General features: G+C 60.5%; 98 protein-coding genes and 1 riboswitch (2 of these 99 cut by a window edge). Of the genes, 42 read left to right on the forward strand and 56 right to left on the reverse strand.

Annotated features, from left to right (window positions below):
* The 7 genes from purU to B723_RS02465 all read right to left on the reverse strand — a co-directional run.
* A protein-coding gene (gene purU / locus B723_RS02435; RefSeq protein WP_017341179.1) for a formyltetrahydrofolate deformylase crosses the window boundary here: on the reverse strand, positions 1 to 62 show its beginning. Its footprint begins 796 nt before the window's first position; the window shows 62 of its 858 coding nt (coding positions 1–62); its start codon is at positions 60 to 62; the stop codon falls past the left edge of the window.
* A gap of 200 nt (positions 63 to 262) precedes the next feature.
* The gene (locus tag B723_RS02440; protein ID WP_017341180.1) at positions 263 to 895 is read right to left on the reverse strand and encodes a sarcosine oxidase subunit gamma; all 633 of its coding nucleotides are present in this window, start codon (positions 893 to 895) and stop codon (positions 263 to 265) included.
* Between the two features lie 149 nt (positions 896 to 1,044).
* On the reverse strand, positions 1,045 to 4,062 hold the full coding sequence (locus B723_RS02445) for a sarcosine oxidase subunit alpha (RefSeq protein WP_017341181.1): 3,018 nt from the start codon (positions 4,060 to 4,062) through the stop codon (positions 1,045 to 1,047).
* Complete coding sequence (locus B723_RS02450; protein WP_017341182.1) at positions 4,059 to 4,388, reverse strand: sarcosine oxidase subunit delta; 330 nt, start codon at positions 4,386 to 4,388, stop codon at positions 4,059 to 4,061. The genes B723_RS02445 and B723_RS02450 overlap by 4 nt, the downstream gene beginning before the upstream one ends.
* Before the next feature lie 14 nt (positions 4,389 to 4,402).
* On the reverse strand, positions 4,403 to 5,653 hold the full coding sequence (locus B723_RS02455; protein ID WP_007947735.1) for a sarcosine oxidase subunit beta: 1,251 nt from the start codon (positions 5,651 to 5,653) through the stop codon (positions 4,403 to 4,405).
* Positions 5,654 to 5,676: 23 nt separating this feature from the next.
* A complete protein-coding gene (glyA, locus tag B723_RS02460) occupies positions 5,677 to 6,930 on the reverse strand; it encodes a serine hydroxymethyltransferase (RefSeq protein ID WP_017341183.1) in 1,254 nt (417 codons plus the stop codon).
* Positions 6,931 to 7,243: 313 nt separating this feature from the next.
* A complete protein-coding gene (locus B723_RS02465; protein WP_017341184.1) occupies positions 7,244 to 7,960 on the reverse strand; it encodes a TraX family protein in 717 nt (238 codons plus the stop codon).
* A gap of 131 nt (positions 7,961 to 8,091) precedes the next feature.
* On the opposite strand from B723_RS02465, the gene B723_RS02470 reads away from it, so the two are divergent.
* Positions 8,092 to 9,132 (forward strand): low specificity L-threonine aldolase, encoded by a 1,041-nt coding sequence (locus B723_RS02470; protein ID WP_017341185.1) that lies wholly within the window; start codon positions 8,092 to 8,094, stop codon positions 9,130 to 9,132.
* Between the two features lie 245 nt (positions 9,133 to 9,377).
* The gene (locus tag B723_RS02475; RefSeq protein WP_017341186.1) at positions 9,378 to 10,202 is read left to right on the forward strand and encodes an SDR family oxidoreductase; all 825 of its coding nucleotides are present in this window, start codon (positions 9,378 to 9,380) and stop codon (positions 10,200 to 10,202) included.
* A 105-nt stretch (positions 10,203 to 10,307) separates the two neighbouring features.
* Here B723_RS02475 and gbcB read toward each other — a convergent pair whose 3' ends face one another.
* Positions 10,308 to 11,408, reverse strand: coding sequence for a glycine-betaine demethylase subunit GbcB (gbcB, locus tag B723_RS02480; RefSeq protein ID WP_017341187.1), 1,101 nt, complete (start codon positions 11,406 to 11,408; stop codon positions 10,308 to 10,310).
* 283 nt (positions 11,409 to 11,691) lie between these two features.
* Between gbcB and gbcA the strand changes: the two genes are divergently transcribed.
* Entirely contained in the window at positions 11,692 to 12,987 is a 1,296-nt protein-coding gene (gbcA, locus tag B723_RS02485) for a glycine-betaine demethylase subunit GbcA (protein ID WP_031319164.1), read from the forward strand.
* Between the two features lie 736 nt (positions 12,988 to 13,723).
* On the opposite strand, the gene B723_RS02490 is transcribed toward gbcA, so the two are convergent.
* The 7 genes from B723_RS02490 to B723_RS02520 form a co-directional block, all read right to left on the reverse strand.
* Positions 13,724 to 14,290 carry a GNAT family N-acetyltransferase gene (locus tag B723_RS02490; RefSeq protein ID WP_017341189.1) on the reverse strand — a complete coding sequence of 189 codons (567 nt, stop codon included), beginning with the start codon at positions 14,288 to 14,290 and terminating at the stop codon, positions 13,724 to 13,726.
* Between the two features lie 60 nt (positions 14,291 to 14,350).
* Entirely contained in the window at positions 14,351 to 15,121 is a 771-nt protein-coding gene (locus B723_RS02495) for an electron transfer flavoprotein subunit beta (RefSeq protein ID WP_017341190.1), read from the reverse strand.
* Positions 15,122 to 15,136: 15 nt separating this feature from the next.
* Positions 15,137 to 16,357 carry an electron transfer flavoprotein subunit alpha/FixB family protein gene (locus tag B723_RS02500; protein WP_017341191.1) on the reverse strand — a complete coding sequence of 407 codons (1,221 nt, stop codon included), beginning with the start codon at positions 16,355 to 16,357 and terminating at the stop codon, positions 15,137 to 15,139.
* Complete coding sequence (dgcB, locus tag B723_RS02505; protein WP_017341192.1) at positions 16,357 to 18,306, reverse strand: dimethylglycine demethylation protein DgcB; 1,950 nt, start codon at positions 18,304 to 18,306, stop codon at positions 16,357 to 16,359. The genes B723_RS02500 and dgcB overlap by 1 nt, the downstream gene beginning before the upstream one ends.
* Before the next feature lie 208 nt (positions 18,307 to 18,514).
* Positions 18,515 to 20,575, reverse strand: a complete 2,061-nt coding sequence (gene dgcA, locus B723_RS02510) for a dimethylglycine demethylation protein DgcA (RefSeq protein ID WP_017341193.1) — start codon at positions 20,573 to 20,575, stop codon at positions 18,515 to 18,517.
* Positions 20,576 to 20,590: 15 nt separating this feature from the next.
* Positions 20,591 to 21,121 (reverse strand): DUF5943 domain-containing protein, encoded by a 531-nt coding sequence (locus tag B723_RS02515; RefSeq protein ID WP_007947752.1) that lies wholly within the window; start codon positions 21,119 to 21,121, stop codon positions 20,591 to 20,593.
* A 78-nt stretch (positions 21,122 to 21,199) separates the two neighbouring features.
* Positions 21,200 to 22,177, reverse strand: coding sequence for a dipeptidase (locus tag B723_RS02520; protein ID WP_008033250.1), 978 nt, complete (start codon positions 22,175 to 22,177; stop codon positions 21,200 to 21,202).
* Between the two features lie 231 nt (positions 22,178 to 22,408).
* Between B723_RS02520 and B723_RS02525 the strand changes: the two genes are divergently transcribed.
* Together B723_RS02525 and B723_RS02530 are read left to right on the forward strand one after the other, a co-directional pair.
* Complete coding sequence (locus tag B723_RS02525; protein WP_017341195.1) at positions 22,409 to 22,810, forward strand: lysozyme inhibitor LprI family protein; 402 nt, start codon at positions 22,409 to 22,411, stop codon at positions 22,808 to 22,810.
* Between the two features lie 60 nt (positions 22,811 to 22,870).
* Complete coding sequence (locus tag B723_RS02530; RefSeq protein ID WP_017341196.1) at positions 22,871 to 23,287, forward strand: DUF3010 family protein; 417 nt, start codon at positions 22,871 to 22,873, stop codon at positions 23,285 to 23,287.
* A 136-nt stretch (positions 23,288 to 23,423) separates the two neighbouring features.
* On the opposite strand, the gene B723_RS02535 is transcribed toward B723_RS02530, so the two are convergent.
* Positions 23,424 to 24,368 carry a GlxA family transcriptional regulator gene (locus tag B723_RS02535; RefSeq protein ID WP_017341197.1) on the reverse strand — a complete coding sequence of 315 codons (945 nt, stop codon included), beginning with the start codon at positions 24,366 to 24,368 and terminating at the stop codon, positions 23,424 to 23,426.
* A 194-nt stretch (positions 24,369 to 24,562) separates the two neighbouring features.
* Between B723_RS02535 and B723_RS02540 the strand changes: the two genes are divergently transcribed.
* The 6 genes from B723_RS02540 to B723_RS02565 all read left to right on the forward strand — a co-directional run bounded on the left by B723_RS02540 (position 24,563) and on the right by B723_RS02565 (position 29,957).
* Entirely contained in the window at positions 24,563 to 25,507 is a 945-nt protein-coding gene (locus tag B723_RS02540; RefSeq protein ID WP_017341198.1) for a choline ABC transporter substrate-binding protein, read from the forward strand.
* A 75-nt stretch (positions 25,508 to 25,582) separates the two neighbouring features.
* Positions 25,583 to 26,470 (forward strand): 3-keto-5-aminohexanoate cleavage protein, encoded by an 888-nt coding sequence (locus tag B723_RS02545; protein ID WP_017341199.1) that lies wholly within the window; start codon positions 25,583 to 25,585, stop codon positions 26,468 to 26,470.
* Positions 26,471 to 26,611: 141 nt separating this feature from the next.
* Positions 26,612 to 27,577, forward strand: a complete 966-nt coding sequence (locus tag B723_RS02550; RefSeq protein WP_017341200.1) for an L-carnitine dehydrogenase — start codon at positions 26,612 to 26,614, stop codon at positions 27,575 to 27,577.
* A 67-nt stretch (positions 27,578 to 27,644) separates the two neighbouring features.
* A complete protein-coding gene (locus B723_RS02555; RefSeq protein ID WP_017341201.1) occupies positions 27,645 to 28,121 on the forward strand; it encodes a thioesterase family protein in 477 nt (158 codons plus the stop codon).
* Between the two features lie 13 nt (positions 28,122 to 28,134).
* Positions 28,135 to 29,298: a gamma-butyrobetaine dioxygenase gene (locus tag B723_RS02560; RefSeq protein WP_017341202.1), complete on the forward strand. Its 1,164-nt coding sequence runs from the start codon at positions 28,135 to 28,137 to the stop codon at positions 29,296 to 29,298.
* Between the two features lie 395 nt (positions 29,299 to 29,693).
* Positions 29,694 to 29,957, forward strand: coding sequence for a hypothetical protein (locus B723_RS02565; RefSeq protein ID WP_017341203.1), 264 nt, complete (start codon positions 29,694 to 29,696; stop codon positions 29,955 to 29,957).
* A gap of 94 nt (positions 29,958 to 30,051) precedes the next feature.
* Here B723_RS02565 and B723_RS02570 read toward each other — a convergent pair whose 3' ends face one another.
* On the reverse strand, positions 30,052 to 31,155 hold the full coding sequence (locus tag B723_RS02570) for a GlxA family transcriptional regulator (protein ID WP_017341204.1): 1,104 nt from the start codon (positions 31,153 to 31,155) through the stop codon (positions 30,052 to 30,054).
* A 595-nt stretch (positions 31,156 to 31,750) separates the two neighbouring features.
* Positions 31,751 to 33,127, reverse strand: coding sequence for an L-serine ammonia-lyase (locus tag B723_RS02575; RefSeq protein WP_017341205.1), 1,377 nt, complete (start codon positions 33,125 to 33,127; stop codon positions 31,751 to 31,753).
* Positions 33,128 to 33,562: 435 nt separating this feature from the next.
* On the opposite strand from B723_RS02575, the gene B723_RS02580 reads away from it, so the two are divergent.
* The 3 genes from B723_RS02580 to choV all read left to right on the forward strand — a co-directional run bounded on the left by B723_RS02580 (position 33,563) and on the right by choV (position 36,597).
* The gene (locus B723_RS02580) at positions 33,563 to 34,510 is read left to right on the forward strand and encodes a choline ABC transporter substrate-binding protein (protein ID WP_017341206.1); all 948 of its coding nucleotides are present in this window, start codon (positions 33,563 to 33,565) and stop codon (positions 34,508 to 34,510) included.
* A 66-nt stretch (positions 34,511 to 34,576) separates the two neighbouring features.
* A complete protein-coding gene (gene choW / locus B723_RS02585) occupies positions 34,577 to 35,422 on the forward strand; it encodes a choline ABC transporter permease subunit (RefSeq protein WP_017341207.1) in 846 nt (281 codons plus the stop codon).
* Positions 35,419 to 36,597 (forward strand): choline ABC transporter ATP-binding protein, encoded by a 1,179-nt coding sequence (gene choV / locus B723_RS02590; RefSeq protein WP_017341208.1) that lies wholly within the window; start codon positions 35,419 to 35,421, stop codon positions 36,595 to 36,597. Before choW ends, choV begins: the two co-directional genes overlap by 4 nt.
* A 254-nt stretch (positions 36,598 to 36,851) precedes the next feature.
* Here the strand turns inward: choV and B723_RS02595 are convergent, their stop codons facing one another.
* On the reverse strand, positions 36,852 to 38,801 hold the full coding sequence (locus tag B723_RS02595; RefSeq protein WP_238588329.1) for a BCCT family transporter: 1,950 nt from the start codon (positions 38,799 to 38,801) through the stop codon (positions 36,852 to 36,854).
* Between the two features lie 378 nt (positions 38,802 to 39,179).
* Here B723_RS02595 and betI point away from each other — a divergent pair, with 378 nt between their 5' ends.
* From betI to yccS, 9 genes are all read left to right on the forward strand, one after another.
* On the forward strand, positions 39,180 to 39,773 hold the full coding sequence (gene betI, locus B723_RS02600) for a transcriptional regulator BetI (protein ID WP_017341210.1): 594 nt from the start codon (positions 39,180 to 39,182) through the stop codon (positions 39,771 to 39,773).
* A gap of 108 nt (positions 39,774 to 39,881) precedes the next feature.
* Positions 39,882 to 41,354: a betaine-aldehyde dehydrogenase gene (gene betB / locus B723_RS02605; protein ID WP_017341211.1), complete on the forward strand. Its 1,473-nt coding sequence runs from the start codon at positions 39,882 to 39,884 to the stop codon at positions 41,352 to 41,354.
* A 165-nt stretch (positions 41,355 to 41,519) separates the two neighbouring features.
* Entirely contained in the window at positions 41,520 to 43,223 is a 1,704-nt protein-coding gene (gene betA / locus B723_RS02610; RefSeq protein ID WP_017341212.1) for a choline dehydrogenase, read from the forward strand.
* A 280-nt stretch (positions 43,224 to 43,503) separates the two neighbouring features.
* A complete protein-coding gene (locus B723_RS02615) occupies positions 43,504 to 44,946 on the forward strand; it encodes a TldD/PmbA family protein (protein WP_017341213.1) in 1,443 nt (480 codons plus the stop codon).
* The gene (locus B723_RS02620) at positions 44,946 to 46,283 is read left to right on the forward strand and encodes a TldD/PmbA family protein (RefSeq protein WP_017341214.1); all 1,338 of its coding nucleotides are present in this window, start codon (positions 44,946 to 44,948) and stop codon (positions 46,281 to 46,283) included. The genes B723_RS02615 and B723_RS02620 overlap by 1 nt, the downstream gene beginning before the upstream one ends.
* 191 nt (positions 46,284 to 46,474) lie before the next feature.
* Positions 46,475 to 47,902, forward strand: a complete 1,428-nt coding sequence (gene mdtD / locus B723_RS02625) for a multidrug transporter subunit MdtD (protein ID WP_017341215.1) — start codon at positions 46,475 to 46,477, stop codon at positions 47,900 to 47,902.
* 105 nt (positions 47,903 to 48,007) lie between these two features.
* The gene (gene dbpA, locus B723_RS02630) at positions 48,008 to 49,345 is read left to right on the forward strand and encodes an ATP-dependent RNA helicase DbpA (protein WP_238588330.1); all 1,338 of its coding nucleotides are present in this window, start codon (positions 48,008 to 48,010) and stop codon (positions 49,343 to 49,345) included.
* A gap of 86 nt (positions 49,346 to 49,431) precedes the next feature.
* The gene (locus B723_RS02635; protein ID WP_017341217.1) at positions 49,432 to 50,610 is read left to right on the forward strand and encodes an NAD(P)/FAD-dependent oxidoreductase; all 1,179 of its coding nucleotides are present in this window, start codon (positions 49,432 to 49,434) and stop codon (positions 50,608 to 50,610) included.
* Positions 50,611 to 50,879: 269 nt separating this feature from the next.
* The gene (gene yccS, locus B723_RS02640; protein ID WP_017341218.1) at positions 50,880 to 53,063 is read left to right on the forward strand and encodes a YccS family putative transporter; all 2,184 of its coding nucleotides are present in this window, start codon (positions 50,880 to 50,882) and stop codon (positions 53,061 to 53,063) included.
* Positions 53,064 to 53,219: 156 nt separating this feature from the next.
* On the opposite strand, the gene B723_RS02645 is transcribed toward yccS, so the two are convergent.
* Positions 53,220 to 53,957 carry a substrate-binding periplasmic protein gene (locus B723_RS02645; protein ID WP_017341219.1) on the reverse strand — a complete coding sequence of 246 codons (738 nt, stop codon included), beginning with the start codon at positions 53,955 to 53,957 and terminating at the stop codon, positions 53,220 to 53,222.
* A gap of 254 nt (positions 53,958 to 54,211) precedes the next feature.
* Between B723_RS02645 and B723_RS02650 the strand changes: the two genes are divergently transcribed.
* Positions 54,212 to 54,664: a GNAT family N-acetyltransferase gene (locus B723_RS02650; protein WP_017341220.1), complete on the forward strand. Its 453-nt coding sequence runs from the start codon at positions 54,212 to 54,214 to the stop codon at positions 54,662 to 54,664.
* Positions 54,665 to 54,716: 52 nt separating this feature from the next.
* Here B723_RS02650 and B723_RS02655 read toward each other — a convergent pair whose 3' ends face one another.
* The 3 genes from B723_RS02655 to B723_RS02665 are packed head-to-tail and all read right to left on the reverse strand — an operon-like array spanning position 54,717 to position 57,689.
* Positions 54,717 to 55,013 (reverse strand): winged helix-turn-helix domain-containing protein, encoded by a 297-nt coding sequence (locus tag B723_RS02655; protein WP_007894945.1) that lies wholly within the window; start codon positions 55,011 to 55,013, stop codon positions 54,717 to 54,719.
* Between the two features lie 15 nt (positions 55,014 to 55,028).
* Positions 55,029 to 55,520, reverse strand: coding sequence for a M48 family metallopeptidase (locus B723_RS02660; protein ID WP_017341221.1), 492 nt, complete (start codon positions 55,518 to 55,520; stop codon positions 55,029 to 55,031).
* A gap of 45 nt (positions 55,521 to 55,565) precedes the next feature.
* Entirely contained in the window at positions 55,566 to 57,689 is a 2,124-nt protein-coding gene (locus B723_RS02665; RefSeq protein ID WP_017341222.1) for a putative bifunctional diguanylate cyclase/phosphodiesterase, read from the reverse strand.
* Positions 57,690 to 58,009: 320 nt separating this feature from the next.
* Here B723_RS02665 and B723_RS02670 point away from each other — a divergent pair, with 320 nt between their 5' ends.
* On the forward strand, positions 58,010 to 58,678 hold the full coding sequence (locus B723_RS02670) for a polysaccharide lyase family 7 protein (protein WP_017341223.1): 669 nt from the start codon (positions 58,010 to 58,012) through the stop codon (positions 58,676 to 58,678).
* Between the two features lie 351 nt (positions 58,679 to 59,029).
* Here the strand turns inward: B723_RS02670 and fba are convergent, their stop codons facing one another.
* The 6 genes from fba to tkt all read right to left on the reverse strand — a co-directional run bounded on the left by fba (position 59,030) and on the right by tkt (position 65,386).
* The gene (gene fba / locus B723_RS02675; RefSeq protein ID WP_008081027.1) at positions 59,030 to 60,094 is read right to left on the reverse strand and encodes a class II fructose-bisphosphate aldolase; all 1,065 of its coding nucleotides are present in this window, start codon (positions 60,092 to 60,094) and stop codon (positions 59,030 to 59,032) included.
* Between the two features lie 270 nt (positions 60,095 to 60,364).
* Positions 60,365 to 60,697: an MliC family protein gene (locus B723_RS02680; RefSeq protein WP_017341224.1), complete on the reverse strand. Its 333-nt coding sequence runs from the start codon at positions 60,695 to 60,697 to the stop codon at positions 60,365 to 60,367.
* A gap of 56 nt (positions 60,698 to 60,753) precedes the next feature.
* Complete coding sequence (locus B723_RS02685) at positions 60,754 to 60,975, reverse strand: hypothetical protein (RefSeq protein WP_017341225.1); 222 nt, start codon at positions 60,973 to 60,975, stop codon at positions 60,754 to 60,756.
* Positions 60,976 to 61,009: 34 nt separating this feature from the next.
* Positions 61,010 to 62,173 (reverse strand): phosphoglycerate kinase, encoded by a 1,164-nt coding sequence (locus tag B723_RS02690; RefSeq protein ID WP_017341226.1) that lies wholly within the window; start codon positions 62,171 to 62,173, stop codon positions 61,010 to 61,012.
* Positions 62,174 to 62,185: 12 nt separating this feature from the next.
* Positions 62,186 to 63,238 (reverse strand): erythrose-4-phosphate dehydrogenase, encoded by a 1,053-nt coding sequence (epd, locus tag B723_RS02695; RefSeq protein WP_017341227.1) that lies wholly within the window; start codon positions 63,236 to 63,238, stop codon positions 62,186 to 62,188.
* Between the two features lie 150 nt (positions 63,239 to 63,388).
* Positions 63,389 to 65,386, reverse strand: a complete 1,998-nt coding sequence (gene tkt / locus B723_RS02700; RefSeq protein ID WP_017341228.1) for a transketolase — start codon at positions 65,384 to 65,386, stop codon at positions 63,389 to 63,391.
* 273 nt (positions 65,387 to 65,659) lie between these two features.
* Between tkt and B723_RS02705 the strand changes: the two genes are divergently transcribed.
* The 4 genes from B723_RS02705 to B723_RS02720 all read left to right on the forward strand — a co-directional run bounded on the left by B723_RS02705 (position 65,660) and on the right by B723_RS02720 (position 70,287).
* Positions 65,660 to 66,655: an ArsR/SmtB family transcription factor gene (locus B723_RS02705; RefSeq protein ID WP_017341229.1), complete on the forward strand. Its 996-nt coding sequence runs from the start codon at positions 65,660 to 65,662 to the stop codon at positions 66,653 to 66,655.
* Between the two features lie 18 nt (positions 66,656 to 66,673).
* Positions 66,674 to 67,864: a methionine adenosyltransferase gene (gene metK, locus B723_RS02710; RefSeq protein ID WP_008033298.1), complete on the forward strand. Its 1,191-nt coding sequence runs from the start codon at positions 66,674 to 66,676 to the stop codon at positions 67,862 to 67,864.
* A gap of 253 nt (positions 67,865 to 68,117) precedes the next feature.
* Positions 68,118 to 69,791: an NAD-dependent DNA ligase LigB gene (gene ligB, locus B723_RS02715; RefSeq protein ID WP_017341230.1), complete on the forward strand. Its 1,674-nt coding sequence runs from the start codon at positions 68,118 to 68,120 to the stop codon at positions 69,789 to 69,791.
* 100 nt (positions 69,792 to 69,891) lie between these two features.
* Complete coding sequence (locus B723_RS02720; protein ID WP_017341231.1) at positions 69,892 to 70,287, forward strand: DUF1090 domain-containing protein; 396 nt, start codon at positions 69,892 to 69,894, stop codon at positions 70,285 to 70,287.
* A 194-nt stretch (positions 70,288 to 70,481) separates the two neighbouring features.
* On the opposite strand, the gene B723_RS02725 is transcribed toward B723_RS02720, so the two are convergent.
* A complete protein-coding gene (locus tag B723_RS02725) occupies positions 70,482 to 70,931 on the reverse strand; it encodes a c-type cytochrome (RefSeq protein ID WP_017341232.1) in 450 nt (149 codons plus the stop codon).
* A 128-nt stretch (positions 70,932 to 71,059) separates the two neighbouring features.
* On the opposite strand from B723_RS02725, the gene mltA reads away from it, so the two are divergent.
* A complete protein-coding gene (mltA, locus tag B723_RS02730; protein ID WP_017341233.1) occupies positions 71,060 to 72,232 on the forward strand; it encodes a murein transglycosylase A in 1,173 nt (390 codons plus the stop codon).
* Positions 72,233 to 72,340: 108 nt separating this feature from the next.
* Here the strand turns inward: mltA and B723_RS02735 are convergent, their stop codons facing one another.
* Positions 72,341 to 72,724, reverse strand: coding sequence for an MAPEG family protein (locus B723_RS02735; protein WP_017341234.1), 384 nt, complete (start codon positions 72,722 to 72,724; stop codon positions 72,341 to 72,343).
* Positions 72,725 to 72,779: 55 nt separating this feature from the next.
* Positions 72,780 to 73,613, reverse strand: coding sequence for a DMT family transporter (locus B723_RS02740; RefSeq protein WP_017341235.1), 834 nt, complete (start codon positions 73,611 to 73,613; stop codon positions 72,780 to 72,782).
* Positions 73,614 to 74,231: 618 nt separating this feature from the next.
* On the opposite strand from B723_RS02740, the gene B723_RS02745 reads away from it, so the two are divergent.
* Positions 74,232 to 76,265, forward strand: a complete 2,034-nt coding sequence (locus B723_RS02745; RefSeq protein WP_080995094.1) for a patatin-like phospholipase family protein — start codon at positions 74,232 to 74,234, stop codon at positions 76,263 to 76,265.
* 45 nt (positions 76,266 to 76,310) lie between these two features.
* Here the strand turns inward: B723_RS02745 and B723_RS02750 are convergent, their stop codons facing one another.
* Together B723_RS02750 and B723_RS02755 are read right to left on the reverse strand one after the other, a co-directional pair.
* Positions 76,311 to 77,198, reverse strand: a complete 888-nt coding sequence (locus tag B723_RS02750) for a formate/nitrite transporter family protein (protein WP_017341237.1) — start codon at positions 77,196 to 77,198, stop codon at positions 76,311 to 76,313.
* Between the two features lie 209 nt (positions 77,199 to 77,407).
* Positions 77,408 to 77,809, reverse strand: a complete 402-nt coding sequence (locus B723_RS02755; RefSeq protein WP_017341238.1) for an acyl-CoA thioesterase — start codon at positions 77,807 to 77,809, stop codon at positions 77,408 to 77,410.
* 198 nt (positions 77,810 to 78,007) lie between these two features.
* Positions 78,008 to 78,106: riboswitch (S-adenosyl-L-homocysteine riboswitch) on the forward strand.
* 23 nt (positions 78,107 to 78,129) lie between these two features.
* Between B723_RS02755 and ahcY the strand changes: the two genes are divergently transcribed.
* The 4 genes from ahcY (at position 78,130) to B723_RS02775 (ending at position 83,635) form a co-directional block, all read left to right on the forward strand.
* Entirely contained in the window at positions 78,130 to 79,539 is a 1,410-nt protein-coding gene (gene ahcY, locus B723_RS02760) for an adenosylhomocysteinase (RefSeq protein WP_017341239.1), read from the forward strand.
* A gap of 128 nt (positions 79,540 to 79,667) precedes the next feature.
* Positions 79,668 to 80,513: a methylenetetrahydrofolate reductase [NAD(P)H] gene (metF, locus tag B723_RS02765; protein WP_017341240.1), complete on the forward strand. Its 846-nt coding sequence runs from the start codon at positions 79,668 to 79,670 to the stop codon at positions 80,511 to 80,513.
* 208 nt (positions 80,514 to 80,721) lie between these two features.
* Positions 80,722 to 81,537, forward strand: coding sequence for a substrate-binding periplasmic protein (locus tag B723_RS02770; protein ID WP_017341242.1), 816 nt, complete (start codon positions 80,722 to 80,724; stop codon positions 81,535 to 81,537).
* Between the two features lie 223 nt (positions 81,538 to 81,760).
* Entirely contained in the window at positions 81,761 to 83,635 is a 1,875-nt protein-coding gene (locus B723_RS02775) for a DEAD/DEAH box helicase (RefSeq protein WP_017341243.1), read from the forward strand.
* Positions 83,636 to 83,782: 147 nt separating this feature from the next.
* Here B723_RS02775 and B723_RS02780 read toward each other — a convergent pair whose 3' ends face one another.
* The 3 genes from B723_RS02780 to B723_RS02790 form a co-directional block, all read right to left on the reverse strand.
* On the reverse strand, positions 83,783 to 84,367 hold the full coding sequence (locus tag B723_RS02780; RefSeq protein ID WP_010466914.1) for a YceI family protein: 585 nt from the start codon (positions 84,365 to 84,367) through the stop codon (positions 83,783 to 83,785).
* Positions 84,368 to 84,399: 32 nt separating this feature from the next.
* Complete coding sequence (locus B723_RS02785) at positions 84,400 to 84,951, reverse strand: cytochrome b (RefSeq protein WP_017341244.1); 552 nt, start codon at positions 84,949 to 84,951, stop codon at positions 84,400 to 84,402.
* Between the two features lie 251 nt (positions 84,952 to 85,202).
* Positions 85,203 to 86,975, reverse strand: coding sequence for a flavin monoamine oxidase family protein (locus B723_RS02790; RefSeq protein ID WP_017341245.1), 1,773 nt, complete (start codon positions 86,973 to 86,975; stop codon positions 85,203 to 85,205).
* Positions 86,976 to 87,198: 223 nt separating this feature from the next.
* On the opposite strand from B723_RS02790, the gene B723_RS02795 reads away from it, so the two are divergent.
* The gene (locus B723_RS02795; protein WP_017341246.1) at positions 87,199 to 88,605 is read left to right on the forward strand and encodes an adenosylmethionine--8-amino-7-oxononanoate transaminase; all 1,407 of its coding nucleotides are present in this window, start codon (positions 87,199 to 87,201) and stop codon (positions 88,603 to 88,605) included.
* A gap of 178 nt (positions 88,606 to 88,783) precedes the next feature.
* On the forward strand, positions 88,784 to 89,503 hold the full coding sequence (locus tag B723_RS02800; protein WP_017341247.1) for a 16S rRNA (uracil(1498)-N(3))-methyltransferase: 720 nt from the start codon (positions 88,784 to 88,786) through the stop codon (positions 89,501 to 89,503).
* 45 nt (positions 89,504 to 89,548) lie between these two features.
* Here B723_RS02800 and B723_RS02805 read toward each other — a convergent pair whose 3' ends face one another.
* From B723_RS02805 to B723_RS02815, 3 genes are read right to left on the reverse strand one after another with little or no spacing between them, the layout of a single operon-like run.
* The gene (locus B723_RS02805; protein ID WP_017341248.1) at positions 89,549 to 90,451 is read right to left on the reverse strand and encodes a transporter substrate-binding domain-containing protein; all 903 of its coding nucleotides are present in this window, start codon (positions 90,449 to 90,451) and stop codon (positions 89,549 to 89,551) included.
* 27 nt (positions 90,452 to 90,478) lie between these two features.
* Complete coding sequence (locus tag B723_RS02810) at positions 90,479 to 90,829, reverse strand: RidA family protein (protein WP_010466895.1); 351 nt, start codon at positions 90,827 to 90,829, stop codon at positions 90,479 to 90,481.
* A gap of 18 nt (positions 90,830 to 90,847) precedes the next feature.
* The gene (locus B723_RS02815; protein WP_017341249.1) at positions 90,848 to 92,089 is read right to left on the reverse strand and encodes a D-amino acid dehydrogenase; all 1,242 of its coding nucleotides are present in this window, start codon (positions 92,087 to 92,089) and stop codon (positions 90,848 to 90,850) included.
* A gap of 107 nt (positions 92,090 to 92,196) precedes the next feature.
* Between B723_RS02815 and B723_RS02820 the strand changes: the two genes are divergently transcribed.
* On the forward strand, positions 92,197 to 93,105 hold the full coding sequence (locus B723_RS02820) for a LysR family transcriptional regulator (protein WP_017341250.1): 909 nt from the start codon (positions 92,197 to 92,199) through the stop codon (positions 93,103 to 93,105).
* A gap of 113 nt (positions 93,106 to 93,218) precedes the next feature.
* Here B723_RS02820 and trhA read toward each other — a convergent pair whose 3' ends face one another.
* Complete coding sequence (trhA, locus tag B723_RS02825) at positions 93,219 to 93,836, reverse strand: PAQR family membrane homeostasis protein TrhA (protein ID WP_017341251.1); 618 nt, start codon at positions 93,834 to 93,836, stop codon at positions 93,219 to 93,221.
* Between the two features lie 138 nt (positions 93,837 to 93,974).
* Between trhA and B723_RS02830 the strand changes: the two genes are divergently transcribed.
* A complete protein-coding gene (locus B723_RS02830) occupies positions 93,975 to 94,889 on the forward strand; it encodes a LysR family transcriptional regulator (protein ID WP_017341252.1) in 915 nt (304 codons plus the stop codon).
* An 85-nt stretch (positions 94,890 to 94,974) separates the two neighbouring features.
* Here B723_RS02830 and madM read toward each other — a convergent pair whose 3' ends face one another.
* The 15 genes from madM to pilG form a co-directional block, all read right to left on the reverse strand.
* Positions 94,975 to 95,739: a malonate transporter subunit MadM gene (madM, locus tag B723_RS02835; RefSeq protein ID WP_031319166.1), complete on the reverse strand. Its 765-nt coding sequence runs from the start codon at positions 95,737 to 95,739 to the stop codon at positions 94,975 to 94,977.
* 5 nt (positions 95,740 to 95,744) lie between these two features.
* Complete coding sequence (gene madL / locus B723_RS02840; protein ID WP_010466888.1) at positions 95,745 to 96,137, reverse strand: malonate transporter subunit MadL; 393 nt, start codon at positions 96,135 to 96,137, stop codon at positions 95,745 to 95,747.
* A gap of 65 nt (positions 96,138 to 96,202) precedes the next feature.
* Positions 96,203 to 97,114 carry a malonate decarboxylase subunit epsilon gene (gene mdcH, locus B723_RS02845; RefSeq protein ID WP_017341254.1) on the reverse strand — a complete coding sequence of 304 codons (912 nt, stop codon included), beginning with the start codon at positions 97,112 to 97,114 and terminating at the stop codon, positions 96,203 to 96,205.
* Positions 97,111 to 97,722, reverse strand: coding sequence for a malonate decarboxylase holo-ACP synthase (locus B723_RS02850; RefSeq protein ID WP_017341255.1), 612 nt, complete (start codon positions 97,720 to 97,722; stop codon positions 97,111 to 97,113). Before B723_RS02850 ends, mdcH begins: the two co-directional genes overlap by 4 nt.
* Positions 97,716 to 98,519 (reverse strand): biotin-independent malonate decarboxylase subunit gamma, encoded by an 804-nt coding sequence (gene mdcE / locus B723_RS02855; RefSeq protein WP_017341256.1) that lies wholly within the window; start codon positions 98,517 to 98,519, stop codon positions 97,716 to 97,718. The genes B723_RS02850 and mdcE overlap by 7 nt, the downstream gene beginning before the upstream one ends.
* Positions 98,516 to 99,367: a biotin-independent malonate decarboxylase subunit beta gene (locus B723_RS02860; protein WP_017341257.1), complete on the reverse strand. Its 852-nt coding sequence runs from the start codon at positions 99,365 to 99,367 to the stop codon at positions 98,516 to 98,518. The genes mdcE and B723_RS02860 overlap by 4 nt, the downstream gene beginning before the upstream one ends.
* Positions 99,360 to 99,659 carry a malonate decarboxylase subunit delta gene (locus B723_RS02865; RefSeq protein ID WP_017341258.1) on the reverse strand — a complete coding sequence of 100 codons (300 nt, stop codon included), beginning with the start codon at positions 99,657 to 99,659 and terminating at the stop codon, positions 99,360 to 99,362. Before B723_RS02865 ends, B723_RS02860 begins: the two co-directional genes overlap by 8 nt.
* Positions 99,659 to 100,516: a triphosphoribosyl-dephospho-CoA synthase gene (locus tag B723_RS02870; RefSeq protein ID WP_017341259.1), complete on the reverse strand. Its 858-nt coding sequence runs from the start codon at positions 100,514 to 100,516 to the stop codon at positions 99,659 to 99,661. The genes B723_RS02865 and B723_RS02870 overlap by 1 nt, the downstream gene beginning before the upstream one ends.
* Entirely contained in the window at positions 100,516 to 102,186 is a 1,671-nt protein-coding gene (mdcA, locus tag B723_RS02875; protein ID WP_017341260.1) for a malonate decarboxylase subunit alpha, read from the reverse strand. The genes B723_RS02870 and mdcA overlap by 1 nt, the downstream gene beginning before the upstream one ends.
* A gap of 250 nt (positions 102,187 to 102,436) precedes the next feature.
* A complete protein-coding gene (locus B723_RS02880; RefSeq protein ID WP_017341261.1) occupies positions 102,437 to 102,892 on the reverse strand; it encodes a chemotaxis protein CheW in 456 nt (151 codons plus the stop codon).
* Positions 102,885 to 108,893 (reverse strand): Hpt domain-containing protein, encoded by a 6,009-nt coding sequence (locus tag B723_RS02885; RefSeq protein ID WP_017341262.1) that lies wholly within the window; start codon positions 108,891 to 108,893, stop codon positions 102,885 to 102,887. The genes B723_RS02880 and B723_RS02885 overlap by 8 nt, the downstream gene beginning before the upstream one ends.
* A 37-nt stretch (positions 108,894 to 108,930) precedes the next feature.
* Positions 108,931 to 110,988 (reverse strand): methyl-accepting chemotaxis protein, encoded by a 2,058-nt coding sequence (locus B723_RS02890; RefSeq protein ID WP_017341263.1) that lies wholly within the window; start codon positions 110,986 to 110,988, stop codon positions 108,931 to 108,933.
* A 102-nt stretch (positions 110,989 to 111,090) separates the two neighbouring features.
* Positions 111,091 to 111,639 carry a chemotaxis protein CheW gene (locus B723_RS02895; RefSeq protein ID WP_017341264.1) on the reverse strand — a complete coding sequence of 183 codons (549 nt, stop codon included), beginning with the start codon at positions 111,637 to 111,639 and terminating at the stop codon, positions 111,091 to 111,093.
* Between the two features lie 10 nt (positions 111,640 to 111,649).
* Entirely contained in the window at positions 111,650 to 112,015 is a 366-nt protein-coding gene (gene pilH, locus B723_RS02900; RefSeq protein ID WP_008068134.1) for a twitching motility response regulator PilH, read from the reverse strand.
* 60 nt (positions 112,016 to 112,075) lie between these two features.
* Positions 112,076 to 112,480, reverse strand: coding sequence for a twitching motility response regulator PilG (pilG, locus tag B723_RS02905; protein ID WP_017341265.1), 405 nt, complete (start codon positions 112,478 to 112,480; stop codon positions 112,076 to 112,078).
* 235 nt (positions 112,481 to 112,715) lie between these two features.
* Here pilG and gshB point away from each other — a divergent pair, with 235 nt between their 5' ends.
* The 3 genes from gshB to B723_RS02920 form a co-directional block, all read left to right on the forward strand.
* On the forward strand, positions 112,716 to 113,669 hold the full coding sequence (gene gshB, locus B723_RS02910; RefSeq protein WP_017341266.1) for a glutathione synthase: 954 nt from the start codon (positions 112,716 to 112,718) through the stop codon (positions 113,667 to 113,669).
* 77 nt (positions 113,670 to 113,746) lie between these two features.
* Complete coding sequence (locus tag B723_RS02915) at positions 113,747 to 114,643, forward strand: energy transducer TonB (RefSeq protein WP_017341267.1); 897 nt, start codon at positions 113,747 to 113,749, stop codon at positions 114,641 to 114,643.
* 242 nt (positions 114,644 to 114,885) lie between these two features.
* On the forward strand, positions 114,886 to 115,343 hold the 5' portion of the coding sequence (locus B723_RS02920) for a YqgE/AlgH family protein (protein WP_017341268.1). 115 nt of this gene lie beyond the right edge of the window; only the first 458 of its 573 coding nucleotides appear in the window; its start codon is at positions 114,886 to 114,888; its stop codon lies beyond the right edge, outside the window.

Raw genomic sequence — 115,343 nt, forward strand, 5'->3', positions numbered from 1 at the left:
ACGGTGCCGAGGACGCTGGGGCAGTCGGCGGTCAGAATCCATGTGTCTGGGGCGCGGCTCATAGTGCGGTGACTCCTGCTACAAATTAGGTGGTCGCAGAGACCCCTGTGGCGAGGGGATTTATCCCCGTTCGGCTGCGAAGCAGTCGTAAAACCAGTCAACTCAATTTGGCTGGGATACCGAGTTGTGAGGTTTCAGGGCTGCTGCGCAGCCCAACGGGGATAAATCCCCTCGCCACAAAGCCCATCACCACAAACGATCATTAAGCCTGAACGCTCAGGCCGTACTCGGCCGCTGCATCCTGCAGCCACAACCACCAGTAATCCGAGAAGCTGCGGCGGATCAGCAGTTCCCAGGTGTCTTCGGCGGTGTGGCGGATCACCAGTTGCGACTTGGCGAACACGGTGCCCACTGCCTTGCCGACCGGGAAGCTGTTCGGGTGTACGTCGTAGCTGGTGGATTTCATCAGCACCTGGCGCACGTTAGGGCCGCTCAGTTCGAGGATCTGCTGGCCACCGCTGACGTTGACGATCTGGATGTGCAGATCGCCCAGCGCTTCACGCAGTTTCTGCTCGGCGGCGAACTCTTCACCGGTCGGCACGATCAACAGCCACTCATCCGGCCCCATCCATTGCAGGCTGGTTTCACCCTTGACGATGACCGTCAGCGCGCCTGGCAATTCGATGCCAAGGGCCTTGTGCACGCCAGCACTGAACGCCGCATCGTGGCCGTCGCCACGAATGGTCAGGTGGCCGAGGAGTTTTTTCTCACGCACGATCACGCCGGCGTTTTTGCGACCCTTGCCGACCAGGCTGGCGAGGTCGGCATGATGCAGCGACGACTCGGCCTTGGCCCCGGTGGTTGGGCGTTGTTGGTAAACATTGGCTACGGTCATAAAGCACCTTTCCTGAATTCTGTTGGTTCCTGTGGTGGCTGCACTGCCGTCATCGCCAGCAGGCCAGCTCCCACATTCAACCGCGTTCCCCGGTGGGAGCTAGCCTGCTAGCGATTGCGGTAGCAGACTCTCCACAGGACCCGAGGCCACTAGATGTTCTGGCGATCACCTTTCGGATCGAAGAACACCGAAGAAACGATTTCCGCCTCGATCACGCTGCCATCCGCCAGCGGTGCGAACACCCGTTCGCCGATACGCTTCAAACCGCCTTTCACTACGCCCATGGCAAACGAATAGCCCAGGGAGTTGTGCAGGTAGCTGGAAGTGACGTGACCGACCATCGTCATCGGGATCGTCTGCTTGGTGTTGAACACCAGTTGCGCACCTTCCGGCAGCCATTTGGTCGGATCGATCGGCTTCAGGCCCACCAGCTGTTTACGTTGATCACGTACGCAGTCTTCGCGGTTCATGCCACGCCAGCCGATCCACGAGAACGGTTTGGTGCGACCGACACACCAGCCCATGTTCAGGTCGTCCGGGGTCATCGAGCCGTCGGTGTCCTGACCGACGATGATGAAGCCCTTCTCGGCCCGCAGGATGTGCATGGTTTCGGTGCCGTACGGGGTCAGGTTGTACTGTTTGCCGGCCTCGACGATTTTCTCGAGCACGCCCATGGCGTAGTCGGCCTGCACGTTGACTTCGTACGACAGCTCACCGGTAAACGAAATCCGGAACACCCGCGCCGGCACACCGCCGACCAGGCCTTCTTTCCAGGTCATGAACGGGAAGGCTTCGTTGCTCAGGTCGATGTCGGTGACTTCGCTGAGCAGCTTGCGGCTGTTCGGCCCGGACAGGGTCATGGTTGCCCAGTGATCCGTCACGGAAGTGAAGTACACCTTCAGGTCTGGCCATTCGGTCTGTTGGTAGATTTCCAGCCATTGCAGCACGCGTGCAGCGCCGCCGGTGGTGGTGGTCATCACGAAGTGGTTGTCGGCGAGGCAAGCGGTGACGCCGTCGTCGAAGACCATGCCGTCTTCTTTGCACATCAGGCCGTAACGGGCCTTGCCCACGTCGAGCTTGGTCCAGGCGTTGGTGTAGATGCGGTTGAGGAACTCGCGCGCATCCGGGCCTTGAATGTCGATCTTGCCGAGGGTCGAGGCGTCCAGCAGGCCGACGCTGTCGCGCACGGCTTTGCATTCGCGTTTCACTGCAGCGTGAATGTCTTCACCGTTTTTCGGGAAGTACCACGGACGTTTCCACTGACCGACGTCCTCGAACTCGGCGCCATTCTTCACGTGCCAGTGATGCAGCGCGGTGAAGCGGACAGGTTCGAAGATGTGCCCGCAGTGACGGCCGGCCACGGCGCCGAAGGTCACCGGCGTGTAGTTCGGACGGAACATGGTGGTGCCCATCTGCGGGATGGTCACGTTCAACGAACGGGCGGCGATGGCCAGGCCGTTGACGTTGCCGAGCTTGCCCTGGTCAGTACCGAAGCCCAGTGCGGTATAGCGTTTGACGTGCTCGACCGACTCGAAGCCTTCGCGGGTCGCCAGTTCGATGGCGGCAGCGGTGACGTCGTTTTGCAGGTCGACGAATTGCTTCGGCGCCCGTGCGGTGTTCTTTTCGTGCGGCACCTGGAACAGCGCCAGGGTGGGCTCTTCCAGACGGCTCAGGGCTTTCGGCAAAGTACCTTCGACCACGCTGAAACCGGCTTCACTGGCTGCGCGAGCGCCGCCTTCAAAACCATCGGCCAGGGAATCGCCGAGGCCGTAGACGCCGTTGATGCCACCGACGCACACGCGTTTCTGCGGTGCTTCGCCCGGTACGAAACCGAGGATGTCTTCACGCCAGATCGGCTTGCCACCCAAGTGCGACGCCAGGTGAACCACCGGGCTGTAACCGCCGGAACTGGCGATCAAATCGCAATCGAGCCATTCGCCAGGACTGGTCACGGCGTGTGCCTTGACATCGATCGCGGCGACGCGAGCGGCGGTCACGTGCTTGCTGCCACGGGCCTCGATCACGGCGCTGCCGGTCAGGATGCGAATGCCTTTGGCGCGCGCTTCTTCAACCAATGCACCGCGCGGATTGCTGCGGGCGTCGGCGATGGCCACCACTTGCAGGCTGGCATCGAGCCAATCCAGGGCAACGCGGTAGGCGTGATCGTTGTTGGTCGACAGCACCAGTTTCTTGCCCGGTGCCACGCCGTAACGGCGCACGTAAGTCGAGACAGCGCCGGCGAGCATGTTGCCCGGCACGTCGTTGTTGCCATACACCAGTGGACGTTCGTGAGCACCGGTCGCCAGGACCACGCGCTTGGCGCGAACCCGGTGGATGCGCTGACGCACCTGGCCGATCGGGGCGCGGTCGCCGAGGTGATCGGTCAGGCGCTCGTGAATGGTCAGGAAGTTATGGTCGTGGTAACCGTTGACCGTGGCGCGCGGCAACAGCAGCACGTCCGGGGTGTCCTTCAGCTCGGCGATGACGCTGGCGACCCACTCGGTGGCTGGCTTGCCGTCGAGGCTTTCGCGGGAATCGAGCAGGCTGCCGCCGAACTCTTCCTGCTCATCGGCGAGGATCACGCGAGCACCGCTGCGCGCAGCCGCCAATGCAGCGGCCAGGCCGGCAGGGCCACCGCCGACGATCAGCACGTCGCAGTGCTGGTTCATGTAGTCGTAGGTGTCCGGATCGTTCTCGGTCGGCGAGCGGCCAAGGCCGGCGGCCTTACGGATGTACTTCTCGTACGTCATCCAGAACGATTGCGGGTACATGAAGGTTTTGTAGTAGAAGCCCGGAGGCATCAGCTTGCCGCCGACCTTGCCGAGAATCCCCATCATGTCGTTGTTCACGCTTGGCCAGCCGTTGGTGCTGGTGGCGACCAGGCCTTGATACAGCGCCTGTTGCGTGGCACGTACGTTCGGGATCTGCGTGGCTTCGGTCGCGCCGATCTGCAACACGGCGTTCGGCTCTTCAGCGCCGGCAGCGAAGATGCCGCGCGGACGGGAGTACTTGAAGCTGCGACCGATGATGTCGACACCGTTGGCCAGCAGGGCTGCGGCCAGGGAATCGCCTTCAAAGCCTTTGTAGACCTGGCCGTTGAAGGTGAAGCTCAGCACTTTGTTGCGGTCGATCCGTCCGCCGTTGGACAGGCGATTGATCTGGCTCATACCTTCTCTCCCAGAGCCGTGGTGGCCGCTTTCGGGCTATCGGTCTTGTCGGTGAATTGTGGCTTGGTGCCGATCTTGTAGGTCTCGAGAATCTCGTAGGTCACGGTGTCGCGGGTGGCGTTGAAGTACTGACGGCAACCGGCGGCGTGAATCCACAGTTCATGGTGCAGACCGCGAGGGTTGTCGCGGAAGAACATGTAGTCGCCCCACTCCTCGTCGGTGCAGGTGTTCGGGTCCAGTGGACGCGGGATGTGCGCCTGGCCGGATGCGTGGAATTCCTCTTCGGAGCGCAGTTCGCCGCAGTGAGGACAGAAGATATGCAACATGGGGATTTCTCCTGTTAGTGGGCAACCGCAGCAGCGCCGTGTTCGTCGATCAACGCACCGTTGTGGAAACGGTCGATGGAGAAAGGTGCGGCCAATGGGTGCATTTCACCCTTGGCCAGGCTTGCGGCAAACACGTTGCCCGAGCCAGGTGTGGCCTTGAAGCCACCGGTGCCCCAACCGCAGTTGAAAAACATGTTCGGGACCGGGGTTTTCGAAATGATCGGGCAGGCATCCGGCGTGGTGTCGACGATGCCGCCCCACTGACGGTTCATGCGTACGCGGGACAGCACCGGGAACATCTCGACGATGGCCTGGATGGTGTGCTCGATCACCGGGTACGAACCACGCTGGCCGTAGCCGTTGTAGCCGTCGATGCCGGCGCCGATCACCAGGTCGCCCTTGTCGGACTGGCTGATGTAGCCGTGCACGGCGTTGGACATGATCACGCTGTCGATAATCGGTTTGATCGGCTCGGACACCAACGCTTGCAGCGGGTGGGATTCGATCGGCAGACGGAAACCGGCCAGCTTGGCCATGTGCCCGGAGTTACCGGCCGTGACCACACCGACGCGCTTGGCGCCAATGAAGCCCTTGTTGGTTTCGACACCGATGCACACGCCGTTTTCCTTGCGGAAGCCGATCACCTCGGTCTGCTGGATCAGGTCCACGCCCAGTGCGTCGGCGGCACGGGCAAAGCCCCACGCCACGGCATCGTGACGGGCCACGCCGCCGCGACGCTGAACGGTTGCGCCCATCACCGGGTAGCGAGTGTTCTTCGAGCAGTCGAGGTACGGGATCTCGTCGGCCACTTGCTTGGCATCGAGCAGTTCACCGTCCACGCCGTTGAGGCGGTTGGCGCTGACCCGACGCTCGGAATCACGGATGTCCTGCAGGGTGTGGCACAGGTTGTAGACGCCACGCTGGGAGAACATCACGTTGTAGTTCAGGTCCTGGGAAAGGCCTTCCCACAATTTCATTGCGTGTTCGTACAGGTGAGCCGACTCGTCCCACAGGTAGTTGGAGCGAACGATGGTGGTGTTGCGCGCGGTGTTACCGCCGCCCAGCCAGCCTTTTTCGACCACGGCCACGTTGGTGATGCCGTGCTCCTTGGCCAGGTAGTAAGCCGTGGCGAGACCATGCCCGCCACCGCCGACGATGACCACGTCATAGACCTTTTTAGGGGTCGGCGTGCGCCACATCTTCTGCCAGTTTTCGTGATGGCTGAGGGAGTGTTTGAAGAGGCCGAAGCCCGAATAGCGTTGCATAGTCATTTACTCCAAAACCGCGCTCAGCGATAAACCGGGAAATCTGCGCACAGGGCCGACACTTGCTGCGCGACATTGGCCTCGACATCGGCGTCGCCGAGGTTGTCGAGGATGTCGCAGATCCAGCCGGCCAGCGTGACGCACTGGGTCACCTTGAAGCCGCGCGTGGTCACCGCCGGGGTGCCGATGCGCAGGCCGGACGTGACGAACGGCGACTGTGGATCATTCGGGACAGCGTTCTTGTTCACGGTGATGTGGGCGCGACCGAGTGCTGCATCCGCCTCTTTGCCGGTGAGGCCCTGACGGATCAGGCTGACCAGGAACAGGTGGTTATCGGTGCCGCCGGACACTACATCGTAGCCGCGTTTGATAAACACGCCGGCCATGGCCTGGGCGTTGTCGATCACTTGTTGCTGGTAAGCCTTGAAACCGGGCTCCAGCGCTTCCTTGAAGCACACGGCCTTACCGGCGATCACGTGCATCAGCGGGCCGCCCTGGGCACCCGGGAAGACTGCCGCGTTGAGCTTCTTCTCGATTTCTTCGTTGGCCTTGCACAGGATCAGGCCGCCACGCGGACCGCGCAGGGTCTTGTGGGTAGTGGTGGTGACCACGTCGGCGTAAGGCAGCGGATTCGGGTACAGGCCGGCAGCGACCAGGCCGGCGACGTGGGCCATGTCGACGAACAGCAGCGCACCAACCTTGTCGGCGATCTGGCGGAAGCGTGGGAAGTCGAGGGTCTTGGAGTAGGCCGAGAAGCCGGCGACGATCATCTTCGGCTTGCATTCGACGGCCAGGCGCTCGACTTCGTCGTAGTCGATCAGACCGGTTTTGGTGTCGATCCCGTACTGCACGGCGTTGTACAGCTTGCCCGAGGACGACACCTTGGCACCGTGGGTCAGGTGACCGCCATGGGCCAGGCTCATGCCCAGAATGGTGTCGCCGGCTTGCAGCAGGGCCAGGTACACGGCGCTGTTGGCCGAGGAACCGGAGTGCGGCTGCACGTTGGCGTAATCGGCGCCGAACAACTGCTTGGCGCGTTCGATGGCCAGGGCTTCAACCTTGTCCACGTGCTCGCAGCCACCGTAGTAGCGCTTGCCCGGATAGCCTTCGGCGTATTTGTTGGTCAGGCCACTGCCTTGCGCTTCCATGACGCGTTTGCTGGTGTAGTTCTCTGACGCGATCAGCTCGATGTGATCTTCCTGGCGTTGCTCTTCGGCATTCATCGCCGCCAGCAGTGCATCGTCGTAACCCTGGATCTGGTCTTGCTTGCTGAACATCGCGTCTCTCCCAGCGGCGGCGGTGCGCCATTCGTCTCGGTGAGGCACGTACCTGTCGGCAGTGCCCTTTGATGCGATGGTATGACCGGCGCAGACAGGTCAAATGCCTACGGACGCCACGCAAAGGTGCGTTTACGACATGGGCTGCAAAGGATGGCCGGCAAAGGCTCTTGTGGCGAGGGAGCTTGCTTCCGCTCGGCTGCAAAGCAGTCGTAAAACCGACAAACTCGATCTAACTGCAGAATCGCATTTGCTGGGTGTCGGGCTGCCGCGCAGCCCAGCGGGAGCAAGCTCCCTCGCCACAGGGCTGGAATCAGGACAGGAGTTGGCGCAAGGCCAGAAGAACGAGAAAATGTACGGGATAGAGCGCATACGCCCAACGCCGCATCGGCGGCGGTTTGAAATGCCTGGCCTGTCGCAACAAGAGCAGCCCTGGCAATGGCGCGATCAGGCAAGTGGCGATGCCGAGGATGGCTGCACCATTTCCAAACCTGGCGGAGTGATACAGCACCTCCCATTGGTTGGCGGCCAGGCAGACCAGTCCGGGTAACAGGCTGAAGTACCAGGGCCGCTTGATCACCAGCAACATGGCCAGCGGCAGCAGAACGCCGAAGAAACCGAACATCAGTCGCTCCGAGAATAGTGCTGCCACGGTCAGAGCACCCACCGCGAGCAGTCGCGAGTGCAGCGTTTCGTGCCGCCAGCCGCGCGCGACCAGCAGCCCAAGCGCCAGCGTAGGCAACACGTTCAAGGTGTCCGGATCAGGAATGTACAGCCGGTAGGGAATTTCACTGATGGCGCTGAACAGCAGCAACCAACCCAGATAACGCCACTGGCCGTCGGTCGTCGCTGCACCGGCGCGCGACAGATTGGCCGCTATCGCTAAACAAAACCAAGGAAACGCTAGCCTCCCCGGTACATACAGAATATCGACGGAATAACCGACATATCGCAGGTGATCGAGCACCATGCTCAATAGCGCCAGCCACTTGAGCAGATCGAGTGCCCCGTCGCGTTGAGTCATGTGCATAATTGCCCGGTGTCCTTGTAATGTTCTGACAGTGACATCCCGTGTGCTCCCCGGACGATCTTCGGTAAAGTGCGCACCATCATTGACCACGAAGCTCTTCACCATAGGAGCCTCGACCACGGAAGCCGGCCATGACCGACAAGAGCCAACAATTCGCCAGCGACAACTATTCCGGTATCTGCCCTGAAGCCTGGGCCGCCATGGAACAGGCCAACCACGGCCACCAACGCGCCTATGGCGACGATGAGTGGACCGCTCGCGCGTCCGATCAATTCCGCAAACTGTTCGAAACCGACTGCGAAGTGTTCTTCGCCTTCAACGGCACCGCCGCCAACTCCCTGGCCCTGTCGTCGCTGTGCCAGAGTTACCACAGCGTGATCTGCTCGGAAACCGCCCACGTCGAAACCGACGAATGCGGCGCGCCGGAATTCTTTTCCAACGGCTCCAAGCTGCTGGTCGCCCGCACCGAAAACGGCAAGCTGACCCCGGAATCGATCCGCGAAGTGGCCCTCAAGCGCCAGGACATCCACTACCCGAAACCGCGCGTCGTGACCCTGACCCAGGCCACCGAAGTCGGCAGCATCTACACCCCGGAAGAAATCCGCGCCATCAGCGCCACCTGCAAAGAGCTGGGCCTGAACCTGCACATGGACGGCGCGCGCTTCTCCAATGCTTGCGCATTCCTTGGCTGCTCGCCAGCGGACCTGACCTGGAAGGCCGGGGTCGATGTCTTGTGCTTCGGCGGCACGAAAAACGGCATGGCCGTGGGTGAAGCGATTCTGTTCTTCAACCACAAACTGGCCGAAGACTTCGACTACCGCTGCAAACAGGCCGGTCAGCTGGCATCCAAGATGCGTTTCCTCTCGGCGCCGTGGGTCGGGATTCTGGAAAACGACGCCTGGCTCAAATACGCCCGCCACGCCAACCACTGCGCGCAGTTGCTGGCCGAACTGGTCAGCGACATTCAGGGCGTTGAGTTGATGTTCCCGGTGCAGGCCAACGGCGTGTTCCTGCAACTCTCGGAACCGGCCATTGCCGCGCTGACCGCCAAGGGCTGGCGCTTCTACACCTTCATCGGCAACGGCGGCGCACGCTTCATGTGCTCGTGGGACACCGAAGAAGAACGCGTTCGTGAACTGGCGGCGGACATCCGGGAAGTCATGTCCCGCTAACCAGCACCCCGATCCCCCCCTGTGGCGAGGGAGCTTGCTCCCGCCCGGCGGCGAAGCCGTCGCAAAAACCGCCATCGCGGTCTGCCTGACAGACCGCATCCTCCGTATTTGGGGCTGCTGCGCAGCCCAGCGGGAGCAAGCGCCCTCGTCACAAAAGCTCACTCGCCACTCACCACAGCCTCTTGGTCTACATTGTCCTGCGAGCCACTCGATTCGCTCAGACAATAACAATCAGGAGCGCACGCATGTCCTTACAAGGCAAAACCCTGTTCATTACCGGCGCCAGTCGCGGGATTGGTCGTGAGATCGCACTGCGGGCGGCGCGGGACGGGGCCAACATTGTGATTGCGGCCAAAAGTGCCGAGCCTCATCCCAAACTGCCGGGTACGATTTTCAGTGTGGCGAAGGAAGTCGAGGACGCAGGCGGCAAGGCGCTGGCCTTGCAGGTGGATGTGCGTGATGAAGTCGCGGTGCGTCAAGCACTGGCCCAGGCCAACGAACATTTCGGCGGCATTGATGCGCTGATCAACAACGCCGGCGCAATCAAGCTGACGGGCGTTCAGCACATCGAACTCAAGCGCTTTGACCTGATGCACCAGATCAACACCCGCGCGGTGTTGCTGTGCAGTCAGGCTGCCCTGCCCTATCTGAAAAAAAGCAGCGGGCATATCCTCAACCTGTCACCACCGCTCAACCTGGCCACCAAATGGTTCGCCCAATACAGCCCGTACACCGTGACCAAATACGGCATGAGCATGCTCACGGTGGGCATGAGCGAGGAATTCAGGAACTACGGCATCAGCGTCAATTCGCTGTGGCCGCAGACCATGATCGCCACCGCCGCCATCGAGTTTCAGCTGGGGTCACGGGAGTCGTTCAAGCATGCGCGTACGCCGGCGATCATGGCCGATGCGGCCCATGTGATCCTGGACAGCAGCGGTCGCAGCATTACTGGGCGGTTGCTGATTGATGAGGAGATTCTGCGAGAGAATGGCGCGACCGAATTTGATCACTACCGCTTTGAGCCCGGCACCAACGACAAGCTGATGACCGACTTGTTTGTGGACTGAAGCACCAATCCTTGTGGGAGCGAGCCTGCTCGCGATGAGGCCGTCATATCCAACAGAGATGTTGACTGACAGACCGCTATCGCGAGCAGGCTCGCTCCCACAGGTTTAAAACTCGATGCGCACGTCGCCCTTCGGCACGCTGCAGCACGACAAAATATACCCTTCGGCTTCGTCTTCCTCGGTGATCCCGCCGTTGTGGTCCATCTCGACTTCGCCTCCCAGCTTCATCACCTTGCACGTGCCGCAGATCCCCATCCCGCAGGCCTTCGGAATCAATAGCCCCAGCTTGGCAGCAGCGGCGTGGACCGTTTCTCCCGGCGCAACGCGAATGCTCTTGCCGGACGCGGTGAATTCCACTTGATGCAGATCCGCCACATCGATGTCCGGTGCTTCGGCTGCAATTTCGGCTTGCTCCACCGCATCGGCGCGGGCTTCCGGTGGCGTGGCACCGAAGGACTCCTCGTGATACCGCTTCATGTCGAAACCAGCGGCCTCGAGCATGCGTTTCACAGCGTTCATGTACGGCGTCGGCCCGCAGCAGAACACTTCGCGCTCAAGGAAGTCCGGTGCCATCAGTTCCAGCATCTTGTGATTCAGGTAACCGCGATAACCGGCCCACGGTTCACCCAGACCATGCTTCTCGCAGATCAGGTGCAGGCTGAAGTTGTCGATCCGCGACGCCATGTGTTCCAGCTCGCGGTGGTAAATGATGTCCTTGGGCGAACGGGCGCTGTGGATAAACACCATGTCGACGTTGCCGTTGGTGTCGTAGAACCAGCGCGCCATCGACATCACCGGCGTGATGCCGACACCGCCGCTGAGATAGAGCACTTTCGGCGCGGTGAAATCCATGGCGTTGAACAGCCCGACCGGCCCGTGTACCGCCAGTTCCTGACCTTCGTGCAAGGTGTCGTGCAACCAGTTCGATACCTTGCCGCCCGGTACGCGCTTGATGGTCACCGAAAAGCTGTACGGCACCGATGGCGAGCTGGAAATGGTGTAGGAGCGCATGATCGGCACGCCTTCGATTTCCAGCTCCAGGGTGACAAACTGGCCCGGCTTGAAGAAGAACAGGATCGGTTGGTCGGCCATAAAGCAGAAGGTGCGCACATCCCAGGTTTCCTGGATGACTTTGACGCAACGGACAATGTGTCGGCCATTGGCCCAGGTCTGGGTAGTTACCGGATTCAGGAAGCTGTTGGACATGCTGTTCTCCACCGCCGATGGTCGGCCTTATGTTGGCGATTCTGCGTATAGCGTGAACCACCCATTTACCTATCTGCGACATTCACATACTTATCGCGACCAGCCCCCAACTACCGAGGGTTGCGCGTCGGGAACAGATTGGGCCATGTCGCCCATGGATAAGGTTCTGGGTAGCGCCGGCCCCACACTCGCCCCATACCAAGACACACTCTTTACACCCTTGCGTAGCAAACCTGATTAGCCACTTTCGCCGGCCACACAGAATGGCCTTGAGGATTAAATGATGGACGTCACCACTACCCTGAGCCTGGGCGATCCACTGGAACCCGCACGCAAGGCCACTGCGCAGATGCTGCAAGAGCGCGAGCGTACTTTCTCGCTGCCGCAGCCGTTTTACTCTGACGAGCGGCTGTTTGATATCGACATGCAGGAAATCTTCCAGAAAGAGTGGTTGATTGCCGGCATGACCTGCGAAATCCCGACCAAGGGCAACTACCTGACCCTGCAGGTCGGCAAGAACCCGATCATCGTGATTCGCGGCGCCGAAGGCGTGGTGCATGCGTTCCACAACGTCTGCCGTCACCGCGGTTCGCGGCTGTGCACCAGTGAAAAGGGCAAGGTCGCCAAGCTGGTCTGCCACTACCACCAGTGGACGTACGAGCTGGATGGCCGCCTGCTGTTCGCCGGCACCGAAATGGGCGCCGATTTCGACATGAAGCAGTACGGCCTCAAACCGGTGAACGTGAAGACCGCCGGCGGCTACATCTTCATCAGCCTGTCGGAGAATCCGCCGGCCATCGATGACTTCCTGTCGACGCTGAACCATTACATGGAACCGTACGACATGGAGAACACCAAGGTGGCGGTGCAAACCACCTTGATGGAAAAGGCCAACTGGAAACTGGTCCTGGAAAACAACCGCGAGTGCTACCACTGCAACGCGTCGCACCCGGAACTGCTGAAAACCCTGCTGGAATGGGACGACGTCACCGACCCGCGCGCCGACCAGGCGTTCAAGGACCACGTCGCTGCCTCCGCCGCTGCCTGGGAAGCCGAGAAGATTCCTTACGCCCACGCCAGCTTCGGCCTGCGTAATCGCATCGTGCGTATGCCGCTGCTCAAGGGCACCGTGTCGATGACCATGGATGGCAAACAGGGCTGTGCCAAACTCATGGGCCGCATCAAGAACCCGGACCTGGGCTCGATGCGCATCCTGCACCTGCCGCACTCGTGGAACCACTGCATGGGCGACCACATCATTGTCTTCACGGTGTGGCCGATCAGCGCGCAGGAAACCATGGTCACCACCAAGTGGATCGTCCACAAGGATGCCGTTGAAGGCGTGGACTACGACGTGGAGCGCATGCGCCAGGTCTGGGATGCGACCAACGACCAGGACCGTCGCCTGGCTGAAGAGAACCAGCGCGGGATCAACTCCACCGCGTACCAGCCTGGGCCTTACTCGAAGACTTATGAGTTTGGCGTGGTGAACTTTGTGGACTGGTACAGCGAGCGGTTGCTGAACAACCTGGGCGCGGAACCTGCGCCTTACCTCAAAGGGGTTCCGGTTCAGGGCTGACCGATCCCCGGGACAAAAAAACCGCGAACATGTTTCGCGGTTTTTTATTGTTCAAATTTCGACCAATTGCTTTAGAGCCGCTGCGGATAGGGGGCTGTAGCGGTTAGCGAACAAGTTATCCACACCTCCACCCACAGCAAATGGGGACAACTCGGTTTATCGCCCCCATATTCGTCACGGAAACTGAAGAAAATCCGTGACTTATCCAGAAGCAGGGTTTTCAGCAACGATTGGTTGTTTTTTGATCTGATTCTTGCAGGCCACGGTTTTAAAGGCTCACAGAGGATGGCGAACACCTTATCCACAGAAGCGCCAACAGACTTTGGGGGCAACTTTGGCGAGTCTGTGGAAAACCTTCGAAAGCCGCGATAAATCGGGGTTTGCGAAAGGTTTATCCGCGTAAATCGGCTATTTGGTTGTTTTTTGATCAGACGCCTGACAGGCCCGGTTTATATGGCCTGTAGCGGACAGCGAACATCTTATCCACAGAAGCGCCAACAGAGATTGGGGGCAAGTATTGCCGCCCGCATCAACTTATCCTCGGGAAAAAGCCCGAAAAAACCGTAAGTTAGGCTGGTTGTTTTTTGTACGAAGGCTTGCAGGGCTTTGTTTTCATGGCGTGCAGCGATGGGCGAACATGTTATCCACAGAAGCGCTAACAGGGATTGTGGGTAACGTCATCGCAACCTGTTGAAACAGGACAGGATCGCCAGCGTCGCTTGGCGGTCCAGTCCCACTAGGGCCACTGCATGAGGTAGGCCTCACCGGTCACCCGAATCATCGGGTGAGGGGTGATCTGGCAGGTATCGACGATTCGAAAGCCATGGCGCTCGTAGAACCGACGGGCGCCGGTGTTGACGGCGTAGTCGATCAGGCTCAACCCCTTGAGGCCCAACTGGCGGGCGCGCTCGTGAGCATGGGCAAGAAACTGCTTGCCCAGCCCCTGATTGCGCCAGCCTTCGTGCAGCGCCAGGCTGGAGATGTAGAGCGTATCGGGGATTTCCATGTCGGCATACGGCGCCAGCACCGGGTCGGTGGTGGGTTCGGCCAGGGGATCGTGGCGCATCGTGTAGCTGTGCATCATGCCGATGACCTGCCCGTCCGCTACGGCAATGAGGCAGTTCTGATAAGAAAAATCGACATCGTCGCGGGCATAACGACTAGCGCCCACGTCCAATAGATCCTGGTCGGGCTCTGCCAGCTGGCTCCAGATGTAATCCGCAGCACCCTCTGACGAAATCTGGAACAGACGAGCAATCTCTCGCGCATCAGTGCGCTGAGCCGAGCGGAATTCAACGGTCATTGTTGTTCCTTGTGGGAGCGGGCTTGCTCGCTCCCACATTTGATGTGTGGTGGTTGTGAGTCAGCGAACCACGCCTTCTTCGATCAATAATTTGAGAATCGCCTCGGCACCCGCTTGCGCAGTCACGCCTTTAAGCACTTGTCCGCCGCCGCCACTGGCCTTGGCCGTCGCGGCTTTCATCCGGTCTGCGCCGCTTTTGGCTTTGATCACTTTCAAGCGTTTAGGCCGCGGTTTGGCAGGTTGCAACGTGGCGACCGCCAGCAGGTCATCGTCGATCACTTCGACTTCATCCGCCTGCAACACCCCGCGCCGAGCCGGGCCGTAGGCGCTCTGCCGAGGCTTCGGCGCGGCGTTATCCACTGTCGCGAGAAACGGCAGACGGACCTTCAAACGACGACGCTGACCACGGGGCAAGGCTTGCAGCACCAGCGCCGTACTGCCATCGATGGATTCCACCTGAGCCAGCCCGACCACCAGCGGCCAGCCAAGGCTCTCCGCCAGCAGGAACGGCAGCATGCCCGAGCCTTCACCGGTTTCTGCCTGGCTGCCGGTCAGCACGACTTGCGCACCGGCATCGCGCAGATAGGCGGTCAACGCCGGCAATGCATCGGCGCCCTGAGGTTGTTCCAGTACATGCAATTGTTCCAGACCCATGCCCAGATAAGCGCGCAACGCCGGTTCCGCGACGTCGCCGGCATGCAGCACTTGCAGGTTATCCCCAGCCAGTTGCAGGCCCAGTTCCACGGCCCGCGCATCCTGCTCCGCGCGACGTGGCCGGCCGGAAGTCGGGTGGGCGCCGATGGACACCAGGCTGATGATTTTCGTGCTCATAACCCTTTCCTTCCCTTAAGCCGCATCGCGCTTGGCTTCGTTGCGGTAAGCCTCTACCGCCGCGATCAAGGCTTGAAGAATCTCGGCGCTTTCGCCGATCACCGACAGGTCGGCCCGTTTGATCATGTCACAGCCAGGGTCGAGGTTGATCGCCACCACCTTGTCGCAGGCACCGATGCCTTGCAGGTGCTGGATCGCCCCGGAGATCCCTACCGCCACGTACACCCGAGCCGTGACCCAGGTGCCCGACGCCCCGACCTGCCGGTCACGGGCCATGAAACCGTCGTCCACTGCCACCCGGGACGCGCCTTCGGTGGCGCCGAGCGCTTCGGCGGTCCTGTGGAAAAGTCCCCAGTCCTTGACGCCGTTGCCGCCGGAGAAGATGAACTCGGCTTCGGCCATCGGTATCGCCGCCGGGTCCACTGCCACTGCGCCCAGATCCTCGATCCGCGACAGACTGCGCGCCACGGTTGTGGATAACTCCACCGGCAAGGCTTCGTGTCGGGTTTCGCTCACGGGGTCGGCACATTCGACGGCAGCCAGAATCAAGCGTGCAATCGGACGTGCAAGGTCTTGCAGACCCGCACCGGCGCGGCCGATGCATTCCTGATCCTTGACCTGCCAGACCCGTGTGGCCGGGCGTTCGCCCAATGCAGCGGCAAAGCGTCGACCCAGTTCGCCGCCACCGCTGCGGCTGTCCGGCAGCAGCCAGTGACGCGGGCTGAACTGGTTATCCACAGCCCGCAGGCCCTGGATTCGTTGTTCCGGTGCATAACCGCTGAATTCGTCGCCTTCGAGTACCAGCAGGCGATCGACGCCGGCAGTGGCGAAAGCGCTTTCCTTGTGTTCGCCGAAGACCACGGCCAATACCGCGCCGTCCTTGCCGGCCAATTGATGGGCCAGACCGAGCAAGTCGCGGTCGTGGCTGCTCAAGCGGCCGCCGACCATGTCCGGCACCACGCTGATGTAGAACGCCGGGGCAGGGACCTGATGCAGCGGCAATTGCACTTCAACGGCGGCCGAGCGTTTGGTCGCCCCGCCCTGCTGAGCGCCGCTGCGGTCGATCCGTTTAATGCCGTTCGGGCCGATGAAACCCATGCCATGGGGATTTTTGCGGATGACGCCATTCGGCCCCATCCAGCTGTGTTGCGCCGGTTGCATGGCCGCGTGCAGCGGGTGCAGGCGGTTACGGGCAATCCATTCGGCGCGGGGGTCACGGCGGATAATGTCGCTCATCAGTGGGCCTCCGCAGGTTCACGTTGGGCCGGTGTGGACGGTTTGCTTGGGGCTGCGTCTTCGAGCAGCGCGTCCGCCACCAGTTCGGCGATGTCCTTGATCAACGGACGCGGTTCGACCACGCCTTCGAGCATCGCGGTGCACTGTGGGCAACCCACGGCCACCAGTTCGGCGCCGGTTTCGCGGATGTCTTCCATGCGCATGTCGGGGATCCGTTGCTTGCCCGGAATGTCGGTGATCGGCGCGCCGCCACCACCGCCACAGCAGCGCGAGCGGAAACCGGAGCGTTGCATCTCTTTGACTTCGATCCCGAGGGCGCGCAGCACTTCACGCGGCGCCTCGTATTCGCCGTTGTAGCGACCGAGGTAGCACGGGTCGTGATAGGTCACGCTGCTGCCTTTGTGCTGGCCAAGACTCAGGGCGCCAGCGCCGATGATCTCGGCCATGTAGGTGCTGTGATGCTGAACGAGGTAGTTGCCGTCGAAAGCGCCGTATTCGTTTTTCAGCACATGGAAGCTGTGCGGGTCGCAGGTGACGATGCGGTTGAAGCTGTACTTGGCCAGGGTCTGGATGTTGCGCTTGGCCAACAACTGGAAGGTTGCTTCGTCGCCCAGTCGGCGGGCCACGTCACCGCTGTCGCGCTCTTCAAGACCGAGCACGGCGAAGTCGACTTTGGCCGCTTTCAGCACTTTGACGAAAGCGCGCAGAGTGCGCTGGTTGCGCATGTCGAAAGCGCCGTCGCCGACCCAGAACAGCACGTCGACGGATTTCTTCTCGCTCATCAGAGTGAGGTTCAGGTCCGCTGCCCAGTTCATCCGCCCGCCCGGTGCGAAACCGCCGGGGTTGTCGGTGGCGATCAGGTTTTCCAGGACCTCGGCGCCCTTGTTCGGGGTCGCGCCTTTTTCCAGTGTCAGATGGCGGCGCATGTCGACGATGGCATCGACGTGCTCGATCATCATCGGGCATTCCTCGACGCAGGCACGGCAGGTGGTGCAGGACCACAGGGTTTCGGCGTCCACCAGACCGTTGACGATCGGTTGATGCGGATTGCCGGCGTGCTCACCAATCGCCTTGCCCGGATAAGGGCTGCCGGCGAACTTGGCATCGGTGCCACCGGCGAGGCCGACCACCATATCTTGAATCAGCTTTTTCGGGTTCAACGGCTGGCCGGCGGCGAACGCCGGGCAGGCGGCTTCGCACTTGCCGCATTGCACGCAGGCGTCGAAACCGAGCAGTTGGTTCCAGGTGAAATCCTTGGGTTTTTCCACGCCCAGCGGTGCGCTTGGATCGCTGAGGTCCAGCGGCTTCAGACCGGTGGAACGACCACCGCCAAAACGTTCGGCGCGACGATGCCAGGCCAGGTGCAAAGCACCGGCGAAGGCGTGCTTCATCGGCCCGCCCCAGGTCATGCCGAAGAACAATTCCGAGACACCCCAGAGCACGCCGATCCCGAGGATCACGGCCAGGATCCAGCCACCAAAGTTTTCCGGCAGGATGCCTGCCACCGGCAGGGTCACCAGAAAGAACGACGCCGAAAACGCCAGCAAGCTTTTCGGCAAACGCATCCACGGGCCTTTTGACAGGCGGGCCGGTGGGTTGCGCCGACGCAGGTACACAAAGATCGCGCCGACGAACATCACCGCCGTCATCAGCAACAGCGCATAACCGAGGAAGCGGTTATGCAGGCCGAAACCGTGCACCAGAATCGCGAGCACAGCGGACGCCACCGCACCGCCGGCCGTAGCGACGTGGGTGTTGGCGATGTATTTGTCCCGCGCGACGACGTGGTGCAAGTCGACCATGTAGCGCTTGGGCATGGCGAACAGGCCGCCGATCAGGTCGACTTTCGAAGCCCGGCCCCGGCGCCACATAGCCACCCGCCGCAACGCGCCCAGAACCGCAAGGCCCAGGGCAGCGAACAACAGGATTGGAAGAAGGGTGTTCAACATGGTGGAGCTCCCAAAGACCGCAGGGTCGTGTGCGTGCCGGTAAGAGCGACGCACTACTTGTGGCGAGGGAGCTTGCTCCCGCTTGAGCGCGAAGCGCTCCCAAAACAGCCGCAGGTATCCATCTGATACACCTCGACTGCCGGTTTTGGGGCCGCTTCGCAGCCCAGCGGGAGCAAGCTCCCTCGCCACAGGTGATGGTGGTTATCCGTTAGAAATCCTTGCACAACCGCAGCGCGTCGTAGATCGCCGCGTGGGTGTTGCGCTGCGCCACGCAGTCACCGATGCGGAACAGCAAGTAGCCGTCGCCCGCCTGGCTCAGCGAAGGTTGCGGCTTGATCGCGAACAGGGCTTCGATGTCCATCTGGCCTTTGTTGCGCGAGCCTTCCTTCATGGCGTAGTAGATTTCTTCGTCCGGACGCACGCCGTTTTCGACGACCACCTGATCCACCACCCGCTCCTCTTTGGCGCCGGTGTATTCGTTTTCCAGCACCGCCACCAGCTTGTCGCCTTCGCGGTAGACCTTCTCCAGCATCATGTCCCCGGTCATGATCACTTCTTTCGGGTACATGCTGCGGTAGTACGTCGGGAACGAGGTACCGCCAATCGCTACGCCCGGCTTGATGTCGTCGGTGACGATCTCGACCTGGCAGCCCTTGTCGGCGAGGAAGTCGGCGGTCGACATCCCGGTGAACTCGCAAATGGTGTCGTAGACCAGCACGTTCTTGCCCGGCGCCACTTTGCCGTCAAGGATGTCCCAACTGCTGACCACCAGGCCTTCGGCCGCGCCCCAGTGTTCGTTCTGCTCCAGGAATGGATGACCGCCAACGGCGAGCACCACTACATCCGGGCGCAGGTCGAGAATGGTTGCCGCATCGGCGGCCACGCCCAGGCGCAGGTCGACTTTCAGACGCGCCAGCTCCAGTTGGAACCAGCGCGTGATACCGGCGATCTGGTCCCGTTGCGGGGCTTTCGAGGCGGTGGTGATCTGCCCGCCAATAAATTCTTTCTTCTCGAACAGGGTCACGTCGTGGCCACGTTCGGCAGATACGCGAGCCGCTTCCATCCCGGCAGGGCCGGCACCGACCACCACGACTTTGCGCTTCACACCGGTCGATTTCTCGATGATGTGTGGCACGCCCATGTATTCACGGGAGGTCGCGGCGTTCTGGATGCACAACACGTCCAGGCCCTGGTACTGACGGTCGATGCAGTAGTTGGCGCCGACGCATTGCTTGATCTGGTCAACCTGGCCCATCTTGATCTTGGCGATCAGGTGCGGGTCGGCGATGTGGGCGCGGGTCATGCCGACCATGTCCACGTAGCCGCCTTCCAGAATACGGGTCGCCTGGTTCGGGTCCTTGATGTTCTGCGCATGCAGAACCGGGGCCTTCACCACTTCCTTGATACCGGCGGCCAGGTGCAGGAATGGCTCCGGTGGATAACTCATGTTCGGAATAACGTTGGCCAGGGTGTTGTGGGTGTCACAACCCGAACCCACCACGCCGATGAAGTCGATCATGCCGGTGTCGTCGTAGTACTTGGCGATCTGCTTCATGTCCTCGTGGGACAAGCCGTCCGGGTGGAATTCATCACCGCACAGACGGATGCCGACGCAGAAATCCGGGCCGACTTCAGCCCGCACAGCCTTGATCACTTCCAGGCCGAAACGCATGCGGTTCTCGAAGCTGCCGCCCCATTCGTCGGTGCGTTTGTTGACCCGCGGGCTCCAGAACTGGTCGATCATGTGCTGGTGCACGGCGGACAGCTCGACGCCATCCAGGCCACCGGCCTTGGCCCGCGCGGCGGCGCTGGCATAGTTGCCGATCACCCGCCAGATTTCTTCCGGCTCGATGGTTTTGCAGGTCGCGCGGTGCACCGGTTCACGGATACCCGACGGCGACAGCAGGGTTGGCCAGTGCTCGCCGTCCCAGCGCGAGCGACGGCCCATGTGGGTAATCTGGATCATGATCTTGGCGCCATGCTTGTGCATGGCATCGGCCAGGTTCTGGAAGTGCGGGATGATCCGGTCGTCGGCCAGGTTGACCGACTTCCACCAGCCTTGCGGGCTGTCGATGGCCACGCTGGAGGAACCGCCGCAAATCGCCAGGCCGATCCCGCCCTTGGCTTTCTCTTCGTAATACTTGACGTACCGGTCGGTGGTCATGCCGCCGTCGGTCGCGTAGACCTCGGCGTGCGCAGTGCTGAGCACGCGGTTGCGGATGGTCAGTTTGCCGATCTGGATCGGCTGGAACATTGCTTCGAAAGCCATGGCGGGGTCCTCGACTTACAACGGCTTGACGGTGAACAAACCGTCGTCGTGGCCTTCTTCGGAGCCACCGTAGACTTGCTCGGCAACCGTACGAATCTTGCTGCCGCGGGCCTGCAGAATCTGGTCCATGGCACCGGCAAACCAGCCGGTGAACATGTAGTCGACCTTGCGCCCGACCTTGCCGTACACGTAGACGAATGCCGAGTGTTCAAGCTTGACGCTGGCGGTGCCTTTGTCGAGGTCGATGTCCTGGATCTTGAACAGGCCCCAGCCGCGTTGCGACAGACGCTTCATGTAGTGCTCGAACACCGCGACGCCTTCCAGGCCGTGGCATTCAGCTTCTTTTTCACACCAGTGCCAGGCGGATTTGTAGCCGGCCTTGTACAGGATCTCGGCATAGGCTTCGGCGCCCAGCACTTCCTCGATGCCCATGTGGTTATTCACGAAGAAGTGACGCGGTACGTACAGCATTGGCAGGGCGTCGGAAGTCCAGACACCGGTTTCGCTGTCGACTTCGATTGGCAATTGCGGGGCGATCTTGGCCATGGAAACTTAACTCCAGAAAAATTTGGGTGTTGCCCCCGGCACGGGCGGCCGGGGGAAAGGATTCAGAGGTGCTGTGGCTTACTCGCCCCAGACGTCCTTGAGGACGTTGACCCAGTTCTCGCCCATGATCTTGCGGACCACGCGCTCGGAGTGGCCGCGCTTGAGCAGGGTTTCGGTCAGGTTCGGGAACTCGCCCACGGTGCGGATGCCCAGCGGGTTGATGATCTTGCCGAAGCTGGTCAGACGGCGGGCGTAGCCCTTGTCATGGGTCAGGTATTCGAAGAAGTCCTGGCCATGGCCCTGGGTAAAGTCGGTGCCGATACCGATGGCGTCTTCGCCAACGATGTTCATGGTGTATTCGATGGCTTCGGCATAATCGTCGATGGTCGAATCGATGCCCTTGGCCAGGAACGGCGCGAACATGGTCACACCGACGAAACCGCCGTGATCGGCGATGAACTTCAGCTCTTCATCGGATTTGTTGCGCGGGTGAATTTTCAGGCCCGACGGCAGGCAATGGGAGTAGCAGACCGGCTTCTTGGATTCGAGGATCACTTCTTCGGAAGTCTTCGAACCGACGTGGGACAGGTCGCACATGACGCCAACGCGGTTCATCTCGGCAACGATTTCACGACCGAAGCCCGACAGGCCGCCATCGCGCTCGTAGCAACCGGTGCCGACCAGGTTCTGGGTGTTGTAGCACATCTGCACGATACCGACGCCCAGCTGCTTGAACACCTCGACGTAGCCGATCTGGTCTTCAAACGCGTGAGCATTCTGGAAACCGAACAGGATGCCGGTCTTGCCCTGCTCCTTGGCCTTGCGGATGTCGGCGGTGGTGCGCACCGGAATCACCAGGTCGCTGTTCTCGCGGATCAGCTTCTGACTGGCGGCGATGTTGTTGACGGTGGCCTGAAAGCCCTCCCACACCGACACGGTGCAGTTGGCCGCGGTCAGACCGCCCTTGCGCATGTCTTCAAACAACTCGCGATTCCACTTGGCAATAATCAGCCCGTCGATAACGATGCTGTCGGCGTGCAATTCGGCTGGGCTCATCAGGCTGTCCCCTATTAGCGATTCGTGCGCCGAATCGTGTGCCGGCGCTTTGGGGCCAGCATATGCCTGAGGACCGGTGCAGCCGGGTGCAAAAACGACAGGGGGTTTGCCGAAAGCGTCAATCTGCGACAAAGGGTCGATATCGGCGCTTATCACCTGGCTGTTCAATGCCGTCCGCTTGGGCCAGAATTCGGCGTATTACTGGATGCTTACTGGATTTAGGGCGACGCAATGAAATCGATCTTCCTGGCTTTGGCACTGATAGCGACCGGCGTACAGGCGGCTGAAGAGTCCGACACCAACCCCTGCGATGCAGTCGAAAACGACGTCCAGACCCTGGAATGCTCGGTCTACAGCCGAACCACCGCCGAAGACCTGCTCAAGGACAACTACCAAAGCCTGACCGAGCGCATGCAAACGCTCTATGGCAAGAGCCCGACGCAACTGGCCGACATCACCGCCAAAATCAAGGCCGCCCAGCAGCAATGGCTGAAGACCCGGGACGCGGATTGCGCGGTTGAAGCGTTTCCGGCGACCAGTGGCAGCAAGGCGTTTACGATTGCGCAGAATGACTGCGTAGCGCGGATGAGTGATGAGCGGTCGGAGTTTTTGGAGTCGATTGGGCAGGAGTGATGCAAACTCCGGCCAACCAGAGCGGTAAAGCTGCTTACTTCAGCCAGTAAAGGGATCGAAATGAACATCTGCGGCATCGAAATCAAAGGCAGCGAAGCAATCATCGCCGTGGCCTCTCTCGACGATCAGGTGCTAAGCCACGTCGCGCTCAACACCAAGAAAATCGCCCTCGACGATGACGACGAGGCCGCCAACGTCAAGGTCTTTGCCGCTCAGGTGGCGTCGTTTGTTCGCGAGAACGCCATTGACCGGATCGCGATCAAGAAGCGCAGCAAGAAAGGTGAATTCGCCGGTGGGCCGACCACGTTCAAGATCGAGGGCATTTTTCAGTTGCTGGAGAACTGCGACGTGACGCTCTTGTCACCGCAGACGATCAATGCGCAGAACAAGAAGTTTGATTTTGAGCTGCCGGGGACGTTGAACAAGTATCAGCATGAGGCTTACAAGGCGGCGTGTTCGGCGCTGCTGAAGAAGTAAGCGTTCTTTCTGGCGACACAAATCACCTGTGGGAGCCAGCCTGCTGGCGATGAGGGAGTAGCAGTCAACAACATTGTTGCCTGACACACCGCCATCGTTAGCAGGCTGGCTCCCACATTGGTTCTGTGTACCTGCATCAGGCGTTGGCAGTACGCCGGTCTTCCCGGGGGCAACGGGCAAACCGCGCCCGATAACTGCGGGTGAAATACGACGGTGATTCAAACCCGCACGCGATACTCACCTCCAGCACACTCATATTGGTCTGACGTAATAACTGCCGCGCCTTCTCCAGCCTTAATCGCAGGTAGAAATTGCTCGGCGTGTCGTTCAGGTGCAACCGAAACAAACGCTCCAGCTGCCGCCGCGTCACTTTGATCGATTCCGCAAGCTCCAGCGTGGTCAGCGGCGGCTCACTGTGCTGTTCCATCTCGCCGATGACGTGAACGAGCTTCTTGTTGCTGATGCCATACCGCGTGGCGACTTCCATGCGTTGGTGGTCTTTGCGCGGGCGGATACGGCCGAGTACGAATTGTTCGCTGACCTGGATCGCCAGTTCCGGGCCGTGGGCCTGGGCGATGAGGTCGAGCATCAGGTCGATGGACGCGGTGCCACCGGCGGAGGTGATGCGCCGACGGTCAATCTCGAACAGCTCCTGGGTGACGCTGAGCTGTGGATAAGACTCCTTGAAGGCGTCGATGGCTTCCCAGTGCAGGGTCAGGCGATGACCGTCGAGCAGGCCGGCTTCGGCAAGGACGAAACTGCCGGTGTCGATCGCGCCGAGGGTCACGCCTTCGTTGTCCAGTCGGCGCAGCCAGTGCTCCAGTGCCGGGGTGGCGAATTTCAGCGGTTCGAAGCCGGCGACCACCAACAGCGTCGCACCTTTCTTCAGCGGCTCCAGTGCCGCATCGGCGTTGACCGACATGCCGTTACTGGCCAGCACCGCCCCGCCGTCTGCGCTCAGCACATGCCAGCGATACAGCTCGCCGCGAAAGCGATTGGCGACCCGCAGCGGCTCGATTGCCGAGATAAAGCCGATGGCCGAGAAACCCGGCATCAACAAGAAGTAGAAATCCTGGGACATGGAGCGCACTCGGTTGGCGGCTGGCGTGTGATGTTGATACGCCACTTGCGCGCGGCATTCAAGAGCACAGGTCGCCGCAGTGCAAGAGCTGGTCGCCGCAGTGCGCTTTGACGGGCCTCAAGCTGCGTAACTTGGCATCACCGGCGCACAAAGACGACCGGACCCACAATAACGAACTGCCGAGGAAACCTGAGATGAAACGACTGATCAGCAGCTGTGTTCTTGCACTCAGCGGTACCGCTTTCCTGAGCGCCAGCGTCATGGCCGCCGAACCCGCTTCTTGCCAGAACGTCCGCATGGGCGTGGTGAACTGGACCGACGTGATCGCCACCAGCGCCATGACCCAGGTCTTGCTCGATGGCCTCGGCTACAACACCAAACAAACCAGCGCGTCCCAGCAAATCATTTTCGCCGGGATCCGCGACCAGCGCCTGGATTTGTTCCTGGGCTACTGGAACCCGCTGATGACGCAAACCATCACGCCTTTCGTCGACGCCAATCAGGTCAAGGTCCTTGAAGCGCCAAGCCTGAAAGACGCCCGCGCCACTCTCGCCGTACCGACTTATCTCGCCGACAAGGGCCTGAAGACTTTTGCCGACATCGCCAAGTTCGAAAAAGAACTGGGCGGCAAAATCTACGGCATCGAGCCCGGTTCGGGCGCCAACACCCAGATCAAGGCGATGATCGCCAAGAACCAGTTTGGCCTCGGCAAGTTCCAGTTGGTCGAGTCCAGCGAGGCCGGCATGCTCGCCGCGGTGGACCGCGCCGTGCGCCGCAAAGAAGCCGTGGTGTTCTTCGGCTGGGCGCCGCACCCGATGAACGTCAACGTGCAGATGACTTACCTCACCGGCAGCGACGACGCGCTGGGCCCGAACGAGGGCATGGCCACGGTCTGGACCGTCACCTCGCCGAACTACGCGCAGCAGTGCCCGAACATCGGCAAGTTGCTCAGCAACCTGACCTACACCGCCGAAGACGAGAGCCGGATGATGCAGCCGCTGCTGGATCACAAGGACGCCTTCGAATCAGCGAAGCAATGGCTGAAAGATCACCCGCAAGACAAACAACGCTGGCTGGAAGGTGTGACCACCTTCGATGGCAAACCGGCGGCTGACAATTTGAAACTGACCAGCAAATAAACCCCGATTGAACCACCGACTCGCAGCCCTACGGGGCTGCGAACGGAATCATCACGCCTGCAAGGAACCCGCCTCATGAACCACGACGTCATCATCACCTGCGCACTTACCGGTGCTGGCGACACGACCAGCAAAAGCCCACACGTGCCGGTCACCCCGAAACAAATCGCCGCTGCTGCCGTGGAAGCCGCCAAGGCCGGCGCCACCGTGGTCCACTGCCACGTGCGCAACCCCGAAACCGGCAAATTCAGCCGTGACGTGGCGCTGTACCGCGAAGTGATGGAGCGCATCCGCGAGGCCGACGTCGACATCATCGTCAACCTCACCGCCGGCATGGGCGGTGACCTGGAAATCGGCGCCGGCGAGAACCCGATGGAGTTCGGTCCGAACACCGATCTGGTCGGTCCACTGACCCGCCTGGCCCACGTCGAAGAACTGCTGCCGGAAATCTGCACCCTCGATTGCGGCACCCTGAACTTCGGCGACGGCGACACCATTTACGTGTCCACTCCGGCGCAGTTGCGTGCTGGCGCCAAACGCATTCAAGAGCTGGGCGTGAAGGCCGAGCTGGAAATCTTCGACACCGGTCACCTGTGGTTCGCCAAACAGTTGATCAAGGAAGGCCTGCTCGACGACCCGCTGTTCCAGCTCTGCCTGGGCATCCCGTGGGGCGCGCCGGCGGATACCACCACCATGAAAGCCATGGTCGACAACCTGCCGGCAAATGCCGTGTGGGCCGGTTTCGGCATCGGTCGCATGCAGATGCCGATGGCGGCGCAAGCGGTGCTGCTGGGGGGCAACGTGCGGGTCGGTCTGGAAGACAACATCTGGCTGGACAAGGGTGTGCTGGCAACCAACGGCCAACTGGTCGAACGCGCCTCGGAAATCCTCAGTCGCCTCGGCGCCCGGGTTCTGACGCCGGCGGAAGGCCGGGCAAAAATGGGCCTGACCAAGCGCGGTTGATCCCGACACCTTTCCCCCTGTGTGAGCGAACCTGCTCGCGATGACGTCGGTAAAACCGAAACATCATCTGCGACAGGAATACCGCCATCGCGAGCAGGCTCGCTCACACAGTTTTTTCCGAGCCAAATTCAGGTAATCGCCATGACTTTTATCACCGAAATCAAAACCTTCGCCGCCCTGGGCAGCGGTGTCATCGGCAGCGGCTGGGTCTCCCGTGCTCTCGCCCACGGCCTCGACGTGGTGGCCTGGGACCCGGCGCCCGGTGCCGAAGCCGCCCTGCGCAAACGCGTCGCCAATGCCTGGGGCGCGCTGGAGAAACAAGGCCTGGCGCCCGGTGCTTCGCAAGATCGCCTGCGCTTTGTCGCGACCATCGAAGAGTGTGTTCGCGATGCCGATTTCATTCAGGAAAGCGCCCCGGAACGCCTCGATCTGAAACTGGAACTGCACAGCAAAATCAGCGCGGCGGCCAAGCCCGATGCCTTGATCGGCTCCAGCACTTCGGGCCTGTTGCCGAGCGAGTTCTACGAGAGCTCGACCCACCCGGAACGCTGCGTGGTCGGCCACCCGTTCAACCCGGTTTATCTGTTGCCCCTGGTGGAAGTGGTCGGCGGCAGGAACACTGCCCCGGAAGCCGTTCAAGCCGCCATGAAAGTCTACGAATCCTTGGGCATGCGTCCGCTCCATGTGCGCAAGGAAGTGCCAGGATTCATCGCCGACCGTTTGCTCGAAGCACTGTGGCGCGAGGCGCTGCACCTGGTCAACGACGGTGTGGCGACCACCGGTGAAATCGACGACGCGATCCGTTTTGGCGCGGGTCTGCGCTGGTCGTTCATGGGCACCTTTTTGACTTACACCCTGGCCGGCGGCGATGCCGGCATGCGGCACTTCATGGCGCAGTTCGGGCCGGCGTTGCAATTGCCGTGGACGTACCTGCCAGCACCGGAACTGACCGACAAGTTGATCGACGATGTGGTGGACGGCACCAGTGATCAGTTGGGCAAGCACAGCATTTCCGCGCTGGAGCGCTATCGTGATGATTGCTTGCTGGCGGTGCTGGAAGCAGTGAAAACCACCAAAGAGAAGCATGGGATGGCCTTCGCCGACTAACCACCGCTCTCTGTAGGAGCCGGCTTGCTGGCTCCTACAGGTTCTTATTACTTCAGGACCTGATCCCATGCCCGCGCTTACGACTTACAGCACCACAATCATCCCCGACTGGGTCGACTACAACGGCCACCTGCGCGACGCCTTCTACCTGCTGATTTTCAGCTACGCCACCGACGCACTGATGGACCGTCTGGGCATGGACAGCGACAACCGCGAAGCCAGCGGCAGCTCGCTGTTTACCCTCGAACTGCACCTCAACTACCTGCACGAAGTGAAGCTCGGCGCCAACGTTGAAGTGCACACCCAGATCATTGCTCACGACAGCAAACGCCTGCACCTCTATCACAGCCTGCATCTGGTCGGCGATGACAAGGAACTGGCGGGCAACGAACAAATGCTGCTGCACGTCGACCTCGCAGGACCGCGTTCCGCGCCGTTCAGCGAAGCAACGCTGGAAAAGCTGCAAGCCATCGTTGCCGAACAAACCGACCTGCCTGCCCCTGCCTGCATTGGCCGAGTGATCGCTCTACCTACAAAAAAATAACAAGGAGATCACCATGAACACCGCCGCTGCGTTTGCCGACTTTCGTACTTATCCGTTGATCAGCGCGCTGAGTGGCGTGCAGGCCTTGGCGGATCGCATTCTTGTGACATGGGCGGATACCCGTGTCAGCCCCTTTCATCATCAATGGCTGCGGGACAACTGCCCGTGTCCGCAATGCGTCTACACCGTGACCCGCGAGCAGGTACTGGAAATCGTCGATGTGGCTGAGGACCTGACGGCGGCAAATGCGCGTGTCGATGCTGAAGGTTGCCTGCGTGTCGATTGGCAGGACGGCCACCAGAGTCGCTTTGATCCAGGCTGGTTGCGGGCCCACGCCTATGACGACGAATCCCGCGCCGAACGCCGGGCCGGCAAGCCAAAATCCCGGCTGTGGAAAAGCAACTTGTCGCTGCCGGTGTTCGACTATCAAGCGCTGATGAATGACAACGATGCCTTGTTGCAATGGCTGCTGGCGGTGCGCGATATCGGCCTGACTCAAGTGCGCGGCGTGCCCACCGAACCCGGTTCGCTGAAGCTGATCGCACAGCGTATTTCCTTCATCCGCGAGAGCAATTTCGGTGTGTTGTTCAACGTGCAGTCCAAGGCCGATGCCGACAGCAACGCCTACACCGCTTTCAACCTGCCATTGCACAGCGACCTGCCCACCCGGGAGTTGCAACCGGGACTGCAATTTCTGCATTGCCTGGTCAATGACGCGGACGGTGGCGAGAGTATTTTTGTCGACGGTTTTGCAATTGCCCACGCGTTGCGCGAGGAAGATCCCGAGTCGTTCAAGGCCTTGTGTGAAATCCCTGTGGAGTTTCGCAACAAGGACCGTCACAGCGACTACCGCTGCCTCGCGCCGATCATCGCGCTGGATGCGTTGGGGCAGGTGTCGGAAATCCGTATGGCGAACTTTTTGCGTGGGCCGTTTGATGCATCGGTGGATGAGATGCCCAGGTTGTATCGCGCTTACCGGCGCTTCATCGCGATGACTCGCGAGGCGCGATTCCGGGTGATGACACGGCTTAATCCGGGGGAGATGTGGTGCTTTGATAACCGCCGCACCCTTCACGCACGCAACGCCTTCGACCCCGCCAGCGGCGCCCGGCATTTTCAGGGGTGCTATGTCGATCGGGATGAGTTGCTCTCGCGAATCCTCGTGTTACAGCGTTAAACCGCGTCATCGTTCATCGCGGGCACGCCACGCTCCCAGAGGTTGCGCGGCGTTCGCCAAACCGGTGGTGCCCCCCCGATTCTGTGGGAGCGTGGCTTGCCCGCGATGGCGTCCGCCCATACAACACAAAAACCCCGTATTCACAGACAAAAAAAACCCCGATCAAGCCGTGACAGGATCGGGGTAGAAGGTACTGTTGAGGAGCCGTTGCGCGAGGGTGACCAAACCGTCGAGGAGCCAGCTGAATCCAGTGTGCCCACTCTCCCCTCTCGCAAGTTAGCCGAAAACGACCTGTTCATAGGTATTGCGGCCATTGCGACAAATCGTCCTTGCCGCCACCCCGTACCCCTACGAGAATCGAACCACGACACCGTTCCCTGAAGAAGGATTGCGTCATGATGCACGCCGATTTGATTGACCAGGAAGACCTGTTGGGCCAACTGAAATCGTTGGGTTTTCAAGTACCGAACGGCTCCACGGCCGAGCAGGCTTGCGAGTGTGCGGTGCGGGGCTTGAATGATGAGCGGGCGATGACACTGCGGACTATGGTCAAGCAGATGTATACCAGCAGCGCGACCATCCTGCCGGCGGTGCGCCAGGCCATCGACAAGCAATTGTTGCCGGCATTGGCGGAGTACCAGCAAAGCCGTAGCGCCTGATAAAAGATCAAACGATCGCAGCCTTCGGCAGCTCCTACACCGATCTTTGCAGGAGCTGCCGAAGGCTGCGATCTTTTTCCAAAGGCGCCTCGGTTTAGAGCCTTACGCTGGCAAACGTCGACTCATTGCGCGCCTGACTCAGCGCCGACAACGGCCCGGACAAAGGCGACAGCACCAATGCTTGCGGCAGCGGCATCATCGCCACTTGTTGCGTGGTGTTGGAGCCTACGCGTTCGTCACGCGGCGGAATGCCGAAGTATTCGCGGTAGCACTTGGAGAAGTGCGGCGTGGACACGAAGCCGCATACTGACGCCACTTCGATGATCGACATCGGCGTTTGCTTGAGCAATTGCCGGGCGCGGATCAAACGCAGTTTCAGGTAGTAACGCGACGGCGAGCAATGCAGGTATTTCTGGAACAACCGCTCGAGTTGTCGACGGGACACGGCGACGTACACCGCCAGTTCGTCGAGGTCGATCGGCTCTTCAAGGTTGGCTTCCATCAGCGCAACGATTTCCTGCAACTTCGGCTGGTTGGTACCGAGCATGTGCTTGAGTGGCACGCGCTGGTGATCCTGTTCGTTACGGATGCGCTCGTAGACGAACATTTCCGAGATCGCAGCCGACAGTTCACGACCGTGATCGCGACTGATCAGGTGCAGCATCATGTCCAGCGGCGCGGTGCCGCCGGAGCTGGTGAAACGGTTACGGTCGAGGGTGAACAAACGGGTGCTCATGGCCACGCGCGGGAAGGCTTCCTGCATAGCGGCCAGGCATTCCCAGTGCACGCTGCAATCAAAACCGTCCAGCAGGCCGGCACAGGCCAGGGCCCAGCTGCCGGTACAAACCGCACCGAGGCGCTTGGACTGACGCGCCTGGCTTTGCAGCCACGACACGTGCTCGCGGGTTACGGTGCGCTGGATGCCGATACCGCCGCAGACAATGATGGTGTCCATGGAGGGTGCTTTGTGCATCGAGGCGTCGGGGGTGATCTGCAGACCGTCACTGGCCCAGACCTGGCCGCCGTCGACGGTGAGCGTGGTCCAGCGATACAGCTCGCGACCGGACAATTGGTTGGCCATACGCAGGGGCTCTACGGCGGAGGCCAGAGAAATCAGCGTGAAATTGTCCAGCAGCAGAAAGCCGATGGATTGAGGCGCACGGTTCTGGGGTTGAGCCCCGGAGTTGAACGTCGTCATCGCGGTATCTCCTCACACAAAGCGGGTGATGGCCTCAGGCGGAGGCTCTTGTTATTGCCATCGTTCTCGCATGGGAGACGGGCTTTGTAATGACAGAGCAATTGCCATGCCTAAAATTGAATGCGCGTTCAATAACTCCTGAAAACGACGTCGCGGCGTGTCTATATAAGCCGCGTCGCGAGTAGGGGTTATACGTATCAGGAAGGGCAGCAAGCGCTCTGCTCCGTTGCGTGTGAGCAGATCGGTAGCACTTGTGGGAACAGGGCTGCGGCGCCCCTGAAAAGAGTGTCACCGCAAGCACGAGAGACGAACGGTCAGGGCCGGTTTGGATCCCTGGCTTGATACACGTGGCTTATCTGTAAGCGACGCGCCAAAACGTGGCGCGTTTCAATTCCTGTGTTCACTTAGCGCGCAGTTTTGACTGGTCTGGTGTGGCAGAAACCGTCCTGTGGCGAGGGAGCTTGCTCCCGATGGGCTGCGTCAGCAGCCCCAAACCCTGCGACCGCATTCTTTCAGGTACACCGCAGTCGCCGGTCTTGCGACTGCTGCGCAGCCGAGCGGGAGCAAGCTCCCTCGCCACAGGGTCGACGCGGTTTCAGCACTCGACCGCACTCACCGCCAACCCACCCCGCGATGTCTCTTTATATTTGTCATGCATATCCGCCCCGGTATCACGCATGGTGCGGATCACCCGGTCCAGCGAAATAAAGTGCTGACCATCGCCGCGCAACGCCATCTGTGCCGCGTTGATCGCTTTCACCGCGGCAATCGCATTGCGCTCGATGCACGGCACCTGCACCAGTCCGCCGACCGGATCGCAGGTCAGGCCGAGGTTATGCTCCAGGCCGATTTCCGCCGCATTGCACAACTGCTCCGGCGTGGCGCCAAGGATCTCCGCCAGCCCCGCAGCCGCCATGGCGCAAGCCGAACCGACTTCGCCCTGGCAACCGACTTCCGCACCGGAAATCGAAGCGTTCTTCTTGCACAGAATCCCTACCGCGGCGGCACTGAGGAAATAGTCGACCACGTTGGCGTCGGTCACCGCCTCGCTGAACTTCATAAAGTAGTGCAACACCGCCGGAATGATCCCCGCCGCGCCGTTGGTCGGCGCCGTGACCATGCGCCCGCCGGCGGCGTTTTCTTCGTTGACCGCCAGGGCGAACAGGTTGACCCACTCCATAGCGCTCAAGGTCGAGCCGATCACGTTGGGCTTGTTCAACTCCTGCAGGCTACGGTGCAATTTGGCTGCACGGCGGCGCACGTTCAGGCCACCGGGCAGGATGCCTTCGTGCTTGAGGCCCTGCTCGACGCAATCCTGCATCGCCCGCCAGAGTTTCATCAGCCCGGCGCGGATTTCTTCTTCGCTGCGCCAGACCTTCTCGTTGGCCATCATCAATTCGGCAACACGCAAGTTGTGCTGCTTGCAGAGGCTGAGCAGCTCGACGGCGCTGGAGAAATCGTACGGCAACTCGGTGCGATCCAGATCCACCACACCGCTGGATGCCTGGGCTTCATCAACGACAAATCCGCCGCCGATGGAATAGTAGGTGTCGCGGTGCAGCTCGCCGTCATCGCCTTCGACGATCAGGGTCATGGCGTTGGGGTGGAACGGCAGGTTTTCGTCGATCAGGCGCATGTCCCGGCCCCAGATGAACGGCACCGACAAACGGCCATCGAGTAGCAGCGTGTGGGTTTCGCGCAGGGTTTCAATGCGAATGCCGATTTGCGACGGATCGATCGCGTCCGGCCACTCGCCCATCAGGCCCATGATCACCGCGTTGTCGCTGCCGTGACCGATACCGGTGGCGGACAACGAGCCATAAAGCTGAACTTCGACGCGCCGCACTTGTTCCAAAAGACCCTGTTCACGCAAACCTTGCACGAACAGCGCCGCGGCGCGCATCGGCCCCACGGTGTGCGAACTGGAAGGACCGATGCCGATTTTGAACAGGTCGAAAACGCTGATAGCCATTACTGCCGAACTCCTGGATGTGCCTACTCCAGACGCAGAAGCGCCCGGTGACGGAGCTGCTACGCTCAAGCTGCAATCCGCCGAGATGGCCGCATCATCAGGCTTTTGCGGTGTCGTTCGACGTCTCACACCGACGCACTCATGCCCACCAACGCCGTGTGCGTTTTACGCCATGTTTTCGCCATTTTTTGGCGATGCAGAGGGGGAAAAGGGGCTGAAAAAATCTGTAAACGACGTCACCGACACTGGATGCGACCATCCCTGTACTGGTTACGACGCACCCTGTAGGCGTCAGATTTTCACTGGTACATGATCGTATCGACTCGATTGCAAGGCGCCCTGGTAGAGCTGTCTCCAAAACGCCATCCAACCGCAACCTATAAGTGCGGTGGTCCAGTCGGAACACTGCCAAAAAAAACACCAAGGAGTCCATCCATGAAAGGTTCCCCGTCGTTGTTGTTGGCCGCCATGCTGAGTCTGCCGTTACTGGCTCAAGCCGCAGAACCCGCTCAGTGCAGTACCGTAAACTTCTCCGATGTCGGCTGGACAGACATTACCGCGACAACCGCCACCACCAGCGTCGTGCTCGATGCCCTGGGCTACAAGACCAAAACCACCATGATTTCCGTTCCGGTGACCTACAAGTCCCTGGCCGATGGCAAGAACATGGACATTTTCCTCGGTAACTGGATGCCGACCATGGAAAACGACATCAAGGCCTACCGCGATGCCGGCACCGTGGATGTCGTGCGCACCAACCTCACCGGCGCCAAGTACACCCTCGCCGTGCCGCAGGCGCTGTACGACAAAGGGCTGCATGACTTCGCCGACATCGCCAAATTCAAGAAAGAACTCGACGGCAAGATCTACGGCATCGAACCGGGTAACGACGGCAACCGTCTGATCCAGAGTATGATCGACAAGAACGCCTTCGGCTTGAAGGACGCCGGATTCAAGATGGTCGAATCCAGCGAAGCGGGCATGTTGTCGCAAGTCGACCGCGCGCAGAAACGCGACACCGCCGTCGTATTCCTCGGCTGGGCGCCGCATCCGATGAACAAGCGTTTCAAGATTCAGTACCTGACCGGTGGTGACGACTTCTTCGGCCCTGACTTCGGTGCAGCCACCGTGGCAACCAATACCCGCAAGGGGTACGTCCAGGAGTGCAGCAACGTGGGCCAGTTGCTGAAAAACCTGGAATTCACCGTCGACATGGAAAGCTCACTGATGGGCAACATCCTGGACGACAAAATGAAGCCTGAAGCGGCCGCCAAGGCCTGGCTGAAAAAGAACCCACAGGTCCTCGATACCTGGCTCGCTGGCGTGACCACCATTGACGGTAAACCAGGCCTGGAGGCCGTGAAAGCCAAGCTCGCGCAGTAATCGCTTACGCCGGGCGGGTTCGCTCGCCCGGGCTGTTTATTTCCTTGCATGCGGACGTTCACTACCATGCTGATTGATCAGAAAATACCTCTAGGCCAGTACATTGCGGGCTTCGTTGAATGGTTGACGCAACACGGCGCCAACACCTTCGACGCAATCGCCGTGTCACTGGAAACGATGATCCACGGCGTGACTTTTGCGCTGACCTGGTTCAACCCGCTGGCATTGATCGGCCTCATCGCGCTACTGGCACATTTCATTCAACGAAAGTGGGGGCTGACCGTTTTCGTCATTGCCTCCTTTCTGCTGATCCTCAATCTGGGGTACTGGCAGGAAACCATGGAAACCCTCGCCCAGGTGTTGTTCGCCACCCTGGTCTGCGTGGTCATCGGCGTGCCGCTGGGCATCGTCGCCGCGCACAAGCCGATGTTCTACACCGTGATGCGTCCGGTACTCGATCTGATGCAGACCGTACCGACCTTCGTTTACCTCATTCCTACCCTGACCCTCTTCGGTCTGGGTGTGGTCCCGGGTCTGATTTCAACGGTAGTGTTCGCGATTGCCGCGCCTATCCGCCTGACTTACCTGGGCATTCGCGATGTCCCTCAGGAACTGATGGACGCTGGCAAAGCCTTCGGCTGCTCGCGTCGTCAATTGCTCTCACGGATTGAATTGCCCCACGCCATGCCAAGCATCGCGGCCGGTATCACCCAGTGCATCATGCTGTCGTTGTCGATGGTGGTGATCGCGGCACTGGTGGGCGCCGACGGCCTGGGCAAACCCGTGGTCAACGCACTGAACACTGCTGATATCGCCCTGGGCTTCGAAGCCGGCCTGGCGATCGTATTGCTGGCGATCATGCTCGACCGTATCTGCAAACAACCCGACGCTAAAGCAGGGGGTGACGCATGAGCATTATTCGCTTCGAAGACGTCGACGTAATCTTCTCCAAAGATCCGCGCGAGGCGCTCAAGCTCCTCGACCAAGGCATGACCCGCGACCAGATCCTGAAAAAGACCGGCCAGATCGTCGGTGTTGAAAAGGCCAGCCTGGATATCGATAAAGGTGAAATCTGCGTGCTGATGGGCCTGTCCGGCTCCGGCAAATCGAGCCTGCTGCGCTGCATCAACGGCCTCAACACCGTCAGCCGTGGCAAGTTGTTTGTCGAGCACGAAGGCAAGCAGATCGACATCGCGTCCTGTACTCCGGCAGAACTGAAAATGATGCGCACCAAGCGTATCGCGATGGTGTTCCAGAAGTTCGCCCTGATGCCTTGGCTGACGGTGCGCGAGAACATCAGCTTCGGTCTGGAAATGCAGGGCCGCCCCGAGAAAGAACGGCGCAAACTGGTGGACGAAAAGCTTGAGCTGGTGGGACTGACCCAGTGGCGCAACAAGAAGCCGGACGAGCTCTCCGGCGGCATGCAGCAGCGTGTTGGCCTGGCCCGCGCGCTGGCGATGGACGCCGACATTCTGTTGATGGACGAACCCTTCTCGGCCCTCGACCCGCTGATCCGCCAGGGCCTGCAAGACGAACTGCTGGAACTGCAACGCAAGCTCAGCAAAACCATCGTGTTCGTGAGCCACGACCTCGATGAAGCCCTGAAGCTCGGCAGCCGCATCGCGATCATGAAAGACGGTCGGATCATTCAGTACAGCAAGCCAGAAGAAATCGTGTTGAACCCGGCGGACGATTACGTGCGGACCTTTGTCGCGCACACCAACCCGCTGAACGTGTTGTGCGGTCGCAGCCTGATGCGCACCCTCGACAACTGCAAACGCATCAACGGTTCGGTCTGCCTCGATCCGGGCGGCGATTCGTGGCTGGACCTGGCCGAAGGCAACACCATCAAGGGCGCACGCCAGAATGGTTCAGCGCTGGATCTGCAGAACTGGGTGCCGGGTCAGGCGGTAGAAGGGCTGGGTCGTCGACCTACCCTGGTGGATTCGAACATCGGCATGCGCGATGCGCTGCAGATTCGTTATCAGACCGGCAACAAGCTGGTACTGCACGACAACAACAAGGTGGTCGGGATTCTCGGCGACAGCGAGCTGTATCACGCGCTGCTCGGCAAGAACCTGGGCTAAGGCAGCAGACACAAAAACGCCGCGAGAGGATCGCGGCGTTTTTGTTAGTGCAGATATTTGGCTTGGAATGCTGATAACTGTGGCGAGGGAGCTTGCTCCCGCTGGGTTGCGTAGCAACCCCAAAACCATACACCACGGTCATTCAGAAAGACCGCGTTATCGTTAAATGCGACTGCTACGCAGTCGAGCGGGAGCAAGCTCCCTCGCCACAATGGATCTGCGGTGCAGCAACTTGCACCGCATGACCTCAAGTTTCAGCTATAGACCCGGCCAAGGAGCTGCCGATGGCTTTCGAACTGATCGAGCACGTCACGGGTGATCTGATCCTGAGTGAAGCCCATCAAGTCGTAATCCTGGCTGCCGTTGTGCAGGTACACCTCGGCGCGGTAGTAACGTGCGCGCGGTTCATCGGCACTTTCGGCCGACACCGTGTCGCTCGCCGCCGCCAGATAGCCGTCCAGGCTCACTTCGTAGACAAAAGGGTTGCCCTCTTCCATCTCGATCCGCAGGCCCATGCAGCGCTTGGCCTTGCCCAGCAACGTTTGCACGTCCAGACCTTTGCCACGCAGCTGAACCACGGCCTCTTCCAGCGCCGGGCTGACTTGCTTGTCCATGAAGCGCTGAACGATCGACTGGTTCGGTTGCAGGTCCAGCTGGGTCAGACGCTCGCTGAAACCACGACGACCGCGTGCAGCCAGTTCCGCTTGCTCCTGTTCGATCTGCACGTCCTGGCGCATGGCCTTGTGCAAGCCGAACATGAAAAACACCAGCACCACCGAGAACGGCAGGCCGGCCAGCACCACCATGGTTTGCATGGCTTCGAAGTTACCGGCGAACAGCAGGCCGATGGTCACCAGGGTGATCACCACGGACCAGAAGATCCGCAGCCAGTGCGGTGCATCTTCGTCGACATTGCCGCCCTTGCACGAAAGGTTGGCCATCATCACCGCACCGGAATCCGCCGGGGTCAGGAACAGCACGAAACCCACGAAGATCGACACGCCGATCACCACTTTCGACGCCGGGTAATGCTCCAGCAACTGGTAGATCGCCATGGACGGCTGTTCCAGCGCCGTCTTCCCGAGCTCCACCGCCCCATGGTTCATCACCAGGTCCAGGGCCGAGTTACCGAAGATCGACAGCCACGCCAGGGTGAACCCCAGCGGAATAAGCAGCACGCCGGCCACCAGTTCACGCACCGTGCGACCACGGGAAATACGCGCGATGAACATGCCTACGAATGGCGCCCAGGAAATCCACCAGGCCCAGTAGAACAGGGTCCACAAGCCCAACCAGCGGTCGGACTTCTCACTGTTGCCTTCGTAAACGTAGAGGTCGAAGGTCTTCAGTACCACGCCGTTCAGGTAGTCACCGATGTTCTGCACAAAGCCGTTGAGCAGGTGCAAAGTCGGGCCGAACAGCAGCACGAAAATCAGCAGCCCGCTGAACAACACGATGTTCAGGTTGGACAGACGGCGAATGCCGTTTTCCACGCCGGACACGGCAGCGATGGTCGCCACGGTGCTCATCACGATGATCACGATCAGCAGGTTGGTGTTGCTGTGTTCCATGCCGAACAGGTTTTCAAGGCCCGACGACACTTGCAGCGAACCGATCCCCAGGTTCGTCACCAGCCCCAGCAGGGTCACGAACATGCCGAAGCCGTCCACCGCGTGACCGGCCGCGCCTTTGACCCAACGTTCGCCCACCAGCGGATACAGCGCCGAACGCAACGCCAGCGGCTGATTATGACGGTAGGCAAAGTAAGCAACGGCCAGGCCGACCAGTGCGTAGATCGCCCAACCGTGCAGGCCCCAGTGCAGGAAAGTCAGCTGCACCGCCTGACGTGCGGCCATGTTGCTGGCCGAAACGCCTTCCGGCGGGTTGAAGTAGTGGTCCAGCGGCTCGGAAGCACCGAAGTAAAGCAGCGAGATGCCGATACCCGAGGAGAACAGCATCCCCGCCCAGGCGCCATAGCTGAAGTCCGGGGTGTCGTCCTTGCTGCCCAGCTTGAGTTTTCCGTAGGACGAAAACGCCAGGCCGACCACGAAAACCAGGTACGCGGCGATCACCACCATGTAGTACCAGCCGAAGCTGCGGGACAACCAGGCCTGAGCCACTCCGAGCATTCTGCCGGCCTCTTGCGGGGCGATGATCAGAATGGCGGTCAACAGCAGGATCAGCGCGGTAGAGGTGTAGAACACCCAACCGTTGACCGTCACCTTCTCGGGCGGGGTCTTTATAAGAGAGGCAGAACTCATGGCACAGAGGCTCCGGCAGTGCGAGAGAAGAACACAAGGCAACGCGATACCCGACCAATCGATGAGTTGGCAGCCGACCGGCGGGTGATATAAAGACACCCCGAAAAAAGCCCGAAGCCTGTAGACGCGGTTGCGTATAGGTTTCGAGCCGTTTTGGATGTCGGTTTATCGCCATTTACACGTAGGAAAAATCTGTAAGCAGCGACGATTTGTCGCAGATCTTATTCTTTGTTGATTGAACGTTCAATCAAAACAAAATAGACTGGCCCTCAACCCGATAGACGTTTTGCGTCTGCCGGAAGGCCTAAGGAGATGTGCAAGATGCCCAAGGTCGGTATGCAACCCATCCGCCGCCAGCAATTGATCGAAGCCACATTGCAGGCCGTCGATCAGGTCGGGATGGGGGACGCCAGCATTGCGCTGATCGCCCGTTTGGCCGGTGTCTCGAATGGCATCATCAGTCATTACTTTCAGGACAAGAACGGCCTGATAGCTGCCACGGCGCAGTACCTGATGAGTGTCCTCAGCGAGAACGTCACCGCGCGCCGTCAGGCGCTGGAAGATGACAGCCCGCGGGCGCATCTGCAGGTGATCATCGAAGGCAACTTCGACGCCAGCCAGGTCAATGGCCCGGCAATGAAAACCTGGCTGGCCTTCTGGGCCACCAGCATGCACCACCCGTCTTTGCACAGGTTGCAGCGGATCAACGATCACCGTCTGTATTCCAACCTGTGCTGCCAGTTCCGTCGCGTATTGCCGCTCGATGATGCGCGCAGTGCAGCCCGGGGCCTGGCGGCGTTGATTGACGGTTTGTGGTTGCGGGGGGCGCTGTCGGGAGATGCTTTCGACACGGAACAGGCGCACCGGATCGCTTACGAATACATGGATTTCCAATTGGCCAAGCAGGTGAGTTAGAGCACACATAACGCTCAGCCCCTGAACTGCTGCCGATCGGTGTTGCCACACTTGTATGGCTTCACCGCGGTGGCCTACGCCAACCACTTATGCACTTGCGAGGACACTATGGCCCGTTTCGAACTGCAAAAACTCTACATCGATGGCGGTTACTCCGACGCCAGCAGCGACGCCACTTTCGAAGCCATCAACCCGGCTAACGGTGAAGTCCTCGCAAACGTACAGCGTGCGACCAAGGAAGACGTCGAGCGCGCTGTCGTCAGCGCCGAAAAGGGCCAGAAAATCTGGGCCGCGATGACCGCCATGGAGCGTTCGCGCATCCTGCGCCGTGCCGTGGACATCCTGCGCGAGCGCAACGATGAACTGGCCGCCCTGGAAACCCTGGACACCGGCAAGTCGTTCTCCGAAACCAAGTATGTCGACATCGTCACCGGTGCTGACGTGCTGGAGTACTACGCGGGCCTGGTTCCGGCCATCGAAGGCGAGCAGATTCCGCTGCGTACCACCTCGTTCGTCTACACCCGTCGCGAGCCGCTGGGCGTTGTCGCCGGTATCGGTGCGTGGAACTACCCGATCCAGATCGCCCTGTGGAAATCCGCACCAGCCCTGGCAGCGGGTAACGCGATGATCTTCAAGCCAAGCGAAGTCACGTCCCTGACCACGCTGAAACTGGCCGAGATCTACACCGAAGCGGGCGTTCCAGCGGGTGTGTTCAACGTCCTGACCGGCAGCGGCCGTGAAGTCGGCACCTGGCTGACCGAGCACCCACGCATCGAGAAAGTCTCCTTCACCGGCGGCACCGACACCGGCAAGAAGGTGATGGCCAGTGCTTCCAGTTCCTCGCTGAAAGACGTGACCATGGAACTGGGCGGCAAGTCCCCGCTGATCATTTTCGATGACGCCGACCTCGATCGCGCTGCCGACACCGCGATGATGGCCAACTTCTACAGCTCCGGTCAGGTCTGCACCAACGGTACCCGAGTGTTCGTACCGAGCCATCTGAAAGTGGCATTCGAAGCCAAGATCGCTGAGCGCGTTGCCCGTATCCGTATCGGCAACCCGGAAGACGAAAACACCAACTTCGGCCCGCTGGTCAGCTTTGCCCACATGGAAAGCGTGCTGGGTTACATCGCCAAAGGTAAGGAAGAAGGCGCTCGCGTGCTGTGCGGCGGTAGCCGTCTGACCGAAGGCGACTTCGCCAAAGGCGCCTTCGTGGCACCGACCGTGTTCACCGACTGCACCGACGAGATGACCATTGTGCGCGAAGAAATCTTCGGCCCGGTCATGGCGATCCTGACCTACGAAACCGAAGAAGAAGTGATCCGTCGTGCCAACGACACCGACTTCGGCCTGGCCGCTGGCATCGTCACCAAGGACCTGAACCGCGCTCACCGCGTGATTCATCAACTGGAAGCCGGTATCTGCTGGATCAACGCCTGGGGCGAGTCCGACGCGAAGATGCCGGTCGGCGGCTACAAGCAGTCGGGTGTTGGCCGTGAGAACGGCATCAGCTCGCTGAACAACTTCACACGCATCAAATCGGTACAGGTTGAGCTGGGCGATTACGCCTCGGTGTTCTAAGGCGGCATCTGCTTCGCCTGCGAGGCCGTCATCGCCAGCAGGCTGGCTCCCACAGAGTACGTATTCCAATGTGGGGCCAGCCTGTCGGATCGCCGCACCGTGGCGATCGAGTGCGCAGCACTCCCAACGGTCTGACCTGACCACTTTCAAAGAGGGTGCATTTCAATGTCCCAAGAATTCGATTACATCATCATCGGTGCCGGCTCGGCCGGTAACACCCTGGCGACCCGTCTGACTGAAGACGAAGGCGTCACCGTCCTGCTGCTCGAAGCCGGCGGTCCGGACTACCGCCTGGACTTCCGCACGCAAATGCCGGCCGCCCTGGCGTTCCCGCTGCAAGGTCGTCGCTACAACTGGGCCTACGAAACCGATCCGGAGCCACACATGGACGGTCGCCGGATGGAATGCGGTCGCGGCAAGGGCCTCGGTGGTTCTTCGCTGATCAACGGCATGTGCTACATCCGCGGCAACGCGATGGACTACGACAACTGGGCCAAGCTTCCAGGTCTTGAAGACTGGGACTACCTGAACTGCCTCCCGTACTTCCGCAAGGCTGAAACCCGTGACATCGGCCCGAACGACTACCACGGTGGCGACGGCCCGGTCAGCGTGACCACGCCGAAAGCCGGCAACAACCCGCTGTTCCACGCCATGGTTGAAGCCGGCGTACAAGCCGGTTACCCGCGCACCGAAGACTTGAACGGTTACCAGCAAGAAGGCTTCGGCCCGATGGACCGCACCGTGACGCCGAACGGCCGTCGCGCCAGCACCGCACGCGGCTACCTGGACATCGCCAAGAAGCGCTCGACCCTGACCATCGTCACCCACGCCCTGACCGACAAGATCCTGTTCGAAGGCAAGCGTGCGGTCGGCGTGCGTTACCTGATCGGCGCCGCTGAAGAGCGCGTTGAAGCCCGCGCCCGCAAAGAAGTGCTGCTGTGCTCCGGCGCCATCGCTTCGCCGCAGATCCTGCAACGCTCTGGCGTCGGCCCGGCCGAACTGCTGAAAAAGCTCGACATCCCGGTGGTCCATGACCTGCCAGGCGTCGGCGAAAACCTGCAGGATCACCTCGAGTTGTACCTGCAATACGCCTGCACCCAGCCGGTCTCGTTGTACCCGTCGCTGCTCTGGTACAACCAGCCGGCCATCGGTGCCGAGTGGCTGTTCAACGGCACCGGCATCGGCGCCAGCAACCAGTTCGAAGCCGGCGGATTCATCCGCACCCGCGAGGAATTCGATTGGCCGAACATCCAGTATCACTTCCTGCCAGTGGCCATTAACTACAACGGCAGCAACGGGGTGAAAGAGCACGGCTTCCAGGCGCACATGGGTTCCATGCGTTCGCCGAGCCGCGGTCGCATCCAGGCCAAGTCGAAGGACCCGCGCGAGTACCCGAGCATCCTGTTCAACTACATGGCCACCGAGCAGGACTGGCAGGAATTCCGCGACGGCATCCGCCTGACCCGTGAAATCATGCAACAGCCTGCACTGGACGCTTTCCGTGGCCGCGAAATCAGCCCGGGCATTGACGTGCAAACCGATGAGCAGCTCGACAAGTTCATCCGCGAGCACGCCGAAACGGCGTTCCACCCGTCCTGCTCGTGCAAGATGGGCACCGACGAAATGGCCGTGGTCGATGCCGAAGGTCGCGTGCATGGCATGCAAGCCCTGCGTGTGGTCGATGCCTCGATCATGCCGATCATCACCACCGGCAACCTGAATGCGCCAACGATCATGATCGCCGAGAAAATCGCCGACAAGATCCGTGGCCGCAAGCCGTTGCCGCGCAGCACGGCCGACTACTACGTGGCCGGTGATGCACCGGTGCGTGGCAAGCCGCTGCGGGATGTGAGCCTGACTGCTCAGTAAGACCGTTACGCCTCGGCGTGGCTCATCGCGGGCAAGCCCGCTCCCACAGGTTCCGGGTTGGATTACACATTTGTGATTCACCCAGACCCCCTGTGGGAGCGGGCTTGCCCGCGATGGGGTCCGACCAGACAACGCCTCCCTGCCTGACACACCCCGGCACTTCCTGCACCGCCCCGCCCTTGATATCGATCCCCGCCCAGGCCTAATCTAGCGCCACGCAAACGTTTCACCCCCCTCGCAACACCGATACATCGCAACCCCATACCAAGGAGGTTCCCGAATGTTCGATTTCCACCCCCAGCTCAAGCAGCGCTTCGCTGCCTTGCGCACGGGCGCTGAATTCTTTTCGCTGCGTTATGTGCGCGAGTCCGGCCAGTACCTGTCGGTGCGCAAGAACGTCGCCGAACCTCCGAGCCTGAGTCGTGACGAAGGCGCGATGTTGACCGTGCGCGTCAACGGCGTCGAAGCCTACGCCGCGACCAACGACCTGTCGCAATCCGGCCTGCAGGCCGCGCTGGAAAAAGCCGAGCAACACGCCCGCCGGCTCAAGCCCCACGCCCTGCTCGACTTGCGTGATCAAGCCGTCTCCAGCGACCGCGCCGATTACTTCTCGCCGAACTTCGACCTGCCCTTCCCGTCCCTGAGCGATTGCTATCAACTGCTCGGCGCCGAATCAGCGTCCGTGCCCAAGGACGAGCGACTGGTGAACTGGCAGGTGAGCATCGGCATCACCAACGTCGAACAGATCTACCTCAGCAGCGCCGGCGCTGAACTGCGCCAGGCCCAGCGTTTCATCTACCCGAGCCTGGAAGTCACCGCCTACGACGGCAGCGACAGCCAGACCCGTACCCTCGGCCGCGAAAACTTCGGCCAACAGGGCGGCTTTGATGTGATCAGTCGCTGCGGCCTGGTGGGTGCAGGCCCGAAAATCGCCGATCAGGCGCTGCAATTGTTGCTGGCACCGAACGCCCCGCAAGGCCCGCGCGACCTGCTGTTGATGCCCGACCAGATGATGCTGCAGATCCACGAATCCATCGGTCATCCGCTGGAACTGGACCGCATCCTCGGTGACGAGCGCAATTACGCCGGCACCAGTTTCGTCAAGGCAGAAGACTTCGGCCATCTGCAATACGGTTCGACACTGCTCAACGTGACCTTCGACCCGGACATCCCCGAGCAGCTCGCCAGCTACGGCCATGACGACGACGGCACCGCCGCCAGCAAGCAATTTCTGATCAAAGAAGGCTTGCTCCTGCGTCCATTGGGCGGTGCGCTGTCGCAATTCCGTGCCGGCATGGACGGCGTCGCCAACAGCCGCGCCTGCGGCTGGAATCGCCCGCCGATCGACCGCATGGCCAACCTGAACATCGAGCCTGGCGACCAACCGCTTGAGCAACTGATCGGCAACATCGAACACGGCATTTTGATGAGCACCAACCGCTCCTGGTCGATCGACGATGCGCGCAACAAATTCCAGTTCGGTTGCGAATGGGCACAGTTGATTGAAAACGGCGAGCTCAAAGGCGTGGTGAAAAACCCGAACTACCGGGCGATTTCCGCGCAGTTCTGGAAAAGCCTCAGCGCCGTCGGCGATGCCAGCACCTTCAAGGTTCTTGGCACCCCGAACTGCGGCAAGGGTGAGCCGAACCAGGTGATCCGTGTCGGCCATGCGTCGCCGGCCTGTGTGTTCAGCAATGTGGATGTGTTTGGGGGAGACGCCTGATGACTACGTCAAACAATCAGGCCGACGGGTTCAAGGCCTTGGTCAACTGGCTGCGCGACGCCATTCGCGAACCGGAGCAATTTACCCTCAGCTACGCCGCCGAGTCATCGGCCTTTGTTCGTTTCAACCACGCCAAGGTGCGTCAGGCCGGTCAGGTTCAGCAAGCGAGTGTCGGCTTCAAACTGATCAACGAGGGTCGGCATGCCGACCTCGATATCACGCTATCGGGCAATGCTGAAGTCGACCTCCAGCGTTTGGCCGAAGGGCTGCAACAGTTGCGCGAGACCTTGCCGTTGCTGCCGAAAGATCCGTATCTGCTGCTCAACCACAACGGCTGGCAAAGCAAGAACGTGCAGGCGCATCCGCTGCCGGACACCGAGCAAGTGGTCGGCGAAATCGCCCAGGCTGCCGAAGGCCTGGACCTGGTGGGCTTCTATGCAGCCGGTCCGATCAGTCGCGGATTCGCCAGCTCTTCAGGCGCGTTCGGCTGGCACCAGGCCAACAGCTTCAACTTTGACTTCAGCCTGTTTCATGACAACGGGCAGGCAGTGAAAGCCAGCTACGCCGGGCACGACTGGAACAGCGAAGGGTTTGCCAAACGCTTTGCCCAGGCACGGGAGCAGTTGGCGTTTCTCGGCAGGCCGCAGCGCACTCTGCCGCCAGGTCAGTACCGCGCCTTTCTGGCACCGGCAGCCATGGGCGAAATCATGGATATGCTCGGCTGGGGCGGTTTTTCGGCGCAGTCGATTGCCAGCAAAAACAGTCCGCTGCAGAAGCTTTTCGCAGGCAACAGCTCGTTCAGCCCGCTCGTGTCCGTCGATGAAAAAGTCAGCGGTTCGTTGAGCCCGGCGTTCTCCGGCGAGGGGTATCCGCGCAGCGATCTCAAGTTGATTGTCGACGGCAAGGCCGGCGCGCAAATGGTCAGCTCGCGCAGTGCAGCCGAGTACGGCCTGACCGCCAACGGTGCCAGTGGCGGTGAAATGCCGAGCGCCTTGAACATGGCGGCCGGGACGTTGCCTGATGCAGAGATTCTCAAGCAACTGGGCACGGGGCTGTACATCAGCAATCTGTGGTACTTGAACTACTCGGACCAGCCGGGGGCGCGCATGACCGGCATGACAAGGTTCGCGACGTTCTGGGTCGAGAATGGCGAGATACAGGCGCCGGTGAGCACCATGCGTTTTGATGACAGTGCTTACAGCTTGCTGGGTTCACAGCTGGAGGCGTTGACCGAAGAGCGCGAGTTGTTGCTGTCGGCGAGCACGTACAGTCAGCGAGCAACGGCTTCGGCGCTGTTACCGGGGGCGCTGATCAGCAAACTGACGTTGACGCTGTAACCACAAAACCCTGTGGCGAGGGAGCTTGCTCCCGCTGGGCTGCGAAGCAGCCCAAAAATCAGTAAACACGGTTCATCAGACAAACCGCATTTACCGGGTTTACGACTGCTTCGCAGCCGAGCGGGAGCAAGCTCCCTCGCCACAGGTCAACGACAGCCACAAATCTGCATTAAAAACCCACAAGAGGTCCCATGCCCAACCGCCCGCCTCTCGACGCTGTCACCGCCCGCTGGGTGCCGTGGGTCGTCGCCATTGCCTTCTTCATGCAGTCCCTCGACGGGACCATCCTCAACACCGCCCTGCCGGCCATGGCCCGCGACCTGGCGGAAGATCCGCTGCGCATGCAGGGTGTGATCATTGCCTACATGCTCACCGTCGCCTTGCTCATCCCCGCCTCGGGCTGGATCGCCGATCGCTTCGGCACCAAGAAAATCTTTTTCGGCGCGATCCTGCTGTTCAGCCTCGGCTCACTGCTCTGCGCCCTGTCGAGCACCTTGAGCATGCTGATCGGCGCCCGGGTGATTCAGGGCCTGGGCGGTGCGCTGATGCTCCCGGTCGGGCGGCTCGTGGTGCTGCGCGCCTACCCGCGCTCGGAGCTGGTGCGGATCATGGGGTTCATCACCATTCCCGGCCTGCTCGGGCCGCTGATCGGCCCAACCATGGGCGGCTGGATGGTGGAATACCTGACCTGGCACTGGATCTTCCTGATCAACCTGCCGGTCGGCGCCGTCGGTTGCTACGCCGTGTGGAGATTCATCCCCGACCTGCGCGGCACTGAGCGCACGCGTTTCGACAGCCTCGGTTTCCTGCTGTTTGGCGCGGCGATGGTGCTGATCACCGTCGCCATGGAGGGTCTCGGCGAACTGCACCTGCCGCATTTGCGCGTGATGTTGCTGCTGTTCGGCGGCATGGCCTGTCTGGCGGCGTACTGGCTGCGGGCCGGGCACATCGATAATCCGCTGTTCGCGCCGTCGCTGTTCAAGACCCGGACCTTTGCCGTGGGCATCCTCGGCAACCTGTTCGCCCGCCTGGGCAGCGGCGCACTGCCATTTCTCGTACCGTTGCTGCTGCAAGTGGCGCTGGGTTACTCGCCGTCCCAGGCCGGGATGAGCATGTTGCCGCTGGCCGCTGCGGCGATGGTTGCCAAGTCGGTGGCACGGCCACTGATCGAACGCCTGGGCTATCGCATCGTGCTGACCGGCAACACGTTGGCGCTGGGTCTGATGCTGGCGAGCATGGGCCTGGTCAGCGAGCAGACGCCGTACTGGCTGCTGCTGGGCATGCTGGCGGTTCTCGGCGCAATCAACTCCTTGCAGTTCACCGCGATGAACACCGTGACCCTGATCGACCTCGACGACGCCAGCGCCAGCAGCGGCAACAGCCTGCTGTCGGTGGTCGCGCAGTTGTCCCTGAGCCTGGGCGTTGCGTGCGCCGGTGCGCTGCTTGGCGGGTTCACGGCCGAGGTCGGAAACGATGGCGTGGACACGGTATTGGGCGCCTTCCAACTGACCTTCGTGACCGTCGGCGTCATGGCCATGCTGGCCGCGACGATCTTCTCGCAGCTGTCAAAGGAAGACGGACGGCGTGTCAAACGTCCGGAAGAACACATCGAACCTTAGGGCCAATGGCCACGGGACTGATACACTGCGCGACATTTTGTTTTGCAGGCCAGTCCCGTGACCACCATCGCCACCGCTTTTAATACTTTGCCGCTGTCCGCTGCCATGCTGGCTAACCTCGACTCTTTGGGTTATGCCGAGATGACGCCGATCCAGGCGCAAAGCTTGCCGGTGATCCTGAAAGGGATGGACCTGATCGCCCAGGCCAAGACCGGCAGCGGCAAGACCGCGGCCTTCGGTATCGGCCTGCTCAACCCGATCAATCCGCGCTTCTTCGGCTGCCAGGCGCTGGTCATTTGCCCGACACGCGAGCTGGCCGACCAGGTCGCCAAGGAAATCCGTCGTCTGGCCCGTTCCGAAGACAACATCAAGGTCCTGACCCTGTGCGGCGGCGTATCGTTCGGCCCGCAGATCGGTTCGCTGGAGCACGGCGCGCATATCATCGTCGGCACGCCGGGTCGCATCCAGCAGCACCTGCGCAAGGGCTCGCTGATCCTTCATGGCCTGAACACGCTGATCCTGGACGAAGCCGATCGCATGCTCGACATGGGTTTCTACGACTCCATCGAAGAAATCATTGCCCAGTGCCCCGAGCGTCGCCAGACCCTGCTGTTCTCCGCCACGTATCCGGTGGGCATCAAGCAGCTGGCGTCCAAGTTCATGCGCAATCCGCAACAAGTGAAGGCCGAGGCGTTCCACGACGACACGCAGATCGAGCAGCGCTTCTACGAGATTTCCCCGGAAGAGCGCATGGACGCCGTGGTCAAAATCCTCGCGCATCATCGTCCGGCGTCCTGCGTGGCCTTCTGCTTCACCAAGCAGCAGGTTCAGGAAACCGTTGACCACCTGACGGCCAAAGGCATCTCCGCCGTCGGTTTGCATGGCGATCTGGAACAGCGTGACCGTGACCAGGTGTTGGCGATGTTCGCCAACCGCAGCACTTCGGTGCTGGTTGCCACTGACGTCGCCGCGCGCGGTCTGGACATCGATGCGCTGGACATGGTGATCAACGTCGAACTGGCCCGTGACTCGGAAATCCACATTCACCGTGTCGGCCGTACCGGTCGTGCAGGTGAGAAAGGCATCGCAATCAGCCTGGTCGCACCGTCCGAAGCGCATCGCGCCCAGGCCATCGAACAGCTGCAGAAGTCGCCATTGAGCTGGGATCAGCTCGACAACCTCAAATCCCAGGGCGGCGGTCCGTTGCTGCCGCAAATGAGCACGCTGGTCATCGGCGCCGGCCGTAAAGACAAGGTGCGTCCGGGTGACATCCTCGGCGCACTGACCGGCGATGCCGGGATTCCGGGTGCGCAGGTTGGCAAGATTGCGATTTTTGACTTCCAGGCCTACGTGGCCGTGGAACGCGGGATTGCCAAACAAGCCTTGCAGCGCCTGAATGACGGCAAGATCAAAGGCCGTTCGCTGCGCGTGCGCATCCTCTAAAAACGCCGCGCCCCCCTGTGGGAGCTGGCTTGCCAGCGCCCACATTTGATTGCATTTCAGATCAGCTCCTGTGTGAGGACACCGTTTTGCGCTCTACCGAAGTCGTGATCATTGGCGCTGGCGCCGCAGGGTTGATGTGTGCGCTGACCGCCGCCGGGCGCGGGCGCAAGGTGATGTTGCTCGACCATGCGAACAAGGCCGGCAAGAAAATCCTGATGTCGGGCGGTGGCCGCTGCAATTTCACCAACATGTACACCGAACCGGGCAATTTCCTCTCGCAAAACGAACACTTCTGCAAATCCGCCCTGGCGCGCTACACCCAGTGGGATTTCATCGGGATGGTCGCCAAACATGGCGTGCCGTACCACGAGAAAAAACTCGGCCAGTTGTTCTGCGATAACAAATCCAGCGACATCCTCGAGATGCTCCTCAGCGAGTGCGATCAGGTCGGCGTCAGCCTGCACCTGGACACCTCGATCCAGACCATCGAGAAGCTGGAAAACGGTTATTTGCTGGACACCACGCTGGGGCAGATCACCTGTGAATCCTTGGTAATCGCCACTGGCGGCCTGTCGATTCCGACCCTGGGCGCCACCGGTTTCGGATATCAGGTCGCGAAGCAGTTTGGCCACGAACTGTTGCCAACCCGTGCCGGCCTGGTGCCGTTCACCATCACCGATCAGCTCAAGGAGCTTTGCACCGAGCTGTCCGGTACGTCGGTGGATTGCCTGGTGAGCTGCAACGACCAGAGCTTCCGCGAGAACATCCTGTTCACCCACCGCGGTCTCAGCGGCCCGGCGATTTTGCAGATTTCCTCGTTCTGGGAATCCGGCGATACGGTAGAGATCAACCTGATGCCGGATCACGACGTACCGGGCTGGCTGCAACAGCAGCAAGCCGAACGCCCGAACAGCGAACTGAAAACCCTGCTGGGCGAGATCTTCACCAAGAAGATGGCCAACCTGCTGGCGGACAACTGGTTCGTCTCCAAACCGATGAAGCAGTACACCCACGCGGAAATCGCCGACATCGCCGAAAAACTGGCGAGCTGGAAAGTCGTTCCCGCAGGCACCGAAGGCTACCGCACCGCCGAAGTGACACTGGGCGGCGTCGATACCAACGAGGTGTCGTCCAAGACCATGGAATCGCTGAAAAGCCCTGGTTTGTATTTCATCGGCGAAGTACTGGACGTAACCGGGCATCTGGGCGGCTTCAACTTCCAGTGGGCCTGGGCCTCGGGTTACGCGGCGGCGCAATTCGTCTGATCCACACGAATCAAAAAGTGTACGAGCTTTTGTGGCGAGGGAGCTTGCTCCCGCTGGCCTGCGCAGCAGGCCCCGACATCTGACGCCACAGTATTTACGACGGCTGCGCCGCCGAACGGCAGCAAGCTCCCTCGCCACAGGCTCAATACTGACCTGACATCGTCGCCAGGGAAGGAACAGATTTTGCTGTCAGATGTGATCGGCGCCATTGCGTCGACGTCATTACTGGCTCAATTTAGCGTCATTGCCTCGGAAGGCCCTCGCACTTCATGCCATCGACCCCATTTCGTCAGTCTCTGCGCCGTCTCTGGGCGCTGGATAAATTCAGTTACAGCGTGCGGGTGTTCATCGCCCTGACGGGCAGCATGGCGCTGTGTTGGTATCAGGATGAAATGGGGCTGCTGATCCCGCTGTTCCTGGGGATCATCGCCAGCGCCCTGGCCGAGACCGACGACAGTTGGCAGGGCCGCCTCAACGCTCTGGCCGTGACGCTGGTGTGCTTCAGCATCGCGGCCCTCTCCGTCGAACTGCTCTTCCCCTACCCCATCGTCTTCGTCATCGCCCTCGCGCTGGCCAGTTTCGGCCTGACCATGCTCGGTGCGCTGGGCGAACGCTATGGCGCGATTGCCTCGGCAACGTTGATTCTGTCGGTCTACACCATGATCGGCGTGGACCAGCGCGGCGGCGAGGTGACCGATTTCTGGCACGAGCCGTTGCTGCTGGTCGCCGGCGCGGCGTGGTACGGCGTGCTCTCGGTGTTGTGGCAAGCGATGTTTTCCAACCAGCCGGTGCAGCAGAGCCTCGCGCGATTGTTCCGTGAGCTGGGGTTTTACCTGAAGCTGAAGTCGTCGCTGTTCGAGCCGATCCGGCAGATGGACGTGGAAGCGCGTCGACTGGAACTGGCCCAGCAGAACGGCCGGGTCGTCGCGGCACTGAACGCCGCCAAGGAAATCATTCTGCACCGGGTCGGAGACGGTCGACCGGGCTCGAAAGTCAGCCGCTACCTGAAACTCTACTTCCTCGCCCAGGACATCCACGAGCGCGCCAGCTCCTCCCACTATCCGTATAACGCGCTGGCTGACGCCTTTTTCCACAGTGACGTGCTGTTCCGCTGTCAGCGCCTGCTGCGCCAGCAGGGCAAGGCGTGCCGAGCGCTGGCGGAATCGATCCAGATGCGCCAACCCTTCATTTATGACGCCAGCTTCGCCGAAGCCCTGAGCGACCTGCACGCTTCCCTCGAACACCTGCGCATCCAGAGCAACCCGGCCTGGCGCGGACTGCTGCGATCCCTGCGCGCGCTGGCCGCCAACCTCGGCACTCTCGACCGTTTGCTCAGCGATGCGAGCAACCCCGACGCCCTCGCCGACGCCACCGACAGCAGCCTGCTCGACCGTTCGCCCCGCAGCCTGAAGGATGTGTGGATGCGCTTGCGCACGCAGCTGACACCGACCTCGCTGCTGTTCCGCCACGCCCTGCGATTGCCCCTCGCGCTGAGCATCGGCTACGGCATGGTGCATTTGATTCACCCGTCGCAAGGTTACTGGATCATCCTCACCACGCTCTTCGTCTGCCAACCGAACTACGGCGCCACACGCCGCAAGCTGGGTCAGCGGATCATCGGCACCGCCATAGGCCTGACCCTGGCCTGGGCGCTGTTTGATCTGTTCCCGAACCCGCTGATCCAGTCGTGCTTCGCAATTGCCGCCGGGGTGGTGTTCTTCACCAACCGCACCACGCGCTACACCCTGGCGACGGCGGCGATCACCTTGATGGTGCTGTTCTGCTTCAACCAGGTCGGCGACGGTTATGGTCTGTTTCTGCCGCGACTGTTCGATACCCTGCTCGGCAGCCTGATCGCCGGGCTCGCGGTGTTCCTGTTCCTGCCGGACTGGCAGGGTCGACGCCTGAACAAGGTGCTGGCCAACACCCTGACCTGCAACAGCATTTACCTGCGCCAGATCATGCAGCAATACGCCGCCGGCAAGAGCGACGACCTGGCTTATCGCCTGGCCCGGCGCAACGCGCACAACGCCGATGCGGCATTGTCGACGACGCTGGCCAACATGCTGATGGAGCCTGGGCATTTCCGTAAGGAAGCGGATGTCGGGTTCCGCTTCCTGGTGTTGTCGCACACGTTGCTCAGCTATTTGTCAGGACTGGGCGCACACCGTGAAACCCTGCTGCCGGCGGACGTGCGCGAGCATTTGATCGAAGGTGCCGGCGTGAAACTGGCGGCGAGCATTGATGAGATCGCTCAAGGCCTGGCGAGCAAACAGCCGATTGCGATTCAAAGTGATGAGGAAGAGGCACTGGCCAATGAGCTGGAACAGATGCCGGACGAGATCGATGAAGGCCAGCGGCTGGTGCAGACGCAGTTGGCGCTGATCTGTCGCCAGTTGGGGCCGTTGCGGACGTTGGCGGCGCATCTCATCAAGGACACCAGCGAGGATTGAAATCGGTGTTGGCTGGGCGGACCTCATCGCAGGCGAGCCCACCACTGGGGGATATGTGCGGTGTCCGGAATTGCATGCACGCCATGAATCCATTGTGGCAGCGAGCTTGCCCGCGATGAGGCCATCAGCGACAGCGCAAAATCCGGATCAGCCCACTCACATCCCATGCGCCTTCATCAATCGCTCATAACTCCCGTCCGCCTTCATCTCGGCGATCTCCCGATCAAAACCCGCCACAATCTGTTCATGCTGCGGATTTTTCAGGCTGACCAGAATATGCAGGCTGTTCTCGCTCAAAGGCTTGGGCAGGAATTCCACGGAATTGCGCACCTTGGCTGACTCCCGTGCCAGGTAGTAACGCGCGACGTATTCATCCTCCAGGGTCAGCTTGACCCGGTCGGCGGCGACCATGCGCACGGCCATGGCGAAGCTGTGCACCGGGATCTTCTGCAGCGAAGCGTCTTCATCGAACGCGGGTGAATAGGCATAACCGCGCACCACCGCAATCGGGTACATGTGCAATTGCTGCAGATTATTGAATTCGATCGGCGCGTCCTTGCGCTTGAGAAAGCGCACGCGGTTGAGCAGGTACTCACCGGAGAATTGGCCAAGTCTGGTGCGCTCATCGGTGTACCAGGCGTTCACCAGCACGTCGTAACGCCCCTCGCCTATACCCAGCAACGCACGCGCCCACGGCACCTGCTCAAAATCGCTGGCATAGCCGGCGCGGGCCAGCGCGGTGCTGACAATGTCGGTGGCCAACCCGCCGTTGACCAACGTGGCGTCGGTAAAGGGCGGCCATGAATCGGCGACCAACCGCAGCTTTTCCGCTGCAGCACTCTGAGTCAGCAACAGCAATCCGATCAAGGCCAAAGCTCGATGCAATCGCGGCATGCTCGAAAATCCTTAGCGGGCGGTTGCCCGACGTTTTCAGCCAAAACTCCAAGGCCCCGTACCGGCAAAACCCAGGTACTAACATTAGCTCATCGAAGCCACTGCACAGCGCTTCATCCCAGATTACACAAAGAAGACAACGCCGCGCGAAATGAATGATGGCATTTTGGCCTTTGTCACAGATTTCTTCGCCATCGAGACATCTTTCGTGCAGACGCTTAGTATCGGAGGGACGATGCTCAAGGAATGTGAAGATGACAATCGATTGGATCTGCAAACACCACAGTGATCTGGGCAAGGAGCAGCTTTACGCCGTTCTGCAGCTACGCGCCGAGGTGTTCGTTGTGGAGCAGAAATGTATTTATCAAGACGTCGATGGCCAGGATCTGGAAGGTGACACCTGCCATCTGATGGCCTGGGACGGGGATCGACTGGTGGCGTACCTGCGTTTGCTCGATCCTGAATTACAGGGCGGAGACGTGGTGATCGGGCGGGTGCTTACCGCGCCGGATTATCGCGGCAAGGGCCTGGGTCATGAGCTGATCGCCCAGGCGTTGAAGCAGGCGCAAAAGCGCTGGCCTGAAGTGCCGGTTTATCTGTCGGCCCAGGCGCATTTGCAGGGGTATTACGGGCGGTACGGGTTTGTCGTGGCGGGTGAGGAATACCTGGAGGATGGCATTCCGCATATCGGGATGCGTCGTTCTTGAGGGCCCTATCGCGGGCTTGCCCGCGATGGCGTCATAACTGACGCCGCAGAATTCAGGGATACTCCAACACCGCCTTGATCTGCCGCAGATTACGCTCGATCCACCCCCGGTCAATCGCTCCCCACTCGCGAATCCGATAACGCCCGGCATGATTGCGCGCGCCCTCTTCCTGCTCGAATTCACAAACGATGTCCAGATCCGCCAACGCCGCAATGGTGTCCTGGGCCGTGCGCCGGGGCATGCCGGTCACCTCGGTCAGTGCCGGGACGCTGCTGGCCAGCCCGCTGTCGATCAGGTACGCCACGTACAAGCGGCGATAGAAGCTGCTCTTGGTCTTGCTCACGTCCATCCACACACTCCTTGGCTACTGCATTTCCCGCCACGTCAGGTACACCCGCAAATCGAACTCGATCTGGTGGTACCCCGGCAACATGTGTTCGCACAGCTTGTAGAACGCTTTGTTGTGATCCGACTCCTTGAAGTGCGCCAGCTCATGCACCACGATCATCTTCAGAAATTCGGCGGGGGCTTCCTTGAACAGCGAGGCCACGCGGATTTCTTTCTTGGCCTTGAGCTTGCCGCCCTGCACTCGGGAGATCGTGGTGTGCAGGCCGAGGGCGCGGTGGGTCAGGTCCAGACGGTTGGCGAACAACACCTTGTCGATGGCCGGGGCATTGCGCAGGTATTCCTGCTTCAGGTCCAGCGCATAGGCGTACAACGCCTTGTCGCTCTGCACGTCGTGCGTTTGCGGGTAACGCTGGCTCAGGTAATCGCCCAGCCGGCCTTCGGTGATCAACCGACGCACCTGGTCCTGCAAAGCAGCGGGATAGGCCTGGAGGAATTTCAAGGCAGTCATCGGGGCGGCAACATCGATTACGGAAAGGTCGCCAGTGTAGCGAATTCAGTCCGTCAGCGCGCTCCAGTCGAATGGCTGTGCGAAGTCGCTGACCTCTTCGGCCACCATCGGGCGGGCAACCAGGAAGCCTTGTACGTACTCGCAACCATTGGCTTGCAACCACTCATATTGCGCAACGGTTTCCACCCCTTCGGCGATCACCAGCATTCCGTATTGTTTGCACAGGTCGATCACATTGCGCACCAGCGCCGCATCCCGTGACGACGCTGGCAAGCGAGCGATCAGATGTCGGTCGAGCTTGAGCGTGTCCAGATCCAGGTCACGCAGATGGGACAGCGAGCACGGCCCCGAACCGAAGTCATCCAGCGCCACCCGCACGCCCAGGTTACGCAGCAGACGCAGCTGTTTGCGGGTTTCCTCGGGGTTGTGCATCAAGGCCTCTTCAGTGACCTCGACTTCCAGATGACGCGCCTGCAACCCATGACGTTCCAGCACCTGGCGCAACTCGGTGGCCAGGTTGGGCATGCAGAACTGCGTGCTGCTCAAACTGACGCTCAGCACCAGGTCCTCGGCAAACAGGGTTTCCCAGGCTTTACGTTGGCCAGCGCCGCGTTGATAAATCCAGCTGCCCAGGCGACTGATCAGCCGCGCTTCTTCCAGCAACGGCAAAAACAGCCCGGGGGGCACGTCGCCGACACTCGGGTGCTGCCAGCGCAACAGCGCTTCGAACCCGCGAATCTGTCCACCGGCGATGGCCACCTGCGGCTGGTACACCAGATTGAAATCACGGTTTTCAATGGCGGTGCGCACACTTTCTTCGAGCATCAGCCGTGAGCGCGCCCGACCATTCATGTCATGGTCATAGAAACGATACTGCTGACGGCCGGCGCGCTTGGCCTCGTACATGGCAATGTCCGACGCCCTCAGCAAACCATCGAGATTGGCCCCGCAATCCGGGTACGTAGCAATGCCGATGCTGGCGCCCAGCGCGATATCCAGACCATCGATCTGCTGACAGATCGACACCCGCTCGATGAGTTTTTCGGCAATCTTCGCCGCCTGTTCGGGGAACTCCAGATCCAGCAGCGCCGTGAACTCATCGCCGCCCATGCGCGCCAGAATGTCGAACGGCCGCAAGCACGCCTTCAACTGCTCGGAGACCCAGCGCAACACGCGGTCGCCGGCATCGTGGCCGAGGGAATCGTTGACCCGCTTGAACCCGTCGAGATCGAGATAAAGCAACACCCACGCGCTGTCAGAGCGCTCGCCGCGCAGCAACAGGTTTTCCACCGTCTGATAGAAACCCCGGCGGTTGAGCAGCCCGGTCAACGGGTCGGTCACAGCCTGGAATTCCAATTGCTGATGCAGGTGGCGCACCACCGACATGTCCAGCACCGTCACCACCATCGCATGTTGTTCGGTGGGCAGCGGCGCGCAAGACAGCGCCACGGGCACCTGCTGGCCGGGGGCCGTACGCAACAGCGCGTCATGCAGGCGCAAGGTTTCGCCGCGCTTGTAACCGGCGAGCAACTCGGAATCGGCCCAGATCGGTATATGCGGCTTTTGCAGGTAATCCAGAAACTCTTTGCCCTGCAGGTCTTGCAGCGTGGCATTGAGCAGACGCGACATCGCCGGGTTGGCAAAGCGAATCAGACCGTCCTCGCCGACCACCAGGATGCCTTCGGCGGCGTTGTCCAGCACCGACGCATTAAAAGCGCGCGCGACCTCCAGATCGTGGCTCAGGCGCTGCAACGCCCGGCGATTGCGCTGATGCTCGAGCAGGGCCTGGACTTTGGGCTTGAGAATTTGCGGATCGAACGGTTTGAACAGGTAATCCACTGCACCGCTGGCATAGCCCTTGATCACGGCGTCCTGGGACTGTTCATTGGCGGTGAGGAAGATGATCGGTGTCAGGCGGGTGCGTTGGCTGCCCCGCATCAGGCGCGCGACTTCAAAGCCGTCCATGCCCGGCATCTGCACATCCAGCAGTACCAGGTCGATATCGTGCTCGAGTAAAAGACTGAGGGCTTCAAAACCGGACGCAGCCGTCAAGACCTGCCAATCCTGGCGCTGCAGCAACGCGCGCATGCTGATCAGGTTTTCAGGGTAATCATCGACGATTAAAAGTGTTGAGCTGCCTTCGGCTGGCGTGGGTTGCGCGCATTCCATGCTGCTTCTCTTGTTGGGGCGTCAGGCTGGTTTCTCGTGAAAACCGGACAAATAACAAGCCTTCACTCTAGACCGGGATTCGCTAAAGCAGAAGATATCAGTACGCCATCATTTAACTAAAGGGTTCATTTACCGACTAACGGTCACCGCTACAGGCCGCTAAAACCGGGAAAGATGGCCTTTTAACAGGATTTTGACGTCATCCATCTGTCAGACAGGCGTTAACAAAAGGGCCTTCTACGCTTATAAAGACCGCCCTCCAAGGCGCGTGCTAGAGCTTCTGGTACGTCCGTGCTGCAAAATTTCTGGAAGCTTTTCCTATGATCGATCTCGCATCCTGGAACCTCAGCGTTCCCGTCGGCAACCCGCCGTACACCGTTGAAACAGCCAAACTGGTGAAGGGTTTCAAGGATCAATACTTCCATTCCGACACCGGCACCCTGTTTTTCTGGTCCCCGGTGACTGGCACGAAAACCGAAAACGCAAAATATCCGCGCACCGAACTGCGGGAAACCTACAGTAACGGCACGCTGAAAAACTGGTACTACCCGGACGCCGACAATTCCCTGCGTGCCACCCTGGCGGTCAACCAGGTGCCGAGCTCGGGCAAAATCGTCATTGGCCAGATCCACGCCTATGAAAGCCAGAAGCCCATGGTCAAGGTCGAGTATCAGTACAAGACCAGCAGCAAGAGCGGCAACATCGTCGCCAAAGTGCGCATGCACCCTGATGATGGCGAAGGCCGGGTGATCACCGTCGCTACCGGCGTGAAGCTGGATCAGGAGTTTTCCTACCTCATCCACCTCAGTCCTGGCGGGGCGCTGGGCATCAGCGCCGCGGGCTATCAATGGGACACCAACATCAGCGCGACGTGGCGCGTCAAACCGCTGTACTTCAAGGCCGGGGTGTATGTGCAGGACAACACCGGGTACACCAGTGAAGGCGGGAAAGTGACATTCAGCAAGCTGGATATTGATCACGATAAGTAACGAGAACCCAGGCACACACCCGCAACGATGACACTCCCTGTGACGAGGGAGCTTGCTACCGCTGGGCTGCGAAGCAGCCCCACCCCTGCCACCACTTCTCCCTGACACCCTCGCCGCAATGACCGCGCCCCTGCATCTGGCGGCCTGCACCAGCTTCCCCCCAGTTGGCGGTTTCGACTACCAGGACAACTCTATCCAGATGACAAGGCTAAACCACCTGTAACAATTGACAGTTTTTAATACTTTTTCGCGATAACGTTTAGTTCAGCAAAAGTAACGGCTCGATTGACGAGCGCTCATAAAAAAACCCGCATTTCTGCGGGTTTTTTGTGCAAACAAAACGCTGAAGTTTTAGTTAACCTTGGCGTTCAACTCACCTTTCAGGTAACGCTGATACATTGCTTCCAACGAGATCGGCTTGATCTTCGAAGCGTTGCCCGCAGTACCGAAAGCTTCGTAACGAGCGATACACACGTCACGCATCGCAGTAACCGTCGCGCCAAAGAACTTGCGAGGGTCAAACTCGCTCGGGTTGGTGGCCATCAGGCGACGCATTGCGCCAGTGGACGCCAGGCGCAGGTCGGTGTCGATGTTGACCTTGCGCACGCCGTGCTTGATGCCTTCAACAATCTCTTCAACCGGCACGCCGTAGGTTTCTTTGATGTCGCCGCCGTACTGGTTGATGATCGCCAGCCACTCTTGCGGAACCGAAGACGAACCGTGCATCACCAGGTGGGTGTTCGGAATGCGCTTGTGGATTTCCTTGATGCGGTCGATGGCCAGCACGTCACCGGTAGGCGGCTTGGTGAACTTGTAGGCGCCGTGGCTGGTGCCGATGGCGATGGCCAAGGCATCGACCTGGGTGCGCTTGACGAAGTCAGCGGCTTCTTCCGGGTCGGTCAGCATCTGGCTGTGATCCAGAACGCCTTCGGCGCCGATGCCGTCTTCTTCACCGGCCATGCCGGTTTCCAGCGAACCCAGGCAACCCAGCTCGCCTTCTACCGATACGCCACAGGCGTGAGCCATGGCCACGGTTTGTTGGGTGACGCGCACATTGTAGTCGTAGTCGGTCGGGGTCTTGCCGTCTTCGCCGAGGGAACCGTCCATCATCACCGAGCTGAAGCCCAGTTGGATCGAGCGCTGGCAGACGTCGGGGCTGGTGCCGTGGTCCTGGTGCATGCACACCGGGATGTGCGGGAATTCTTCGATTGCCGCCAGGATCAGGTGACGCAGGAACGGTGCACCAGCGTATTTGCGAGCACCGGCCGAAGCCTGGACGATCACCGGGGAGTCAGTCTTGTCAGCGGCTTCCATGATGGCGCGCATCTGCTCAAGGTTGTTGACGTTAAAGGCTGGAACGCCGTAGCCGAACTCGGCTGCGTGGTCCAGCATCTGGCGCATGCTGATAAGTGCCATTGTGTATGTCTCTCCCGGTTTGGGTCGTTAATCGTGCCAGCCTGCCGGAGCGGCGGCGGCTATTCAAGTTTTTGCAGATCGGGGGTTGGCCCGGGCTGCGAATTCGGTGTTGCTCAAATCTTGAGAACCTGCACAGATCCACTGTGGGAGAGAGCCTGCTCGCGAATGCGGTTTCACATTCAATCTTGATGCAAGCTGATCCACCGCTTTCGCGAGCAGGCTCGCTCCCACATTTGGATCTGCTCCCACATTGGATCTGTGGTGTGTCAATTACTGCGCTTTACAACCGCGGCCGATCAAATCATTGGTGGCGACCCAGTACACCAGGCCTTCCTCACCTTTTACGTGAAACGCCAGCATGTCGTCGCTGTACAGCGAACCTTCCGCACCCGGTTCAAGCTTGAGGCGATAGACCTGATCGGCGCCCCCGAGGCGTACATCGACGGCCTTGCGACTGTCGTCGGTATAGCGCCAGAGCACTTTGGCCTGGCTATCGCAGGTCCAGGTGGTCCAGGTGTCCGTCGATTCGGCAGGCTTGAACAGGTTGAAATTCGAACAACCTGCCAGCAGTGCGAGCGCCGTAATGGCGATAAAACCTTTCATCCGTGTTCCTCGACTGACGGCGCACGCCGCCAGCCCTGAGTAAGGAGTCAGACCCGTCAAGGGCAACCATGTTCCTTGGCGGGTGTCTGCGTTTCGTATTTTTCCAGGCCATCAGGCCCGGAACGCTTGTTGATCACCGGGTTTGTTTCCGCTTGCCAGTCAGCCTGGTAGCAGCCCTTTTCCACCGATTGCGGAGCAGGTTCCGGCTTGGCTTTCGGGTTACTCCCGCAAGCCGCCAGCGAACCCGCAACGATCAACAACGCTAGCGTCTTGACCATCTGAACACTCCCTTTCCTGGTCAAATCAGCGACCTCAGCCCTTGGCCCGACTTTCCAGGACTTCAACCGCCGGCAACACCTTACCTTCGACGAATTCGAGGAATGCGCCGCCACCGGTAGAAATGTAGGAGATCTGATCGGCGACGCCATATTTGTCGATGGCCGCCAGGGTGTCGCCGCCGCCCGCGATGGAGAACGCCGAGCTTTCCGCGATGGCCTGGGCCAGCACTTTGGTGCCGTTACCGAACTGGTCGAATTCGAACACGCCGACCGGGCCGTTCCACAGAATGGTCTTGGACGACTTCAACAGCTCGGCGAAATTCGCCGCGGTCTGTGGGCCGATGTCCAGGATCATGTCGTCTGCCGCAACGTCGTCGATCAGCTTGACGGTCGCGGTGGCGCTTTCAGCGAATTCCTTGGCGACGACAACGTCCACCGGCAGCGGCACGCTGACCTTGGCGGCGATTTCGCGGGCAGTGTCCAGCAGGTCCGGCTCGTACAGGGATTTGCCGACCGGATGACCGGCAGCGGCCAGGAACGTGTTGGCAATGCCACCGCCGACGATCAGCTGGTTGCAGATCTGGCTCAGGCTGTTCAGCACGTCGAGTTTGGTCGAGACCTTGGAGCCGGCAACGATGGCCGCCATTGGCTGGGCCGGGGCGCCGAGGGCTTTACCCAGTGCGTCGAGTTCAGCGGCCAGCAGCGGGCCAGCGGCAGCGACTTTGGCGAACTTGGCCACGCCATGGGTCGAACCCTCGGCGCGGTGAGCGGTGCCGAAGGCGTCCATCACGAACACGTCGCACAGGGCGGCATATTGCTGGGCCAGTTCGTCAGCGTTCTTTTTCTCGCCTTTGTTGAAGCGCACGTTTTCGAACAGGACGATGTCGCCGGCCTTCACGTCAACGCCGCCCAGGTAATCGGCAACCAGCGGCACTTCGCGGCCCAAGGCCTTGCTCAGGTAGTCGGCGACTGGCTTGAGACTGTTCTCGGCCGAGAATTCGCCTTCGGTCGGACGGCCAAGGTGCGAGCAGACCATGACGGCCGCGCCTTTTTCCAGGGCCAGCTTGATGGTCGGCAGCGAAGCCAGGATACGCGCATCGCTGGTGACTACACCGTCCTTGACTGGGACGTTGAGGTCTTCGCGGATCAATACGCGCTTACCTTGCAGATCGAGGTCGGACATCTTCAACACGGTCATGGGTCGCACTTCCTACGGTTTTTTTGAAGTCGCTGTTTGCAGATAGTGTTCTGCAACGTCCAGCATTCGGTTGGCAAAACCCCATTCGTTGTCGAACCAGGCCAGGATGTTCACCAGCCGTGGGCCGGAAACTCGGGTCTGACTGGCATCGACGATCGCCGAATGTGGGTCATGGTTGAAATCACAGCTTGCGTGGGGCAGCTCGGTGTAGGCCAGCAGGCCTTTGAGCGGGCCGCTGCTGGCAGCCTCGCGCAGAATCCGGTTGACCTCGGTAGCGTCGGTGTCGCTCACGGTCTGCATCGTAATGTCGAGGCAAGACACGTTCACCGTCGGCACACGCACGGCTTTGGCCTGAATTCGCCCGGCAAGTTCCGGCAACAGGCGTTCGATGCCGCGCGCCAGACCAGTGGACACCGGAATCACCGACTGAAACGCCGAACGGGTGCGGCGCAGGTCTTCGTGATGATAGGCGTCAATGACGGGCTGATCGTTCATCGCCGAGTGGATGGTGGTGATCGACACGTATTCCAGACCAATGGCCTGATCCAGCAGGCGCAACAGCGGCACGCCGCAGTTGGTGGTGCAGGACGCGTTGGACACCAGCAGCTCATCGCCGGTGAGGCAATCCTGGTTCACGCCGTAGACGATGGTGGCGTCGACATCCGCCTCGCTGGCCATCGGCTGGGAAAACAACACGCGCGGGGCGCCGGCGTCGAGGAAACGCTGACCGTCTTCGCGAGTGTGGTAAGCGCCGGAGCACTCCAACACCAGATCGACGCCGAGCGATGCCCAATCGATGCCTTCGGGGGTGGCACTGCGCAGGACCTTCACGCAGTCGCCATTAATATGCAGGCAATCGCCCTCGACCTTCACCTCGCCGGGAAAACGCCCGTGCGTGGAGTCGAAGCGTGTCAGGTATTCGATGCTGGCCATGTCCGCCAGATCGTTGATCGCGACAATCTCAAACCCGGCCTTCTCGCCTCGCTCGAACAACGCACGCAAGACGCAACGACCAATCCGGCCGTAGCCGTTGAGTGCAACTTTGTAGGGACGCGGTTGAGGCATGGGGTTCTCGATTACCGTGGTGAATCCGTTATTGCAACGTGGACCGAACCACCGTCCTCGCGAGCAAGCCCGCTCCCACAGGGGAATGCATTCCAATGTGGGAGCGGGTTTGCTCGCGAAGGCGGCAGTCCGGACGACGCAACTTCTGGATCAGTCTTCCAGCAGCTCTTCAGCCTGACCCAGGATGTTTTCCAGGGTGAAGCCGAACTCTTCGAACAAGGCAGGCGCAGGCGCCGACTCGCCGTAGGTGGTCATGCCGATGACGCGGCCTTCCAGGCCCACGTATTTGTACCAGTAGTCCGCATGAGCAGCTTCGATGGCGATACGGGCGCTGACCTGCAACGGCAGAACCGATTGCTTGTAGTCGGCGTCTTGCGCATCGAACACGCTGGTGCAAGGCATCGAGACAACGCGCACCTTGCGACCTTGCTCGGTCAGCTTGTCATAAGCCTGAACCGCCAGACCCACTTCCGAACCGGTGGCGATCAGGATCAGCTCAGGCTCGCCTGCGCAGTCCTTCAGCACGTAACCGCCACGGGAGATCTCTTCGATCTGGATCGCGTTGCGGGTTTGGTGCTGCAGGTTCTGACGCGAGAAGATCAAGGCCGAAGGACCGTCGTTACGTTCCAGGGCGAACTTCCAGGCCACTGCCGATTCAACGGCATCGGCTGGACGCCAGGTGTCGAGGTTCGGCGTGCTGCGCAGGCTGGTCAGTTGCTCGATCGGCTGGTGAGTCGGGCCGTCTTCGCCCAGACCGATGGAGTCGTGGGTGTAGACGAACAGCACGCGCTTCTTCATCAGCGAGGCCATGCGCACGGCGTTGCGGGCGTATTCCATGAACATCAGGAAGGTCGCGCCGTAAGGCACCAGACCGCCGTGCAAGGCCACGCCGTTCATGATCGCGCTCATGCCGAACTCGCGGACGCCGTAGTACACGTAGTTGCCGCTGGCGTCTTCGGCGGTGACACCTTTGCAACCTTTCCACAGGGTCAGGTTGGAACCGGCCAGGTCAGCGGAACCGCCGAGGAATTCCGGCAGCATCGGGCCGTAGGCGTTCAGGGCGTTCTGGCTGGCTTTACGGCTGGCGATGGTTTCGCCCTTGGCCGCGACTTCAGCAATATAGGCAGACGCTTTTTCAGCGAAGTCGGCCGGCAGTTCGCCGCTCAGGCGACGGATCAGCTCGTTGGCCAGCTCAGGGAAAGCCGCGGAATAGGCAGCGAAACGCTGATCCCACTCGGCTTCAACGGCGCGGCCGGCTTCCTTGGCGTCCCACTCGGCATAGATGTCGGCCGGGATTTCGAACGGACCGTGGTTCCACTTCAACGCCGCGCGGGTCAGAGCGATCTCCGCGTCACCCAATGGGGCGCCGTGGCAATCTTCTTTACCTTGCTTGTTCGGCGAACCGAAACCGATGGTGGTCTTGCAGCAGATCAGGGTTGGCTGCGCGCTTTTGCGAGCAGTCTCGATGGCAATCTTGATCTCTTCCGGATCATGACCGTCGACGTTGCGGATCACCTGCCAGTTATAGGCTTCGAAACGCTTAGGGGTGTCGTCGGTGAACCAGCCTTCGACTTCACCGTCGATGGAGATGCCGTTGTCATCGTAGAAGGCGATCAGTTTACCCAGGCCCAAGGTACCGGCCAGGGAGCCGACTTCGTGGGAAATGCCTTCCATCATGCAGCCATCACCGAGGAACACGTAGGTGTGGTGATCGACGACATTGTGGCCCGGACGGTTGAACTGCGCCGCCAGGACTTTTTCTGCCAGGGCGAAACCCACGGCGTTGGCCAGGCCCTGGCCCAGTGGACCGGTGGTGGTTTCCACGCCAGGGGTGTAGCCGAATTCCGGGTGGCCCGGGGTGCGGCTGTGCAGCTGGCGGAAGTTTTTCAGGTCATCGATCGACAGGTCGTAGCCGGTCAGGTGCAGCAGCGAGTAGATCAGCATCGAACCGTGACCGTTGGACAGCACGAAGCGGTCACGGTCGGCGAACGATGGATTGCTCGGGTTGTGCTTCAGGTAGTCACGCCAAAGTACTTCGGCGATATCTGCCATACCCATAGGGGCACCGGGATGGCCGCTGTTGGCTTTTTGCACGGCATCCATGCTGAGGGCACGAATGGCGTTGGCACGCTCACGACGGCTGGGCATCGCTGTTCTCCTGCGGATATTGAATCGAGAGTGAATAAAACGAAACGGAAAAAAGGCGAGCATTTTCCCTCACCGACCCGCCTCGGGGCAATGACAGATAATCATCTGAAGGCGTTTTTCCGGTGGATAAAGTCGCATTCGCCTGGTGAAACCTTTCCGCTGACGATTTGTAGAGTGACCCTTTCCACGAGAAGTGCCATCTATCGAGCAATATCAAAACTTTTTGATATTGCTCTTGCGGGGATTTCTGACCATCACTAGACTGCTGGCCCTATGAATTTACGCGTGCCTTCCATTCAACATGACGAGTGCGATGAGCTGGCGGCCCTGTGCAAGGCCGGCGGCGATCCTCTGCGGCTGAATGTATTGCGCGCGCTGGCCAACGATTCGTTTGGCGTACTGGAACTGGCGCAGATCTTCGGCATCGGCCAGTCGGGCATGAGTCATCACCTCAAGGTGCTGGCCCAGGCCGACCTGGTGGCAACGCGCCGTGAAGGCAATGCGATTTTTTACCGTCGCGCCCTGCCCCACACCGATCTGCTGGGCGGCAAGTTGCACGCCGCGCTGCTCGAAGAAGTGGACAACCTGACCCTGCCGGCCGATGTGCAGTCGCGGATCGGTCAGGTCCACGGGCAACGGGCGGCGGCCAGCCAGGACTTTTTCTCACGGGTCGCGGAGAAGTTTCGCGCCCAGCAAGACTTGATTGCCGGCTTGCCGCAGTACCGCGAAAGCGTGGTGGCGTTGCTCGACAAACTGAGCTTCAGTGAAGGGGCCACGGCCATTGAAGTCGGCCCAGGTGACGGCGCTTTTCTGCCTGAACTGGCACGCCGCTTCACTCACGTCACGGCACTGGACAACAGCGCCGCGATGCTCGAACTGGCGCGCCAGGTCTGCGAACGTGAAGCGCTGGCTAACGTCAGCCTGCAACTGGCCGATGCATTGAATGGCGTCAGCCTCAAGGCTGATTGCGTTGTACTGAACATGGTGCTGCACCACTTTGCCGCGCCGGCCGATGCGCTCAAGCACATGGCCGACTTGCTGCAACCGGGCGGTAGCCTGCTCGTGACAGAGTTATGTAGCCACAACCAGAGTTGGGCCAGGGAGGCCTGCGGTGATCTCTGGTTGGGGTTTGAACAGGACGATCTGGCCCGTTGGGCCACCGCTGCGGGACTCGTTCCCGGGGAAAGCCTCTATGTAGGCTTACGTAATGGTTTCCAGATTCAGGTCCGCCACTTTCAGCGGCCGACTGGCGACACTCACCATCGGTAAATTCAGGAAAAAATCGAGATGAGCGAATACTCCCTCTTCACCTCCGAGTCCGTGTCCGAAGGGCATCCGGACAAAATCGCCGACCAGATTTCCGATGCGGTGCTGGACGCCATCATTGCTGAAGACAAGTTCGCCCGTGTGGCGTGCGAGACGCTGGTGAAAACCGGCGTGGCAATCATCGCCGGTGAAGTCACCACGTCGGCCTGGGTCGACCTGGAAGAAATCGTGCGTAACGTCATTCTGGACATCGGCTATAACAGCTCCGATGTCGGCTTCGACGGCGCCACTTGTGGCGTGATGAACATCATCGGCAAGCAGTCCCCTGACATCAACCAGGGTGTCGACCGTGCCAAGCCTGAAGATCAGGGTGCCGGCGACCAGGGCCTGATGTTCGGCTACGCGAGCAACGAAACCGACGTGCTGATGCCAGCACCGATCACCTTCTCGCACCAGCTTGTGCAACGGCAGGCCGAAGCCCGTAAATCCGGCCTGCTGCCTTGGCTGCGCCCGGACGCCAAGTCGCAAGTGACTTGCCGTTACGAAGGCGGCAAGGTTGTCGGTATCGACGCCGTTGTACTGTCGACCCAGCACAACCCTGAAGTGTCGTACAAAGACCTGCGCGAAGGCGTGATGGAGTTGATCGTCAAGCACGTGTTGCCTGCCGAACTGCTGACCAAGGACACCCAGTTCCACATCAACCCGACCGGCCAGTTCATCATCGGTGGCCCGGTAGGTGACTGCGGCCTGACCGGTCGCAAGATCATCGTCGACAGCTACGGCGGCATGGCCCGTCACGGCGGCGGCGCGTTCTCCGGTAAAGATCCATCGAAGGTTGACCGTTCGGCTGCCTACGCCGGTCGTTACGTAGCCAAGAACATCGTCGCTGCCGGCCTGGCCGAGCGTTGCGAGATTCAGGTTTCCTACGCGATCGGTGTTGCTCAACCGACTTCGATCTCGTTGAACACCTTCGGCACCGGCAAAATCAGCGACGACAAAATCGTCAAACTGGTTCGCGAAGTGTTCGACCTGCGTCCATACGCAATCACCACCATGCTCGACCTGCTGCACCCGATGTACCAGGAAACCGCTGCGTACGGCCACTTCGGTCGCACCCCGGCCACCAAGACCGTCGGCGAAGACACCTTCACCACGTTCACCTGGGAAAAAACCGACCGCGCCGACGACCTGCGTTCGGCTGCCGGCCTGTAAGACTTCCCCGGCGGTACCAAAAGCCCTGCACGGTTCGCCGTGCGGGGCTTTTTATTGCCTTTCGCTTTGCGCCGTGTCGCCGCCATCGCGAGCAGGCTCGCTCCCACAGGGAAATGCATTCCAATGTGGGAGCGAGCCTGCTCGCGATGAGGCCAGCCCAGTCACCCGGAAATACAAGGCAAAACACCCGCCCTTCCCGCCTGACAATAAGTGACTAGCCTTCAAGCATTCCACTTGAGCAAGGACGCTCACCATGCTTCTGCGCCTGTTTTCCATTTTCCTCCTGACCCTGGTCTGCTCAATCTCAAACGCTGCCGATTGCCCCGACTGGCCACCCGCCAGGGCTCTGGACGAAATCACTACCCTGCAAAAACAGATCGACCTTTGGGACCACAGCTACCACCACAACGGACGCTCATTGATCGCCGACGAACTCTACGACCAGTCCCGTGCACGGCTGGCCGATTGGCGTGAGTGCTTTAACGCGGGTCCGGCGCCCGAACCTTTGCGCACGGCAGGCGGCAAGATCGCCCACCCCATTGCTCACACGGGCCTGGAAAAACTTCGCGATGGTCGCGCGGTCGAGGCTTGGCTGCGCGATCGCAAGGACATCTGGATTCAACCCAAGGTCGACGGCGTAGCCGTGACGCTGATCTATCGCAACGGCGTGCTGCATCAGGCGATCAGTCGCGGTGACGGCGTGAACGGTCAGGACTGGACGGCCCCGGCGCGACTGATCCCCGTTATCCCACGACAACTGGCGCAACCCGTGGATTTGCTCGTGCAAGGCGAACTCTTCTGGCGCCTGACCGGCCATGTACAAGCCAAGGTCGGCAGTCTCAATGCCCGTTCGACGGTGGCCGGCCTGATGGCCCGCAAGGAACTCGCCCCTGAGCAAGCCGCTGGTATCGGGCTGTTTATCTGGGATTGGCCGCAAGGGCCCGCCAGCCTGCCCGCCCGTGTCGCGCTGCTGGATGAACTGGGGCTGCCGGGCACGGCGCCTTACAGTCAGCCGCTCCAGACATTCGCCGACGCCGAACACTGGCGCGACCACTGGTACCGCTCGCCATTACCCTTTGCCAGCGACGGTGTCGTCCTGCGCCAGAGCCAGCGCCCCTCAGCCGCGCGCTGGCAGGCGAAAACCCCGTACTGGGCCATCGCCTGGAAATACCCCTTTGCCCAGGCGCTGGCCGAGGTGCGAAAAGTCGATTTCAAGGTCGGTCGCACTGGACGGATCACACCGGTGCTGGAGCTGAAACCGGTGACACTCGATGACCGGCAGATCAAACGCGTGAGCGTCAGCTCCCTGCGACGCTGGGAGGAACTGGATATCCGCCCCGGCGATCAGGTGTCCGTCAGCCTGGCGGGACTGACCATTCCCAGGCTCGACGGCGTGGTTCTGCGCGCCGCCGAACGCGCCGAATTAAACATACCGTTAGCGGCAGACTTTCATCCGTTGAGTTGCTGGCAGCCGACGCCTGGCTGCGAAAGCCAATTCCTCGCGCGACTGGCCTGGCTCAGTGGCAAGCAAGGGCTGGCCTTGCCTCATGTCGGCCCCGGCACCTGGGAGAAACTTCTCGAAACAGGCCGCCTGAACGGCCTGCTGGATTGGTTGACCCTCGATGCTCAAGAGCTTGCTAACATTGACGGCTTCGGCGAGCGCAGCACGACTCGTCTTTTAAACAGTTTCAACAGCGCCCGCCAACGCCCTTTCATTCGCTGGCTCAAAGCCCTGGGATTACCACCGACCGGCCAGGCGCCGTTGGCTGATTCATGGCAGGCACTGGCACAACGAAACACCGGACAATGGCAGGCAGAGGCCGGTATCGGCCCGGGACGTGCGGCGCAACTGAGCGCATTTTTCCGCGACCCGCAGGTCCTGGCCTTGAGTGACACATTACGTGCGGCGGGAATCGACGGGTTTTAGCGACCGCCGATGCTCGCCCACCCGGGAACCCAAAGGTGCCAATGGGCTCAAACGCCCACCGCCCTATCGATCCGATTTGCACTTTGTACATGGAGCTTTTATGAAATTTCTTTCACCGCTCGTCCTGCTGACTCTATGCGGTGTGATGGCCGCTCCACTGATGGCCGCCGAAGAGGCCCCGGGCCTGACCGGTTGCGCCGCCAAGAAACAGGGCATCATCAATCAGATCGAACTGGCCAAGTCCCACGGCAACGCCGATCAGCAGGCTGGCCTGGAAACCGCCCTGAGCGAAGTCACCGCTCATTGCACTGACGCCTCGCTGAAAAAGGAACGGGAGAACAAGGTCCTCGACGCCAAGCATGAAGTCAGTCAGCGTCAGGCCGACCTGGACAAAGCCATGAAGAAAGGCGACCCAGAGAAGATCAACAAGCGCAAAGACAAACTCGCGGAGTCCCGCAAGGCATTGCAGGACGCGCTCGACGAGCTGGACAAGTAATCCACCGGATTAGCGAGCGAACTGTTGTGGCGAGGGAGCTTGCTCCCGTTCGGCGGCGAAGCCGTCGCAATCCGGCGCGCAGAATACAGCTGACGAAACTCGGTCGAATGGTTTTGGGCCCGCTTCGCCGCCCAGCGGGAGCAAGCTCCCTCGCCACCGTTGCGCAGCAAGCACCACCCAGTCACATCCGAGAATCAATGATCCCGAAACTCTTTATGGCACGCACTGCAGGCATCTTCGACTTTCTGCACCGCCGGCCCGAGGTTACTGGCCTTGTAAGGCTGGACCTTGCTGGCAATCACCAATTCACCGGTGCTGGTTTCAAGGGTGCGGGCCATTTCCTGAAAGCGTGCCTGTTTCTGCCAGACATCGCTCTTGGCACTGGTGTGATCTTCTTCGCGCACCTGTGGAAAATGCTTCCACGGTTCATGGGACAGCGCATCGAGCTTGATGGCGCCCTCAGCGAACTTCGGACCGTCGAATGGAATGCGGCCGCGCAACATGCCGCCCAGGTCTTCGCCGGTCTTGAGCATTTGCTTGAAGATCGCCTTGCGCTGGCCCAGTGGCGAGTTCGGGTCGACACCGCCACACGCAGACAACGTCAGGCAGGCCAGCAATACAACGGAAAGTCTTTTAAATGTCATGGTGGCTTCAGGTCACGGGAAACGGCGGCCAGTATCCTCGCGTCATCGACAAACACCAATAGCCCTAATATCAATACGGGTTGTGCGAGCGCAGTGAGCACTCGCGCAACCGGCAAAGGAATTACTCCATGAACAGCCGTTTCAAGGCCTGGCGTCATCGCCTCGCCTGGACTCTCCCGATAGTGGCCGTGCTCGCAGGCTGCACCGGTGGTGACAACAACAAACCAAAAACCCACGCACTGGCGACTTATTCCAGCGCCACCTGGGAAGCGCTGCCTGCAGTGTCCGATAACGATCTGATCGCCGGTTTCGGTTCGTGGCGCAGCGCCTGTACCCGACTCAAGGCCGATCCGGTGTGGGGCCCAACCTGCGCCGCAGCCGCCAATGTGCCGCAAACCGCCACCGACATCCGCGGCTTCCTCAAACAGAACCTCGATGTCTACGGCCTGCGCGCCGCCAACGACAATCCCGACGGCTTGATCACCGGTTACTACGAGCCGGTCTACCCCGGCAGCCTGACCCAAACCGCCGTGGCGAACATTCCGGTGTATGGGGTTCCAGAGGACATGATCATCGTCTCCCTGGACAGCATCTACCCGGAGCTCAAAGGCAAACGCCTGCGCGGACGGCTCGAAGGCCGCGTGCTCAAGCCGTACGACGATGCGGCAACGATCGAAAACAAAGGAGTCAAGGCGCCGGTGGTGGCATGGCTGACCGACCCGATGAACCTGCAGTTCCTGCAAATCCAGGGCTCGGGTCGCATCCAGCTCAGTGACGGCCGCCAGCTGCGCATCGCGTACGCCGACCAGAACGGCCATCCCTATCGGCCGATCGGCCGCTGGCTGGTGGAACAAGGTGAACTGAAAAAAGAAGACGTGACCATGGGTGCGATCAGCAACTGGGCCAAGGCCAATCCGACGCGCATTCCGGAACTGCTCGGCAGCAATCCCAGCTATGTGTTCTTTACCCGCAACCCCGACAGCAACGAAGGCCCTCGCGGCTCGCTGAATGTTCCGTTGACCGCAGGCTATAGCGCCGCCGTGGACCGCAAAGTGATTCCACTGGGCAGTCTGATGTGGTTATCCACGACGCGGCCGGACGGCACGCCGCTGGTTCGCCCGGTGGCCGCCCAGGACACTGGCGGCGCGATTGCCGGTGAAGTTCGGGCCGACCTGTTCTGGGGAACCGGAGAAGCGGCCGGGCAATTGGCCGGCGACATGAAACAACAGGGGCAAATCTGGATGTTATGGCCCAAAGGCGCGGCATTGCCGCAAGTGCCTCAGGTGGCCGACAAGCTCTAAAGTCAAAGATCGCAGGCTGCGCCAGCGCCTGCATGGATCAATGCTCATCCGCCATGTAGCGGTGAACCCGGCCAATGTAGGCGCTGGGCAGCCTGCGATCTTTTGCTCTTAGACAGAAACCACAAATAAACTGATGATCAACCCCAGCCCCACAAACCACACCAACGACCGCAAGATATGCCAGTCCGCCAGGTAACAAATGATGTACAGCAACCGGCTGGTGATAAATAAGACCGACAGCACATTGATGGTCACCAGCTCGGCATTGCCAGCCAGGTGCGCCACGATCACCGCCGCAGCGAACGCCGGGAAGATTTCAAAACTGTTCAGTTGCGCCGCATTCGCGCGCCTGCCCAAACCTTCCAGTGAATCAAGAAAATCCCGGGGATCATGGTTGTCGTCCAGCCTGTAACCGCCACTGATCTTGGCCACGACCGTGCACAGGTAAGGCAGGAAAATCGCGATCAAAATGCACCACAAAGCAACCGTCATAAAGTCATCCCTTCTTCAAGTTTCATGCGTCGAGCTCTCGTCGACAGTGAGCCAGTCAAAACTTCATCACCAATATACCGATCAACACCAGCCCACAGGCCAGGAGCCGAGGCCGGCCGAAAGGTTCTTTCAGGTAGCGCATGCCAAACAGCACCACCAGGATCACGCTGATCTCGCGCAATGCCGCTGCTTCGGCTATCGACCCCAGCTGCATCGCCCACAGCACCAGAGCGTAGCTGAACAACACGCAAAACCCGACCGCCAATCCCAGCTGCCACTGTTCACGCCAGAACAGCATGAACGCCGGTCGCTTGCGCACCAGTGCGAGCAACGGAAACGGCCAGGCGCTGAGCAACGTCACCCAGACCAGGTAATCCAGCGGATGCGACCAACGCCGCAGCGCCTGGCCATCGATAAACGTGTAGCAGCCGATGCACAGACCGATCAGTGCTACCACCGGCAGCATCGACCAAGGCAAACGCGCGCCGCCACCGCCCTGCCACAGCAAGCACAGCATGCCGAACGGGATCAGCAGGATTCCGAAGATCTGCTGATGGGTCAGCACTTCTCCAGCAAAGATCAGCGTCAGGGCCAGCACCACCAGCGGCGACAGTCCGCGCATCAATGGATAGACCAGCCCCAGATCACCGACCCGATAGGCCTTAATCAGCAAATAGCGATAGAGCAACTCAAACGCCGCCGACGCCAGGATCCACGGCCAGATTTCAATCGGCGGTAACGCCACGAAAGGCAGCATCAGGGCGACAAACAACATCGCCACGCTGTCCATGCAAGCCACGACCAACAACCGTTCCGCGCTGAACTTGATCAGCGTATTCCACGCCGCATGCAGCAACGCCGCCACCAACACCAAAGCCGTCGCAAGCACGGCACGCTCCTTTTGTTCATCATCCTCACCTGGCAGGAGTATGGTTTGCCGTGGAAGGCGTTCTTGAAATCGCCATCGCCGGCAAGCCTCGCTCCTGCAGGAAGCGGTCAGATAATTGATTCGTCATAAGTCAGCAGCTGTTTATACTGCAAGCGACCACGCCGCACTCAGTTGCGCACAGACTAATTCCAAAAAATTCTGCCTCGGCCGGCTCTCCTCGAGAACGGTCTCCGGCCTGCGTATGCCTGATCACAACCACCAGCCCGCCAATCCACGCACCCGCCGCGTAACCCAGATTGAATGCAGTAACGCGATCGTCAATGTATCGGGTTGACAAGCAGGTCATGAAATCACCGGACAGACCTCATGACACCCGTCAGAAAATCGACCGGGAACTTCGACGCATTCAGGACGCACTCTGTACGAATTTTCTACAGGGCATTTTATCCCCCCTCCAAAACTGCCTGAAATCCCCTAAACAGAGCCTTTCAACTCACAATCGAGCGCGACACCAAGCGACTTCGTGTTTGTGTTCCCAATTGATACACCCTGCTCTCGCCTGCCTTCGCCTCTCCTAAAGTGCTGCTTCCGAAACCGCTCTCAAAGGAAGAGAAACTCATGACTGTTATCAGCCCCGTACGTCCCTCCTCATCACCTCCCTCAAGCAGCCTGAACAACGCGACTCAAGGTTCACCGACAAGTCCCTCTGCCGAAGATTGGGGCGACTTCATGCAAGGCACCCGGTGCAAAGGTGAAGGCCTGTGCGAAACGCTGGCGAGCTCGTCGACCGGCCGAGAGCTTTCGATCCGCCGTTATGAGAACGACGTGGTCGAAATGGACCTCAAGCGCCCTGATATCAAAGACCTTGTGCTAAGCGGCGGAGGGGCCAAAGGGGTCGCCTTCTCCGGAGCGGTAAAAGCACTGGAAGAAAGTGGTCATCTGGACAAAATCAGCAACCTGCGAGGTTCATCGGCAGGCGCCATTACTGCGGCGGTGCTCGCCTGCGGAATGACACACGCGCAAATCGACAAACTGTTGGACGACATCGATCTTGTGTCGCTGCTCGACAGCCAAAGCAAGGTGCTTGGACCGATTCAGCACCTCAGCTCCACCATTGGTAAAGGTGTCGCAAAGGCCCCGGGCAAGACTGGCAAAATCGGACAGCTGCTGTTCGACCTGCTGCCTCGACTTCAATCCAAAGGCAGGCCACTGGAGGCACTGGTCCGTGACAAATCGGTCGAGTCGATCCTGTCTCGTTTCAGCCAGGCCCCTAAAGATGATCAGCGGCAAATTTCGGAGGCAAGCAAAGCTTGCGTAGAACAAATAAAAACCAATCGCTACGTGACCTTTGGTGATCTGGCGACCCTGAGCAAGGACATGCCTGAAATCAAGCAACTGCACATCACCGGCACCGCCATGTTCGACGGGCGCCCGCAAATGGTGGTGTTCAATGCCAGCCTGACCCCGGATCTGGATGTGGCTCACGCAGCCCTTATTTCAGGTTCATTGCCCGTCGTTTTCCAATCACCCTCAGAACAAGGTCTGCCCTTCCAGGGTGAGGGAGAGCGAACTTCCTTTCAGGATGGCGGGATCATGCTCAACACTCCGGTCCTGGATCTATACGATATTCAAATCCCGATGAGCGCAATTCCCGAAAGAGATCAGTTGATTCTCAAATTCGAGAGCGAGAATGGCGGTAAAAAAAACGATAGCGGCACACTTCTTTCGAGAACGATCGACAAGGCCATCGGCGTGGACCACTCGGCCCGAGACGCACAAGAAGAGAAAGGCATCGTCGCGTTTAAAGGACAAACGGTGATCGTTCCCCTGAAGACCGATGAGGGCGACTTCACTACCCTGCTGGGAGGCACGGTCAACTTCAGCATGCCGAAAGAGCACAGAAACCTGCTGCAGGAAAAACTGCGCTCCAAAGTTGAAGAACACCTGAAAAGCCATGACCACAGCGAAACGTACACCTTCAAATCCATTGGTAGCGCTCTACTGGCCCTTGATGATGCATTGTTCGATACGGTGGCGCTTGAACTGAACAGTGATCAATCATGTGAAGCGGTCATCAGTTTCCGGCAGAAAGCTCAACAGGCGCTGACTGATTTAAAGCACGCTCTGGATGTCATCTCCAAAGCCAGAGACAAAGAAGACCCAGGCAAGAAGAACGCCATACTGGAACTCACTCCAGAACTGCGTGCAGTGATCAATGCCCTGGATCAGCTCGGCGACACACCGGAAAAAACCGATTGGCTGGCGAAAAAACTCAATCATGGAAACCACCCGGATTACATGGAGCTGCTCCAAGCCGTTAAACGCATGGATGCCGGGGCACCAGGGCAAAAGTCTGCTGTCATGACCAAAGCCATCGAGGAAATGAGCATCCGCGACATCAAAATCAAGAGCGAAAACTTCATTCGCGAAGTGCTCTTTCCCTCCCTGTATCGTGTTGGCCAGCCTGACTCGAACGTCAAGCTGATAGGAGAGGCAATCATTGACTTGCGAGAAGCCAAGACCCCCGAGGATCAGGAGAGAGCAGGCAAACGGCTAATCGACAATTACGTCTCGCGTAACTCTCTATTCTCGAGTTTTGTCAGCTCGACGACGGTTGAACAAACCCGAGCATGGCTGATTCCTGCCAAGTAACCGTACTGCACCGGCAGGCCGGGCAAGTGGATACCTCGCCCGGCCTCATCGCTTGGCGTCCTCGTCTGCGGTCGGCCGGGCTTCGCTTTTCTTCTCTTTAGGGGCGCCGCTTTCACTGCGAATCTGCGCATGGCTGATCAGTGCAAAAATAAAGCTGCCGCCGATGATATTCCCCAGCAGCGTCGGACCGGCGAACACCAGCCAGAAATCCTTCCACGGCAGTTCCCCGGCAAAGACCAGATATGAAACCTCGGCTGAACCGACCACGATGTGGGTGAAGTCCCCCAGCGCCATGAAGTAGGTGATGAGGATGATGATCCACATCTTGGCGCTTTCCATGGATGGGATCATCCAGACCATGGTGGCGATCATCCAGCCCGAGACAATGCCCTTGGCGAACATCTGGCCGGCATCGTTTTCCATGACCTTGCGGCCGATGTCGAGGAAGGCCAGGTCAGTCTTGCTGTCGAAGATCGGCAGATGCAGCATCACATACGCCACCAGCAAAGTGCCGCAGAGGTTGCCCACCAACACCACCGACCACAACCGCAGCAAGCGGCCGAAGTTGGCCAGTGTGGGCTTGCTCATGATCGGCAGGACCGCCGTCAGGGTGTTTTCGGTGAACAGCTGCTGGCGGGCGAGGATCACCGCGAGAAAACCGGCGCAGTAGCCGAAACTGGCGATGACCTTGAAACCTTCGGCGTCCGGCAGGCGGGAATTGAGCAACCCCATGGCCATCAGCGACAGACCCATGGTCAGGCCGGCGGCCAGCGCCGACCACCAGAGCGCGGCGATGCTGCGCTCAAGTTCCTGATCGCCCTGGGTGCGGATGATTTCGTGCAGCACCGCTGCGCGCGGAGGCTGGTTCTTGTCGACTTCGTGCTGCTCTTTCGCCGAGAGGTCGGGGGTCTTGCCGTCTTTGTGCGTGTCCATTGAAGCTCCTGAACCTGTGGCGTGTCATGTAGGTACGACACGTGGGGTCCGGCGCTGTTCAGTGGTCCGCTGAATCATCGTCGGCGGGTCGACCACTATCGCTAACAGGTTAGCTCCCACACTGGATCTGCGTCGTTCATAAAATCTGTGTTCACTGAAGATCTAGTGTGGGAGCTGGCCTGCTAGCGAAGGGCGTACCGCCGATTCCATTAGCTGACGACGTCATCCTGAAACTGATCTTTGACGTACTTGATCTCGGTCCGGCCATGTGGCGCAGGCAAGCCGTCCTCACCGAGGTTGACGAAGACCATTCTCTCCACCGTCAGGATGCTTTTACGGGTGATCTTGTTGCGCACTTCGCAGGTCAGGGTGATCGACGTCCGGCCGAACTCGGTCGCGGTGATGCCCAGTTCGATGATGTCGCCCTGGCGCGAGGCGCTGACGAAGTTGATTTCGGAAATGTACTTGGTGACCACACGCTGATTGCCCAGCTGGACGATGGCATAGATCGCCGCTTCTTCGTCGATCCAGCGCAACAGACTGCCGCCGAACAGCGTGCCGTTGGGGTTGAGGTCTTCGGGTTTTACCCATTTGCGGGTGTGGAAATTCATATTCACTCCTGACCGTCTTGCCGATTGATGCCGTCCATCATGGCAGAGCCCGGACTAGAGCTCTATCAAGCATCGACTATGGTCTCGATTACCGTTCGGACATTGACCTGCAGAAAGGCTTTGGAAGATCAGCATAGCCCGCTATAATCGCCACCGTTTCAAAACGGTCATCTTCAATTGATACCGTTTTCCCGCCACCTGTCCGAGGGGCGCTGCAGCAGGTTCGACCTGTCAGGCTCGGATGGGGCGTTGCCTGGCCACGGCCAGACACTAAACGCACAACGGCGCCCATTCGCATACATTACGAATGGAGGCTCATCATGAGCGCTGTTATCACGCCTGCAGATTTTAACGATTACAAAGTCGCCGACATGTCCCTGGCTGCCTGGGGCCGTCGCGAAACCATCATCGCTGAATCCGAAATGCCAGCCCTGATGGGTCTGCGCCGCAAGTACTCCGCCGAGCAACCGCTCAAAGGCGCGAAGATCCTCGGCTGCATCCACATGACCATTCAGACTGCCGTGCTGATCGAAACCCTGGTTGCCCTGGGTGCCGAAGTGCGTTGGTCGTCCTGCAACATTTTCTCGACCCAGGACCAGGCCGCTGCTGCCATCGCTGCTGCCGGTATCCCGGTTTTCGCCTGGAAAGGCGAAACTGAAGAAGAGTACGAGTGGTGCCTGGAGCAAACCATCCTGAAGGATGGCGCGCCTTGGGATGCCAACATGATCCTCGACGACGGCGGCGACCTGACCGAGCTGCTGCACAAGAAATACCCGGCGATCCTGGACCGCGTCCACGGCGTGACCGAAGAAACCACCACTGGCGTTCACCGCCTGCTGGACATGCTGGCCAAGGGCGAGCTGAAAATCCCGGCCATCAACGTCAACGACTCGGTGACCAAGAGCAAGAACGACAACAAGTACGGCTGCCGTCACAGCCTGAACGACGCGATCAAGCGCGGTACCGACCACCTGCTGTCCGGCAAGCAAGCGCTGGTCATCGGTTACGGTGACGTGGGCAAGGGTTCGGCCCAGTCCCTGCGTCAGGAAGGCATGATCGTCAAGGTTTCCGAAGTCGACCCGATCTGCGCCATGCAAGCGTGCATGGACGGCTACGAGCTGGTTTCGCCGTTCATCGACGGTATCAACAACGGTACTGAAGCCAGCATCGACAAGGCCCTGCTGGGCAAGATCGACCTGATCGTGACCACCACCGGCAACGTCAATGTTTGCGATGCAAACATGCTCAAAGCCCTGAAGAAGCGCGCTGTTGTCTGCAACATCGGCCACTTCGACAACGAAATCGACACCGCTTTCATGCGCAAGAACTGGGCATGGGAAGAAGTGAAGCCACAGGTTCACAAGATCCACCGTACCGGCCCTGGCGCATTCGATGCCCAGAACGACGACTACCTGATCCTGCTGGCCGAAGGCCGTCTGGTTAACCTGGGTAACGCCACCGGTCACCCAAGCCGCATCATGGACGGCTCGTTCGCCAACCAGGTTCTGGCGCAGATCTTCCTGTTCGGCCAGAAGTACGCCGACCTGTCGCCAGCCCAGAAAGCCGAGCGCCTGACCGTTGAAGTACTGCCGAAGAAACTCGACGAAGAAGTGGCCCTGGAAATGGTCCGCGGTTTCGGCGGTGTTGTGACTCAGCTGACCAAGACCCAGGCCGACTACATCGGCGTGACCGTCGAAGGTCCGTTCAAGCCGCACGCTTACCGCTACTGATAGGCGCTGACTGACCGCTCCCCTAGGAGCTGCCGCAAGCTGCGATCTTTTGATCCTTGAAAGATCGCAGCCTGCGGCGGCGCCTACGGGGGCCAGCATCCGGCTTACGAGTTCTAAAGGGTATTCCCATGTCCCAAGACCGCCGCTACAGCTTCGAGTTCTTCCCTACGAAGACCGACGCTGGGCATGAAAAGCTGCTCGCCACTGCTCGTCAGCTGGCCACGTACAATCCCGATTTCTTCTCCTGCACCTACGGCGCTGGCGGTTCGACCCGTGATCGCACGCTCAACACCGTGTTGCAGCTCGAAAGCGAAGTCAAAGTCCCGGCCGCACCGCATTTGTCTTGCGTTGGCGACAGCAAGGACGACCTGCGCGGCCTGCTGACTCAATACAAGGCTGCCGGCATCAAACGTATCGTTGCCCTGCGCGGTGACCTGCCTTCGGGCATGGGCATGGCCAGCGGTGAACTGCGCCACGCTAACGATCTGGTCGAGTTCATTCGTGAAGAGACCGGCGATCATTTCCACATCGAAGTCGCCGCTTACCCGGAAATGCATCCGCAAGCGCGCAATTTCGAAGACGATATCGCCAACTTCGTGCGCAAGGCCAACGCCGGCGCCGACAGCGCGATCACCCAGTATTTCTTCAACGCCGACAGCTACTTCTACTTCGTCGAGCGTGTACGGGCGATGGGCGTGAACATTCCGATCGTGCCGGGCATCATGCCGATCACCAACTACAGCAAGCTCGCGCGCTTCTCCGATGCCTGCGGTGCGGAAATCCCGCGCTGGATCCGCAAGCAACTGGAAGCCTACGGCGACGACACCCAGAGCATTCAACGCTTTGGTGAACAAGTCATCACCGAAATGTGTGAACGCCTGCTGCAAGGTGGCGCTCCAGGGCTGCACTTCTACACACTGAACCAGGCTGAAGCGAGTCTGGCGGTGTGGAACAACCTGAAGCTGCCGCGCTAAACATCGTTACAAGCAAGAACAAAAGATCGCAGCCTCGTTTCACTCGACAGCTCCTACAGAATGCGCAATCTCTTGTAGGAGCTGTCGAGTGAAACGAGGTTGCGATCTTTTGCTTTCAACGCGCTTTTATTGTGATGCAACACACGGAGATAGAGCATTCGCAGGCGGTTTCTGGCTCTTTCCTGTTTCTCGTCGTAATCTGAAGTCCATGCCATTGATTCCGCAGTTAATCGCCATGCTGGTTTTCACTTGCCTGAGCTTCGCCGCTCGGGGCGAGAAATTGCGCATTGTCACCGAACCATGGGCGCCTTACGTCTATGAGGAGAACGGTAAATCACTGGGGCTGGACTACGAAACCACGGCCATCGTCTTCAAGCGCCTGGGGATCGAAGTCGAATGGCAGTTCCTGCCGTGGAAACGCTGCCTGTCGATGCTCGAAACCGGCCAGGCCGATGGCGCGCTGGACATTTTTCACAGTGAAGAGCGCGACGCCACCCTGCTCTACCCCGGCGAACCGCTCTCGGAAGTCCAGTTCGTGATGTTTTACGCCAACGAGCGGCCTCATCCGTTTCGTACCCTGGACGACTTGAAAGGCCTGACGATTGGCACCTCCCCAGGCTATCTGTACAGCCCGGACTTTCGCGAATCGACACTGTTCACTCGCGAGCCGGCGCCCACTCACGAAGCCAACTTCGGCAAACTGGTGCGCGGGCGAATCGACCTGCTGATCACCGATCGCCGGGTCGGCCAGCATTTGCTCGACGAATTGAACATCCGCGACCAGATCAGCGAAAACCCGACCGTCATCAGCCAACAGAGCCAATTCCTGGCAGTTCGCCGCAATGCGGGCATGGACTTGCTGGTGCAACGCTTCGGCGCTGAACTCAAGCGGTTCAAGCGCGAGCCCGCCTATGCCGAACTGAGTGCCCGTTATGGCGCCGATCCGGCCGTCAGCAATCACGCTGCCGGGGCCACCGCCGTCCGCGAAAAAACCGTTGAGCAGCAGGAAAGCGGCGCGCAGTGATTGCTCTGTTATACTCCGGCCTTCCCGCCAGGCTCACGCCCGGACGCTCGGACTTGTTCAAGGCATCTCGACCCCGCTACAGCGCAGCTTTTCAGCCCGCGCGAGCGCTCCAGACGAGCTTTCAAGGCCCAGCAGGACCGGACGGGATTGCGTTCCTCTTAAACGCCATTCGCGCCAGGCAAGACTCCCATTGGGCCAAGCCCTAACTAAAACAGGATTACTCATGTCCTTTGCTTCCCTCGGTCTCTCCGAGGCTTTAGTCCGCGCCATCGAGGCAGCGGGCTATACCGAGCCTACTCCGGTGCAACAGCGGGCCATTCCCGCCGTGTTGCAAGGTCGCGACCTGATGGTTGCGGCTCAGACAGGTACTGGTAAAACCGGCGGCTTCGCCCTTCCGATTCTGGAGCGGTTGTTTCCCAACGGTCACCCGGACAAATCCCAGCGTCACGGCCCGCGCCAACCACGCGTGCTGGTCCTGACCCCTACCCGCGAACTCGCGGCTCAGGTTCACGAAAGCTTCAAGGTCTATGCCCGTGACCTGAAGTTCGTCAGCGCCTGCATCTTCGGCGGCGTCGGCATGAACCCGCAGGTTCAGGCCATGTCCCGCGGCGTTGACGTGCTGGTGGCCTGCCCTGGCCGTCTGCTCGACCTCGCCGGCCAAGGCAGCGTCGATCTGTCCCACGTGGAAATCCTCGTGCTGGACGAAGCCGACCGCATGCTCGACATGGGCTTTGTCCATGACGTGAAAAAGGTCCTGGCCCGTCTGCCGAGCAAACGTCAGAACCTGTTGTTCTCGGCGACGTTCTCCAAGGACATCACCGACCTTGCCGGCAAGCTGCTGCACAACCCGGAACGCATCGAAGTCACGCCGCCGAACACCACGGTCGAGCGCATCGAGCAACGCGTATTCCGTCTGCCGGCCAACCACAAGCGTTCGCTGCTGGCGCACCTGATCACCGCAGGCGCCTGGGAACAGGTGCTCGTGTTCACCCGCACCAAGCACGGCGCCAACCGTCTGGCCGAATACCTGGACAAACACGGCCTCACCGCCGTCGCGATCCACGGCAACAAGAGCCAGAACGCACGCACCAAAGCCCTGGCCGACTTCAAGGCCGGTGAAGTACGCATCCTGGTCGCCACCGACATCGCCGCTCGCGGCCTCGACATCGATCAGTTGCCACACGTGGTCAACTTCGAACTGCCGAACGTCGACGAAGATTACGTTCACCGCATCGGCCGTACCGGCCGTGCCGGTCGTTCGGGCGAGGCGATCTCGCTGGTGGCTCCGGACGAAGAAAAGCTGCTGAAAAGCATCGAACGCATGACCAAGCAGAAAATCGCCGACGGCGACCTGATGGGCTTCGATTCCAGCGCTGTAGAAGCCGAGAAACCGGAAGTCCGCGAGCGTCCGGATGTGCGTAACCCGCGCAACCCACGTGGCCCGCGCGGTGACGGTCCGAACGGCAGCGGCGGTGGCGGCGGTCGTAAAGACAAAGGCAAGGACAAGGGCGGCAAGGAAAAACCTGCAGCCACTGGCCGTGGCGATCGTCCGGCCCGTGAGCAGAAACCACGCGAAGGCACCCCGGCTCGCGAGCAACAGCGCCCGGCGCCACGCGCTGCCGCTGATCGCGCTCCGGACGAGTTCCTGGACGACGATATCGATAACTTCGGTAACCGCGTCGACTACGTGCCTCAAGCCAAACCGGCTCAGGGTCGTGGCCGCCGTCCGGGCGCTCCAGCACAAGGTTCGGCCGCTGGCACAGGTGCTCCGCGCACTGGCGGCAAGCCTCAGGGTCGCCAAAGCGGTCCGCGCAGCAGCGACGGCGCCACCACCGGCACGCCGCCGGCCAAGCGCAGCGGTCCACGCAACGGTGCTCCACGTGACGGCCAGGCCCGTCGCGAAGAAGGCCGCAACCGTCGCCCGGCGCGTGACGACCAGCCGCGTTCGGAACCCGCCGTGCAAAACCCGCGTGGTCCGGCACCGAAGATCATTCACAAGGAGTCGAAAACCGATCGTTTCCCGACTCCCGAACAACTTGATCAACTGCCAGGCCGTCCCCGTGGTGAGAAACCAGCATTGCTGACTCGCAATCGCTGATTTGACACTGCCATGAAAAATGCCCCGGATCTCGCGATCCGGGGCATTTTTTTATTTATCACAAATTGCTTTTTGTAGGCGCTGGCGAAGCCTGCGATCTTTTGATCTTGAAAGATCGCAGCCTGCGGCAGCTCCTACGACTGAGCATTACTTCGCTTTGACACCTTCAAACGAAACGTACAACTCGACTGCATCGGACGCTGGGCCCAGGTCTTTCTGCTTGCCGAAGTCGGAACGCTTGATGCTGGTGGTGCCCTCGAAGCCGGCACGGTAGCCGCCCCATGGATCCTTGCCTTCGCCCAGGAAGGTAGCCTTGACCACGACTGGCTTGGTCACGCCAAGGATGGTCAGGTCGCCGGTCACGTCGGCAGTGTCTTTGCCAGCGGCGTTTTTGCCGGTGGATTTAACGCTGGTGGAGACGAACTTGGCTTTAGACCCGTCCAGGAAGTCTTTGCTGGCGATGTGCTTGTCGCGCTCGGCATGGTTGGTGAACACGCTGGCGGTGTTGACGTTGAACTCGATCTTGCTCGCTTCCGGCTTGGCCGCATCGAAGCTGAACTTGCCGTCGATGTCCTTGAAGGTACCGGTGATGTAGCTGTAGCCCAAGTGGCTGATCTTGAAGTCAACGAAGGCATGCTGGCCTTCCTTGTCGACGACGTAGTCAGCTGCCATCACGTTAGCGGACAGCAGAGCCGAACCGATTGCCACAGCAGCGAGTGTTTTTTTCAACATGCTTTCTATTCCTTTGGAGTCGAGGTTGAACTTCAGGCTTTGCGGCCCAGCATACGAATGAGGGTCGCATCACGATCGATAAAGTGGTGCTTCAATGCTGCCAACGCATGGAGACCGGAAAAAATTACCAGTACCCACGCCAGATACAGATGGATCACACCGGCGGTGTCTGCCTGGTCCGGTATTCCGGACACCAGTGCAGGAACTTCAAACAGGCCAAACACCGGAATCCCGACACCGTCTGCGGTGGAAATCAGGTAACCGGCAATCATCACAGCAAACAGGCCGAGGTACAGGAACGAATGGCCGAACTTCGCGCCAATGCGCGTCAGACGGCTGTAGCTGTCGAGTGTCGGCGGTGGCGGACTGACAAAGCGCCACAACACACGCAGCAACATGACGGCAAACAGCACCAGGCCAATGCTCTTGTGCAGGTCCGGCGCGTCTTTGCGCCAGGTGCTGTAGTAGTCGAGACCGACCATCCACAACCCCAACGCGAACAGACCGAAGACCGCCAGCGCCACGCACCAATGCATGAAGATGCTGACCCAACCGTAGCGGGAAGAAGAGTTACGTAGCTGCATGCCCAAATCCTGTGAGAACTGCGACCAAGACTATCGAGTTATCTATCGATTTAAAGCGGAAAATTTCGCTTTGAAATATCGAGAAATACGATCAAGAGTCTGAAATGGGTGAGTTAAGGAAAGATTAAAGACCACTGAGTGAGAAATGATGACGTCCGAACCAAGAACACCTGCGCCATGAGATTTATTCGTTCTTTTCTTCAGGCATAAAAAAACGCGGCATTTCTGCCGCGTTTCTTTAATCCCGAAGCTTACTGCGCCTTGGTATCTGTCGCCGCGGTCGCAGCGGGCTTGGTCGCTGGTTTCTTCGCCAGTTCAGCTTTCTTCACAGGCGCCTTGGCCGGGGCTTTTTTGGCGTCGGTTTTGGCAGCGGGCTTTTTCGCCGGCGCTTTGGCCGGAGCCTTCTTGGCTGGCTCGGCTTTTACCGGTGCGGCAGGCTTCGGCGCTTCCACTGGCGCAGGCGCCGGGGTTGGCACTGGAGCGAGTGTCGGTGCTGGCGGTGTTACCGGCTCGGGAGCCTTGACCGGTTCCGGCTTCTTGTCTTCATCGGAGGATCCACCAAACAGATTGCTGAAGAAGTTGCCCTTCTTCGCCGCCACTGCACCGGCCGCAACAGCTGTCGCTGCCGGAACCACTTTCGCCGGTTCAAACGACTTGCCTGCCGCCAGGTCTTCAACCTGACTGGCTGCGCGCTGACCGGTGCGCAATGCGCCCTCCAGCGTGCCTGGGTACAAGGTGTCGGTATGTTCGCCAGCGAACGCTACGCGTTGCAGCGGACGTTCCCACAGGCGCCAGTACTTGCTGATCTGGCCCGGGCCGAAGGCCAGGTAAGCGCCGCCCATCGACGGATCGGTGCTGTAGCGGCGGATTTCATAACCGGTGAACGAACCGCGTGCCTGTGGATAAAATGCGTGCAGACGAATCAGTACCTGATCGGCCATCTGCTTGTCGCCGAAGGCCTGCATCACCCGCGCATTGTCGCCGGACAGGTTGATCACCACGTTGGCACCACCCTTCAGGGCTGGCTCGACCCACAACATGCCCAGGCCGGTGTTGCTGTAGATCTCGCCGGACATGCGCGCCTTGCTTTCCCATACCGGCGTCTTGAACTTCAGCATGATCTGGTCGCGCCAACCGTAGTTGGTGCCTTTGATCGCGCCCAAGTGCTGGGCATCCAGCGCCGGGGTCATCTGGATCTTGTTCAGGGCGCGCAATGGCACGGCGACCACGACGTAGTCAGCCTGATAGCCGACGCTGCCGACTTTGACGGTCACGCCATCCTTGTCCTGGATAATGGCCGAGACCGGGGAGCTGGTCTTGATGGTTTTCAGCTGTTTGACGAAGGCTTGAGCCAGCACCGGACTGCCGCCGAGCAGGCGCGAAGCGCGCAGGTCACGATCGGACACACCGCGATAAACCCGGCTCTGTTGTGCGTAGTACAGCAGCGACAGGCGCGAAGGTTCGTCATAACGGGTACGAATTTGCTGATTGATCAACTGCCGAGCCGTGGCGGGCAACGTCAGTCGATCAAGCCAGTTGGAGACGTTGATCTGATCCAGGGCATGCAGCGTGCTGGTCGCGGCCGGGTTCTGCGGGTCTTCGATCGAGCGCGCCAGATCGTCCAGCGTCTTTTCGTAACGCTTGAGCGCGTCACTGGTGGCCGGTTCCTTGGTCGCCAGATCAGCGGCGGTGTAATACACGCCGTCGATCAGGTAGCTCGGCGTGCGCACGAATTCCGGTGCCGGCGTAGTGCTCAGCTTGAATGTCGAAACGTATTTGTTCAGCACCGGCTGGGTCTTGTCGTTACCGATCCACTCGCTGGTGGCCATGCCGGAGCGGCCGCCCAGGCTCGGTTTGGCTTCCAGCAGCGTGACTTGCCAGCCTTTGTTCTGCAGTTCGTATGCCGCCGTCAGGCCCGAAAGCCCGCCGCCGATCACGATCGCTGTTTTATCCTTGGCCAGCGCAGACACGCTGAACAGCCCCAACATCACCAGCGCACAGGCGCGCAGCCAACCAGCAGACATTCAGCGAACTCCGGAAATACACGTAGGAAAAACGGTTTTGCGAGTCAGACGACTCAAAGAACCGCGAAGAATACGTTAGCCATCATTGGGCCGCCAGCGACGTCTATCGCCCTATACAAAGTAGCTCAATCGACACAATGGGTTGTTCCCGCGCGATGCATTGCATAGGCTTGCGCGATTGTATGTCCGCGCCTGTCGGCGGATCGCCTCGAGGAGACTGAACATGGGCCTGAACAATCAGTGGATGCAACGCGATCTCGCGGTGTTGTGGCATCCCTGCACCCAGATGAAAGACCACGAACAGCTGCCACTGATCCCGATCAAGCGCGGTGAAGGCGTGTGGCTGGAAGACTTCGAAGGCAAACGCTACCTCGATGCCGTCAGTTCCTGGTGGGTCAACGTGTTTGGCCACGCCAACCCGCGCATCAACCAGCGCATCAAGGATCAGGTCGATCAGCTGGAGCACGTGATCCTCGCCGGTTTCAGCCATCAGCCGGTCATCGAGTTGTCCGAGCGTCTGGTGAAGATGACGCCCGAAGGCCTGACCCGATGCTTCTACGCCGATAACGGTTCGTCCTGCATCGAAGTCGCGCTGAAAATGAGCTTTCACTACTGGCTCAACCGCGGCCAGCCGAACAAGAAGCGCTTCGTCACACTGACCAACAGCTATCACGGCGAGACCATGGCGGCGATGTCGGTGGGCGACGTGCCGCTGTTCACCGAGACCTACAAGGCGCTGCTGCTGGACACCATCAAGGTGCCAAGCCCCGATTGCTACCTGCGCCCTGAGGGCATGAGCTGGGAGGAGCATTCGCGCAACATGTTCGCCGCCATGGAGCAGACGCTGGCCGAGAACCACGACACCGTCGCGGCGGTGATCGTCGAGCCGCTGATTCAGGGCGCCGGCGGCATGCGCATGTATCACCCGGTTTATTTGAAGCTGCTGCGTGAAGCGTGCGACCGTTACGGCGTGCACCTGATCCACGACGAAATCGCCGTCGGCTTCGGCCGCACCGGGACCATGTTTGCCTGTGAACAGGCCGGCATCCGCCCGGACTTCCTCTGCCTGTCCAAGGCCCTGACCGGCGGTTACCTGCCGCTGGCGGCCTGCGTGACGACCGAAGACGTCTACAGCGCTTTCTACGACGACTACCCGACCCTGCGCGCCTTCCTGCATTCCCACAGCTACACCGGTAACCCGCTGGCGTGCGCGGCGGCCTTGGCGACGCTGGATATCTTCGAAGAAGACAACGTCATCGAAAACAACAAGGCGTTGGCCCAGCGCATGGCCTCCTCCACCGCGCACCTGGTCGATCACCCGAACGTCTCGGAAGTACGCCAGACCGGCATGGTGCTGGCCATCGAGATGGTCAAGGACAAGGCAACCAAGGAAGCTTACCCGTGGCAGGAACGTCGTGGCTTGAAGGTGTTCCAGCATGCACTGGAACGAGGTGCTTTACTTCGACCGTTGGGCAGCGTGGTGTATTTCCTGCCGCCTTACGTGATCACGCCGGAGCAGATCGACTTCCTCGCGGAAGTGGCCAGTGAAGGGATCGACATTGCGACCCGCAATAGCGTGAGCGTCTCGGTGCCGAAAGACTTCCATCCCGACTTCCGTGATCCGGGCTAGAAGTCACCGAGAACCCCTGTGGCGAGGGAGCTTGCTCCCGCTGGGTCGCGAAGCGGCCCCGCTTATCCCTGGAAAGAAGAGGACTGCTGCGCAGTCCAGCGGGAGCAAGCTCCCTCGCCACAAAAAACCAGCCACATTTGCGACTTGATCCAACTTACTGATTCAGTAGAGACCCAGCATGAGACTGTCCCGCTTCTTTATCGACGCCCCCCTGAGCACCGGCGAGCACGAGTTGCCCGAGGCCCAGGCCCATTACATCAGCCGCGTGCTGCGCATGGCCGAGGGCGATGTGCTGCAATTGTTCGACGGCTCGGGCCATGAGTTTCGCGCCAGGCTGGTGGAGGTTGGCAAGAAGCGCGTGGTGGTGCAGATCGATGAAAGCTTCGCCGGTCAGGTCGAATCACCGCTTGCGATCCATCTCGGCCAGGGTTTGTCCCGTGGCGAGCGGATGGATTGGGCGATTCAGAAAGCCACTGAACTGGGCGTGACTGAAATCACCCCGATCTTCAGCGACCGCTGCGAAGTCCGGCTGAAGGACGAGCGCGCCGACAAGCGCCTGCTGCATTGGCGCCAGGTGGCGATCAGCGCGTGCGAGCAGTGCGGGCGGTCACGGGTGCCGGTGATTCATCCGCCGCTGTTGCTGGCGGACTGGTTGAAGCAGACCGAGGCTGAGTTGAAACTGGTGTTGCATCCGGTGGCGGAGCCGTTGGTGAGTCATGCGAAGCCGGCAACGTTGGCGTTTCTGATCGGGCCTGAGGGCGGGTTGTCCGACGCTGAAGTCGAGCAGGCCAAGGCTGGCGGTTTTCACGCCGCCCGCCTCGGTCCTCGCGTATTGCGCACCGAAACCGCACCCGTCGTGGCGTTAGCGGTGGCGCAACAACTGTGGGGCGACTTCTAGGTTCTGATCGTTCCCACGCTCCACGTGGGAACGATCTGTCCGCAACTACTGCACCGGATCACTCACCGGTTTGGCGATGATGGCTTTCAGCTCGCTGGTCATCGGGAATTCCAGGTTCAAGCCTTTGGGCGGGATCGGCTGTTGGAACCAGCGGTTGTAGATGCCGTTGATTTCCCCTGAGCTGTACAGGTCGGCCAGTGTGGAGTTGACCAGTGCCAGGAACTGCGGATCATCCTTGCGCACCATGCAGCTGTAGATTTCCCGCGACTGCTCCTCACCCACCACCACCCACTTATGCGGATCGCGGGCCTTCGCTCGTTCACCATAGAGCAGCGCGTCGTCCATATAGAACGCCGCCGCCCGACCCGACTGCAGCATCTGGAAAGCCTCGCCATGGTCCTTGGCGCTGATCACGAACATATCGATCTTGTGATCGACGTTGTAGCTCTTCAGAAACCGTTCATTCGTTGTGCCCGCGGTGGTCACGACGTTCTTGCCGCGCAGGTCAGCGAAACTCTTGATGCCGCTGTCCTTCGCCGTGAGCAACTGACCCTTCACGTAGATAAACCCGTAGGAAAACGCCACTTGCTGCATGCGCTCGGCGGTCACGCCGGTGGAGCCGCACTCAAGGTCGACCGTGCCGTTCTGCACCAGCGGAATGCGCGTTTGCGAGGTCACCAGGTTGTACTTCACCTGCAGATCCGGCAGTTCAAGCTTTTGCTTGATGCGCTCGACAATCTTGCTCGCCAGGTCCACCGAATAGCCCATCGGCTGCCCCGTGTGATCACCCACGTAGGAGAACGGCACCGACGCGTCGCGATAGCCCAGCGTGATGCTCTTGGCATTGGCAACCTTGTTCAGCGTACCGGTCAGTGGCGTTTCGTTGGCCTGGACCTGACTGGCGAGCAGCAGACCGAGGGTGCAGCCGATCAACGTGATTTTTTGCATTGTTATTCTCCGTTGTGGGTTGAGCGATTAGCGGCGCGCTGCGATCACGGTGATTTCCACCAGGACCTCGGGACGGGCCAGTTGCGCCTGCAAAGTCGTGCGGGTTGGCGCTTTGCCCGGTGACAGCCACTGCGACCAGACCTCATTCATGGCGGCAAAGTCGCGGCCAATGTCGTTCAGGTAAATGGTCGCGTTGAGCAGATGATCCTTGTCGCTATCAGCTTCGGCCAGCAACGCATCGATCTTCGCCAGCACCTCGGCGGTTTGGCCAGTGACGTCGAGGCTGTCACCCGGAACCTGTCCCGAGAGAAACACCAGATCGCCAAAGGTCACCGCGCCAGAGAGCCGGCTGTTGCTGTTGATACGGTTGATGCTCATCGGTTTTTCCTTTTCAAGTCAGGCGACGCGGGGGGCGAGGCCCTGCATTTCAATCGAGGGTGCGCGCCGGGCGATCAACTCGCTGAGCAACCGGGCGCTGCCGCAAGCCAGGGTAAAACCCAGGGCGCCATGGCCCAGGTTGAGCCACAGGTTGCGATACGCCGTGGCCCCGATCAACGGCACGCCGCTGGGGGTGGCCGGGCGCATGCCGGCCCATTCGATGGCGGCGGTGTAATCGCCGGCATTGGGTAAGGTTTCCTGCGCCTGGCGCTTGATCAGCGCCAGACGTTTGGGGTCGAGTGCCGGGTCGAAACCGACGATGTCGACCATCGCCGCCACGCGCAGTTGATCACCGATGCGGGCATAAACGATCTTGCGGTTGTAATCGGTGATGCTCAGTTCCGGCGCGCGATGTTCGGTGCGCACGGGCAAGGTCAGGCTGTAGCCCTTGAGCGGATACAGCGGCAGGTGCATGCCGGGCAGCGCCAGCGCCGGACTGCGATGACCGGCGGCGATCACCAGTTGCTCGACCGGCAGCACGTGCGAACCCATTTCTACAGCCTGCACCGCGCCATCCGCGTGGCGAATGCCGGTGACCTTGCGTCCCAGCAAAAACTCGCAACGCCCCGACGCCTGGAGCCGAGCCAGCAGTTGCTGGCAGAAAGCATGGCAATCGGCGACTTCTTCGTCAGGCGTATAAATCGCGCCCACAAACGGCGCCTCGGCAAGCGCAGGCTCCAACTGTGCGCATTCGGCACGCGACAGCACGTGCTGCTGTTGCGGATCGGCCAGGCCATGGCGCGCATGCTCAAAACTCGCGGCTTCACGAAACGTCACCAGTTTGCCGTTGCGCCGCCAGGCGAAGGCGTCGAGACGGTCTTCGTCCCGCCAGCCTTGCAGCGTGGACTGGCTCAGCAGCGCCAGACGCAGCAGGTGCGCGCCGTTGCGCTGATTCACAGAACGACGGCACGCCGCCAGGAAGGACGCCATCCAGCGCCATTGCGCCGGGTCCAGGCGCGGACGCAACTTCAGCGGCGAGTCACCGCGCAGCATCCAGCCAAGCGCCTGCAACGGCACACCGGCATCGGCCAGAGGCGCGACGTAACGGTAGGACAACTGGCCGCCGTTGGCGAAACTGGTCTCGCTGCCCAGCGAATCCCGGGCCTCGATCAGCGTCACGTCGATGCCGTCGCGAACCAGTGCGTAAGCCGTCGTCAGGCCGATGACGCCGCCACCGATGATGCAAACCCGCTGAGCCATGTCTGTCCTTAACCGTTGTTGAAACAGGCTTCAGGTTAGGACCAGGTGACAGACCTTGAACAATGCATAAAGATGCCTGACCCATAAACAAAGGTTATGGACTTGCCATGCGACTGCGACACATCGAGATTTTCCAGGCCATTCGCCAGACCGGTTCGGTCAGTGGCGCCGCGCAGTTGCTGCACGTGTCGCAGCCGGCGGTGAGCAAAGTGCTGCAACACGCCGAGCAGCAACTGGGCTTCCCGTTATTTCTGCGGGTGCGCGGTAAATTGCAGGCCACGCCCGAAGCGCTGGAGCTTGAGCGCGAAGTCGACAAGGTCACCGAAAGCCTGCAAGGCGTGCGACGTCTGGCCCAGAGCCTGCGTCGCGAGCCGGGTCACAGCGTGAGGATCGGCGCGATCCCGGCGCTGGCCTTATCGCTGCTGCCGCCGGCCATCAACGAGTGGACGCAACGCTACCCGGACATTGTCTGCGAGCTGTCGAGCGCCCACAGCCGTGAGTTGATGCAGAATTTGTTGATGCGCGAAGTGGATGTCGCGCTGACCTTGCAACCTCCGGATCATCCGGGCCTGAAGGCGCAGCCCCTGGCCTGCGGGGTGTTGGTGGCGCTGGCGCCGTTGGGCTATTGGACCGACGACGCCTTGGGCCAACCGTTGCCATTGATCGAACTGGCCGGTGCGCCGCTGATTGGCCTGTCCAGCGCCGACCCGCTGGCGGCCAGGCTCGACAGCTACCTTGAGGCGGTCGATCCGCCGCCACGGGTTCGTATCGCCGTGCAGACCTATTCGCTGGCGCGGGCGATGGTTGAATCCGGTGCCGGGCTGGCGGTGATCGATCCGTTTACCGCGCTAGGCGCGTCCCCCGCCACCACGGCGATTCGACCTCTGGCACCCGCGTTACCGATCACGTTGTATGCGGTGACTCGCGCCGACGAACCGCCGCCCCATACCTTGAGCGACCTGTTGCAGGTGTTCAGCCGACGGGCGCAGGCACAACTGGACCGCCTGTGCCACTGAGGGAGCATGCCTGCTCGCGAATGCGGTGGATCAGTCAGCGATGATGTCGACTGACCTGGCGCTTTCGCGAGCAGGCTCGCTCCCACAGGTTTTTCATATAGCTGCGGTGCGATCTACAAGACATAAAACATAATCGCCACGAAGTGCAGCAGACTCCCGGCGATCACGAACAGATGCCAGATCCCGTGGGCATGGCGCAAACGACTGTCCAGCGCAAAAAAGATAATGCCCACGGTGTACAACACGCCGCCCGACGCCAGCCAGGCGAAACCTGTACTGCCCAATGCCGCCAATAACGGTTTGACCGCCACAAGTACGATCCAGCCCATCACCGCATAGATCACGATCGACAGAATCCGCGCTTCCGAACGCGGTTTGATCTCTTGCAGGATGCCGATCAGCGCCAGCCCCCAGACAATCCCGAACAACGTCCAGCCCCACGGCCCGCGCAGGGTCACCAGACAAAACGGCGTGTAACTGCCGGCGATCAACAGGTAGATCGAAAAGTGATCGACCTTCTGCATGATCGCTTTCTTGCGCCCGCGCACGCTGTGGTAAACGGTCGATGCGCTGTAGAGCACCATCAAGGTAAATCCGTAAATCGCCACGCTGACAATCTTCCACGGGCTGCCGTCCATGCTGGCAATCACCAGCATCCACACCACCCCGACAACCGCTGCCACCGCCCCGACCAGATGCGTCCAGGCGTTCAATCTTTCCCCGTGATACATGTGTTGCTCACCTCAAGATTCGTTGCAACTTCGCGTAAGGCTCACGCCTGAAGGTTAAAAGCGCAATGTTTCAAAACACAAATCCCCCAAGAACCCACATACGTGCACAATCGAGCCATTCGAATAAGAGTCCGGCCCATGCTGATCGACGAAGAGTTGACCCTGAAAAAACTCGAGGTGTTCCTCGCCTTCATGCGCTCCGGCAATCTGGCTCGCGCCGCCGCCGAGTTGCAAACCAGCAACGTCAGCGTGCATCGGGCGATCCATTCCCTGGAAAGCGCCCTGCGTTGTCCGCTGTTCAAACATGAAGGGCGCAACCTGACACCGCTGGAAAGCGCTTATGTGCTGGAAGAGCGAGCGCAGAAGCTGATTCAGGACGTGGTCGAAACCGTGCGCCTGACCCGCGAAGCCGCTGGATTTTCCGCTGAACGCTTCAAGTTGGGCTCGCTGTATTCGCTGACGGTAAAGACCGTGCCGCAACTGATCATGGGTTTGAAAATCCGCCGCAGCGAACTCAACATCGACCTGATCCTCGGTTCGAATTTCGATCTGTTGTACAAACTCAAGAACATGGAAGTCGACGCGATCCTGGTGTCTTTGGACGACAGCGTGAACGACCCGGATTGCGAGCAGATTCCGTTGTTTTCCGATGACATCTTCCTGGCGACCCCGGCAGACTCGAAGTTTGCCCAACGCACCGAAGTGGATCTGGCCGAGGTCCGCGACGAGACGTTCATCACCCTGACCCAAGGCTTCGCCACGCACCAGGATGGCAATCGGGTGTTCAAGCAAGCGGGGTTCGAGCCGAAGGTGGCGATGCAGGTCAACGACATTTTCACCCTGCTGAGCATGGTCAGCTCGGGGGTGGGTTATGCGTTGCTGCCGGGGCGGATTGCGGCGGTGTATGAGAACCGTGTGAAGCTGATTCCGTTGCAGGAAAAGTATCGGTTGCAGCAGCACATTGGCGTGGTGTTTTTGAAAGCCAAGGAGCGCGATCCGAATCTGCTGGCGTTGTTGGCGGAGTGTCGGATGTATGCCAATCGCCAGGCCTGAGACCCTGTCGCGCCCTTCGCGGGCAAGCCTCGCTCCTACAGGCATTGCGCAGATCCTGTGGGCGCGTGGCTTACCCTCTAACGCATCAGCCCATTAATCCGCGCATGATCACAAACAGCAACGAAGGCCCGAGTAAACAACCCAATGCCGTGTAGAACGCCGCCGTCAGGCAACCATACGGCACCAGTTTCGGATCCGTGGCCGCCAAACCGCCGGCCACACCGCTGGAAGTGCCCATCAATCCGCCGAAAATCACCGCACTGCGCGGGTTGTTCAGCCCGATCATCGGGGCCACGAACGGCGTCATCACCATCACCAGGATGGCTTTGATCAGCCCCGCCGCAATCGACAGCGCCATGACCTCGGAACTCGCACCAATCGCTGCCCCGGTCACCGGTCCGACGATATACGTCACCGCGCCAGCACCGATGGTAGTCAAGCTCACCGCATCGGTGTAACCGAACGCCATCGCCACCGCGACACCGGCTATGAACGATGTCCCGACGCCGACGAACAATGCCAGCACACCGACAAAACCGGCACGCTTGAGCTCATCGACACTGACACCGAACGCCGTGGCGACAATCGCGAAATCACGCAACATGGCGCCGCCCAGCAGGCCGATGCCCGACAACAACGGAATGTCCACCACGCCTTTCTGGCCACCGGTCAGCGCGCCCCCGATATAAGACAACAACAACCCAAGCAGAATGGCGATGGCCGAGCCGTGCAGGCGACCTTTGGTGAATGTATTGGAAATCCAGTAGGACACCCACATGGTCACGCCGACAATCAGAAAGCCACTGATCAGGCCGTAACCGGTAATTACCTTCATCATCGATTCGTACATGGCGATCACCCTACCGTCTTGGGAGGAATGACCGAGGCGGGTTCCTTGTTGCCGATGCGTACCAGCACCGGCACCAAGGCAAAGGCGATAACCACCGCTGCCGTCCCCGCCAAGATCGCCATCGGCCCACCCTTGAGTGCGCCATAGACGTTTTGTTGTGCCGCCATGGCGACGACGATCGGGATATAAATTGCGCTCCAGAACTCCACGCCCTGCTCTGTCTTGCCTTTGAACCAACCACTTTTATTCAGGTAACTGCCGAGGCCGATCAACAGCAGCATCGCAATACCTACACCGCCAACGTTGGCCGGTACACCAATCAGCTTGCCGAGCAGTTCACCGACAAAAATACCCACCAGGGTACAAAAGGCGAGAAACGCCACACCGTAAATAATCATTGTTGTTGTCCTCAAAGTGCATCGTCGAATGTTGTTTTTGTTGTTCGAAGGCTTGAGTCGATGGTCTAGGGTTGGCGGCTTCCCTCCTCACGCAACAGCGCCTGCAAGGTATCGAGGCGAGCACCGTCGAAGGCAATCACGGTGCCCTGCTCGAACACCCGGCGCGCCAGCCCGGTCAGCACCGCGCCGGGCGGCAGTTCAATCTGCAGACGTACGCCGCGCTCGTAGGCGCTTTGCACGGTGCCACGCCAATCGACGACGCGGCACATGTTAAAAGCGAGGTCATCGCGCAAGGCTTCGACATTGATGATTGGCCGGGCGCGACTGCCACTGAGGTAACCCAGAGCCGGCGTTTTCAGCGACACCTTGGCGAATGCATCCGCCAGCGTTTTAGCGGGCGCATCCAACAGTGGGCAATGCGACGGCACACTGACGGCGAGTCGTTTGGCCAGGCCTGCACCGCGACCTTTTGCCAGCTCGGCGACGGCTTTCATCGCGCCGTCGCTGCCGGCAATCACCACCTGGTTATCGGCATTGATGTTGGCCAGGTAAACCGGCGTGTCGACGCTGTGAACCTGCGCCAGCAAGCCTTCCACTGTGGACAAATCGAGGCCGATGATCGCGGTCATGCCGTAGCCCTGTGGATAAGCCTGCTGCATCAGTTCACCGCGCAGGCTGACCAGATGCAACGCATCGCTGAAACCCAAGGCACCCGCCACCACAGCCGCCGGATAGGCGCCAATGGACAATCCCGCCACGTAATCCGGCGCCATGGATAACTGGCGCGACGCGGCGACACCGGCGATCAACAGGCAAAGCTGAACCGCCCGTGTCGACTTCAACGCTTCGGCAGAATCCAGCAGCAACGCCTCTTCACCGAGCACGTTACTCGCCTCGTTCACCGTTTCGCGAGGCAAACGATGGAGCATGCCCGGCTGTTGCGCGCCCTGGCCGGGGAACACCAGCAAACTGCTCACGCTGCTTGCTCCCACGGATCAATGACCAGGCAGGCTTCGCGGGCGTTTTTCAGCAAAACCCGACGGGCAGGACCGGCCCATTCGCGCAGGGCGACGGCGCCGAAAGGCGTTTGCAACTGCATGTCCACTTGGCATACAGCCGCGTCCAGAATCTTCACCAGCGCCTGCGCTTTCAATCGGTCGAGCGGTTGCGGCGTGCGCAGGATCAAGTCGAGATCGCTGCGCTCATGCAAGGCCTGAAAACCGCTGGCCAATTCAAACCCGGCGCTGCCGCCGACGCCCCACGCCCAACCATAATCATCCAGCAGTGGCCGCAGCTGAGTGAGGGCGTGGACTGCCGGCAAATCCCGGTCAATCGAGACATGACGAAGCGCTTCCGGCCTGACGCAACGGGAAATCGCATCGATCGACATCACTGTTGCAAAGCGCTGTTCACGTAACCGCCCACGCACCCCGACCGCGATGAAATCCGGCGCACTCAACGCACGCCGAACCACCACCGGCTGACCCGCGCTGATCGACTCGACCACCCACGCAGGCGCGTCCACCGGCAACTGCTCTGGGGTCATGCCCCAGAGCAGGTCGTGGGCCAGAAAGGTATTCACCACTGCTCTCTCAGCAGTTGGCGAACGTTGCTCGAGGCCGCGCGATTGCTCGCACCCAAGCGGCCGCTCAAATCGCGACCGCTTGCGGCGACATCGCCAATCGCCAGGCCCAGGCACTCAGTCACACGCGCCAGATCGGCGGCCGTCGGCTGCTCGATCTGTTCAACCGACAAGGTTTCCCAAAGCAAACCCAGACTGGCGTAGCTGTCGATGTCATACGCCATCGGTGGCACGCTGGCAGCCAGCGCTTCCAGCTCTTCGACGCTGCGCAAGGTCACCCGCGCCGCCGAAGCCTTGCCCATCGCATGCACCATCACGCCTGGATCACGCAGCGCGATCAACCGATTGGCCTGATACCCATGGGCCAGGAATGCCCCGGACATTGCCTTGCCCACCAGCAAACCGATCACCGCGTGACCAGCCAATCGGGCACGGGCATAACTGTCTGCCGCAGCGGCCAGTGCCTGATGAATGCCGAGTGCTTCTTCGCGCCGACCGTAGGCCTGACTCGGCACATCGATGATCGCGATCACGGCGCGCTTGTGCGGTTTATCAACGTCAGCCGTGATGACTTCATCCACCGCCCTGGCCAAACCCCAGCCTTCCAGCAAACCCACCTCGCCGTTGCGAGCGCGGACAAAGCGGTTGTCGGGATCCGCCACCACCGCAATGAACCGAACCGACTGATCACCCAACACACCGTCGGCCACCTTCAACGAAGCAGGCAAACCTTCGACTGGTGTCGCGCCCGCACTCAAGGCATTGAACCAGCTCAAACCTCTCAGGGAATACGAATTCATGAGCGCTCTCCTTGATACAGATCGCGAACCGTCGCCGGATCGATTTGCGGCGTGGCGTCCAGACGGGCCAGCCGTTGCAGGAACAGATCGGCCTGACGACTGCGTTGTTGCGCTGGCAGGCCTTGTTCAAGCAACTCACTGACCTGCTGCTGAATCTGCGCCACGTCGTCAGCCACAAAACGATCCGCCAGACCGCTGGCAAAACGTTGCTCGCCGCCGGTCAGGCTCCAGATGAAAGGACGGTCGCGGGAGTCGTACTCCTCAAGCCCCGCTTCCTGTTCGATCACTTGTGGACCGTTCAGGCCAAGACGCGCTTCCTGGGTCACCAGCAAATAGCTGCACAACCCGGCGGCAATCGACATCCCGCCAAAGCAGCCCACGCTACCGGCCACGACGCCGACAACGGGTTGGTACTGGCGTAAATCGACGATCGCCGCATGAATATCGGCAATCGCCGCCAGCCCGAGGTTGGCTTCCTGCAACCGCACGCCGCCCGTTTCCAGCAACAACACGGCGCGGGTCGGAATCCCGTTGCGGTTGTCTTCGGCAGCCAGTTCCAGCGCGCCGGCAATCTTCGCCCCGCCGACTTCGCCGAGGCTGCCGCCCTGAAACGCGCCTTCGATCGCCGCGATAACCACCGGCATACCGCCGATGCTGCCCTTGGCAATCACCACGCCGTCATCGGCTTGCGGCACCACGCCCTGACGCGACAACCACGGCGACATGATCCGTTGGAACGGGTCGAGCAATTCGCGGAAGGTGCCGGCATCGAGCAAGGCTTTCGCCCGTTGCCGCGCACCGAGTTCGACGAAACTGTGTTTATGCAGGAGGTCTGCGCTGTCAGTCATGGCCGATCTCCTCAAAGCCTTGTTCCAGACGCAAGCGCACCACGCCGGGGGTTGCGCCGAAGTCGTGGATATCGATGGCCATCGCTGGCGGGACCTGGCCGTCGAACATCCGCGCAAACAGATGCTGCCAGCGTTGTTCGGCGCCATTGACCGAGGTCTGCACCTTGATGGTCAGCTTGCCGGCCTGACCCGGTTCGATCAGCACTTCCAGATCGCCAGAGCCGACACAACCCACCAGGGTGCGGCCACGTGGCGGCTGCCCGGCGGGGAATTCAAAGGATAAGGTTTCCATCAGAAAGCTCCGGACTCGATGCGATCGATAAACAGGCAGGCGGCGAGTAAATCCGCTGCACCGCCGGGCGACGCATTCAATGCGATTAATTGTTCGTCCAGTTCGTGCAGACGGCGACGACCGGCGAGGCTGGCGCTGCCGCCGGCATCGAGTACCGCCTGGGCGCCGAGTTGCATGGTGTGCAGGCCGTGTTCGCCGGCGCGGTAGAGCACGCAGGTGTCGCTCAGTTGAGTCATGATCGCCAGCAACGCATCGAGCCGGGCGTTCTGTTCACCATGGCCGGCGGCGCGGCTGATTTTGAGTTGCGGCAGTGCGCGTTGCAGCACTGAAGGAAAGCCCAGTTGCGCCTCTTCACGGGCACCGCGCGCGCCGTAACGTTGGGCGACTTGGGCACCGTGGCTCAGAGGCCTTGGAGCGTAACGATCGTAGAGCAGGGCGAGGCGAGCGGCGCGCAACGTGACCGAGCCTGGGCCCCTGGACTCAGGTTCAAGCGCCGCCGCCGCGGCCAGCAATCCCAACGCCCAAATCGCGCCACGGTGGGTATTCACCCCATTGGTGGTGGCGAGCATCGTTTGCTCACCTTCCCGGCCAACTCGGCCGAGGGCCTCACGCAGCGGCAAACCCACTTCGCCAATTTCGATAGCCGCTTGCGCCATTTCCTTGAACGCTGGCCACAACGACAACGCCGAAGCGTGCATCAGCCCAAGGTGCAAATCGGTATGCGCGCCGTTGCCACGACGATCGACCAGCGCCGGTTTCGGCGACAAATCCGCTTCGTCGATCAGCGCATCCACCGCCAGGTCCGCCAGCCGCTCGGCCAGGGTTAAGGTTTTCGGTTGCAGGTTGAAGGCGTGCATTACCAGCTCCTGAATTTGGCGGGCGGGTTGTAGAGGCCACCGGACCACTCGACCAGATCCGCCACGCTTTTGGCGGCGAGCAATTCGCGGGTGGCGTCGGTGCGACGAATGCCGAGGTCTTCGGGCAAGGCGATCAAGCCTTCACGGCGCATGCGGGCGGTGTCTTTCGGGTTGTGACGCAAGCCGATCACGGTCACGCCAGCGACAGCGGCGATCATCGCCTGACGCTCTTCCAGCGAACGCGCCTTGTACAGATAGGCGATGCCCTCTTCGGTCAGCAGGTGAGTGACGTCGTCGCCGTAGATCATGATCGGCGCCAGCGGCATGCCGCTCTTCTTCGCCACTTCAATCGCATCGAGGGTTTCGACGAAGGTCGGTTTGCCACCTTCCTGGAAGGTCTCGACCATTTGCACCACGAGTTTTTTGCCGCGTTCGAGCAAGGGCTCCGGCGCGTCACCGTGGCGCATGTCGAGCCAGGCCGGAGTGCCATGGCGACGACCGCGCGGGTCGTGGCCCATGTTTGGCGCACCACCGAAACCGGCGAGGCGACCACGAGTCACGGTGGAAGAATGGCCGTCGCCATCGACTTGCAGAGTCGCACCGATGAACAGGTCGACCGCGTATTGCCCGGCCAGTTGGCTGAACATTCGGTTGGATCGCAGCGAGCCGTCGCGACCGGTGAAGAACACGTCCGGCCGCGCGGCGATGTAGTTTTCCATGCCCAGTTCGGTGCCGAAGCAATGCACGCTTTCGACCCAGCCGCTTTCGATGGCAGGGATCAGGGTTGGATGCGGATTGAGCGTCCAGTTGCGGCAGATCTTGCCTTTGAGGCCGAGGGATTCGCCGTAGGTCGGCAGGATCAATTCGATGGCGGCGGTGTTGAAGCCGATGCCGTGGTTCAGCGACTGGACGTTGTGTTTTTCGTAGATCCCGCGGATCGCCATCATCGCCATCAGCACGTGCACAGGCTTGATATGCCGGGGGTCGCGGGTGAACAGCGGTTCGATGTAGAACGGCTTGTCGGCCACCACCACGAAATCGACCCACGAAGCGGGGATGTCGACGCGTGGCAGGTCAGTGACGTCGTCCACCAACTGATTGACCTGAACGATGACGATACCGTCGCTGAACGCCGCCGGTTCGATCAGCGCCGGCGTGTCTTCGGTGCTGGGGCCGGTGTAGATGTTGCCGGCGCGGTCGGCCATGAAACCGGCGGAGAGCACGACGTTTGGAATCAGGTCCACCACCAACCGTGCGTAGAGCTCGATGTAGGTGTGGATCGCGCCGATTTCCAGCAGGCCGTCTTCCAGCAACTGGCTGATGCGCAGACTCTGGGTGCCGGCAAAGGAAAAGTCGAGCTTGCGGGCGATGCCGCGTTCAAACAGGTCCAGGTGTTCGGAGCGTCCGACGCTGGGCATGATCATGTGCAGGTCATGCAGCTTTGTCGGATCGGCTTTTGCCAGTGAGCGCGAAAGGAAATCCGCCTGCTTCTGGTTGTTGCCCTCCAGCACCACACGGTCGCCAGGCAGGATCAACGCTTCGAGCGCCGCCACGATGTTGTCGGTGGGCAGGACCACACCGTCGGCCAGGCCCTTGACCAACTCGAGGCGCCGCTGCTTTTCGCTGCGCCGCCGCGTCCATCGCGAGTCGGGGGATATTGTTGTTGTCATGACCACTCCACGGGTTCGCTGTCGTGGGGGTCACCTTAGGAGTGTTGGGTGGGGGGCATCAATCAAGCAGAGAGACGGATCGTTACGGTCACCGTAACGAACACTCCCCTTGTGGCGAGGGAGCTTGCTCCCGCTCGGCTGCGAAGCAGTCGTAAAACATTGCACGCGGTATACCTGATTTACCTCGGTCGCAGGTCTTGGGGCCGCTTCGCGCCCCAGCGGGAGCAAGCTCCCTCGCCACAGGGGCTGGTCAGGCGAGCCCGGCACTCACAAGCAACTCCTCCAGCGCCAGCAAGTCCGGCACCTTGGCCACTTGATCACCCACTTGCACTGCCGCCTGCTCCAGCGCACACAGCGGCACATCCACATAGCTCAATTGGCTATCGAGCTTGTAAGACCGCGGAATCCCCTGCACCAGCAACGCCATGAATTTCAGCTCCGGCCGCCCCCCCAGCGCATTGAGAATCACAATTCGCGCCCGTTCGCCGATGACGATTTTCTGCCCGCAGGCCGACTCGAAACTCAGCAACGGAATCTGCCGGTCCCGCCACGTTACCCGCCCCAGATACCACGGCGGCGAATCGAGATCGAACGCTCCCGCTTGATAGTCGATCAGCTCTGCAATCGCCACGTTGGGCAAAATCAGATTGCGGTCAGCCAGGGGCAGCAGCAGCCCGGTGAGGTTGCTGGTGCGGTGTTCAAGCATGGGTTTTGCTCCACAGCGCGATGCTTTCGAGCAGCACCGATTCCTGGTACGGCTTGCCGAGGTAGTCGTTGACGCCGATGGCCATGGCGCGGTCGCGGTGTTTCTGGCCGGTGCGCGAGGTGATCATGATGATCGGCAAGTGCTGCAAACGTTCGTCCGCACGCACTTGGGTCGCCACTTCGAAACCGTCCATGCGCGGCATTTCAATGTCCAGCAGCATCAGGTCCGGCATGTGTTCTTCGAGCAGCAACATGGCATCGACGCCATCCTTGGCCGTCAGTACGTTCATGCCGTGGCGTTCGAGCAAACGGCTGGTGACCTTGCGCACGGTGACTGAGTCGTCGACCACCAACACCAGCAACGGCTTGTGCGGCTCGGATTCTGCGTCCTGCCTCAGCGGTTGTTGCGGCACCCGCGCCTGCATCGCGCGGATCGGCGCCAGCAGATCGAGAATCAGCACCACCCGGCCATCGCCGAGGATCGTCGCCCCGGACAATCCCTGCACCGCCGCAAACTGCGGGCCGAGGCTTTTCACCACGATTTCCCGGGTACCGGCCATGGCATCGACCTGCACCGCGATGTGCCGTTCGTTGCATTGCACCAGCAACACCGGCAACGGCAGGCTCTGGCCCAGCAGTTTCGGGCGGGTACTGGTTTTCAGCAGTTCGCCGAGGTAGCACAGTTCATAGTGCTGCCCGGCGTATTTGTAGGTCGGCGGATCGAGCCGGTAATGCCCTTCGAGTTCGTTGGGCAGCACCCGCACGATACCGTCGATGGTGTTCAGCGGGATCGCATATTGGTCCTCACCGCACTGCACCATCAGCGCCCGGTTGACCGACACGGTGAACGGCAGCCGAATGCGGAAATGCACGCCCTGCCCCGGCACAGAGTCGATGCTCATGCTGCCGCCCAGCTGTCGCACCTCTTCGTGGACCACGTCCATGCCCACACCACGCCCGGAAATCTGGGTGATTTTTTCCGCCGTGGAGAACCCCGGTTGCAGGATGAATTGCAGCACGTCGCGGTCGCTGATATCGCTGTCCGGGGCCAGCAAACCGCGCTTGATTGCCTTGCGCCGTACCGCGTCCAATGGCACACCGGCGCCGTCGTCGCGGATGTCGAAAATGATGTCGCCGCCTTCGCGCGACAGGTCGAGGGTGATCCGCCCTTGCGCCGGTTTACCGGCCGCGATGCGCACCTCCGCGGATTCCAGGCCATGGTCGACGGCGTTGCGCAGCATGTGTTCCAGCGGCGCGGCCATGCGTTCGAGGACGTTGCGATCCATCTCGCCTTCGGCGTTGCCGACGATGAATTCCACGTCCTTGCCCAGTTCGCTGGAAACCTGGCGAACGATGCGTTTCAAACGCGGCAACATCCGCTCGAACGGCACCATGCGCGTACGCATCAGGCCTTCCTGCAATTCGGTGTTGATGCGGCCCTGCTGTTGCAGCAGGTTCTCCGCGTCCTGGTTGCGCCGGTCGAGGGTTTCCTTGAGGTCGAGCAAGTCAGAAGCGGACTCGAACAGCGCCCGCGACAGTTGCTGCAACTGCGAGTGACGATCCATCTCCAGCGGGTCGAATTCTTCGTAGTCCGAACGCTCGGCGTCGACTTGCTGACGGCTGAGAATCCGCCCCTGGGTTTCGGTATCGAGCCGGCGCAGTTGATCACGCATGCGCTCGATGGTGGTTTCCATCTCGTTCAACGCCACGCGCGCATCGTTGACCTGTTGTTCGATGCGGCCACGGAAGATCGAGGTTTCCCCGGCCAGGTTGACCAGGTCGTCGAGCAATTCTGCCGAGACCTTGACCATGTCGGCACCGGCATCGACTTGTGGCGCAAGTGGCTCGACCTTGGGTGCAACCGTTGCGGCAACCGGTGCTTCCGGCACCTCCGGATGGCTGAAATTGCGGATCGCATCGATCAGTCGATCAGCGGGCGGCAACGGTTGACCGGCGCGGGTGGCGTCGAGCATCTGCGCCAGTCGGTCATGGCTGCTTTGCAACAACCCGAACAGCGCTGCCGTCGGTTTCAGCGTACCGGCGGACAAACCTTCGTAGAGAAATTCCAGTTCATGGGCGAGGTCGCCGATCGGGCCGATTTCCACCATCCGTGCACCGCCCTTGAGGGTGTGCAGGTCGCGCAGCAGGGTTTCCATTTCCTGGCGATTGGAAGGTTCTGCCTGCCAGCGCACCAACGCCGCGCCGGAGTTTTCGATGATGTCGAAACCTTCCTCGAGAAAGATTTCCAACAGTTCAGGATCATGCCCTGGCGAATCCTCGGCTCGCGCAGCCTCGACGGTTTCAGGCGCGTTGGCGTTGCCTTGGCGGAACTCGCGGATGGCGTCGATCAGCTCGCCCGGATCACCCAGCGGTTTCTGGTGCTGTAATTGCTCAAGCAACTGAGCCAGCCGCTCATGGCTTTGTTGCAGCAGGTGCGCCAACGCCTCGCTGTGGCTGTAACGGCGATCGACAAGGCCTTCGTAAAGGTTTTCCAACTCATGGGCGAGGTCACCGACCGGTTCGACCTCGGCCATCCGCGCCCCCCCCTTGAGCGTGTGCATATCCCGCTGCAAGGACAACAGCGGCGCGGCGTTTTCCGGGTCGTTCAGCCAGCGCTGCAGGGCCTGGCCGGCGCTTTCGAGGATGTCCACCGCCTCTTCGAGGAAGATCGAAACAATCTCATCGTCTAGCTCATGATCCTTTGTGGGAGCGAGCCTGCTCGCGATGGATTCATAGGCGCCGCGTTTATCCTGCAATAATGCGTCATCGTTGACGTCCATCGCGAGCAGGCTCGCTCCCACAGGGGGTACTGTGTTTTCAAGTTCGGCGGTAACGCTGCCCAGTTCGCGAATGCTCAGGGTGCGGCTGCCGTCACTGCGAATCAGGCCCATGGCCGACGGGTCGAGGCTCTCGTCGAGCAAACCGCGCAAGGCGCGGATGCGCTCCGGTTGCGGGCTGACTTCCTGGCCGGCTGCCAGTTCGTCGAGCATGTTGATCAGCGCTTCGTGAGCACTTTGCGCCTCGTGGAAAAACCGGTCGCTGACCGCCAGGCTGCTTTCTTCCACGGCACCGTAGAGATCCAGCAAGGCTTCGCATAACTCATCCACCGGATGCAGATCCGCCAGGTGTGCCCCTTCGCCAAGGGTGGTCAATTCATCCAGCAGTGCACTGAGTTCCTGACGTTCGCCGGGGTGTTGCTGCCAGCGCTGCAACAGGCTTTCGGCATCCAGCAGGATGTCCATGCCCTGGGCCAGGAAGTTGTTGATCAACTGCGGATCGCGCTTGGTTCGAAGCGCCGTGCTCGGCGTGCTCAACAGCGCTTCCAGACGCTCGGCCAGCAGCGTCTGGGTTCTCTCGATCAATGAACGGGCACCGGGAATCTCGGCCAGCGGATCGACCTTGAGCTGACGCAGCCCGAGGCGAAACACGCCTTCGGCTTCCAGCAGCAGTTCGACTTCGTCGAGGTCCAGGGCGATGAGGTGCGCCTTGTACTCGCGGGCCAGGTGATCCAGCGGTGTCGCCAGCTCGGCGATCGGCAGGACGCCGGCCATCGAGGCGCTGCCCTTGAGGGTGTGCAGCGCTCGCTGCAATTCGTCGCTGGCCTGCAACGGCACGTGTTCGGCGGCCTGTTCGAGGAAGCGGTTGAGGGTGGCCAGATGGGTTTCGGCCTCGTTGCGGAAGATCTCCAGCAACAGCGGATCGAGGGCCGCGACGTCCTGCACGTCTTCATCGGACAAAGGCTCGTCACCCTTGGCGAGGGCATGTGCGCGGGCGGCCAATTGGTCGACATCGTTGCGCTGACGCTGGGCATTGTCGGCAAATTCGGCCACCAGTTCCGGCAGCAGGTTCAACACATCACCGAGCAGTTGTTGCACGGCCTGGCCCGGCTCAACGCTGTGCTCCAGCACACGGTTGAGCAGGTTTTCCACAGCCCACGCCAATTCACCCAGGACCAAGGCGCGAACCATCCGGCCACTGCCCTTGAGCGTGTGGAAGGCTCGGCGCAACTCGCTCAAGGCTGCTGTGTTGTCGGGATAGGCCAACCAGCGCGGCAGGTATTCGCGAAGGATGTCCAGGACTTCATCGGTTTCTTCAAGGAAGACTTCGCGCAACTCGTCGTCCACCGGCGCTTCGCCCACCGGCGGCGGTAGCAGGCTGCCAGGGGTGTTCTGCGCGGGCGGGTTCACCGCAGAGACCGGGTTGGCCAGCACATCGGCCAGGGTCTGGACGACTTCCGGATCATCCAGTTCCTGCAGGTCCTGCATGACCTGCGCTTCGCTCGGGCTGAGCACGTCTTCAAGCACCGGTACATGCTGCTCGCTGGGGAAGACACCCAGTGACGCGAGGCTTTTTTCCGCGACGTCGAGCAACTGTTCGCCGGCCGCTTCGGGATCGTCGCTGAGGCGCTCAAGGTAATACTCGAGGCTGGTGATGACGTCGGCCAGGCTGTCCAGTTCCTGCCAGTCAGGCTGGCCCTGTTCCAGCAGCAAATGCTCACGGATGAAATGATTGCAGGCGTCGATCAGGCTCGCGGCCCGGCTCAGCGGAATCATCGCCAGCGCACCGCGCACCTGGGTCAGCAAGTCCGGCAACGGTTGCAAATGCTGGCGGTCCCAATCGGCGTCGATGTAATCGACAATCATGTCCTTGGCCTGCTGCAGGCAGATGCGCGCTTCCTTGATTACGATCTGGTGGATCTGCGTCAGGTCGGTGGTCGGCAGACGGCTGTCTTCCTGGCTACTTTCCGGCTCCACGGTGCCGACCATGCCGGCCAGCGTCGCCTCGACGTAGAGCAAGGCCCCGGCGACATCCATGAGGATCGCGTCGTTGGGTTCGCGTTGGCCTTGAGCAAGGCTCAGCACCACCGCCAGTTGATCGATGATGACCTTGCGCGGCTGGCCGAAACCGAGCACCGCCAGGGTGTCCGCAATCTGTCGCAGCGGTGCGAGCAGGCTTTCGAGGTCCGAGGTGTGCTGACGGTCGCTGCGCACGAACAGGTCCAGGCGCTCCTTGACCCGAACCAGTTCTTCGCACAGCGCCGCCAGTACCGAGCGCATGGCATCGCGGTCAGGACCCGCCAGCCGCGCCCGCTCTTCGTCGACCATCGCGCTGTCAGGCAACGCGTCGTCCAATCCGTAGCGATCTTTCATGGTCAGCATCTGCCCGGTGGGGTGTTCGGCCTTGGCAATGTAGAACAGCAAACTCTTGAGCAACTCCGGCGGTGCCGGCTGATTGATCGCGGACATGCCCTGCTCGAGCAGGCGCTTGAGCTCTTTGTCGGCGTCCTTGAACAGGCTGCGCAGGGCCGGGCTGTTGGCGATCGAACCGCCGCGCATGCCTTCGACCAGCGCCGAAGCGACTTGCCACAACGGGCTGAGGGGCGCGTTGCCACACAACCCCTCGAGGCGTGAAAACACCTTGGCCAGGTAACCGAGGTGGGTGTCGTCATCCTGCTCGCGCAGCAACCCGACCAGGGCCATCTGCAACATCTGGCGCAATTTGCGCAACACGTTTGGCAGGTCCGCCGGTTCCAGCCGCGCCAGTGATTGTTCATTCAGCGGTGGCAGTTCCGGCAACTGCGGAGTGAACAGGCTGGTTTCCGACAACAGGCTTTCGCCGCGGGCGCTGCGCAGATCGTTGATCAGCGGCAGCACCACCAGCGGCAGGTCGCGGCGCGCGCCTTGTACGCGGTCGAGATAGATCGGCAACTGACCGATTGCTTGCAGCAACAGGTGAATGGCCTCGTCGCGATGGCTGACGCGGTTCTGCTGCAAGGCAGCGGCCAGTTGCTCCATTTCTTCGGCGAGCAGTGCCGCGCCGTAAAACTCGACCATCTGCAAACTGCCGTGAACCTGATGGATACACGCCAGACATTCACTGAGGGCGTGCGTCGCCTGAGGGTCATCAAGCAACGTTTCAATCGCCTGGTGAGCCACTTTCAGCGTTTCGGCAATCTCGCCTTTGACCCACTCCAGGGCCACATAGTCGTGCCGATCACCCATAACTGCTCCGTTCATCGTTCGAACGCCCGTGGGCACTTCACACTTTATCCACAGTTTGCGCCTTGGCGGCCGGCAAGGTGAAACCCGACACCGAGCGCCGCAGCTGGCTGGCCATTTTCGCCAGGTTGCCGATGCTTTCGGCCGTGGCCGTGGAGCCGGACGACGTTTGCGTGGTGATCTGCTGGATCACGTTCATCGTCAGGGAAATCTGTCCGGCCGAAGACGTTTGTTGCTGGGCGGCGTTGGAGATGCTCTGGATCAGCGCCGCGAGGGTTTTCGATACGCCTTCGATTTCTTCCAGGGCCACACCGGCATCCTGCGCCAGACGCGCGCCACGCACGACCTCGGTAGTGGTCTGTTCCATGGAAATGACCGCTTCGTTGGTGTCGGCCTGAATCGCCCGCACCAGGGTTTCGATCTGCCGGGTCGCGGCGGACGAGCGTTCGGCCAGCCGTTGCACTTCGTCGGCAACCACCGCAAAACCGCGCCCGGCGTCACCGGCCATGGAGGCCTGGATGGCCGCGTTGAGCGCGAGGATGTTGGTCTGGTCGGCAATGTCATCAATCAGGCTGACAATGTCGCCGATTTCCTGCGAAGACTCGCCCAGGCGTTTGATGCGTTTGGCGGTGTCCTGAATCTGCTCGCGGATGTTGTCCATGCCGTGGATGGTGTTGTGCACCACTTCATTGCCCTTGTTGGCAATTTCCACGGAGCGCTCGGCAACTGCCGAAGATTCGGCGGCGTTGGCCGAGACCTGGTCGATGGACTGCGCCATGTCGTTGATCGCGGTGGAGGCTTCGCTGATCTGTTGCGCCTGATGTTCCGAGGCCTGTGCCAGGTGCATGGCGGTGGCTTGGGTTTCCTGCACGGCGGCGGCGACCTGGCCGGCGGTGAGGTTGATGGTTGCCACCAGATCGCGTAGCTGATCCACGGAATAGTTGATCGAATCGGCGATGGTCCCGGTGAAGTCCTCGGTCACCGATGCCGTCACGGTCAGGTCACCGTCGGCCAGGTCTTCGATCTCGTCCAGCAGCCGCATGATTGCGTTCTGGTTGCGTTCGTTCTTCTCGGCGGTTTCCCGTAGCTGACGGTTGGTTTCGCGAACCATTACCAGACCGATGAGGATGATCGACATCAGCGCCAGCAGGCCCAGCACGTAGCCACCGATTTCGTCGGTATTACGCCCGCCGGCGAGGTTTTCGAAACCGCTGGCCAGGTGTGAAGCTTCGTCTAGCAGGGTTTGCGACAAGGAAAAAATGTTGGTGGCCGATTCGCGAACCTTGAACAGTTCTGGCGATGTTTCGAGGATTTCATCCACCGAACCGGAGACGAATTCGAACAACTCGGAAATCTCGACCAGTCGGGCACGGGCATCTCGGTCTTCGACCTGGCTGACCTTCAATGCCGGATTGCCCTGAAGCATGCCCGTGAGCACCTGGCCGAAACGCGCGGCGTCGCGACCGAAAGCGTCGGCGGCCTGTTGCGAACTTTCATCGCCAGACAGCACGGTGTTGACTGCGCCGAGAATCCGCTCGGCCAACAGTGACTGACGCTGGGCCATCGCGACCTGAGCGGCCGGCGCACCCCGTTGCAGAAGGATTTCGACGACTTTTTCGTACTCGACCTGCAATTGCGGCACGGTTTCAGCGAGGGTGGCGGCGACTTGATGCAGCGACAGCACCGTCTGTTCGCTGGACAGGATGGCGTCGGTGTTTTTCAGCAGACGCTCCCAGTCCAGTTGCACGGCGCGCATTTCCGGGCGCACGGTGGACGGCGCTGGCGGCAGGCCGGTAGACGGGTCGCCTTTCTTCAGATAACCCCAGCGCTGGGCGAAATCGTTGCGCGCATCGCTGAGCAACTTGAACGCGGCAGCCTTGCCGGCTGCGGCTTCCGTGGCGTTCTTGGCAATACGCTGGGACAGCACGCGCAGCTCGCCGGCGTGGCCGATGTACTGTTTATCGTACGTGGCTTGAGTGTTGAGGTAAGCGAAGTTGGCGAACAGCAGCATGATGAAAACAATCAACGCGATGAACAGCGCGATGATCTGCGATCGGCTGCGCGACCCTTCTGGCTTGCCTGTTTTTGCTTTTATCATCGGTCCTCGCCTGTTATCGCACCGTTAGAACCCACCATAAATCCCCTGTGGGAGCGAGCTTTTGTGGCTCACCACATAGCCCGGCGCCCACAGGGTCCGGGATTACAGCGCTACATGCATGAAGCTTTGCGATCGCGCCAGCGCAAACGGGCTGAACACCTGCCAATTCTGCTCACGCCGAAACCGGCCCTTGATGAACGGTGCAATCGGGCCATTCAACGCCTCTACCGGCTCCAGGCTGTCCTGGGCAAAGTGCTGAAGGCCGAAAACCTCATCGACCATCAACCCGGCAAACACGTCGTGATGCTCCACCACCAGTACCCGCCGCTGTTTGCGCGCCGCCGACAACTCGTGGCCGAGCTCTTTATCCGAAAAGAAGGCGCACAAATCCATCATCGGCAGCAAGCGCCCGCGCAGGTTGGCCACGCCCTTGACCCAGGGCTTGACCCCCGGCAGTTGCGTGAACCGTGGTTCGTGCAGGACTTCGCTGACCTCGCCCATGGGGGCGACGTACCAGTGCTCGCCCAAGCGAAAACCGATGCCGCTCCAGTTGTCCTGCCGGGTCGGCTGGGAGGGCAGATCCGCCGCCAGCAGACGACAGCGCTGGTCAATCTGCAGCAGCAATTCGAAAGCCGTCAGCGACTCGGTCATGGCCGGACGATCAACCGGCCAGTACGTTGTTCAGGGTCTTGATCAGGGTTTCTTCGTCGACCGGCTTGGTCAGGTAGTCCTTGGCGCCCTGGCGCGTGCCCCAGACCTTGTCGGTTTCCTGGTCCTTGGTGGTGATGATGATCACCGGGATGTGCCCGGTTTCCGGGTCTTTGGTCAGTTGGCGGGTCGCCTGGAAACCGTTGAGGCCGGGCATGACGATGTCCATCAGCACCGCGTCGGGTTTTTCCTGACGGGCAAGTGCTACGCCGTCGGCGCCGTTTTCGGCTTTCAATACTTCATGACCGTGCTTTTCCAGCATGCCGGTCAGTTTGTACATTTCAGTCGGCGAATCATCGACGATCAGAATTCGTGCCATGGTTGTCCCCATTCTTCTTGTCGACGCCGGGCCCGCTGGCCGAGCGTCACTGTGCGTGTCCTACTGCGGCAAAACGGCGGAGAAGCCCGGTACATGGGCCTGGATCGCGTTCAGCAGTTCTTCCTTGCTGAAAGGCTTGGTCAAAAACTGGTCGGAACCGACGATGCGTCCCTTGGCCTTGTCGAACAACCCGTCCTTGGACGACAGCATGATCACTGGCGTGGACTTGAACGCACTGTTGTTCTTGATTAAAGCGCAGGTCTGATAGCCATCCAGGCGCGGCATCATGATGTCGACGAAAATGATGCCGGGATGATTGTCGGCAATCTTGGCCAGGGCATCGAAACCGTCGACGGCCGTGATGACCTCACACCCCACGTTCTTCAGCAGCGTTTCGGCGGTGCGGCGAATCGTCTTCGAATCGTCGATCACCATGACCTTCAAGGCGCTGGAATGCTGGTCCATAAAATGCTCTACCGTCGCCTTTGCGAATCAATTTGTCCGTTTCCGATAACCGGAGGCTCGAAACCCTTGATGTTTAAGGGCCAGAACGATATGGCAGCCTTTTTAGCACAGTCTCCAAATGCAATCTATCGGGGGACTGGCGCGGTGGTTTTTCCTTGACCGGGAACACACTCGGCGCCACTCTGACGCCACTTTTTCGTGTCCTTTCGGACCACCCCATTTCGAGGAAAAACCCATGAGCGTTCGCGTCGGGATTGTCATGGACCCTATCGCCAGCATCTCCTATAAAAAGGATAGCTCGCTGGCCATGCTGCTGGCCGCACAGAAGCGCGGCTGGGAACTGTTCTATATGGAACAGGGCGATTTGTATCAGGCCGAAGGTGAAGCGCGGGCGCGGATGCGGCCGCTGAAAGTCTTCGCCAACCCGGAAAAATGGTTCGAACTGGAAGCCGAGACCGACGCGTTGCTGAGCGATCTGGACGTGATCCTGATGCGCAAGGATCCGCCGTTCGACATGGAGTTCGTCTACTCCACTTACCTGCTGGAGCAGGCCGAGCGCGCCGGCGTGCTGGTGGTCAACAAGCCGCAGAGCCTGCGTGACTGCAATGAAAAACTGTTCGCCACGCTGTTCCCGCAGTGCACGCCGCCGACCATCGTCAGCCGTCGCCCGGACGTGCTGCGCGAATTCGCCGATCATCACGGCGACGTGATCCTCAAGCCGCTGGACGGCATGGGCGGCTCTTCGATCTTCCGTCACACCGCCGGCCACCCGAACCTGTCGGTGATTCTCGAAACCCTGACCTTGCACGGCAAGCAGCAGATCATGATCCAGGGTTACCTGCCGGCGATCGTCGACGGCGACAAGCGAATCCTGATGATCGACGGCGAGCCGGTGGATTATTGCCTGGCACGGATTCCGGCGGCCGGCGAAACCCGTGGCAACCTCGCGGCCGGTGGTCGTGGCGAAGCCCGTCCGCTGACCGAGAAAGACCGCTGGATCGCCGCGCAAGTCGGTCCGACCCTGCGCGAGAAAGGCCTGCTGTTCGTGGGCCTGGACGTGATTGGCGAGCACCTGACGGAGATCAACGTCACCAGCCCGACCTGCATTCGCGAGATTGATAATGCGTTCGGCACCGACATCGGCGGGATGCTGATGGATGCCATCGATCAGAAGCTCAAGGCCCGTTGATATAGAACAGCCAAGATCGAACCAACATTGCGTTATCATGCGCGGCCTGTGAAAAACGCGATGTTGGTTTTCTTGTCATGACACTTCCGTCCGATCTGCCTGCAGAACTCGCCCACCGTGGTGTGCGCCCGGCCGATCGCCTCGGATTTACCCTGTTTCTCGCGGCGCTGATTCACCTGGCCTTGCTGTTGGGCGTCGGCTTCACGATGGTCGAACCCAAGCAAATCAGCAAAACCCTGGAAATCACCCTCGCCACCTTCAAGAGCGAAAAGAAGCCGACGAAGGCTGATTTCCTCGCCCAGGAAAATCAGGAAGGCAGCGGCACCCTGGATAAAAAGGCGATCCCCAAGACCACCGAGGTCGCGCCGTTCCAGGACAACAAGGTGCAGAAAGTCACGCCACCGCCGGCCGCCAAGCCTGAAGTGCAAGCGCCGCCCAAGGCTGCCGTGACCACCGTCGCACCGAAACCGAAAAAAGCCGCGGCCAAGACCGAAGAACCCAAGCCCGTGACCAAGCCCGCTGTCGCAGCGCCGACGTTCGACAGTGAACAGCTGTCCAGCGACATCGCCAGCCTGGAAGCGGAACTGGCCAATGAACAACAGCTGTACGCCAAGCGCCCGCGCATCCACCGCCTGAGCGCCGCGTCGACCATGAAAGACAAGGGCGCCTGGTACAAGGACGAATGGCGCAAGAAGGTCGAACGCATCGGCAACCTCAATTACCCCGACGAAGCGCGGCGCAAGCAGATCTACGGCAATTTGCGGTTGATGGTTTCGATCAACCGCGACGGTTCGCTGTACGAAGTGCTGGTGCTGGAATCGTCCGGGCAACCGCTGCTGGATCAGGCGGCGCAACGGATCGTTAGGCTGGCGGCGCCGTTTTCGCCGTTTACCGGGGATTTGTCGGACATCGATCGGCTGGAAATCATCAGGACGTGGAAGTTTGCGCGCGGGGACCGGTTGTCCAGTAACTGATTGGGGATTTTCTGCCCAGTGTTGACCCTGTGGCGAGGGAGCTTGCTCCCGCTGGGCAGCGAAGCAGCCCCAAAACCTGCAGGCCTTGTATTTCCTGACACACCGCAACAATCAGATCACGACTGCTGCGCAGCCGAACGGGAGCAAGCTCCCTCGCCACAGGGTTCTGCGGCGGCTTCAATCACCATTTCCTACGCATCCCCAGCTTGTCAGTTCGTCCCTCCAACGCCACACTAGCGCTCATGAAGAACGTCAGCCCCAGCTACCTCAAGCATCACTTCCTGATCGCCATGCCTCACATGGCCGACCCGAACTTTGCGCACACCTTGACCTACATCGTCGAGCACACGGCCAATGGTGCCATGGGGTTGGTGGTCAACCGTCCGCAAGACCTGAACCTGGCCGATATCCTCGAGCAATTGCGCCCCGATGTCGAACCGCCGATGCTCTGCCAGCATGTGCCGATTTTCATCGGCGGCCCGGTGCAGACCGATCGCGGTTTTGTCCTGCACCCGTCGGGCAAGAAGTTTCAGGCGACCGTTGATCTGGAAGGCGACCTGTCCCTCTCCACGTCCCAGGACGTGCTGTTCGCCATCGCCGATGGTGTCGGCCCGGCCAAGAGTGTCATCACCCTGGGTTATGCCGGCTGGGAAGCCGGGCAGCTTGAAGCCGAACTGGCGCAGAACGCCTGGCTCACCTG

Source organism: Pseudomonas fluorescens NCIMB 11764 (assembly GCF_000293885.2).
Lineage (GTDB): Bacteria > Pseudomonadota > Gammaproteobacteria > Pseudomonadales > Pseudomonadaceae > Aquipseudomonas > Aquipseudomonas fluorescens_B.

Excerpts from the sequence above, each read along its gene's own strand:
- B723_RS02440 (WP_017341180.1), bottom strand. The coding sequence starts at position 895 with ATGACCGTAGCCAATGTTTACCAACAACGCCCAACCACCGGGGCCAAG.
- B723_RS02445 (WP_017341181.1), bottom strand. The coding sequence starts at position 4,062 with ATGAGCCAGATCAATCGCCTGTCCAACGGCGGACGGATCGACCGCAAC.
- B723_RS02450 (WP_017341182.1), bottom strand. The coding sequence starts at position 4,388 with ATGTTGCATATCTTCTGTCCTCACTGCGGCGAACTGCGCTCCGAAGAG.
- B723_RS02455 (WP_007947735.1), bottom strand. The coding sequence starts at position 5,653 with ATGCAACGCTATTCGGGCTTCGGCCTCTTCAAACACTCCCTCAGCCAT.
- glyA (WP_017341183.1), bottom strand. The coding sequence starts at position 6,930 with ATGTTCAGCAAGCAAGACCAGATCCAGGGTTACGACGATGCACTGCTG.
- B723_RS02465 (WP_017341184.1), bottom strand. The coding sequence starts at position 7,960 with ATGCACATGACTCAACGCGACGGGGCACTCGATCTGCTCAAGTGGCTG.
- B723_RS02470 (WP_017341185.1), top strand. The coding sequence starts at position 8,092 with ATGACCGACAAGAGCCAACAATTCGCCAGCGACAACTATTCCGGTATC.
- B723_RS02475 (WP_017341186.1), top strand. The coding sequence starts at position 9,378 with ATGTCCTTACAAGGCAAAACCCTGTTCATTACCGGCGCCAGTCGCGGG.
- gbcB (WP_017341187.1), bottom strand. The coding sequence starts at position 11,408 with ATGTCCAACAGCTTCCTGAATCCGGTAACTACCCAGACCTGGGCCAAT.
- gbcA (WP_031319164.1), top strand. The coding sequence starts at position 11,692 with ATGGACGTCACCACTACCCTGAGCCTGGGCGATCCACTGGAACCCGCA.
- B723_RS02490 (WP_017341189.1), bottom strand. The coding sequence starts at position 14,290 with ATGACCGTTGAATTCCGCTCGGCTCAGCGCACTGATGCGCGAGAGATT.
- B723_RS02495 (WP_017341190.1), bottom strand. The coding sequence starts at position 15,121 with ATGAGCACGAAAATCATCAGCCTGGTGTCCATCGGCGCCCACCCGACT.
- B723_RS02500 (WP_017341191.1), bottom strand. The coding sequence starts at position 16,357 with ATGAGCGACATTATCCGCCGTGACCCCCGCGCCGAATGGATTGCCCGT.
- dgcB (WP_017341192.1), bottom strand. The coding sequence starts at position 18,306 with ATGTTGAACACCCTTCTTCCAATCCTGTTGTTCGCTGCCCTGGGCCTT.
- dgcA (WP_017341193.1), bottom strand. The coding sequence starts at position 20,575 with ATGGCTTTCGAAGCAATGTTCCAGCCGATCCAGATCGGCAAACTGACC.
- B723_RS02515 (WP_007947752.1), bottom strand. The coding sequence starts at position 21,121 with ATGGCCAAGATCGCCCCGCAATTGCCAATCGAAGTCGACAGCGAAACC.
- B723_RS02520 (WP_008033250.1), bottom strand. The coding sequence starts at position 22,177 with ATGAGCCCAGCCGAATTGCACGCCGACAGCATCGTTATCGACGGGCTG.
- B723_RS02525 (WP_017341195.1), top strand. The coding sequence starts at position 22,409 with ATGAAATCGATCTTCCTGGCTTTGGCACTGATAGCGACCGGCGTACAG.
- B723_RS02530 (WP_017341196.1), top strand. The coding sequence starts at position 22,871 with ATGAACATCTGCGGCATCGAAATCAAAGGCAGCGAAGCAATCATCGCC.
- B723_RS02535 (WP_017341197.1), bottom strand. The coding sequence starts at position 24,368 with ATGTCCCAGGATTTCTACTTCTTGTTGATGCCGGGTTTCTCGGCCATC.
- B723_RS02540 (WP_017341198.1), top strand. The coding sequence starts at position 24,563 with ATGAAACGACTGATCAGCAGCTGTGTTCTTGCACTCAGCGGTACCGCT.
- B723_RS02545 (WP_017341199.1), top strand. The coding sequence starts at position 25,583 with ATGAACCACGACGTCATCATCACCTGCGCACTTACCGGTGCTGGCGAC.
- B723_RS02550 (WP_017341200.1), top strand. The coding sequence starts at position 26,612 with ATGACTTTTATCACCGAAATCAAAACCTTCGCCGCCCTGGGCAGCGGT.
- B723_RS02555 (WP_017341201.1), top strand. The coding sequence starts at position 27,645 with ATGCCCGCGCTTACGACTTACAGCACCACAATCATCCCCGACTGGGTC.
- B723_RS02560 (WP_017341202.1), top strand. The coding sequence starts at position 28,135 with ATGAACACCGCCGCTGCGTTTGCCGACTTTCGTACTTATCCGTTGATC.
- B723_RS02565 (WP_017341203.1), top strand. The coding sequence starts at position 29,694 with ATGATGCACGCCGATTTGATTGACCAGGAAGACCTGTTGGGCCAACTG.
- B723_RS02570 (WP_017341204.1), bottom strand. The coding sequence starts at position 31,155 with ATGACGACGTTCAACTCCGGGGCTCAACCCCAGAACCGTGCGCCTCAA.
- B723_RS02575 (WP_017341205.1), bottom strand. The coding sequence starts at position 33,127 with ATGGCTATCAGCGTTTTCGACCTGTTCAAAATCGGCATCGGTCCTTCC.
- B723_RS02580 (WP_017341206.1), top strand. The coding sequence starts at position 33,563 with ATGAAAGGTTCCCCGTCGTTGTTGTTGGCCGCCATGCTGAGTCTGCCG.
- choW (WP_017341207.1), top strand. The coding sequence starts at position 34,577 with ATGCTGATTGATCAGAAAATACCTCTAGGCCAGTACATTGCGGGCTTC.
- choV (WP_017341208.1), top strand. The coding sequence starts at position 35,419 with ATGAGCATTATTCGCTTCGAAGACGTCGACGTAATCTTCTCCAAAGAT.
- betI (WP_017341210.1), top strand. The coding sequence starts at position 39,180 with ATGCCCAAGGTCGGTATGCAACCCATCCGCCGCCAGCAATTGATCGAA.
- betB (WP_017341211.1), top strand. The coding sequence starts at position 39,882 with ATGGCCCGTTTCGAACTGCAAAAACTCTACATCGATGGCGGTTACTCC.
- betA (WP_017341212.1), top strand. The coding sequence starts at position 41,520 with ATGTCCCAAGAATTCGATTACATCATCATCGGTGCCGGCTCGGCCGGT.
- B723_RS02615 (WP_017341213.1), top strand. The coding sequence starts at position 43,504 with ATGTTCGATTTCCACCCCCAGCTCAAGCAGCGCTTCGCTGCCTTGCGC.
- B723_RS02620 (WP_017341214.1), top strand. The coding sequence starts at position 44,946 with ATGACTACGTCAAACAATCAGGCCGACGGGTTCAAGGCCTTGGTCAAC.
- mdtD (WP_017341215.1), top strand. The coding sequence starts at position 46,475 with ATGCCCAACCGCCCGCCTCTCGACGCTGTCACCGCCCGCTGGGTGCCG.
- dbpA (WP_238588330.1), top strand. The coding sequence starts at position 48,008 with ATGCTGGCTAACCTCGACTCTTTGGGTTATGCCGAGATGACGCCGATC.
- yccS (WP_017341218.1), top strand. The coding sequence starts at position 50,880 with ATGCCATCGACCCCATTTCGTCAGTCTCTGCGCCGTCTCTGGGCGCTG.
- B723_RS02645 (WP_017341219.1), bottom strand. The coding sequence starts at position 53,957 with ATGCCGCGATTGCATCGAGCTTTGGCCTTGATCGGATTGCTGTTGCTG.
- B723_RS02650 (WP_017341220.1), top strand. The coding sequence starts at position 54,212 with ATGACAATCGATTGGATCTGCAAACACCACAGTGATCTGGGCAAGGAG.
- B723_RS02655 (WP_007894945.1), bottom strand. The coding sequence starts at position 55,013 with ATGGACGTGAGCAAGACCAAGAGCAGCTTCTATCGCCGCTTGTACGTG.
- B723_RS02660 (WP_017341221.1), bottom strand. The coding sequence starts at position 55,520 with ATGACTGCCTTGAAATTCCTCCAGGCCTATCCCGCTGCTTTGCAGGAC.
- B723_RS02665 (WP_017341222.1), bottom strand. The coding sequence starts at position 57,689 with ATGGAATGCGCGCAACCCACGCCAGCCGAAGGCAGCTCAACACTTTTA.
- B723_RS02670 (WP_017341223.1), top strand. The coding sequence starts at position 58,010 with ATGATCGATCTCGCATCCTGGAACCTCAGCGTTCCCGTCGGCAACCCG.
- fba (WP_008081027.1), bottom strand. The coding sequence starts at position 60,094 with ATGGCACTTATCAGCATGCGCCAGATGCTGGACCACGCAGCCGAGTTC.
- B723_RS02680 (WP_017341224.1), bottom strand. The coding sequence starts at position 60,697 with ATGAAAGGTTTTATCGCCATTACGGCGCTCGCACTGCTGGCAGGTTGT.
- B723_RS02685 (WP_017341225.1), bottom strand. The coding sequence starts at position 60,975 with ATGGTCAAGACGCTAGCGTTGTTGATCGTTGCGGGTTCGCTGGCGGCT.
- B723_RS02690 (WP_017341226.1), bottom strand. The coding sequence starts at position 62,173 with ATGACCGTGTTGAAGATGTCCGACCTCGATCTGCAAGGTAAGCGCGTA.
- epd (WP_017341227.1), bottom strand. The coding sequence starts at position 63,238 with ATGCCTCAACCGCGTCCCTACAAAGTTGCACTCAACGGCTACGGCCGG.
- tkt (WP_017341228.1), bottom strand. The coding sequence starts at position 65,386 with ATGCCCAGCCGTCGTGAGCGTGCCAACGCCATTCGTGCCCTCAGCATG.
- B723_RS02705 (WP_017341229.1), top strand. The coding sequence starts at position 65,660 with ATGAATTTACGCGTGCCTTCCATTCAACATGACGAGTGCGATGAGCTG.
- metK (WP_008033298.1), top strand. The coding sequence starts at position 66,674 with ATGAGCGAATACTCCCTCTTCACCTCCGAGTCCGTGTCCGAAGGGCAT.
- ligB (WP_017341230.1), top strand. The coding sequence starts at position 68,118 with ATGCTTCTGCGCCTGTTTTCCATTTTCCTCCTGACCCTGGTCTGCTCA.
- B723_RS02720 (WP_017341231.1), top strand. The coding sequence starts at position 69,892 with ATGAAATTTCTTTCACCGCTCGTCCTGCTGACTCTATGCGGTGTGATG.
- B723_RS02725 (WP_017341232.1), bottom strand. The coding sequence starts at position 70,931 with ATGACATTTAAAAGACTTTCCGTTGTATTGCTGGCCTGCCTGACGTTG.
- mltA (WP_017341233.1), top strand. The coding sequence starts at position 71,060 with ATGAACAGCCGTTTCAAGGCCTGGCGTCATCGCCTCGCCTGGACTCTC.
- B723_RS02735 (WP_017341234.1), bottom strand. The coding sequence starts at position 72,724 with ATGACGGTTGCTTTGTGGTGCATTTTGATCGCGATTTTCCTGCCTTAC.
- B723_RS02745 (WP_080995094.1), top strand. The coding sequence starts at position 74,232 with ATGACTGTTATCAGCCCCGTACGTCCCTCCTCATCACCTCCCTCAAGC.
- B723_RS02750 (WP_017341237.1), bottom strand. The coding sequence starts at position 77,198 with ATGGACACGCACAAAGACGGCAAGACCCCCGACCTCTCGGCGAAAGAG.
- B723_RS02755 (WP_017341238.1), bottom strand. The coding sequence starts at position 77,809 with ATGAATTTCCACACCCGCAAATGGGTAAAACCCGAAGACCTCAACCCC.
- ahcY (WP_017341239.1), top strand. The coding sequence starts at position 78,130 with ATGAGCGCTGTTATCACGCCTGCAGATTTTAACGATTACAAAGTCGCC.
- metF (WP_017341240.1), top strand. The coding sequence starts at position 79,668 with ATGTCCCAAGACCGCCGCTACAGCTTCGAGTTCTTCCCTACGAAGACC.
- B723_RS02770 (WP_017341242.1), top strand. The coding sequence starts at position 80,722 with ATGCCATTGATTCCGCAGTTAATCGCCATGCTGGTTTTCACTTGCCTG.
- B723_RS02775 (WP_017341243.1), top strand. The coding sequence starts at position 81,761 with ATGTCCTTTGCTTCCCTCGGTCTCTCCGAGGCTTTAGTCCGCGCCATC.
- B723_RS02780 (WP_010466914.1), bottom strand. The coding sequence starts at position 84,367 with ATGTTGAAAAAAACACTCGCTGCTGTGGCAATCGGTTCGGCTCTGCTG.
- B723_RS02785 (WP_017341244.1), bottom strand. The coding sequence starts at position 84,951 with ATGCAGCTACGTAACTCTTCTTCCCGCTACGGTTGGGTCAGCATCTTC.
- B723_RS02790 (WP_017341245.1), bottom strand. The coding sequence starts at position 86,975 with ATGTCTGCTGGTTGGCTGCGCGCCTGTGCGCTGGTGATGTTGGGGCTG.
- B723_RS02795 (WP_017341246.1), top strand. The coding sequence starts at position 87,199 with ATGGGCCTGAACAATCAGTGGATGCAACGCGATCTCGCGGTGTTGTGG.
- B723_RS02800 (WP_017341247.1), top strand. The coding sequence starts at position 88,784 with ATGAGACTGTCCCGCTTCTTTATCGACGCCCCCCTGAGCACCGGCGAG.
- B723_RS02805 (WP_017341248.1), bottom strand. The coding sequence starts at position 90,451 with ATGCAAAAAATCACGTTGATCGGCTGCACCCTCGGTCTGCTGCTCGCC.
- B723_RS02810 (WP_010466895.1), bottom strand. The coding sequence starts at position 90,829 with ATGAGCATCAACCGTATCAACAGCAACAGCCGGCTCTCTGGCGCGGTG.
- B723_RS02815 (WP_017341249.1), bottom strand. The coding sequence starts at position 92,089 with ATGGCTCAGCGGGTTTGCATCATCGGTGGCGGCGTCATCGGCCTGACG.
- B723_RS02820 (WP_017341250.1), top strand. The coding sequence starts at position 92,197 with ATGCGACTGCGACACATCGAGATTTTCCAGGCCATTCGCCAGACCGGT.
- trhA (WP_017341251.1), bottom strand. The coding sequence starts at position 93,836 with ATGTATCACGGGGAAAGATTGAACGCCTGGACGCATCTGGTCGGGGCG.
- B723_RS02830 (WP_017341252.1), top strand. The coding sequence starts at position 93,975 with ATGCTGATCGACGAAGAGTTGACCCTGAAAAAACTCGAGGTGTTCCTC.
- madM (WP_031319166.1), bottom strand. The coding sequence starts at position 95,739 with ATGTACGAATCGATGATGAAGGTAATTACCGGTTACGGCCTGATCAGT.
- madL (WP_010466888.1), bottom strand. The coding sequence starts at position 96,137 with ATGATTATTTACGGTGTGGCGTTTCTCGCCTTTTGTACCCTGGTGGGT.
- mdcE (WP_017341256.1), bottom strand. The coding sequence starts at position 98,519 with ATGAATTCGTATTCCCTGAGAGGTTTGAGCTGGTTCAATGCCTTGAGT.
- B723_RS02860 (WP_017341257.1), bottom strand. The coding sequence starts at position 99,367 with ATGACTGACAGCGCAGACCTCCTGCATAAACACAGTTTCGTCGAACTC.
- B723_RS02865 (WP_017341258.1), bottom strand. The coding sequence starts at position 99,659 with ATGGAAACCTTATCCTTTGAATTCCCCGCCGGGCAGCCGCCACGTGGC.
- B723_RS02870 (WP_017341259.1), bottom strand. The coding sequence starts at position 100,516 with ATGCACGCCTTCAACCTGCAACCGAAAACCTTAACCCTGGCCGAGCGG.
- mdcA (WP_017341260.1), bottom strand. The coding sequence starts at position 102,186 with ATGACAACAACAATATCCCCCGACTCGCGATGGACGCGGCGGCGCAGC.
- B723_RS02880 (WP_017341261.1), bottom strand. The coding sequence starts at position 102,892 with ATGCTTGAACACCGCACCAGCAACCTCACCGGGCTGCTGCTGCCCCTG.
- B723_RS02885 (WP_017341262.1), bottom strand. The coding sequence starts at position 108,893 with ATGGGTGATCGGCACGACTATGTGGCCCTGGAGTGGGTCAAAGGCGAG.
- B723_RS02890 (WP_017341263.1), bottom strand. The coding sequence starts at position 110,988 with ATGATAAAAGCAAAAACAGGCAAGCCAGAAGGGTCGCGCAGCCGATCG.
- B723_RS02895 (WP_017341264.1), bottom strand. The coding sequence starts at position 111,639 with ATGACCGAGTCGCTGACGGCTTTCGAATTGCTGCTGCAGATTGACCAG.
- pilH (WP_008068134.1), bottom strand. The coding sequence starts at position 112,015 with ATGGCACGAATTCTGATCGTCGATGATTCGCCGACTGAAATGTACAAA.
- pilG (WP_017341265.1), bottom strand. The coding sequence starts at position 112,480 with ATGGACCAGCATTCCAGCGCCTTGAAGGTCATGGTGATCGACGATTCG.
- gshB (WP_017341266.1), top strand. The coding sequence starts at position 112,716 with ATGAGCGTTCGCGTCGGGATTGTCATGGACCCTATCGCCAGCATCTCC.
- B723_RS02915 (WP_017341267.1), top strand. The coding sequence starts at position 113,747 with ATGACACTTCCGTCCGATCTGCCTGCAGAACTCGCCCACCGTGGTGTG.